91 protein-coding genes, 2 tRNA genes and 3 pseudogenes are annotated in these 96,224 nt (G+C 74.7%); 32 read left to right on the forward strand and 64 right to left on the reverse strand.

Annotated elements, in window-relative coordinates; genetic code table 11:
• Positions 1 to 236: 236 nt before the first annotated feature.
• Together ACI8AD_RS13745 and ACI8AD_RS13750 are read right to left on the reverse strand one after the other, a co-directional pair.
• Positions 237 to 1,967, reverse strand: a complete 1,731-nt coding sequence (locus ACI8AD_RS13745; protein ID WP_456871093.1) for an MFS transporter — start codon at positions 1,965 to 1,967, stop codon at positions 237 to 239.
• On the reverse strand, positions 1,936 to 2,631 hold the full coding sequence (locus ACI8AD_RS13750) for an LppX_LprAFG lipoprotein (protein ID WP_456871094.1): 696 nt from the start codon (positions 2,629 to 2,631) through the stop codon (positions 1,936 to 1,938). The genes ACI8AD_RS13745 and ACI8AD_RS13750 overlap by 32 nt, the downstream gene beginning before the upstream one ends.
• Positions 2,632 to 2,734: 103 nt before the next feature.
• Between ACI8AD_RS13750 and ACI8AD_RS13755 the strand changes: the two genes are divergently transcribed.
• Positions 2,735 to 3,145: a hypothetical protein gene (locus ACI8AD_RS13755; RefSeq protein WP_456871095.1), complete on the forward strand. Its 411-nt coding sequence runs from the start codon at positions 2,735 to 2,737 to the stop codon at positions 3,143 to 3,145.
• Here the strand turns inward: ACI8AD_RS13755 and ACI8AD_RS13760 are convergent.
• Entirely contained in the window at positions 3,124 to 3,792 is a 669-nt protein-coding gene (locus ACI8AD_RS13760; protein WP_456871096.1) for an MOSC domain-containing protein, read from the reverse strand. The two genes, ACI8AD_RS13755 and ACI8AD_RS13760, sit on opposite strands and share 22 nt — an antisense overlap.
• Positions 3,789 to 5,618 (reverse strand): translation elongation factor 4, encoded by a 1,830-nt coding sequence (gene lepA, locus ACI8AD_RS13765; RefSeq protein WP_456871097.1) that lies wholly within the window; start codon positions 5,616 to 5,618, stop codon positions 3,789 to 3,791. The genes ACI8AD_RS13760 and lepA overlap by 4 nt, the downstream gene beginning before the upstream one ends.
• 200 nt (positions 5,619 to 5,818) lie before the next feature.
• Between lepA and rpsT the strand changes: the two genes are divergently transcribed.
• Positions 5,819 to 6,079 (forward strand): 30S ribosomal protein S20, encoded by a 261-nt coding sequence (gene rpsT / locus ACI8AD_RS13770; RefSeq protein WP_089404955.1) that lies wholly within the window; start codon positions 5,819 to 5,821, stop codon positions 6,077 to 6,079.
• Between the two features lie 76 nt (positions 6,080 to 6,155).
• On the opposite strand, the gene holA is transcribed toward rpsT, so the two are convergent.
• The 14 genes from holA to ACI8AD_RS13840 all read right to left on the reverse strand — a co-directional run bounded on the left by holA (position 6,156) and on the right by ACI8AD_RS13840 (position 22,520).
• Positions 6,156 to 7,160, reverse strand: coding sequence for a DNA polymerase III subunit delta (gene holA / locus ACI8AD_RS13775; protein ID WP_456871098.1), 1,005 nt, complete (start codon positions 7,158 to 7,160; stop codon positions 6,156 to 6,158).
• A gap of 56 nt (positions 7,161 to 7,216) precedes the next feature.
• Positions 7,217 to 9,247 carry a beta-galactosidase gene (locus tag ACI8AD_RS13780; RefSeq protein WP_456871099.1) on the reverse strand — a complete coding sequence of 677 codons (2,031 nt, stop codon included), beginning with the start codon at positions 9,245 to 9,247 and terminating at the stop codon, positions 7,217 to 7,219.
• The gene (locus ACI8AD_RS13785; protein WP_456871100.1) at positions 9,244 to 10,167 is read right to left on the reverse strand and encodes a carbohydrate ABC transporter permease; all 924 of its coding nucleotides are present in this window, start codon (positions 10,165 to 10,167) and stop codon (positions 9,244 to 9,246) included. The genes ACI8AD_RS13780 and ACI8AD_RS13785 overlap by 4 nt, the downstream gene beginning before the upstream one ends.
• Entirely contained in the window at positions 10,164 to 11,108 is a 945-nt protein-coding gene (locus ACI8AD_RS13790) for a carbohydrate ABC transporter permease (RefSeq protein ID WP_456871101.1), read from the reverse strand. The genes ACI8AD_RS13785 and ACI8AD_RS13790 overlap by 4 nt, the downstream gene beginning before the upstream one ends.
• Positions 11,109 to 11,121: 13 nt before the next feature.
• Complete coding sequence (locus ACI8AD_RS13795; RefSeq protein WP_456871102.1) at positions 11,122 to 12,471, reverse strand: ABC transporter substrate-binding protein; 1,350 nt, start codon at positions 12,469 to 12,471, stop codon at positions 11,122 to 11,124.
• 58 nt (positions 12,472 to 12,529) lie between these two features.
• Positions 12,530 to 14,857, reverse strand: a complete 2,328-nt coding sequence (locus ACI8AD_RS13800) for a ComEC/Rec2 family competence protein (protein WP_456871103.1) — start codon at positions 14,855 to 14,857, stop codon at positions 12,530 to 12,532.
• Positions 14,854 to 15,714, reverse strand: a complete 861-nt coding sequence (locus tag ACI8AD_RS13805; RefSeq protein WP_456871104.1) for a ComEA family DNA-binding protein — start codon at positions 15,712 to 15,714, stop codon at positions 14,854 to 14,856. The genes ACI8AD_RS13800 and ACI8AD_RS13805 overlap by 4 nt, the downstream gene beginning before the upstream one ends.
• Positions 15,715 to 15,852: 138 nt before the next feature.
• Positions 15,853 to 16,755: a DegV family protein gene (locus tag ACI8AD_RS13810; protein WP_456871105.1), complete on the reverse strand. Its 903-nt coding sequence runs from the start codon at positions 16,753 to 16,755 to the stop codon at positions 15,853 to 15,855.
• 65 nt (positions 16,756 to 16,820) lie between these two features.
• A complete protein-coding gene (locus ACI8AD_RS13815) occupies positions 16,821 to 17,579 on the reverse strand; it encodes a histidine phosphatase family protein (protein WP_456871106.1) in 759 nt (252 codons plus the stop codon).
• A complete protein-coding gene (gene rsfS, locus ACI8AD_RS13820; protein WP_456871107.1) occupies positions 17,576 to 18,151 on the reverse strand; it encodes a ribosome silencing factor in 576 nt (191 codons plus the stop codon). The genes ACI8AD_RS13815 and rsfS overlap by 4 nt, the downstream gene beginning before the upstream one ends.
• Positions 18,148 to 18,831 (reverse strand): nicotinate-nucleotide adenylyltransferase, encoded by a 684-nt coding sequence (gene nadD / locus ACI8AD_RS13825; RefSeq protein WP_456871108.1) that lies wholly within the window; start codon positions 18,829 to 18,831, stop codon positions 18,148 to 18,150. The genes rsfS and nadD overlap by 4 nt, the downstream gene beginning before the upstream one ends.
• A gap of 57 nt (positions 18,832 to 18,888) precedes the next feature.
• Entirely contained in the window at positions 18,889 to 20,355 is a 1,467-nt protein-coding gene (locus ACI8AD_RS13830) for a vWA domain-containing protein (protein ID WP_456871109.1), read from the reverse strand.
• Positions 20,355 to 21,242 (reverse strand): AAA family ATPase, encoded by an 888-nt coding sequence (locus ACI8AD_RS13835; protein ID WP_456871110.1) that lies wholly within the window; start codon positions 21,240 to 21,242, stop codon positions 20,355 to 20,357. The genes ACI8AD_RS13830 and ACI8AD_RS13835 overlap by 1 nt, the downstream gene beginning before the upstream one ends.
• 24 nt (positions 21,243 to 21,266) lie before the next feature.
• On the reverse strand, positions 21,267 to 22,520 hold the full coding sequence (locus ACI8AD_RS13840) for a glutamate-5-semialdehyde dehydrogenase (protein WP_456871111.1): 1,254 nt from the start codon (positions 22,518 to 22,520) through the stop codon (positions 21,267 to 21,269).
• Between the two features lie 64 nt (positions 22,521 to 22,584).
• On the opposite strand from ACI8AD_RS13840, the gene ACI8AD_RS13845 reads away from it, so the two are divergent.
• The 4 genes from ACI8AD_RS13845 to ACI8AD_RS13860 are packed head-to-tail and all read left to right on the forward strand — an operon-like array spanning position 22,585 to position 25,760.
• Entirely contained in the window at positions 22,585 to 23,532 is a 948-nt protein-coding gene (locus tag ACI8AD_RS13845) for a metal ABC transporter substrate-binding protein (protein WP_456871112.1), read from the forward strand.
• Positions 23,529 to 24,335: a metal ABC transporter ATP-binding protein gene (locus ACI8AD_RS13850; RefSeq protein ID WP_456871113.1), complete on the forward strand. Its 807-nt coding sequence runs from the start codon at positions 23,529 to 23,531 to the stop codon at positions 24,333 to 24,335. Before ACI8AD_RS13845 ends, ACI8AD_RS13850 begins: the two co-directional genes overlap by 4 nt.
• A 1-nt stretch (position 24,336) precedes the next feature.
• Entirely contained in the window at positions 24,337 to 25,353 is a 1,017-nt protein-coding gene (locus ACI8AD_RS13855) for a metal ABC transporter permease (RefSeq protein ID WP_456871114.1), read from the forward strand.
• Positions 25,350 to 25,760 (forward strand): Fur family transcriptional regulator, encoded by a 411-nt coding sequence (locus ACI8AD_RS13860; protein ID WP_456871115.1) that lies wholly within the window; start codon positions 25,350 to 25,352, stop codon positions 25,758 to 25,760. Before ACI8AD_RS13855 ends, ACI8AD_RS13860 begins: the two co-directional genes overlap by 4 nt.
• On the opposite strand, the gene ACI8AD_RS13865 is transcribed toward ACI8AD_RS13860, so the two are convergent.
• A complete protein-coding gene (locus ACI8AD_RS13865; protein WP_456871116.1) occupies positions 25,751 to 26,233 on the reverse strand; it encodes a MarR family winged helix-turn-helix transcriptional regulator in 483 nt (160 codons plus the stop codon). The two genes, ACI8AD_RS13860 and ACI8AD_RS13865, sit on opposite strands and share 10 nt — an antisense overlap.
• 72 nt (positions 26,234 to 26,305) lie before the next feature.
• Here ACI8AD_RS13865 and ACI8AD_RS13870 point away from each other — a divergent pair, with 72 nt between their 5' ends.
• The 3 genes from ACI8AD_RS13870 to ACI8AD_RS13880 are packed head-to-tail and all read left to right on the forward strand — an operon-like array spanning position 26,306 to position 27,622.
• A complete protein-coding gene (locus ACI8AD_RS13870) occupies positions 26,306 to 26,962 on the forward strand; it encodes a maleylpyruvate isomerase family mycothiol-dependent enzyme (protein ID WP_456871117.1) in 657 nt (218 codons plus the stop codon).
• Positions 26,959 to 27,264: a hypothetical protein gene (locus ACI8AD_RS13875; protein ID WP_456871118.1), complete on the forward strand. Its 306-nt coding sequence runs from the start codon at positions 26,959 to 26,961 to the stop codon at positions 27,262 to 27,264. The genes ACI8AD_RS13870 and ACI8AD_RS13875 overlap by 4 nt, the downstream gene beginning before the upstream one ends.
• A 31-nt stretch (positions 27,265 to 27,295) precedes the next feature.
• Positions 27,296 to 27,622: a hypothetical protein gene (locus ACI8AD_RS13880; RefSeq protein ID WP_456871119.1), complete on the forward strand. Its 327-nt coding sequence runs from the start codon at positions 27,296 to 27,298 to the stop codon at positions 27,620 to 27,622.
• A 55-nt stretch (positions 27,623 to 27,677) separates the two neighbouring features.
• Here the strand turns inward: ACI8AD_RS13880 and ACI8AD_RS13885 are convergent, their stop codons facing one another.
• From ACI8AD_RS13885 to ACI8AD_RS13935, 11 genes are all read right to left on the reverse strand, one after another.
• The gene (locus ACI8AD_RS13885) at positions 27,678 to 28,070 is read right to left on the reverse strand and encodes a type II toxin-antitoxin system VapC family toxin (protein WP_456871120.1); all 393 of its coding nucleotides are present in this window, start codon (positions 28,068 to 28,070) and stop codon (positions 27,678 to 27,680) included.
• Positions 28,067 to 28,288, reverse strand: a complete 222-nt coding sequence (locus ACI8AD_RS13890; protein ID WP_456871121.1) for a type II toxin-antitoxin system Phd/YefM family antitoxin — start codon at positions 28,286 to 28,288, stop codon at positions 28,067 to 28,069. The genes ACI8AD_RS13885 and ACI8AD_RS13890 overlap by 4 nt, the downstream gene beginning before the upstream one ends.
• 65 nt (positions 28,289 to 28,353) lie before the next feature.
• Positions 28,354 to 29,136 (reverse strand): isocitrate lyase/PEP mutase family protein, encoded by a 783-nt coding sequence (locus ACI8AD_RS13895; protein ID WP_456871122.1) that lies wholly within the window; start codon positions 29,134 to 29,136, stop codon positions 28,354 to 28,356.
• A 17-nt stretch (positions 29,137 to 29,153) separates the two neighbouring features.
• Positions 29,154 to 29,636: a peptide deformylase gene (def, locus tag ACI8AD_RS13900; RefSeq protein WP_089404974.1), complete on the reverse strand. Its 483-nt coding sequence runs from the start codon at positions 29,634 to 29,636 to the stop codon at positions 29,154 to 29,156.
• Entirely contained in the window at positions 29,633 to 30,769 is a 1,137-nt protein-coding gene (gene proB, locus ACI8AD_RS13905) for a glutamate 5-kinase (protein ID WP_456871123.1), read from the reverse strand. Before proB ends, def begins: the two co-directional genes overlap by 4 nt.
• A complete protein-coding gene (gene obgE / locus ACI8AD_RS13910; RefSeq protein WP_456871124.1) occupies positions 30,766 to 32,256 on the reverse strand; it encodes a GTPase ObgE in 1,491 nt (496 codons plus the stop codon). The genes proB and obgE overlap by 4 nt, the downstream gene beginning before the upstream one ends.
• Before the next feature lie 96 nt (positions 32,257 to 32,352).
• The gene (gene rpmA, locus ACI8AD_RS13915) at positions 32,353 to 32,610 is read right to left on the reverse strand and encodes a 50S ribosomal protein L27 (protein WP_456871125.1); all 258 of its coding nucleotides are present in this window, start codon (positions 32,608 to 32,610) and stop codon (positions 32,353 to 32,355) included.
• 7 nt (positions 32,611 to 32,617) lie between these two features.
• The gene (rplU, locus tag ACI8AD_RS13920) at positions 32,618 to 32,929 is read right to left on the reverse strand and encodes a 50S ribosomal protein L21 (protein ID WP_089405053.1); all 312 of its coding nucleotides are present in this window, start codon (positions 32,927 to 32,929) and stop codon (positions 32,618 to 32,620) included.
• 238 nt (positions 32,930 to 33,167) lie between these two features.
• A complete protein-coding gene (locus ACI8AD_RS13925; protein WP_456871126.1) occupies positions 33,168 to 36,338 on the reverse strand; it encodes an Rne/Rng family ribonuclease in 3,171 nt (1,056 codons plus the stop codon).
• Between the two features lie 300 nt (positions 36,339 to 36,638).
• Positions 36,639 to 37,406 carry a TIGR03936 family radical SAM-associated protein gene (locus ACI8AD_RS13930; RefSeq protein WP_456871127.1) on the reverse strand — a complete coding sequence of 256 codons (768 nt, stop codon included), beginning with the start codon at positions 37,404 to 37,406 and terminating at the stop codon, positions 36,639 to 36,641.
• Positions 37,407 to 37,420: 14 nt separating this feature from the next.
• Entirely contained in the window at positions 37,421 to 39,349 is a 1,929-nt protein-coding gene (locus ACI8AD_RS13935) for a TIGR03960 family B12-binding radical SAM protein (RefSeq protein WP_456871128.1), read from the reverse strand.
• A 116-nt stretch (positions 39,350 to 39,465) separates the two neighbouring features.
• Between ACI8AD_RS13935 and ACI8AD_RS13940 the strand changes: the two genes are divergently transcribed.
• Positions 39,466 to 41,817 (forward strand): putative bifunctional diguanylate cyclase/phosphodiesterase, encoded by a 2,352-nt coding sequence (locus ACI8AD_RS13940; RefSeq protein ID WP_456871129.1) that lies wholly within the window; start codon positions 39,466 to 39,468, stop codon positions 41,815 to 41,817.
• A 10-nt stretch (positions 41,818 to 41,827) separates the two neighbouring features.
• Here ACI8AD_RS13940 and ndk read toward each other — a convergent pair whose 3' ends face one another.
• Positions 41,828 to 42,238, reverse strand: coding sequence for a nucleoside-diphosphate kinase (ndk, locus tag ACI8AD_RS13945; protein ID WP_089404985.1), 411 nt, complete (start codon positions 42,236 to 42,238; stop codon positions 41,828 to 41,830).
• Positions 42,239 to 42,312: 74 nt separating this feature from the next.
• Between ndk and ACI8AD_RS13950 the strand changes: the two genes are divergently transcribed.
• Entirely contained in the window at positions 42,313 to 42,552 is a 240-nt protein-coding gene (locus ACI8AD_RS13950; protein WP_456871130.1) for a helix-turn-helix domain-containing protein, read from the forward strand.
• Position 42,553: 1 nt separating this feature from the next.
• Positions 42,554 to 43,090 (forward strand): Clp protease N-terminal domain-containing protein, encoded by a 537-nt coding sequence (locus tag ACI8AD_RS13955; protein WP_456871131.1) that lies wholly within the window; start codon positions 42,554 to 42,556, stop codon positions 43,088 to 43,090.
• Positions 43,091 to 43,099: 9 nt separating this feature from the next.
• Here ACI8AD_RS13955 and ACI8AD_RS13960 read toward each other — a convergent pair whose 3' ends face one another.
• Together ACI8AD_RS13960 and folC are read right to left on the reverse strand one after the other, a co-directional pair.
• A complete protein-coding gene (locus tag ACI8AD_RS13960; protein WP_456871132.1) occupies positions 43,100 to 43,480 on the reverse strand; it encodes a DUF4233 domain-containing protein in 381 nt (126 codons plus the stop codon).
• A complete protein-coding gene (folC, locus tag ACI8AD_RS13965; protein WP_456871133.1) occupies positions 43,477 to 44,817 on the reverse strand; it encodes a bifunctional tetrahydrofolate synthase/dihydrofolate synthase in 1,341 nt (446 codons plus the stop codon). The genes ACI8AD_RS13960 and folC overlap by 4 nt, the downstream gene beginning before the upstream one ends.
• A gap of 42 nt (positions 44,818 to 44,859) precedes the next feature.
• Between folC and valS the strand changes: the two genes are divergently transcribed.
• The 4 genes from valS (at position 44,860) to ACI8AD_RS13985 (ending at position 50,151) form a co-directional block, all read left to right on the forward strand.
• Positions 44,860 to 47,439 (forward strand): valine--tRNA ligase, encoded by a 2,580-nt coding sequence (valS, locus tag ACI8AD_RS13970; RefSeq protein WP_456871134.1) that lies wholly within the window; start codon positions 44,860 to 44,862, stop codon positions 47,437 to 47,439.
• Between the two features lie 108 nt (positions 47,440 to 47,547).
• On the forward strand, positions 47,548 to 48,534 hold the full coding sequence (locus ACI8AD_RS13975; RefSeq protein WP_456871135.1) for an asparaginase: 987 nt from the start codon (positions 47,548 to 47,550) through the stop codon (positions 48,532 to 48,534).
• A 37-nt stretch (positions 48,535 to 48,571) separates the two neighbouring features.
• A complete protein-coding gene (locus ACI8AD_RS13980) occupies positions 48,572 to 49,453 on the forward strand; it encodes a polysaccharide deacetylase family protein (RefSeq protein ID WP_456871136.1) in 882 nt (293 codons plus the stop codon).
• Positions 49,454 to 49,461: 8 nt separating this feature from the next.
• Positions 49,462 to 50,151, forward strand: a complete 690-nt coding sequence (locus ACI8AD_RS13985) for a hypothetical protein (RefSeq protein ID WP_456871137.1) — start codon at positions 49,462 to 49,464, stop codon at positions 50,149 to 50,151.
• Between the two features lie 9 nt (positions 50,152 to 50,160).
• On the opposite strand, the gene ACI8AD_RS13990 is transcribed toward ACI8AD_RS13985, so the two are convergent.
• The 8 genes from ACI8AD_RS13990 to ACI8AD_RS14025 form a co-directional block, all read right to left on the reverse strand.
• Positions 50,161 to 51,090: an oxygenase MpaB family protein gene (locus tag ACI8AD_RS13990; protein WP_456871138.1), complete on the reverse strand. Its 930-nt coding sequence runs from the start codon at positions 51,088 to 51,090 to the stop codon at positions 50,161 to 50,163.
• 89 nt (positions 51,091 to 51,179) lie between these two features.
• Positions 51,180 to 52,097, reverse strand: a complete 918-nt coding sequence (locus ACI8AD_RS13995) for a DUF559 domain-containing protein (RefSeq protein ID WP_456871139.1) — start codon at positions 52,095 to 52,097, stop codon at positions 51,180 to 51,182.
• A 213-nt stretch (positions 52,098 to 52,310) separates the two neighbouring features.
• Positions 52,311 to 53,585 carry an ATP-dependent Clp protease ATP-binding subunit ClpX gene (gene clpX / locus ACI8AD_RS14000; protein ID WP_089404995.1) on the reverse strand — a complete coding sequence of 425 codons (1,275 nt, stop codon included), beginning with the start codon at positions 53,583 to 53,585 and terminating at the stop codon, positions 52,311 to 52,313.
• Between the two features lie 305 nt (positions 53,586 to 53,890).
• Positions 53,891 to 54,517 carry an ATP-dependent Clp protease proteolytic subunit gene (locus tag ACI8AD_RS14005; RefSeq protein WP_089404996.1) on the reverse strand — a complete coding sequence of 209 codons (627 nt, stop codon included), beginning with the start codon at positions 54,515 to 54,517 and terminating at the stop codon, positions 53,891 to 53,893.
• A 20-nt stretch (positions 54,518 to 54,537) separates the two neighbouring features.
• Complete coding sequence (locus ACI8AD_RS14010; protein WP_425432458.1) at positions 54,538 to 55,173, reverse strand: ATP-dependent Clp protease proteolytic subunit; 636 nt, start codon at positions 55,171 to 55,173, stop codon at positions 54,538 to 54,540.
• Between the two features lie 308 nt (positions 55,174 to 55,481).
• Positions 55,482 to 56,975 (reverse strand): trigger factor, encoded by a 1,494-nt coding sequence (gene tig / locus ACI8AD_RS14015; RefSeq protein ID WP_456871140.1) that lies wholly within the window; start codon positions 56,973 to 56,975, stop codon positions 55,482 to 55,484.
• Between the two features lie 89 nt (positions 56,976 to 57,064).
• Positions 57,065 to 57,138: transfer RNA gene (locus ACI8AD_RS14020), tRNA-Pro, on the reverse strand.
• A 38-nt stretch (positions 57,139 to 57,176) separates the two neighbouring features.
• Positions 57,177 to 58,622, reverse strand: a complete 1,446-nt coding sequence (locus ACI8AD_RS14025; RefSeq protein WP_456871141.1) for an amidase — start codon at positions 58,620 to 58,622, stop codon at positions 57,177 to 57,179.
• Between the two features lie 118 nt (positions 58,623 to 58,740).
• Between ACI8AD_RS14025 and ACI8AD_RS14030 the strand changes: the two genes are divergently transcribed.
• From ACI8AD_RS14030 to ACI8AD_RS14040, 3 genes are all read left to right on the forward strand, one after another.
• Positions 58,741 to 59,247, forward strand: coding sequence for an ester cyclase (locus ACI8AD_RS14030; protein ID WP_456871142.1), 507 nt, complete (start codon positions 58,741 to 58,743; stop codon positions 59,245 to 59,247).
• A 263-nt stretch (positions 59,248 to 59,510) separates the two neighbouring features.
• Positions 59,511 to 59,584 (forward strand) — tRNA-Gly (locus tag ACI8AD_RS14035).
• A 450-nt stretch (positions 59,585 to 60,034) separates the two neighbouring features.
• Positions 60,035 to 60,928 (forward strand): IS982 family transposase, encoded by an 894-nt coding sequence (locus tag ACI8AD_RS14040; protein WP_456871143.1) that lies wholly within the window; start codon positions 60,035 to 60,037, stop codon positions 60,926 to 60,928.
• 207 nt (positions 60,929 to 61,135) lie between these two features.
• Here the strand turns inward: ACI8AD_RS14040 and ACI8AD_RS14045 are convergent, their stop codons facing one another.
• Complete coding sequence (locus tag ACI8AD_RS14045; protein ID WP_456871144.1) at positions 61,136 to 61,450, reverse strand: hypothetical protein; 315 nt, start codon at positions 61,448 to 61,450, stop codon at positions 61,136 to 61,138.
• Positions 61,451 to 61,479: 29 nt separating this feature from the next.
• Here ACI8AD_RS14045 and ACI8AD_RS14050 point away from each other — a divergent pair.
• Positions 61,480 to 61,644, forward strand: a pseudogene (locus ACI8AD_RS14050) (IS3 family transposase); the annotation flags it as partial.
• Positions 61,645 to 61,924: 280 nt separating this feature from the next.
• On the opposite strand, the gene ACI8AD_RS14055 reads toward ACI8AD_RS14050, so the two are convergent.
• The 3 genes from ACI8AD_RS14055 to ACI8AD_RS14065 all read right to left on the reverse strand — a co-directional run bounded on the left by ACI8AD_RS14055 (position 61,925) and on the right by ACI8AD_RS14065 (position 66,366).
• A complete protein-coding gene (locus ACI8AD_RS14055; protein ID WP_456871145.1) occupies positions 61,925 to 63,328 on the reverse strand; it encodes a hypothetical protein in 1,404 nt (467 codons plus the stop codon).
• Positions 63,329 to 63,949: 621 nt separating this feature from the next.
• On the reverse strand, positions 63,950 to 65,851 hold the full coding sequence (locus tag ACI8AD_RS14060; protein ID WP_456871146.1) for a lipase family alpha/beta hydrolase: 1,902 nt from the start codon (positions 65,849 to 65,851) through the stop codon (positions 63,950 to 63,952).
• Positions 65,848 to 66,366 (reverse strand): hypothetical protein, encoded by a 519-nt coding sequence (locus ACI8AD_RS14065; protein ID WP_456871147.1) that lies wholly within the window; start codon positions 66,364 to 66,366, stop codon positions 65,848 to 65,850. Before ACI8AD_RS14065 ends, ACI8AD_RS14060 begins: the two co-directional genes overlap by 4 nt.
• 285 nt (positions 66,367 to 66,651) lie before the next feature.
• Between ACI8AD_RS14065 and ACI8AD_RS14070 the strand changes: the two genes are divergently transcribed.
• Positions 66,652 to 66,861, forward strand: a complete 210-nt coding sequence (locus tag ACI8AD_RS14070) for a hypothetical protein (RefSeq protein ID WP_456871148.1) — start codon at positions 66,652 to 66,654, stop codon at positions 66,859 to 66,861.
• A gap of 25 nt (positions 66,862 to 66,886) precedes the next feature.
• Here ACI8AD_RS14070 and ACI8AD_RS14075 read toward each other — a convergent pair whose 3' ends face one another.
• On the reverse strand, positions 66,887 to 67,561 hold the full coding sequence (locus tag ACI8AD_RS14075) for a DUF6308 family protein (protein ID WP_456871149.1): 675 nt from the start codon (positions 67,559 to 67,561) through the stop codon (positions 66,887 to 66,889).
• A gap of 264 nt (positions 67,562 to 67,825) precedes the next feature.
• On the opposite strand from ACI8AD_RS14075, the pseudogene ACI8AD_RS14080 reads away from it, so the two are divergent.
• Positions 67,826 to 68,762, forward strand: a pseudogene (locus tag ACI8AD_RS14080) (IS5 family transposase).
• Between the two features lie 365 nt (positions 68,763 to 69,127).
• On the opposite strand, the gene ACI8AD_RS14085 reads toward ACI8AD_RS14080, so the two are convergent.
• A complete protein-coding gene (locus ACI8AD_RS14085) occupies positions 69,128 to 71,017 on the reverse strand; it encodes a PKD domain-containing protein (protein ID WP_456871150.1) in 1,890 nt (629 codons plus the stop codon).
• Between ACI8AD_RS14085 and ACI8AD_RS14090 the strand changes: the two genes are divergently transcribed.
• Positions 70,923 to 71,144 (forward strand): hypothetical protein, encoded by a 222-nt coding sequence (locus ACI8AD_RS14090; RefSeq protein ID WP_456871176.1) that lies wholly within the window; start codon positions 70,923 to 70,925, stop codon positions 71,142 to 71,144. The two genes, ACI8AD_RS14085 and ACI8AD_RS14090, sit on opposite strands and share 95 nt — an antisense overlap.
• A gap of 474 nt (positions 71,145 to 71,618) precedes the next feature.
• Positions 71,619 to 72,053, forward strand: a complete 435-nt coding sequence (locus ACI8AD_RS14095) for a RidA family protein (protein ID WP_456871174.1) — start codon at positions 71,619 to 71,621, stop codon at positions 72,051 to 72,053.
• A 12-nt stretch (positions 72,054 to 72,065) separates the two neighbouring features.
• Here the strand turns inward: ACI8AD_RS14095 and ACI8AD_RS14100 are convergent, their stop codons facing one another.
• Genes ACI8AD_RS14100 through ACI8AD_RS14110 form a run of 3 tightly spaced genes read right to left on the reverse strand, consistent with a single transcriptional unit; the run spans position 72,066 to position 73,214 of the window.
• Positions 72,066 to 72,656 carry a nitrile hydratase subunit alpha gene (locus ACI8AD_RS14100; RefSeq protein ID WP_456871151.1) on the reverse strand — a complete coding sequence of 197 codons (591 nt, stop codon included), beginning with the start codon at positions 72,654 to 72,656 and terminating at the stop codon, positions 72,066 to 72,068.
• A complete protein-coding gene (locus ACI8AD_RS14105) occupies positions 72,653 to 72,931 on the reverse strand; it encodes an SH3-like domain-containing protein (protein ID WP_456871152.1) in 279 nt (92 codons plus the stop codon). The genes ACI8AD_RS14100 and ACI8AD_RS14105 overlap by 4 nt, the downstream gene beginning before the upstream one ends.
• The gene (locus ACI8AD_RS14110) at positions 72,924 to 73,214 is read right to left on the reverse strand and encodes a hypothetical protein (protein ID WP_456871153.1); all 291 of its coding nucleotides are present in this window, start codon (positions 73,212 to 73,214) and stop codon (positions 72,924 to 72,926) included. The genes ACI8AD_RS14105 and ACI8AD_RS14110 overlap by 8 nt, the downstream gene beginning before the upstream one ends.
• 128 nt (positions 73,215 to 73,342) lie before the next feature.
• Between ACI8AD_RS14110 and ACI8AD_RS14115 the strand changes: the two genes are divergently transcribed.
• Both ACI8AD_RS14115 and ACI8AD_RS14120 read left to right on the forward strand, forming a co-directional pair.
• On the forward strand, positions 73,343 to 74,356 hold the full coding sequence (locus ACI8AD_RS14115; RefSeq protein ID WP_456871154.1) for a toll/interleukin-1 receptor domain-containing protein: 1,014 nt from the start codon (positions 73,343 to 73,345) through the stop codon (positions 74,354 to 74,356).
• Between the two features lie 32 nt (positions 74,357 to 74,388).
• The gene (locus ACI8AD_RS14120) at positions 74,389 to 74,874 is read left to right on the forward strand and encodes a DUF4231 domain-containing protein (RefSeq protein ID WP_456871155.1); all 486 of its coding nucleotides are present in this window, start codon (positions 74,389 to 74,391) and stop codon (positions 74,872 to 74,874) included.
• A gap of 25 nt (positions 74,875 to 74,899) precedes the next feature.
• Here ACI8AD_RS14120 and ACI8AD_RS14125 read toward each other — a convergent pair whose 3' ends face one another.
• Positions 74,900 to 76,315, reverse strand: coding sequence for an FAD-binding oxidoreductase (locus ACI8AD_RS14125; protein ID WP_456871156.1), 1,416 nt, complete (start codon positions 76,313 to 76,315; stop codon positions 74,900 to 74,902).
• A 146-nt stretch (positions 76,316 to 76,461) separates the two neighbouring features.
• Here ACI8AD_RS14125 and ACI8AD_RS14130 point away from each other — a divergent pair, with 146 nt between their 5' ends.
• A complete protein-coding gene (locus ACI8AD_RS14130) occupies positions 76,462 to 77,409 on the forward strand; it encodes a DUF5715 family protein (RefSeq protein WP_456871157.1) in 948 nt (315 codons plus the stop codon).
• Positions 77,409 to 78,998 carry an asparagine synthetase B family protein gene (locus ACI8AD_RS14135; protein ID WP_456871158.1) on the forward strand — a complete coding sequence of 530 codons (1,590 nt, stop codon included), beginning with the start codon at positions 77,409 to 77,411 and terminating at the stop codon, positions 78,996 to 78,998. Before ACI8AD_RS14130 ends, ACI8AD_RS14135 begins: the two co-directional genes overlap by 1 nt.
• Positions 78,999 to 79,010: 12 nt before the next feature.
• Here ACI8AD_RS14135 and ACI8AD_RS14140 read toward each other — a convergent pair whose 3' ends face one another.
• The 10 genes from ACI8AD_RS14140 to ACI8AD_RS14185 all read right to left on the reverse strand — a co-directional run bounded on the left by ACI8AD_RS14140 (position 79,011) and on the right by ACI8AD_RS14185 (position 88,198).
• Positions 79,011 to 80,168, reverse strand: a complete 1,158-nt coding sequence (locus tag ACI8AD_RS14140) for a M15 family metallopeptidase (RefSeq protein ID WP_456871159.1) — start codon at positions 80,166 to 80,168, stop codon at positions 79,011 to 79,013.
• A gap of 28 nt (positions 80,169 to 80,196) precedes the next feature.
• A complete protein-coding gene (locus ACI8AD_RS14145) occupies positions 80,197 to 81,345 on the reverse strand; it encodes a hypothetical protein (RefSeq protein WP_456871160.1) in 1,149 nt (382 codons plus the stop codon).
• The gene (locus ACI8AD_RS14150) at positions 81,345 to 82,832 is read right to left on the reverse strand and encodes a hypothetical protein (protein WP_456871161.1); all 1,488 of its coding nucleotides are present in this window, start codon (positions 82,830 to 82,832) and stop codon (positions 81,345 to 81,347) included. Before ACI8AD_RS14150 ends, ACI8AD_RS14145 begins: the two co-directional genes overlap by 1 nt.
• A complete protein-coding gene (locus tag ACI8AD_RS14155; protein WP_456871162.1) occupies positions 82,829 to 83,329 on the reverse strand; it encodes a hypothetical protein in 501 nt (166 codons plus the stop codon). Before ACI8AD_RS14155 ends, ACI8AD_RS14150 begins: the two co-directional genes overlap by 4 nt.
• Positions 83,330 to 83,334: 5 nt before the next feature.
• Positions 83,335 to 84,657 (reverse strand): hypothetical protein, encoded by a 1,323-nt coding sequence (locus ACI8AD_RS14160; RefSeq protein WP_456871163.1) that lies wholly within the window; start codon positions 84,655 to 84,657, stop codon positions 83,335 to 83,337.
• Between the two features lie 36 nt (positions 84,658 to 84,693).
• Positions 84,694 to 85,314, reverse strand: coding sequence for a hypothetical protein (locus ACI8AD_RS14165; RefSeq protein ID WP_456871164.1), 621 nt, complete (start codon positions 85,312 to 85,314; stop codon positions 84,694 to 84,696).
• 22 nt (positions 85,315 to 85,336) lie between these two features.
• Positions 85,337 to 86,302, reverse strand: coding sequence for a hypothetical protein (locus ACI8AD_RS14170; RefSeq protein WP_456871165.1), 966 nt, complete (start codon positions 86,300 to 86,302; stop codon positions 85,337 to 85,339).
• Positions 86,303 to 86,398: 96 nt separating this feature from the next.
• The gene (locus ACI8AD_RS14175) at positions 86,399 to 86,887 is read right to left on the reverse strand and encodes a helix-turn-helix transcriptional regulator (protein ID WP_456871166.1); all 489 of its coding nucleotides are present in this window, start codon (positions 86,885 to 86,887) and stop codon (positions 86,399 to 86,401) included.
• A 276-nt stretch (positions 86,888 to 87,163) separates the two neighbouring features.
• Positions 87,164 to 87,721: a hypothetical protein gene (locus ACI8AD_RS14180; protein WP_456871167.1), complete on the reverse strand. Its 558-nt coding sequence runs from the start codon at positions 87,719 to 87,721 to the stop codon at positions 87,164 to 87,166.
• A gap of 9 nt (positions 87,722 to 87,730) precedes the next feature.
• On the reverse strand, positions 87,731 to 88,198 hold the full coding sequence (locus ACI8AD_RS14185) for a hypothetical protein (RefSeq protein WP_456871168.1): 468 nt from the start codon (positions 88,196 to 88,198) through the stop codon (positions 87,731 to 87,733).
• Between the two features lie 186 nt (positions 88,199 to 88,384).
• Here ACI8AD_RS14185 and ACI8AD_RS14190 point away from each other — a divergent pair.
• Positions 88,385 to 89,755 (forward strand): annotated as a pseudogene (locus tag ACI8AD_RS14190) (BTAD domain-containing putative transcriptional regulator); the annotation flags it as partial.
• 1,866 nt (positions 89,756 to 91,621) lie between these two features.
• On the opposite strand, the gene ACI8AD_RS14195 reads toward ACI8AD_RS14190, so the two are convergent.
• Complete coding sequence (locus ACI8AD_RS14195; protein WP_456871175.1) at positions 91,622 to 92,053, reverse strand: GNAT family N-acetyltransferase; 432 nt, start codon at positions 92,051 to 92,053, stop codon at positions 91,622 to 91,624.
• A gap of 152 nt (positions 92,054 to 92,205) precedes the next feature.
• Between ACI8AD_RS14195 and ACI8AD_RS14200 the strand changes: the two genes are divergently transcribed.
• Entirely contained in the window at positions 92,206 to 92,994 is a 789-nt protein-coding gene (locus ACI8AD_RS14200) for an SDR family oxidoreductase (RefSeq protein WP_456871169.1), read from the forward strand.
• Between the two features lie 80 nt (positions 92,995 to 93,074).
• Here ACI8AD_RS14200 and ACI8AD_RS14205 read toward each other — a convergent pair whose 3' ends face one another.
• Complete coding sequence (locus tag ACI8AD_RS14205) at positions 93,075 to 93,488, reverse strand: DUF4396 domain-containing protein (protein ID WP_456871170.1); 414 nt, start codon at positions 93,486 to 93,488, stop codon at positions 93,075 to 93,077.
• Positions 93,489 to 93,883: 395 nt separating this feature from the next.
• Positions 93,884 to 94,861 (reverse strand): CPBP family intramembrane glutamic endopeptidase, encoded by a 978-nt coding sequence (locus tag ACI8AD_RS14210; protein WP_456871171.1) that lies wholly within the window; start codon positions 94,859 to 94,861, stop codon positions 93,884 to 93,886.
• A gap of 153 nt (positions 94,862 to 95,014) precedes the next feature.
• On the opposite strand from ACI8AD_RS14210, the gene ACI8AD_RS14215 reads away from it, so the two are divergent.
• A complete protein-coding gene (locus tag ACI8AD_RS14215; RefSeq protein WP_456871172.1) occupies positions 95,015 to 95,743 on the forward strand; it encodes a response regulator transcription factor in 729 nt (242 codons plus the stop codon).
• On the forward strand, positions 95,740 to 96,224 hold a 485-nt coding region (locus ACI8AD_RS14220), incomplete at its 3' end, for a HAMP domain-containing protein (protein ID WP_456871173.1). The genes ACI8AD_RS14215 and ACI8AD_RS14220, both read left to right, overlap by 4 nt.

Raw genomic sequence — 96,224 nt, forward strand, 5'->3', positions numbered from 1 at the left:
ACTGCCCGAGGGGCCGACCAGCACCAGGAACTCCCCGTCGGCGACGTCGAGGTCCAGCCCGCTGACCGACGGCGCGGACGCCCCCGGATAGGTCAAGGTGGCGTGGTCGTAGGTGATGGCGGCCATGCGTGGTCCTTCCTGAGCCCGGACGTTCGGCGAACTGTGACACGAGCCGCTGCGCCACGCCACGGTCCGGTCCGCTTCGGTCTCGATCCGTGATCGTCACGGGGACCGGGTCAGCGCGTGGTGCGATCCTCCCGCAGCAGCACCAGCGCCGCGACGGCGGCCAGCCCGGCGGCGATCGCGGCACCGGCGAAGACGGTGTGCAGCTGGGTGAGCACGGCCTGGTCCAGGGCGGCGGAGTGGGCCGGGCAGTCGGCGGGCGAGGTGGGGCACAGCGTCAACGGCGAGCCGATGGCCTCGACCTCGGCGGTGAACCGGCGCAGTGCCACGGCGGTCAGCATCGACAGTCCGACGAGCATGCCGACGGTGCGCGCGACGACGGCCAGCGCGCTGGCGCTGCCGTGCACCGCCGGGCCGGTCACCGCCAGCAGCACCGCGTTGACCGGTGCGATCGCCAGGCCGAAGCCCAGGCCCGCGGCGAGCAGCACGACGGTCGACGTCCACCGGTCCAGCGAGGTCTCGCCCCAGCCGGTCATCGCCCACAGCGCCAGCGCGGCCAGCGCCGTGCCGGCGGCGGCGACCAGCCGCGGGGGGACCCGGCGGCACAGCCACCCGCCGGCCACCGCGCCCACGGGGACGGCGACGAGCAGCCGCAGCAGCACCAGCGCGGCGCCGAGCTGGTCGCCGGGCGTCGTCGTCGCCCGGGCGAACAGCGGGACGTCGACGAGCGCGGCGACCAGCGCCACCCCGACGAGCAGGTTGACCAGCAGCGCCCCCCAGGCGCCGGCCGGACGCAGCTCGGACAGCGGCAGCACCGGGTCGGGCGTGCGCCGCTCGTGCAGCCAGAACGCGACGGCGGCCGCGGCGGCCACCGGCAGCAGCACCGCGCCGTGCGCGACCACCTCGGTGGCGGGGTCGGCCGCGGCGAACGCCCACACCAGCGCGCCGAGCGCGACGACGGCGAGCAGCGAGCCGACGACGTCGACCTCGTGCAGCAGCCGCGGCACCCCGCGCAGCGGTAGCACCGCACCGGCGGGCGCGGTGAGACTCCGGGCGACCAGCGCTCCGGCGGCGACGACGGCGAGCAGCACCAGCGGTGTCGTCGCGGTCACGCCGTCGAGCAGCGGCACCCAGGCCAGGCCGAGGGTGACGTCCTCGGTCAGCGCCGGCGGCGCGGCGAGCTGCAGGCCCGCGGCGGCGCCGGCGACGGCGAGCAGCGCCAGCCCCAGCGGGTCCGGCCGCCGGCCGCCGGTGCCGACCACCCCGGCGGCGAGGGCCAGCCCGAGCAGCAGGTTCAGCCAGAACACCGCGCGCCAGTCGGCCACGGCGAGCACCGCGGCGCCGGCCAGCGGGCCGAGCACGGCACCGGCCTCCTGCACCGCGCCGACCACCCCGAGCGGCACCGCCCGGCGCTCGGGCTGCCAGCGGTCGGCGACCAGCGCGAGCGTCGCCGGCACCAGCCCGCCGGCGCCCACCCCCTGCAGGCCGCGCCCGGCGACGGCGGGGCCGAGACCGGTCGCCGTCGCGGTGAGCAGCGAGCCGAGGGCGAACAGCAGCAGGCAGCCGGCCAGCACGGGGACCCGGCCGCGCAGGTCGGCCAGGCGGCCCAGCAGCGGCAGCGTGGCGGTGTAGCCGAGCAGGAAGCCGCCGATGATCGGCGTGGCCCGCTGCAGCTCGTCGATGCCGACGCCGACGCCGGTGAGGATGTCGGGCAGGGCCAGGACGACGACGTAGGTGTCGGCCGCCGTGACCAGCACCGCCAGCGTCGCCAGGACGACCAGCGGCAGTCCCGGGGCGGCGCGGGGAACCGGCTCAGCCGACAGGCGGTGCGGTGATCTCGACATCGGCGCCCGGGTCGGAGAACTCGATGGTGAAGGTGGCGTCCTGGTCGGCGGCGTAGAACGGGCCGGTGAGCTCGGCGCGGCGCAGCTGGCCGCTGTCGGTGGCCACGGAGAAGCGGGCGTCCACCGGCTGGCTGGGGTCCTCGCTGGTGAGCACCTGCTCGACCAGGTCGCCGGGCACCTCGGCGGTCACCTCGCGCACCACCTCGCCGTCGACCCGCCGCTCCTCCCCCAGCTCGGCGGACTCGGCCTGCGCCAGGAACTGCGAGATGCCGGTGTCGGGGTCGAGCAGCGCGCCCGGGTCGCCGAAGCCGAACTGCGCGGGGTCGACGACGCTGAAGCCGCTGGTGAAGGGCAGCTGCGCGTACACGGTGCCCTCGACGGAGACGACGGCGAGGTCGAGCGAGGCCCCCGCCGCCAGGACCTGCAGGGTGCCCTCGAACGACGCCGGGCGCAGCACGTCGCCCTCCCCGCCGGTCAGCGCGGTGCCGGTGGTCGGCGCGCCCTCGCTGGTCAGCACGAAGTGCAGGCTGCTGGTCTCGTCGAGCGTCGTCTTGGCGCGGGCGAGCAGGTCGGCGGCGGACTCCTCGGGCTCCCCGCCCCCGCCGCCGCAGCCGGCGAGCGCGACCACGAGCACGGCACCCAGTGCGGCAGCGCGGCGCAGCATCCGACCGTCCTCCCGTCCGTGCCGGTCCGCCCGGCGCGGGCACGGTAGCGCGCCGGGATGTCCGACCGCGGGATCCGTCGGTGCCCACCGGCAGGGTGTGCGCGTGGACGTCCTCTTCATCGCCAGCGTCAGCGTGATCGCGCCCGACCCGGTCGCGAGCCGCTCCCTCTACGTCGACGCGCTCAGCCTGCCGTTGGAACGGCTCGGCGGGGAGTACTTCGCCAGCGAGCACATCGAGGGCAGCAGGCACTTCGGGGTCTGGCCGCTGAGCGAGGCGGCGCAGGCCTGCTTCGGCACCCCGGACTGGCCGGCCGGCCGCCCGGTCCCGCAGGCCAGCGTCGAGTTCGAGCTCGCCGACCCCGATGCCGTGGCCGCCGGAGCGACCGAGCTCGAGGAGCGCGGCCACACGCTGCTGCACGGGGCGCGCACCGAGCCGTGGGGGCAGACGGTGGCGCGGCTGCAGAGCGCCGAGGGGCTGGTGGTGGGGCTGTCCTACGCGCCCTGGCTGCACTGAGCGGCCCGGGCCCGGGCGATGCGCCCGGCGAGCTTGGCCTGCGCCTTGACCGGGAACGCGGCCAGCGCCGGCTCGAGCTGGGGGATCCGGTAGGGCTGGGTGGTCAGCGCGCGGAAGGCCAGGCCGGTGGTGACGCCGTGGCCGGGCCGGTGGACGACGCGCACCTCGTCGCCGGCGCCGACGTCGCCGGTCTCCAGCACCCGCAGGTAGGCGCCGGTGGCCCCGCGTGCGGTGAACCGCTTGACCAGGTCGGGCACGTCCCAGAACCGGGCGAAGGTGGCGCACGGCGTGCGCGGCGCGGTCACCTCGACCAGCGCCGTCCCGACCCGCCAGCGCTCGCCGATCTCGGCGTTCGTCAGGTCCAGCCCCGCCGTCCGCAGGTTCTCCCCGAACCGGCCCGGCGGCAGGTCGCGGTCGAGCTCGGCGGCCCACGAGCCGGCGTCCTCCTCGGCGAAGGCGTACACCGCCTGCCCCTCGCCGCCGTGGTGCTTGCGGTTGGCCTGGACGTCGCCGTCGAGCCCCAGCTCACCGACGGCGACCCGGCCTGCGACCGGTCGCTTGTCGATGCCGCTGCGGTCGGGCCGGCGCCCGGGGAGCGGGAGGAGGTCGGGACCGGAGACGCAGACGGCCAGCAGCCGCGGGGTCACTTCTTCGCGGCGGAGGGCTCGCTGGTGGACAGCGCGGCGACGAACGCCTCCTGGGGGACCTCGACGCGGCCGACCATCTTCATCCGCTTCTTGCCCTCCTTCTGCTTCTCCAGCAGCTTCCGCTTGCGGGTGATGTCACCGCCGTAGCACTTGGCGAGGACGTCCTTGCGGATGGCCCGGACGGTCTCGCGGGCGATCACCCGGGAGCCGACGGCGGCCTGGATGGGCACCTCGAACTGCTGCCGCGGGATCAGCTCGCGCAGCTTGCCGGCCATCATCACGCCGTAGCTGTACGCCTTGTCCTTGTGCACGATCGCGCTGAACGCGTCGACCGGCTCGCCCTGCAGCAGGATGTCCACCTTGACCAGCGAGGACTCCTGCTCGCCGGCCTCGGCGTAGTCGAGGCTGGCGTACCCGCGGGTGCGCGACTTCAGGGCGTCGAAGAAGTCGAAGATGATCTCGCCGAGCGGCAGCGTGTAGCGCAGCTCGACGCGGGACTCGCTGAGGTAGTCCATGCCGCCGAGCTGGCCGCGCCGGCTCTGGCACAGCTCCATGATCGCGCCGGTGTACTCGCTCGGCGCGATGATCGTGGCGTTGACGATCGGCTCGTAGACCCGGTCGATCTTGCCCTCGGGCCAGTCGCTGGGGTTGGTGACGGTGTGCTCGGTGCCGTCCTCCATCACCACCCGGTAGACGACGTTGGGCGCGGTGGAGATGAGGCTGATGCCGGCCTCGCGCTCCAGCCGCTCGCGGACGATCTCCAGGTGCAGCAGGCCGAGGAAGCCGACGCGGAAGCCGAAGCCCAGCGCCGCGGAGGTCTCCGGCTCGTAGGTCAGCGCCGCGTCGTTGAGCAGCAGCTTGTCCAGCGCCTCGCGTAGCAGCGGGTACTCGCTGCCGTCGATCGGGTAGAGGCCGGAGTAGACCATCGGCTTGGGGTCGCTGTACCCGCCGATGGGCTCGGCGGCCGGGCGGTGCTGCAGCGTGACGGTGTCCCCCACGCGGGACTGGCGGACGTCCTTCACGCCGGTGATGAAGTAGCCCACCTCGCCGACGCCGAGGCCGTCGACCGGCTTGGGCTCCGGGGAGATGACGCCGATCTCGAGCAGCTCGTGGGTGGCGCCCGTGGACATCATCCTGATCCGCTCGCGGCTGGCGATCCGCCCGTCGACGACGCGGACGTAGGTGATGACGCCCCGGTAGATGTCGTAGACGCTGTCGAAGATCATCGCCCGGGCGGGGGCGTCGGCGTCGCCCTCCGGCGCGGGGATCTGGGCGACGATCGCGTCGAGCAGCTCGGGCACGCCCTCGCCGGTCTTGCCGCTGACCCGCAGCACGTCCGCCGGGTCGCAGCCGATGATGTGCGCGATCTCGGCGGCGTAGCGCTCCGGCTGCGCGGCCGGCAGGTCGATCTTGTTGAGGACCGGGATGATCGTGAGGTCGTTCTCCAGGGCCAGGTAGAGGTTGGCCAGGGTCTGCGCCTCGATGCCCTGCGCGGCGTCGACCAGCAGGACCGCGCCCTCGCAGGCGGCCAGCGACCGGGACACCTCGTAGGTGAAGTCGACGTGGCCTGGGGTGTCGATCATGTCGAGGACGTACTCGGTGTCCCCGACCTCCCACGGCAGGCGCACGTTCTGCGCCTTGATGGTGATGCCGCGCTCGCGCTCGATGTCCATGCGGTCGAGGTACTGGGCGCGCATCTGCCGTGCCTCGATGATCCCGGTGACCTCGAGCATCCGGTCGGCCAGCGTCGACTTGCCGTGGTCGATGTGGGCGATGATGCAGAAGTTCCGGATCCGGGCGGGATCGGTCGCAGCGGGAGTCGTCACAGTGCTGCCATGGTCCCACGACCGGCCGGGGTCGCGGAGCACCGTGCCCGGCACCGTGCCCGGCACCGTGCCCGGAGGGCCTCGACCGACCGGGGTGGGACCCGGACGCCGACGCTGGTAACCTGGCAGGCCGGTCCGCTGACGCCTGCCGTCCGGACGCACCGACAGACCATCCCCCTGCGAGACACCGAGGCTCACGCGTGGCGAACATCAAGTCCCAGATCAAGCGGAACAAGACGAACGAGAAGGCGCGGCAGCGCAACGTCGCCGTCAAGTCCGCCCTGAAGACGGCCGTCCGCCGCTTCCGCGAGGCCGCTGCCGCCGGCGACACCGAGGCCGCGACCACCGCGCTGCAGCGGGCCGGCAAGGCGCTCGACAAGGCCGCCAGCAAGGGGATCATCCACAAGAACCAGGCCGCCAACCGCAAGTCGGGCATGGCCAAGCAGCTGACCAGCCTCTGAGCTGAGCTCACGACGAGCCCCGTCCCCCGTGGGGGACGGGGCTCGTCGGCGTCTGCGAGGTGCTGACCGGCCGGGGTCAGTACCGGCTGCGCGCGCGGGAGTCGCGGCCGGTGGTGGCACGGATGTCGACGATGCGGCGGACGGCGCGCTCGAGCGCGTAGTCGGCGCTGGCCGCCACGCCCTTGACGTCGGCGTTGAGCCCGGCGGCCACGCCGATCGCCTGCTGCAGCCCGTCGATGCTCCAGCCGCGCGCCTGGGTCTGGGCCTTCTTGACCTTCCACGGCGGCAGCTTCAGCGCCCGGGCCAGCTCGCCGGTGTTGGAGGTGTTGAGCGAGGTGACCCGGGCCGCGGTGCGGATGCCGTCGGCGATGGCGTCGGCGATGAGCACGTGCGCGACCCCGCGCTCGAGCGCCCACCGCAGCATCTCCAGCGATCCCTGCCGGTCGCCCACGAGCACCCGCTCGGCGACGGTGAAGCCGCTGACCTCGGCCTGCCCGCGGTGGAAGCGCGCGACGGCGTCGGCGTCGACCGTGCCGCCGACGTCGGCCACCAGCTGGGTGGCCGCCGACGACAGCGCCCGCAGGTCACCGCCGACGGCGTCGACCAGCGCGCCGACCGCGTCGGGGGTGATCCGGCCGCCGGCGGCGCGGACCTCGTTGCGGACGAACGCCGCCCGGTCGCCGGCCGAGGAGATCTTCGGGCACTCGTCGAGCGCCGCCCCGGCGGCGGTGAGGGTCTTCAGCAGCGCTTCGTTGCGCTTGCCGCCGTGGTGGACCACGACCAGCGTGAGGTCCGGGTCGGGGTCGGCGCAGTAGGCGGTCAGCGCGTCGACCAGGGCGCCGGCCGCCTCGTGCACGCCCGCGACGACGACGAGGCGGTGCTCGCCGAACAGCGAGGGGGCCAGGACGTCGGCGAGCTGGCCGACCGGCAGGCCGAGGGCGGTCAGCTCGTGCAGCTCGGCCTGCCGGTGCCGCTCCAGGACGGCGGCCCGCACGGCGGCGACGGCGCGCGAGCGCAGCAGCTCCTCCTCGCCGACGACGGCCCGCAGGCGGGAGGTCGGGGCGGGGGGTGCGGCGGCCACACCGGCATGGTGCCACGCCCTGCCGACGCTCCAGCGGTCCTCCGGAGGGTGGTGGGTCAGGCGTCCTCGCGGACCACGGCGGCGCCCCGGGCGGGTACGACCACCTCGCCGTCGACCGCCCGGCCGGTGAGCAGCTCGGTGCCGCGGGCGGGCACGCGCTGCTCCTGCCCGGTGTGGTCGAGGCAGAACACGTAGGAGCGCGCGCCGTCGTCGGAGACCCGGCGGACCACCTCGACGCCGGGCGGCACGGCGGCGACCGGCTCGACGCCGGCCTCCTCGAGCACCCGGCGCAGCAGCGCGTCCCAGGAGGCGTCGTCGAGCTGGGTGGCGACGTACCAGGCCACACCCCCGCCGGGCAGCGGGCGGCGGGTCACCGCCGGCTGGCCCGGCACCGGCCCGTCGAGCACGCGGGCCACCACCTCGACGTCGTCGTCGACGGTGCCCTCCTCGGACCAGACCGTCCCCCGCCAGCCGTGCTCGAGCTCGAGTGTCTCCCCGGGCAGCAGCGGCAGGACCTCGGTCATCCGCACGCCGAGCAGGTCGCGGAAGGCGCCCGGGTAGCCGCCGAGCCGGACGTGCTCGTGCTCGTCGACGATGCCCGACGAGCACGTGACGACGACGTGGGCTCCCGCAGCGCCCGCGGCGGCGATCGCCTCGGCGGTGGCGTCGGTGCACAGGTGCAGGGTCGGGACGACGACCACGCGGTGTGCGGCCAGCCGCCCGGCGAGATCGTCGGCGGCGACGGGGACGACGTCGCTGGTGACGCCCGCGGCGCGCAGCACCCGGTGCACCGCGCGGCCGGCGTCGAGGTAGTGCAGCAGCTCGGTCGGGCGGGAGGGGGCGTCGTTGGACCACCAGGCCTGGTGGTCGAAGACCTGCGCCACGTCGGCCCGCACCCGGGTGCCGCGCACCTCGTCGAGGCTGCGCAGGGCCCGGCCGAGCTCCTCGGCCTCCCGCCAGGTGCGCGAGTCGGTGCCGGCGTGCGGCAGCAGGCCCGAGTGGTGCTTCTCCGCGCCGGCCCGGCTGGCCCGCCACTGGAAGAAGCAGATGCCCTCCGCGCCGCGGGCGACGTGGACGAGACTGTCGCGGACCGCCTCCCCGGGCCGCTTGGCGACGTTGACCGGCTGCCAGTTGACCGCGGAGACCGAGTGCTCCATCAGCAGCCAGCGCCCGCCGCCGGCCAGCCCCCGGGTGAGGTCGGCGCAGAAGGACATCTCCGCGTGCGGGTCGGGCAGGCGGTGGTCGAGGTAGTGGTCGTTGGAGACCACGTCCTGGGTGGGCGCCCAGGTGCCGTAGTCCATGGCCCACTGGTGGCTGGTCACCATGAAGTTGGTGGTGACCGGGACGTCCGGGGTGACCCTCCGCAGCACCTCGGCCTCGGCGCGGTACTGCTCGAGCAGCTCGTCGGAGGAGAAGCGCAGGTAGTCCAGCCGCTGCGTGGGGTTGCCGGTGGCCGTCGTCCGCCGCGGCACGCCCACCTCGGCCCAGTCGCCGTAGCGCTGGCTCCAGAAGGCGGTGCCCCAGGCCGCGTTCAGCTCGGCGAGCCCGTCGGTGCCGCTGCCGTAGCGGCGCTGCAGCCAGCCGCGGAAGGCCTCGGCCGACACGTCGCAGTAGCAGTGTACGTTGTGGCAGCCGAGCTCGTTGTTGACGTGCCACATCGCCAGCGCCGGGTGCTGCGCGTAGTGCCGCGCCAGGTGCTCCACCAGGGCCAGCGAGCGCTCCCGGAAGACCGGCGAGGACGGGCACCACGTCTGCCGCCCGCCGATGGCGAAGCGGGTGCCGTCCTCGGCGACGGGCAGCACCTCCGGGTGCAGCCGGGCCAGCCACGGCGGCGCCGACGCGGTGGCGGTGGCGAGGTCGACCCGGATCTCGCCGTCGTGCAGCAGGTCCAGGACCTCGTCGAGCCACCCGGTGTCGAACCGGCCGGGTTCGGGCTCGAGCAGCGCCCAGCTGAACACCCCGACGGTGACCAGGTCGACGCCGGCCTCCCGCATGAGGGCGACGTCCTCGGCCCAGACCTCACGCGGCCACTGCTCGGGGTTGTAGTCCCCGCCGAAGGAGATCGAGTCGGTGGGCCAGCGGCTCACCTGTCCGACCCCGCGGCCAGGCCGGCCCGCCAGTACCGCTGCAGCACGAGGAACGTGATGATCAGGGGGATCACCGACACCAGGGAGCCGGTGACGGTGAGGATCTGCAGCTGCGGGTCGCGCGACACCTGGGACTGCCAGGAGAACAGCCCGAAGGTGATCGGCCAGAGCTGGTCGTTGCGCAGCATGATCAGCGGCAGCAGGAAGTTGTTCCAGATCACGACGAACTGGAACAGGAAGATCGTCACCAGCGCCGGGCTCATGAGCCGGACGGCGATGGTGGAGAAGATCCGCCACTCGCTGGCGCCGTCGAGCCGGGCGGCGTCGATGAGCTCGTCGGGCACCGAGGCGGCGGCGAAGATGCGCGACAGGTACACGCCGAACGGGCTGACGATGCTGGGGAGGAACACCGCCCAGAAGGTGTTGGTCAGGCTCACCCGCGCGAAGAGCAGGAACAGCGGCAGGGCCAGCGCGGTCGCCGGCACCAGCACCCCGCCGAGGACGATCGAGAACAGCAGCTCCCGGCCGCGGAACTCGTACTTGGCCATGGCGTAGCCGGCCATCGCGGCCAGCAGCGTGCCGACCGCCGCACCCAGCCCGGCGTAGAGCAGGCTGTTGAGCGCCCAGCGCAGGAAGACGCCGCCGTCGCGGGCGAACAGCTCCGACAGGTTCTCCCCGAGGTTCCAGTCGGCGAACCAGAAGCCGTTGCTGTTGATCAGGTCCGGCTGGGACTTGGTCGCGTTGACGATCAGCCAGTAGACCGGCAGCAGGAAGTACACGGCCGCGGCGACGAGGACGACCATCGCCACGACGACCGAGGCCGGGGACTCCTGGGTCGCCCCCCGGCGCATCAGCCGCGACCGCGACGACCGCGGCGGGGTGGCACTCTGCTCGCCCTGGACGGGTGCCACGGTGCTCACAGTCCCGACCTCCTCGCGGTCGCCCGGAGGAACGCGAAGGAGAGGATGAAGGTGGCGACGGCCAGGACCACGGACATGGCGGCGGCCAGCGGGTAGTTGTTCGCGCTCGCGGTGGTGTAGGCGAGCAGGTTGGGCGTGTAGCTCGACGTCACATTGGTCGAGATGGCCCGGAAGACGATGGGCTCGGTGAACAGCTGCAGCGTGCCGATGATGGAGAACACCCCGGTGAGGATCAGCGCGGGCAGCACGAGCGGGATCTTGATCGACCACGCGGTGCGGAGACCGCCGGCGCCGTCGACCTTGGCGGCCTCGTAGACCGACTGCGGGATCGCCTGCATGGCCGCGAAGATGATCAGCATGTTGTAGCCGGTGTAGGTCCAGGTCACCACGTTGGCGATCGACCACAGGATGGTGCCCGAGCCGAGGAACTCGACGTCGATGCCGCCGTCCTGCAGCAGGCCCACGATGGGGCTCAGCTGCGGGCTGTAGAGGAACGCCCACATCAGCGCGGCGATGACGCCGGGGATGCCGTAGGGCAGGAAGTACACGATCCGGAAGGTGCGCTTGAGGCGCGCGACCGCCGAGTCGAGCAGCAGGGCGAGCAGCAGGGCGAAGCCGAGCATGACCGGCACCTGCACGACGCCGAAGAGCAGGACCCGCCCGACGCCGTTGAGGAAGGCCGGGTCGGTGACCACCCGGGAGTACTGCTCGAGCCCCGCGAAGGTGGTGGTGGTCTCGCCGAAGATCCCGCCGGTGCGCTCGGTCTTGGTCAGGCTCTGGACGATCGCGTACCCGATGGGCAGCAGGTAGAAGAGGACGAACGGGACCAGGAACGGCAGGGTGAACCAGATCCAGGCCCGCGAGCGGACCGCCGTCCTCCCCTGCCGCCGCGGCGCGGCGGCAGGGGAGGACGGCGTGGTCGGCGGAGCGACGGCGGCCATGACGGGTGTCAGGTCAGTCCGCGACCTGGACGCCCTGGCTCTCCAGCGACTCCACCGACGCGGACTGGGCGTCGGTCAGTGCCTCGGAGAGCGTGCCCTGACCGTTGAGGGCGGCGGTGAAGCCGTCGCTCATGGCCGTGTAGGTGTCGGTCATGGTCGGACCCCACGTGAAGTCGGTGTCGACCTGGCCCGAGGCCTCGGTGAAGATCGAGAAGATCTCCTGGCCGCCGTAGAACTCGACGCCCTCCTGCAGAGCGGGCAGCTCCGAGCCGGCGTTGGCCGCCGGGAAGAGGCCACCGAGCTCGTTGGCCATGGCCAGCGCCTCGGGGTCGGTGTTGAGCCACAGCGCGAACTGGGCCGCCTCGGCCGGGTGCTCGGTGCCGGAGAGCACGGCGGTGGTCGACCCACCCCAGTTGCCGGCGGCCTCGTCGCCCTCCGACCACTGCGGCATGGGAGCGACCCGCCACAGCCCCGCGGTGCTGGCCGCGTTGTCCCGGATGGTCGAGTAGCCCCAGGCCGCGGACGGCCAGCTGGCGACCTGGCCGGAGTTCCACGCGGCGTAGAGGTCGGGCGAGAAGCCCTGCAGGTTCGTGGCGACGAGGTCCTCGTCGATCATCCGCTGCCAGTAGTCGGCGACCTCCTGCGCCTCCGGGCTGTCGACGTTGACCTGCACCTGGTCGCCGTCGAGCTCGAAGAGGCTGGCACCGCGCTGCCACAGCAGGCCGGTGAACCAGTTCGCGTCGCCCTGCGGGAAGTGGGTGATGTAGGCGCCGGTGGCCTGCTTGAGGGTCTTGGCGGCCTCGTAGTACTGCTCCCAGGTGGTCGGCGGCTCGGTGATGCCGGCCTGCTGGAAGAGGTCCTCCCGGTAGAACAGCGCCATCGGACCGGTGTCCTGCGGGATCGCGTAGACGCCGTCGTCGCCGAGCTGCACCTGCGACCAGGTCCAGTCGACGAAGTCACCGGAGGCGTCGGAGATGCCCTCGCAGGCGCTGATGTCCTGCAGCCCGTCCTGCAGCCGGAAGCTCGACAGCGAGTCGTACTCGATCTGGCTGAGGTCGGGTGCGGTGCCGGCCTCGAGCCCGTTGAACAGGTTGCTGTAGGTACCGGCGTTGCCGGCCGGGGTGGTCTCCACCTCGACCTGGATGTCGGGGTTCTCCTGGTTCCACATGTCCACGACCTGGTCCATGCCCGGCACCCAGGTCACGAAGTTCAGCGTGACCTCGCCGTCGGACGCGGCGCAGTCGGTGGAGCCGCCCCCGCCTCCACCTGCTGCCGTGTCCTCGTCCCCGCCCCCGCCGCACGCGGCCAGGGCGAGCATGGGCAGGGTCATCGCGGCCACCATCAGGCGGCGCTGGTGCTTCACAGAAAACTCCTCGTCATTGGGGGGTCCGGCAGAGGGTGACCTTTCGCTGTGGCGGACGTCAAGGAGCCGGGCCGCGTCCGGCCACCCCCCAGTCGTCGTCGGAACCGACGACGGCGAGATCGCCCTGCTGATCCGTGCGGTGCACCCGCATTCCGGACCGAGAGAGTACGGAGAGCAGGCCCGGCGCCGGGTGCCCGTAGGGGTTGTCGGCGCCGACCGAGACCAGCGCCACCCGGGCGCCGGTGGCGGCCGGGAACGCCGGGTCGACGTCGCCGCTGCCGTGGTGCGGGACCTTCAGGACGTCGGCACGCAGGTCGACCCCGCGGTCGAGGAGCCGCGCCTCCGCGGTCGCGCTCAGGTCCCCGGTGAGCAGCACCCGCACGCCCCGGTGGGTGAGCCGCACGACCAGGGACAGGTCGTTGGGCTCCGCGGTCGCCGTCGCGATCTCCGGTGGCGGGGCGAGGACCTCCACCGTCGCACCGCCGACGGTCCGCACGTCGCCGGGGACGAGCGTCTCGCGCCGGGCGCCGGACCGGGCGGCCAGCCGGTCGAGGGCGGCCCGGCGGTCGTCGGCCGGGGACAGCGTGCCGGTGGCGACCGTCCCGACCGCCCGCCCGGTCAGCGCCCCGGCCAGGCCGCCGGCGTGGTCGGCGTCGAGGTGGGAGAGCAGCACCAGCGGGAGGGTGTCGATGTCCAGCGCGTCCAGGCAGCGGTCGACCGGGCCGACCTCGGGTCCGGCGTCGACCAGGACGCCCTCCCCCGGGCCGGTGGGCACCACGAGCGCGTCGCCCTGCCCGACGTCGCACGCCACGACCACGGCGCCGGCCGGCGGCCAGCCGCCGGTCACCTGGCGCAGCGGCCAGCCGAGGACCACCAGGCCGACGAGGACGGCGAGGGCCAGCGCGCGCAGCCGCCGGTACCGCCACAGCACCAGCCCGGCGAGCAGCACGACCGCGGTGAGCAGCAGGGCCCCGCGCGTGCCGGCCGGCCAGCCGGTCGCCGCGTCGGGCAGGCCGGCCGCCGTCCGCGCGACGGCCACCAGCCACCGCGCCGGCCAGCCGGCGACCCACACGAGGGCGGCACCGGCGGGCGGCACCACCGCCCCGACGAGCGCGCCGAGCAGGCCGAGCACCGTCGCGGGCGCCACGGCCGGGGCGGCGAGCAAGTTGGCCGGCAGGGACACGGGACTGACCAGGCCGGACAACCCGGCGACCAGCGGCGCGGTGGCCACACCGGCGGCCGCCGCGACGGCCACCGCGTCGGCGAGGACGCCGGGCCACCGGCGTCGCTGCAGTGCGCGGGACCAGCCCGGCGAGAGCAGCACGATGGCCGCCGTCGCGGTGACCGACAGGGCGAAACCGGCGTCGCGGGCGAGGCGGGGGTCGAGCAGCAGCAGGACCGTCACCGCCGCGGCGAGCGCGGGCACCGCCACGCGGGAACGGCCGGAGGCCAGCGCCAGCAGGCCCACCCCGCCCATCGCCGCCGCCCGGACGACGCTGGCCGTCGGCCGGGCCAGCACGACGAACCCGGCCAGCGCGACGACGGCGACCAGCGCCTGCACCCGGCGGTCGACCGCCCGGCGCCGCAGCGGCGCGAGCACCCCGGCCAGGACGATCGCCACGTTGGCGCCGGACACGGCCGTGAGGTGGGACAGCCCGGCGAGCCGGAAGTCCTCGGTGAGGACCGGGTCCATCGCCCGGGTGTCCCCGACCACCAGGCCCGGCAGCAGGCCGGCCTCCGGGGCGTCGAGGACGCGGGCCGCCGAGCCGGCCAGCCCGTCGCGCAGCCCGCCGGCCAGGCGCTGCACCCAGGGCGCGTCGCCGACTCGCTGCGGGGGTCCGCGGGCCGAGAGCCGGGCGACGACGCCGTCGGCTGCGGGAGCCGCGGCGACGGCGACCCGCGCCCGCAGCCGCTGTCCCGGGACGACGTCGGCCCAGCCGTCCGCGGGCGCGAAGACCACCACGGCGGCGCTCAGGTGGACCGTGCGCCGGCCGTCGTCGAAGCCGGTGACCGTGGCGTCGAGGACCAGGCGCGGCGCCGCCGTGCTCCCCACCCGCCGGGGGTCGCCGTCCACCTCGAGCTGATCAATCACGGACCGCACCCCCGGGCCGTCGGCCAGCCGCGAGGCCCCCGCGGCGGCCCCCCGCACGGCCGCGACCCCGGCCGCGGTGGCCACCGCGGCGAGCACGGCGAGGGCGACGAGCGCCCCGGCGCGGTGGCGCCGGCGCGACACGACCAGCCCGGCGACCACCGCCGCAGCCGCGAGGGCCGCCGGCACGACCGGCGGGAGGGGGCCGGTGGCGAGGGTGACGGTCCAGACGGCGACGGCGACGGGCACCAGCCGCAGGTCCAGCCAGGTCCAGCGGTCCGGCGGCGCGCCGGTCACACCCGCACCAGATCGGCCAGCTCGGCGTAGATGGCCGGGCCGATGCCCGGGACGTCGTCGAGCTGCTCGACGCTGGTGAAGCGGCCGTGGTCCTCGCGGTGGGCGACGATCCGCTCGGCCAGCACCGGGCCGATGCCGGGCAGGGCGTCGAGGTCGGCGACGGTGGCGGCGTTGAGGTCCAGCGGCCCGGCCGGTGCACCGGCCTGCCCCGGGGCGGCGGCGGGGTCCGCCTGCGGTGCGGCGCCGGGCACCCCGACGGCGATCTGCTGGCCGTCGGCCACGACCGCGGCCAGGTTGACCGACGCGGGGTCGGCCTCGGGCAGCAGCCCGCCGGCGGCGGCGACCGCGTCGGCCACGCGCGCTCCCTCGGGCAGGGTCACGAGGCCGGGCCGGGCGACCAGGCCGACCACGGAGACGACGACGGTCGGCTGCGCGCCGGCGGTCTCCCCCACCGACGGCGACGCCGGCGCCGCCGCGGAGGTCACGGCCGGCGGTGCGGGCTCCACGCGCGGCCGGTCGAGCCAGGTCCACCCCGCCAGCGCCAGGCCGGCCAGGAGACCCGCCACCCACAGCGCCCGGCTGCCGCGCCGGCCGGGGTCGACGCGCACCGTCCGCGCCGGTGCGCGGTGGCGTCCCAGCGCGCCGGGCAGCGCGTCGTCGGGGTCCGGCTCGTCGTCGGCGTCGTGGCCCGGTCCGGCATCGTGGTCCGGTCCGTCGCCGAGGTCGAGGTCGCCGTCGAGCGGATCGCGTGGAGGGTCGTCGTCGGGGAGCCAGCCGGACCGCCGCCCCTCGGCCAGCAGCACCCGCAGGCGGGCACGGATGACGTCGGCGTCGTCACGGCGGGAGGTCAGGCGCACGCGGCGGACGGTAGGCAGGCGGCGGGCCGGCGCCGACGGTCGCGCGGGGTCCTGTGGACGGCCTCCCCGCCTGTGGACGCGCAGCGGTCGAGGAGCGGCGGCCGGGTGCACGCTGCGCCGGTGACCGCCCTCCTGCGTTCAGTCCTCCCGGCACTCCGTGTCGGGAGCGGGCTCGTCCTGCGTGTCCGCTGGCTGTTCCGCGGGCGCCACGACCACGCCCACCGCGCCCGGGCCGACGTGCGCGCCGATGACCGCGCCGAGCTCGCTGACGTGCAGCTCCCGCATGTCGGGGATCGCCTCGCACAGCTGGGCGGCGAGCTTCTCGGCGCGGTCGGCGGCGGCCAGGTGGTGCACCGCGACGGAGGCGCCCGGGCCGCCGGCGGCCTCGGCGGCCCGCTGCACCATGCGGCTGATCGCGCGGGTGGTGGTCCGGACCCGCTCCAGCGGCACGACCCGGCCGTCGACCACGTGCAGCACCGGCTTGATCGACAGTGCCGTGCCGAGCAGGGAGGCGGCGGAGCCGATCCGGCCGCCGCGGCGCAGGTGCTCGAGGGTGTCGACGACGAACAGCGTGCGGGTGCGCGCGGCGGCCGTGTTCGCGACCGCCGCGACCCCGGCGGCGTCGGCTCCCGCCGCGGCGGCTCGCGCGGCGGCGAGGACGGCGAAGCCGGTGCCCATGGCCGTCGAGCGGGTGTCGACGACGGTCACCAGGTGCTCGCCGACCTGCGCGGCGGCCAGGCGGGCGGCGTCCCAGGTGCCGGAGAGGTCGGCCGACAGGTGGACCGAGACCACCCGGTCGGCGCCGGCTGCCAGGCGCCGGCGGTAGGCGGCGACGAAGTCCCCCGGTGTGGGCCGGGAGGTCGACACCCGCTGCCCGCGGACGGCCAGCGCGCGGGCCACGTCCCCGGGGGTCACGTCCTCGCCCTCGCGCCCGCTGCGTCCGGCCAGGACGACGTAGCAGGGCACCACCTCGATGCCGTACTGCGCGACCAGCTCGGGCGGCAGGTAGGCCGTGGAGTCGGTGACCACGGCGACGGGCATCAGCCGAGGCTAGCCCGCAGCCGGCCGTGGGTCCGCCGGGGTGCCGCCGGCTGCCGCCCCGGGTCTCAGGACAGCGCGTCGGCGTCCTGGGCCGGGGGCGCGCCCTCCGGCGTGGCACCGGCGTCGAGCACGGCGCCTCCGGCCCGCCCGTCCGCCTCCGCCGCCGCCGGGACGACGGTGACCGCGCAGTTGTGCCGGACGAGCCGCCACCGCTCCCCCTGCCGGACGAGCTCGCTCCAGCCGCAGTTGGCCAGCGGGCCGAACACCCGCCGGTGCTGCGGTCCCAGTCCGAGCAGCGCCTCCATCAGCCGCCCGGCGGTCCCGCCGTGGGTGACCACCACGGCGACGTCAGCCGCCGGGAGGTCGGCGAGGGCGGCGAGGGCCCGGGCGACGACGGCCGCGTTCTCCTCGCCGCCCCGACCGCGCACCGGCCGCCCGGCGGCCCAGTCGGCGAACTGGTCGGGGTACCGGTCGGCCACCTCGTCCCGGGTGAGCCCCTCCCAGCAGCCCAGCCCGTGCTCGCGCAGGCGCTCGTCGAGCCGCAGCGGGACGCCGAGCAGCGCGGTCAGCGCCGCGGCGGTGTCGGCGGCGCGGACGAGGTCGCTGGAGACGACGACGGTCGAGCCGGGGTGCAGCCCGCCGGCGACCAGGTGCGGCGCCGTGCGGACCGCCTGTGCCCGGCCCTCGGCGTCCAGCGGCGGGTCCAGCTGCCCCTGGAAGCGGCCGGTGGCGTTCCACTCCGTGCGCCCGTGCCGCCACACGACCAGGCGCGGGACGGGCAGGTCCGGCAGGGCGGGCAGGTCGGCCGGGACGGCGGCCGTCACCGGCCGGTCGCGTCCGGGTCCCCGGGCTCCCCCGCGGCCCCGTCGACCAGCGGGTCGCCCTCGAGCAGGTCGTCGTCGAGCAGGTCCTCGTCGGTGGTCGCGCCGGGTGCGGGCTCGTCCGGGTCGGGTGCCAGCAGCACGGAGCCGGCGCCGGCCGGGTCCACGTCGTCCGCCGAGAGGGGCGCGGCGGCGGCGCCGTCACCGGACGGGACGGCCCGGTCGACGAAGGGGATGGTCGGGCAGTCCTTCCACAGCCGCTCGAGGGCGTAGTAGGCGCGCTCCTCGGCGTGCTGGACGTGCACGACGACGTCGACGAAGTCGAGCAGCACCCAGCGGGCCTCCGCGACGCCCTCGCGCCGCACCGGCTTGATCCCGCGCCCCCGCAGCCGCTCCTCCACCTCGTCGACGATCGACTGCACCTGGCGCTCGTTGGGCGCGGAGGCCAGCACGAAGGCGTCGGTGATCGCCAGCCGGTCGCTGACGTCGACGATCGACACGTCGGTGGCGAGCTTGTCGGCTGCGGCCTGGGCGGCGAGCAGCGCGGTCTCCCGCGCCTCGGCCGAGGCGGTCATCGGGGCACCTCCTGGAGGGCGGTCGACGGGGGGTCGGACGGGCCGGCGGGGGGCCGGCCGGAACCCGGGGCACCGGGACGGCGGGCGACCGGGCCCGAGCGGTAGAGGCCGCGCTTCTCGATGTACTGGACGACCCCGTCGGGCACGAGGTACCAGACCGGCATGCCGCGAGCGACACGGTCGCGGCAGTCGGTGGAGCTGATGGCCAGCGCCGGCACCTCGACGAGGCTGACCACACCCTCGGGCAGGTGCCCGTCGGCCAGGGTGAACCCGGGACGGGTGACCCCGACGAAGTGCGCCAGCCGCAGGAACCGCTCGCTGTCGCGCCAGGTGAGGATCTGCGCGAGCGCGTCGGCGCCGGTGATGAAGAACAGCTCGGCGTCCGGGCGCTGCCGGTGCAGGTCGGTGAGCGTGTCGATCGTGTAGGTCGGGCCCTCGCGGTCGACGTCGACGCGGCTGACGGTGAACCGCGGGTTGGAGGCGGTGGCGATGACGGTCATCAGGTAGCGGTCCTCGGCGGGGCTCACCGCGCGCTCGGTCTTCTGCCAGGGCTGGCCGGTGGGGACGAACACGACCTCGTCCAGCCCGAACAGGCCGGCCACCTCGCTGGCGGCCACCAGGTGACCGTGGTGGACGGGATCGAACGTCCCGCCCATCACGCCGATCCGGGTCCCGGTCACCGACCGAGCCTAACCGGGCCCCGTCCGGGCCGGTGACCCGATGGAACGGCCCCTCGCTCAGAGGGTGGTGACGAAGTCGGCGAGCTGGGTGGCGTTGCGGCACTCGACCATGTCGACGAGCTCGCCGTAGCGGTCGGCCGCCGAGTCACCACTGCCCCACAGCCGGCGCGGCTCGGGGTTGAGCCAGTGCGCCGAGCGGGCGCGGCGGACGAGGTCGGCCAGCACCGGCAGCCCCGGCTGGCGGTAGTTGGTCCGCCCGTCGCCGAGCACGAGCAGCGACGTCTTCGGCCCGACGGCGGTCGGCCAGCGGTCGGCGAAGACCTCCAGGGCGTTGCCGTAGTCGCTGTGCCCGTCGAAGGCCACGACGTCGGCCTCCCGCCCGATCCGCGCGATGGCGCCGGCGACGTCGGCACCGGGGCGGAAGAAGCGGGTCACCTCGTCGGTGGAGTCGACGAAGGCGAACGCGCGTACGCCGGAGAAGTGCTCGCGCAGCGCCTGGGTGAGCATCAGCGTGAAGTGGCTGAACCCGGCCACCGAGCCGCTGACGTCGCAGAGCACGACCAGCTCGGGCTTGTGCACCTTCCGCGGCCGGTGGTGGGTGACCACCGGCACCCCGCCGGTGCCGAGCGAGGCCCGTACCGTGCGGCGGAAGTCCAGCCGGCCCTCGCGGCCCATCCGCCGCCGCGCCGACAACCGCACCGCCAGCCGCCGGGCCAGCGGCGCCACCGCCCGCCGCAGCTCGGCGAGGTCGGCCTGCTGGGCCCGCAGGAAGTCGACCTGCTCGGCCAGCGGCCGCACGGCGCTCTTCGCCACCCGGTCCCGGCCCCGCTCGGCGGCACTGCGCCGGCGCACCTCGGCGTCGACCGCGGCCCGGAAGGCGGCCAGCCGCTCGCGCACGGTCTGCCGGGCGACCTGCTCGGCCAGCCCGCCGCGGCCGCCGTCCCCCAGCAGGCCGGCCAGCAGCTGCGCGACCAGGGTGTCGGGTGAGAGCGCCCGCATCACCCGGTAGCCGAAGTACGACTGCCCCGACGGCGAGGCCGGCGCCCGCCCGAGCTGGTCGACCGCCCGGCGGGCGAAGCGGCGCAGCGCCTCGTCGTCGCCCTCGAGCAGCAGCCGGGCCAGCTCGGCGCGCATCCGGTCGGAGAGGTCCCGCTGGTCGCCGTGCCCGTCGGGCAGGTCCAGCGTGCGGGCGTCGTCCCCAGGGTCCTCGCCGTCGGAGGACGGGTCGCCGGGCGCCCCGGAGCCGGCCGGGCGGTCCGACAGCGGCCACCACAGGTCGAACAGCACGTCGTAGGCCCGGCGCTGCGAGGCGCGCTGCAGCAGCACCGCCGCCAGCCCGTGCCGCAGCTGCTCGCGCTCCAGCAGGTCGACCACGGTGAGGATCTCCGCGGCGTCGACGGCCTGGCTGATCCCCACCGGGATGCCGGCCTCGCGGACCGCGCGCACGAAGCCGTCCAGGTGGCCGGCCAGCCCGCCGGGGGCGACCGGTCCGGCGGCCGGTCCGGCGGGCGACGGCGCGGACATCAGTTGAGCCGCAGCTCGGCGGCGGCGCGGTCCTGGTCGCTGGCGTGCTTGAGCACCACGCCGAGCGTCGAGCGGACCGCGGCCTCGTCGAGGGTGTCCAGCCCGAGCTCCAGCAGCGTCTGCGCCCAGTCGAGGGTCTCGGAGATCGACGGGGACTTCTTCAGCTCCATCGCCCGCAGCGCGCGGATGGTGCGCACCAGCTGCTCGGCCAGGCCCGGTGCCAGGTCGGGCACCCGGGAGAGCACGATCTCCCGCTCCCGCTCGGCCGAGGGGTAGTCCAGCGACAGGTACAGGCAGCGCCGCTTGAGCGCCTCGGACAGCTCGCGGGTGGCGTTGGAGGTCAGCACCACCGTGGGCCGGCGGGTGGCGGTCACCGTGCCGAGCTCGGGGATGGTGACCTGGAAGTCGCTGAGCACCTCCAGCAGCAGCCCCTCGACCTCGACGTCGGCCTTGTCGGTCTCGTCGATGAGCAGCACCGTGGGCTCGCTGCGCCGGATGGCGGTCAGCAGCGGCCGGGAGAGCAGGAACTCCTCGCCGAAGATGTCGTCGTGGACGGTGTCCCAGTCCGCGCCGTCCCCACCCTGCGCGGCCTGGATGCGCAGCAGCTGCTTCTTGTAGTTCCACTCGTAGAGCGCCCGCGCCTCGTCGAGGCCCTCGTAGCACTGCAGCCGGATCAGCTCCGACCCCGTCGCCGCGGCCAGCGCCTTGGCCAGCTCGGTCTTGCCGGTGCCCGCGGGTCCCTCGACCAGCAGCGGCTTGCCCAGCCGGTCGGCGAGGAAGACCGTCGTCGCGATCCGCTCGTCCGGCAGGTAGCCGGCCGTCGACAGCCGCTTGCCCACGTCGGCGACGGAGGAGAACTGCGGCGACTGCGTCGGGGGGCGGGGCATGGGGCTCCTCGGGGAGGGCGCCGGTCAGCGGGTGTGGCCGCTGCCGGTGACGACGTAGGTGGTGCTGGTCAGCTCGGGCAGGCCCAGCGGGCCGCGCGCGTGCAGCTTCTGGGTGGAGATGCCGATCTCGGCACCGAAGCCGAACTCGCCGCCGTCGGTGAACCGGGTGGAGGCGTTGACCATGACGGCGGCGGCGTCGACCCCGGCGGTGAACGCGGCGATGGCCGAGGCCGAGTCGGCGACGATCGCCTCGGTGTGCCCGCTCCCCCACCGCGCGACGTGGTCGAGGGCGGCCGGCAGGTCGTCGACGACCCGCACCGCCATGTCCATCGACAGGTACTCGGTGGCCCAGTCCTCGTCGGTGGCCGGGACGACGGCGTCGTGCGCGGCGCGGGCGGCGTCGTCGCCGTGCAGCGTGACCCCGGCCTCGGCCAGCGCGGCGAGCAGCCGCGGCAGGAACGGCACGTCGCGGTGCACCAGCAGCGTCTCCGCGGAGTTGCAGACGCTCACCCGGTGGGTCTTGGAGTTGAGCACGACCGCCTCGGCGGTGACCGGGTCGGCGGAGGCGTCGACGTAGACGTGGCAGTTGCCGACACCGGTCTCGATCACCGGCACCTGCGCCTCGCGCACCACCCGCTGGATGAGCGAGGCGCCGCCGCGCGGGATGACGAGGTCGACGTGCCCGCGGGCGCGCAGCAGCTCGCCCACCGAGGAGCGGTCGGCCGGCAGCAGCTCGACCGACCCCTCCGGCAGGCCGGCCTTCTGCGCCGCCTCCGACAGCACCGCGACCAGGGCCGCGTTGGTGCGGTACGCCGACGCCGACCCGCGCAGCAGCGCCGCGTTGCCGCTCTTCAGGCACAGCCCGGCGGCGTCGACGGTCACGTTGGGCCGCGCCTCGTAGACGATGCCGACCACCCCGAAGGGCACCCGGACCTGGCGCAACTCCAGCCCGTTGGGCAGCCGGGAGCCGCGGACGACGTCGCCCACCGGGTCGGGCAGGGCGACCAGCTCGCGCAGCGCGGCGGCGACGCCGGCCACCCGCGGGGCGTCCAGCCGCAGCCGGTCGAGGACCGACGCCGGGGTCCCCTCGGCCGTCGCGGCCTCGACGTCGAGCGCGTTGGCGGCCAGCAGGTCGTCGGTGCGCTCGACCAGCGCGTCGGCCATCGCCGAGAGGGCGGCGTCCTTGACGTCGGTCGGCAGCGTGCGCAGCACGCGGGCGGCGGCGCGGGCGCGCAGGACGGCGGCCCCGATCAGCGGCAGCTCGACGGCATCGGACACGTCCGGGAGCCTACGCGCCGGGCTCTCCACCGGACGCTGTGCGACCTGTGTGAGAATGGTTCTCATGTCCAGGACCCTGCCGCCCGCCGTCGCCACCGTCGCCGCCCTCCTGCTGACCGGGTGCGGTTCGGCCGACGCGGGCGGGGGCGGGGACGACGGGGTGCGGGTCGAGGCCGCCTTCTACCCCCTGCAGTGGGCCGCCGAGCGGATCGGCGGCGACCGGGTCGAGGTCGCCTCCCTCACCCCGCCCGGGGCCGAGCCGCACGACCTGGAGCTCACGCCGCAGGACGTCGCCGCGCTCACCGAGGCCGACCTCGTCGTCTACCTCGCGGGGTTCCAGCCCGCGGTCGACGACGCCGTCGCCGAGGCCGGGGACGCCGCCTGGGACGCCGGCCAGGCGGCCGACCTCTCGCTGCCGACCGAGGCACACGAGCACGGGGACGAGACGGAGGAGGAGCACGCCGGGCACGCCGGCGAGGAGGACGGGGAGGTCGCCGACCCGCACTTCTGGCTCGACCCGACCCGCCTGGCCGACGTCGGCGACGCGCTCGCCGACCGCCTCGCCGAGGTCGACCCGGACGGCGCGGACGCCTTCCGCGACAACGCCGCGGCACTGCGCGCCGACCTGGAGACCCTCGACGCCGAGATGCAGCAGGGCCTGGCCGACTGCGCGGTGACCACGCTGGTCACCAGCCACGACGCCTTCGGCTACCTCGCCGACCGCTACGGGTTCGAGGTGGCCGCCGTCAGCGGGCTGAGCCCCTCGGCCGAGCCGACCCCGGAGCAGCTGGCCGAGATCTCTACGCTGGTCCGCGAGCGCGGCGTGACGACCGTCTACACCGAGACCCTCGTCGACCCCGCCGTCGCCGAGACCGTTGCCGAGGAGGCCGGGGTGCAGACCGCCGTCCTCGACCCGCTCGAGGGCCTCACCGACGAGTCGGCCGGCGAGGACTACCTCGACGTCATGCGCGCCGACCTCGCCACGCTGCGGGAGGGGCAGGGCTGCGCATGAGCGACCCCGCGGTCCGGCTGGTCGGCGCCACGATCGGCTACGGCGACGTCGCGATCGTCCGCGACGCCGACCTGACCGTGCAGCCCGGCGAGGCGGTCGCGGTCCTGGGCTCCAACGGCTCGGGCAAGACGACCCTCTCCCGCGGCCTGCTCGGCCTGGCCACCGTCCTCGGCGGCACCGTCGAGGTGCTCGGCGCCCCGGTCGGGCGGCTGCGCGAGCGCGGCCGCGTCGGCTACGTCCCGCAGCGGCACACCGTCAGTGGCGCCATGCCGGCCACCGTGCGCGAGGTCGTCGGCGTCGGGCGGCTCCCCCGGCTGGGGCTGTTCGGCCGGCTGGGCCCGCGCGACCGGGCCGCCGTCGCCGAGGCCGTCGACGCCGTCGGCCTGGCCGACCGGCTCGAGGACCCGGTGGCCTCGCTCTCCGGCGGCCAGCAGCGCCGCGTGCTGGTGGCCCGCGCCCTGGCCGCCGAGCCGGAGCTGCTGGTCATGGACGAGCCGACCGCCGGGGTCGACGCCGCCAGCCAGGCGGCCCTGGCCACCGTGCTGGCGCGGGTGTCGGCGGCCGGCACGACACTGCTGGTGGTGACCCACGAGACCGGCCCGCTGTCGGGCGTGCTCACCCGCGCGGTCGTCGTCGACTCCGGCCGGATCACCTCCGACGGGCCGCTGGGCGCGGTCGGCCCGGTGGCCGCCGGCCCCGACTGCCACCACCCGGAGGAGACCGCGCCGCCGGTGCGCGGCTACCGGCTCGACCAGCCGCGGCCGGCGCCCGACGCCGTCCGCGCGCGGAACGGGAGCCGCTGACGTGGAGCTGCTCGAGTACGGGTTCATGCAGCGCGCACTGCTGGCCAGCGTCATGGTCGGCCTGGCCGCGCCGGCGGTCGGCGTCTTCCTCGTCCAGCGGCGGCTGTCACTGCTCGGTGACGGGCTGGGCCACGTCGCGCTGACCGGGGTGGCCCTCGGCGTGCTCACCTCCACCGCGCCGGTGGGGACGGCGCTGGTCGCGGCGGTGCTGGGCGCGGTGCTCATCGAGCTGGTCCGCGCCCGGGGGCGCACCAGCGGCGACGTCGCGCTCGCGGTCCTGTTCTACGGCGGCATCGCCGGCGGTGTCGTGCTGCTGTCGCTGGCCCCGCGCGGGCAGGCGACCAACCTCGACGCGTTCCTGTTCGGCGCCATCACGACCACGACGGCCGCCGACGTCGCCGTCTTCGCCGTGATCACCGTCGTCGTCCTGGCCGTCGTCGCGCTGCTCGGGCGGCGGCTGTACGCGGTGAGCGACGACGAGGAGTACGCCCGCGCCGTCGGCCTGCCGGTGCTGGGGCTCAACGTGGTGCTGGCCGTGCTGGTGGCCTCCACCGTGGTGCTGTCGATGCGGGTGGTCGGGCTGCTGCTCATCAGCGCGCTGATGATCCTGCCCAGCGCCGTGGCCCAGCTCGTGGGCCGCAGCTTCCGCAGCACGCTGTACCTGGCCTGCGCGATCGGCGTCGTCGTGAGCGTGGCGGGCACCGCGGGCTCCTACTACACCGGCACGCCCTCGGGCGGCACGATCGTGCTGCTGACCATCGCGCTGTTCCTGCTGGTCACCGTGGCCGTCACCCTGCGCGACGCGACCGCGCGGCGGCGGCACGGCCGCCGGGTCGAGGTGCACGCCGCCCACCCGCACGAGCACGGCGAGGGCTGCGGGCACCGGGCGGTGCCGCACGACGACCACGTCGACTACGACCACGACGGGCACCTGCACGCGCCGCACCGCACCGGCTCGGGGGTCCACTACGACGAGCACGTCGCCGCGGCCCCGCCGGTGGGGACGGAGCGGCCGTGAGCGCGCCCGAGGTCCCGGTCCGCCGGCAGACCCGGCAGCGCACCGCGGTGCTGGCGCTGCTGGAGGAGCTCGACGGGTTCCGCACCGCGCAGGACCTGCACGCGCTGCTGCGCGAGCGGGGCGACGCCGTGGGCCTGGCCACCGTCTACCGCGCCCTGCAGGCCCTGGTCGACGACGGCCTGGTCGACGTGCTGCGCAGCGAGGACGGCGAGGCCGCCTACCGGCGGTGCTCGCCGGTGCACCACCACCACCTGGTGTGCCGCTCCTGCGGGCGCACCGTGGAGGTCGCCGACCCGCCGGTGGAGCGCTGGGCGGCGAAGGTGGCCGCCGACCACGGCTTCGCCGACGTGCAGCACCAGCTGGAGGTCTTCGGCACCTGCGGCTCCTGCACCGCCGCTCAGCGGTAGGGGTCGGTCACCTCGCGCAGCCGGGTGAGCGCCGCGCGCAGCTGGGCGGTGGTCTCCTCCCCCAGGTGCGCGGTCCACTCGGCCTCCACCTCGGCCTCCACCCGGCGGGCGATCGCCACCAGCTCCCGCCCGCGCTCGGCGATCTGCACCAGCCGGGCCCGGGCATCGGTGGGGTCGGGCACGCGGCGGACGTAGCCGGCGCGCTGGAGCTGGTCGACGAGGTGGCCGGCGGTCTGCTTGGTGACCAGCGCCTGCGCGGCCAGGTCGGTCAGCCGGGTGCCGGAGGGGCCGATCCGGGCGGCGATGCGGCCCTGGGCGAGCGTGATGTCGCCGTGCCCCTCGGCCGCCAGGGCCGCGAGCACCCGGGCCTCCATCGCCCGGTGCGGGTAGAAGCACAGCAGGGCCAGGTTCTGGTGCTCCTGCTCCCGGCCCGGGCGGTCCCCGTTCTGCCGGACCTCGTCGCGAACGCTCACGATCCCCCTTGACGTTGGTCAGACGATCTGACTGAATAGTCAGGCCATCTTACCAACTCCGAGGAGGCCGTCGTGGACCTCGACGACGTGTGGCGCGCCATCGACGCCCAGCGCTCGAGCCTGGCCGACCTGCTCGACGACCTGGCGCCGGCCGAGTGGGAGACCCCCTCCCTGTGCGAGGGCTGGCGGGTGCGCGACGTCGCGGCGCACCTGACCCAGGCGCACATGGGACTCCGGGACGTGGTCGTCCCGGCGATCCGGGCGCGGGGCAGCTTCGACCGCATGATCCGGGACGCGGCACTGCGCCTGGGACCCCTGCCCGACGACGAGTACGGGCGGCGAATCCGGGCGATGGTCGGCTCCCGGCGACGGGCGCCGTTCATCAGCCCGATCGAGCCGCTCCTCGACGTCCTCGTGCACGGTCAGGACATCGCCCTCCCCCTGGGCCGCGAGCGGCCGGTCCCGCCGGTCGCCGCGGCCGTGGCGGCGCGGCGGGCCTGGGAGCTGTACTTCCCGTTCCGGGCGCGCAGACGACTGGCCGGCCTGCAGCTGCGGGCCACCGACAGCGACCTCGTGCTGGGCGAGGGCGCACCCGTCGAGGGCACCACCGGCGACCTGCTGCTGCTGGTCACCGGACGCACCGCGACGCTCCACCGGCTCTCCGGCGAGGGCGTGCACCGACTGCCGACGGCGACGGGCCGCCGGGAGGACTCGAGGAGGACGCCATGACCCTGGGCGTGATCACGGACGTGTCCGCACCCGTCGAGCTCTACGACATGCTGCACGCGGCGATCCTGCAGCGTTCCGACCCGGCCACCGACGGCCTGCTGCTGCACCTGGCCCGGCCGACCGCCGACGGCTTCCAGGTGATCGACGTGTGGGAGTCGCGCGAGGCGCAGGAGCGCAGGAACCGGGAGGTGATCCTGCCCGCGCTGGCCGAGGTCCTGGGAGACAAGGCGCCCCCGCCTTCGGTGGTCACCGAGTTCGAGGTCCGCGGCCTGGTGCTGCCGCGGGCCGGCGTCACCGTCTGACGGCGGCATCCCGGTCCCGGAGGAGGACGCGATGACCTGGGCGGTGACCACGGACCTGTCCGAGCCGGTGGAGGTCTACGACGCCGTGCACCGGCTGCTGCTGGAGCGCACCGGAGGGGTCGTCGACGGCCGGCTGGTCCACCTGACCCGGCCGACCGCCGACGGCTTCCGGGTCCTCGAGGTGTGGGAGTCCCGCGAGGCCTACGACCGCTACGGCCGCGAGGTGGTGGCGCCGCTGGTCGCGGAGTTCCTGGCCGGCCGGCCGCACCCGCCGGAGGTGGTCACCGAGTTCGCGGTGCTCGGCCTGGTTGTCCCGGCCGGCGGGGCGATGATCCCCGCCGGCGCGGGAGTCCGGTGACCCACTGGTCGGTGTGGGCCGGTTGCGGCGGCCGGGCACCCGCGCGCCGCCGTCGTCACCACAGGGTGCGGATCGCCGGGAACTCCGTCAGTGCGACGTCACCCGTGACGACGGGAAGCGACTCGAGGACGGCCTGCGCGACGATCATCCGGTCGAACGGATCGCGGTGGGCCCACTCCAGGGACCCGGCGGTGAGCGCGTGGCGGCCGGTGATGGGGAGCTCCTGCGCCCGGAGCCTGTCGAGGTGCTCCCGGTAGCCGCTGACGACCGCAGCGGCGCCGTCCATCTTCCCGAGTCGGTGTTTCGTGGCGATCTCCCACGCGCTGGCCGCGGAGACGTGGAGCCTCGTCTCCGGCGCCCGGACGACCGCCAGGGTCTCGGCCGGGACGCGGGCGGGTTCCAGGAGCACCCAGAGCAGGGCGTGGGTATCGAGCAGGAGGGCGGTCACTCCCAGCGGGCCAGCTCGTCGTCCGGCAGGGGGTCGGAGAAGACATCGGGGACCGAGCCGGCCACGAACCCCACGGGCCGGGGTCCCGGCTGCTCGACCGGCACCAGGCGCACGACCGGCCGGCCACCGCGTGCGATCACGACCTCCTCGCCACGCTCTGCGGCGGCGAGCAGCTGGGACAGCCTCGTCTTCGCGTCCTGGACGTTCACCTGGGTCATGCGCCGAGGATAGGGCCAACTCGACCAACCTGGCCAGGTCAACCTGGCCAGGCCGGGCGCCGACGTCAGTTGAGGGCGCGGGTGCCCGGCGGCAGAACGCCACCGCCGACCATCTCGACGACGGCGCCCTGCAGCGCGGTGAGCGCCACGCGCTGGGTGAACGGGCCGGTGGAGACGCGGGCGACGCCGAGCTCCTGCATCTCGCGGGCCGGAAGCGACGCGCCGGGCACGCTGATCAGCGTCAGCCTGTTGCGCCCCAGGCCCTCGACCACCTCGGCGATCTCGTCGCGGTCGACCAGCCGCGGCACGAACACGACCGGGGCGCCGGCCTCGAGGAACGCCCGGCCGCGGCGGATCGCCTCGGCGACCAGCTCGCCCCGGTCGGCGTCCTTCGCGGCGCGGACGAAGACGTCGGTGCGGGCGTTGAGCACGAAGTCGATCCCGGCGTCGCGCCCGGCCCGCACGACGGCCTCGACGGCGGCCACGGCGTCGTCGAGCGGCTTCACCTGGTCCTCGAGGTTGCCGCCGACCACGCCCTTCTCGATGGCGCGACGGGCGGTCTCGCCGGCGTCGCCGTAGCCGGCCTCCATGTCCATGCTCACCGGCAGGTCCACCGCGGCGGCGATCCGCCCGACCATGTCCAGGTGCAGGTCGAGCGGGATGTTCTCACCGTCCTCGTAGCCGAAGGTCGCGGCGATGCCGTGGCTGGCGGTCGCGAGCGCGCGCACGCCGTCGGTGGCGGCCACCACCTGGGCGGAGACCACGTCCCACACGTTGGTGAGGACGAGGATCTCCGGGGCGGTGTGCAGGTCGAGCAGGGTCCGGGCGCGGGTGGCGAGGTCGGTCACGGCCCCGACCGTAGGGGCTAACGCGAGCGCAGGGCGCGCAGTGCGCTCTTGCGGGCCTCGCCGGTGAGCCGGTCGAGGAAGACCTTCCCGTCGAGGTGGTCGACCTCGTGCTGCAGGCAGCGCGCCATCAGGCCCGAGCCCGACAGCCGCAGCGGCTCGCCGTGCACGTCGAACCCCTCGGCGACGGCGTGCATCGCCCGCACGGTCGGCGCCCAGATGCCGGGGATGGACAGGCACCCCTCGTCGCCGTCCTGGACCTCCTCCGACAGCTCCACGATCCGCGGGTTGACCAGGTGACCGATCTCGCCGTCGACGTGGTAGCTGAACACCCGGGCGCTCACCCCGATCTGCGGGGCGGCCAGCCCGGCGCGGCCGGGGTGGTCGACGGTCTCCTCGAGGTCGCGCACCAGGGCGGCGAGTTCCTTGTCGAAGGCCCGCACCTCGTCGGCGGGCGTACGGAGCACGGGGTCACCGAGCTCGCGGATCGGGCGGATCGTCACCCGGGCAGTCTCGCAGCCGTCCGCGGGCGTCCGACCAGCACCATCTCGTCGCGGTGGACGACCTCGCGGCGGTACTCTGGATCGAGGTCGGGCGTGCGCCGGCCGAGCAGCGCGGGCATCTCCCGGGCGTCGTAGGCGACCAGCCCGCGGGCGACGACGGCGCCGTCGGGGCCGACCAGCTCCACCGGGTCGTCGGCGAGGAAGTCGCCGTCCACGCCGGTGATGCCGGCGGCCAGCAGCGACGCCGACCGCTCGCGCACCGCGCGCACCGCGCCCTCGTCGAGGACCAGCCGCCCCCGCGGCCGGCTGGCGTAGCGCAGCCAGAACTGCCGGCCCGAGGGCCGGCGGCCGGTGGGGGCGAAGAGCGTCCCCACCCGCTCCCCCGCCAGCGCCGCGGCGGCCTGCGGGGTCGAGGTGACGACGACGGGCACGCCGGCGCCGGAGGCGATGAACGCCGCCTCGACCTTGGTCGCCATGCCGCCGGTGCCCACGCCGTTGCGCCGGGCGGTGCCGAGGGTGACCGCGGCGAGGTCGGCCGGGCCGGCGACCCGGTCGAGCAGCCGCGCCGGGCCGGTGCGCGGGTCGCCGTCGTAGACGCCGTCGACGTCGGAGAGCAGCACCAGCGCGCCGGCGGACGCCACGTGCGCCACCAGCGCCGCGAGCCGGTCGTTGTCGCCGAAGCGGATCTCCTCGGTGGCGACGGTGTCGTTCTCGTTGACGATCGGGACCACGCCGAGGGTGAGGAGCCGCTCCAGCGTCTGGCGGGCGTTGCGGTAGTGGCCGCGGCGGGTGAGGTCGTCGGCGGTCAGCAGCACCTGGCCCACGACGATCCCGTGCCGGTCGAAGGCGTCGGCGTAGGTCTGCACCAGGCGCAGCTGCCCGACGCTGGCGGCGGCCTGGGCGGTGGCGAGGTCGCGCGGGCGCCCCTCGACGCCCAGCGGCGCCAGGCCGGCGGCGATCGCGCCGGAGGACACCAGGACCACCTCGCGGCCGGACGCCCGCACCGCGGCCAGGACGTCGACCAGCGCGGTGAGCCGGGCCGGGTCCAGCCCGCCGGGCAGCGTGGTCAGCGAGGACGACCCGACCTTGACCACCACGCGGCCGGCGCCGGCGATCTCCGGACGCACGCTCACGCGTCGTCCCCGGGCGGGTCCCCGTCGGGCAGGTCGTCGTCGGACCAGGTCTCGGTCAGCTCGTAGGGCACCCGGCGGGCCTTCTTGGCCGCCAACCGCTCGGCGGCCCGCACGCGGTGCGGGGCGTCGATGCGGCTGTCGGTGCCGCGGCCGCCCAGGCCGGCGGTCTCCTCCGCCAGCGGCGTGCCGGCGGGCAGGCTGGGCTGGAAGTCGAAGGCGACGTCGCCGATGACGACGGTGTCGCCCTCCTGCGCGCCGAGGCGGGTGAGCTCGTCCTCCACGCCGAGGCGGTTGAGCCGGTCGGCGAGGAAGCCGACGGCCTCGTCGTTGCTGAAGTCGGTCTGCCGCACCCAGCGCTCGGGCTTGACGCCGCGGACGACGAAGGTCGCCTCGTCGTCGGGGTCGGGGGTGACGGTGAACCCGGAGTCGTCGACCGCGCGCGGCACGACGGTCACGCGGGCCGGCTCGGGCTCCGGCAGGGCGGCCCGGTGCTCCTCGACGGCGGCGGCGAGCGCGTAGCCGAGCGCGGGCAGCCCCTCGCCGGTGGCGGCGCTGACCGGGAACACCTGCAGGCCGCGCTCCTCCAGGGCCGGGCGCACGAGGTCGACCAGCTCCCGGCCGTCGGGCACGTCGATCTTGTTGAGGACGGCGACGCGCAGCCGGCCGACGAGGTCCTCGCGGTACTGCGCCAGCTCGTGCTGCAGCGCCTCGATGTCGCTCTCCGGGTCGCGGCCGGGCTCGAGCGTGGCGGTGTCGACGACGTGCACCAGCACCGCGCAGCGCTCGATGTGGCGGAGGAACTCCAGGCCCAGCCCGCGGCCCTCGGACGCGCCGGGGATGAGCCCGGGGACGTCGGCCATGGTGAACACGGTGTCGCCGGCCCGGACGACGCCGAGGTTGGGCACCAGCGTGGTGAACGGGTAGTCGGCGATCTTCGGCCGCGCCGCCGACATCGCCGCGATCAGCGAGGACTTGCCCGCCGAGGGGAAGCCGACCAGGCCGACGTCGGCGATGCTCTTGAGCTCGAGGACGGCGTCGAGGGCCTCCCCCGGCTCCCCGAGCAGCGCGAAGCCGGGCGCCTTGCGGCGGGGGTTGGCCAGCGCGGCGTTGCCCAGCCCGCCCTTGCCGCCCTGGGCGAGCACGACCCGGGTGCCGGCGCCGACGAGGTCGGCGATCACCTCGCCGTCGGGGGTGCTGACGACGGTGCCCTCGGGGACCCGCAGCACCCGGTCCTCGCCGTTGGCCCCGTTGCGGTGGCTGCCGGCGCCCGGGCGGCCGTTGCCGGCCTTCTGGTGCGGGCGGTGGTGGAAGTCCAGGAGGGTGTGGACGTTGGGGTCCACCTCGAGGACGACGTCGCCGCCGTTGCCGCCGTTGCCGCCGTCGGGACCGCCGAGCGGCTTGTACTTCTCGCGGTGCACGGACGCAACGCCGTGACCGCCGTTGCCCGCGGCGACGTGCACGACGACGCGGTCGACGAACGCGGCCATGTCTGCTCTACCTGCTCACTGCCTCGGGAACGCCACGAGCGCACGGGCCGGCCGGCCCGTGCGCTCGTCGCGTGCTGCTGGGAGAGCCCTGCGGGCTCAGGCGTCGACCGTCGTGATCGAGACGGTCTTGCGGCCACGCCGGGTGCCGAAGGTGACCGCGCCGGGCTGCAGCGCGAACAGCGTGTCGTCGCCGCCGCGGCCCACACCGAGACCCGGATGGAAGTGGGTGCCGCGCTGGCGCACGATGATCTCGCCGGCCTTGACGACCTGGCCGCCGAATCGCTTCACGCCGAGGCGCTGGGCGTTCGAGTCGCGGCCGTTGCGGGAGGACGAGGCGCCCTTCTTGTGTGCCATGTCGTCGTCAGCCCTTCGTGATGTCGCGGACGACCACGTCGGTCAGCGGCTGACGGTGGCCCTGACGCTTGTGGTAGCCGGTCTTGTTCTTGAACTTGTGGATGCGGATCTTCGGGCCCTTGCCGTGGCCGACGATCTCGCCGGTCACGGTCACGCCGGCCAGCGCCTGCGCGTCGCTGGTGACGGTGTCGCCGTCGACCAGGAGCAGGGCCGGGAGGGTGACGGTGTCGCCCGCCTCACCCGCGAGACGGTTCACCGTGAACCGGTCGCCCACGGCCACCTTGTGCTGCCGGCCACCGGCCTTCACGACTGCGTACACCACTGAACTCCTCGATCGCTGCTGTCGGTCCCGCGACGCGTCCTGGACGCACCCCGGCGCGGGAGCCGGGTGCCGGACGGGCCGCACCGCCTCCTCGACCCCTGGCGCGGAGCCCGGTCGGGGCGGTGCAACCCGACCAGCGTACCCGAGCCTAGACGGCCCCGGCGCAGGGTCCCACCGCGAGCGTGCGAGGGGTGGGGTCCTTCCTCGTGCGAACGCGGCCCCGGCCGCCCGGAGATCAGGACGCCGGGGGGCCGGCCGGGCGGCTGGCCGCCCGGCGGCGGCGCGGGCGCGTGCCCCCGACGACCGTGGCGGCACCGTCCCCGGTCGGCGCGGCACCGGCCGGGGCGGTCGCCTCGGCGGCGGGCGGGGTGACCTCGGCAGCGGCCGCGTCGGCGGGGTCGTCGTCCATCGGGCCGGGGTCGTCGATGCCGGCGCCGGGCGGCAGCGCCGCCTCGTCGTCGCCGGCCTCCGGCGTCGCCACCGGCTCGGGGGCCGGCTCGGGGACCTCCGCGCCGGGCACCTCGGCGCCGAGCTGCACCGTGACCTCGACCTCGGGGGCGCCGTCGGTGAGCGCGGACGCGACAGCCGGGACGTCCTCGGGAGCGGCGACGTCCTCGGGAGCGGCGACGTCCTCGGGAGCGGCGACGTCCTCGGGAGCGGATGCGGCGGCGAGCACGGCGGCGTCCTCCGCGGCCCGCTCCTCCCCCGACTGCCCGCGGTTGCGCCGGCCGCGGTTGCGCCGGCCACCGGAACGCTGCCCGTCCCCGGCCTCGCCGTCCGGGCCGGGCTGCCCGGTCGCGACGACCTCCGCGGGCTCGCGCTCGGACTCCTTGCGCTCGGACTCCTTGCGCTCGGACTCCTTGCGCTCGGTCTCCTTGCGGTCGTCCCGGCGGACCGGCTCCCGCCGGCCGCCGTTGCCGCCGGAGCCGTTCCCGCCGGAGCCCCCGCCGGAGCCCCCGCGGCGCTTCTCGTCCACCGGGTCGGTGTGCACGAGGACGCCCCGGCCGCGGCAATGCTCGCACGGCTCGGAGAACACCTCGAGCAGGCCCTGCCCGACCCGCTTGCGGGTCATCTGCACCAGGCCCAGCGAGGTCACCTCGGCCACCTGGTGCTTGGTGCGGTCGCGGCCCAGGCACTCGGTCAGCCGGCGCAGCACCAGGTCGCGGTTGCTCTCGAGCACCATGTCGATGAAGTCGATGACGATGATGCCGCCGATGTCGCGCAGCCGGAGCTGGCGGACGATCTCCTCGGCCGCCTCCATGTTGTTGCGCGTGACGGTCTGCTCGAGGTTGCCGCCGGAGCCGGTGAACTTGCCGGTGTTGACGTCGACGACGGTCATCGCCTCGGTGCGGTCGATGACCAGCGAGCCGCCCGAGGGCAGCCACACCTTGCGGTCGAGCGCCTTGGCCAGCTGCTCGTCGATGCGCAGGTCGCGGAAGACGTCGCCCTCGCCGGTGTGGCGGGTCAGCCGGCCGGACAGCTCCGGGGAGACGTGCGCGACGTAGGCCTCGACGGTGTCCCAGGCGTCGTCGCCCTGGACGACGAGCTCGGTGAAGTCCTCGTTGAAGACGTCGCGGATGACCCGGATGGCGAGGTCGGGCTCGCCGTAGAGCAGGGCGGGCGCGTTGCTCGACGAGGACGCCTTGGTCTGGATGACCTCCCACTGGGCCTTGAGCCGTGCGACGTCGCGGGTGAGCTCCTCCTCCGAGGCGCCCTCCGCGGCGGTCCGGATGATGACCCCGGCGTCCTCGGGGACGATCGTGCGCAGGACGTCCTTGAGCCGCTGCCGCTCGGTGTCGGGCAGCTTGCGGCTGATGCCGGTCATCGAGCCGCCGGGCACGTAGACCAGGAAGCGGCCGGGCAGGTTCACCTGCTGGGTGAGCCGGGCGCCCTTGTGGCCGATCGGGTCCTTGGTGACCTGGACGAGGACCTTGTCGCCGGACTTGAGCGCCTGCTCGATCGAGCGCTGCTTGCCGGTGAGGCCGGCGGCCTCCCAGTTGACCTCGCCGGCGTACAGGACGGCGTTGCGGCCCTTGCCGATGTCGATGAACGCCGCCTCCATGCTGGGCAGCACGTTCTGCACCCGGCCGAGGTAGACGTTGCCGGCGAAGGACGTCGCCTGCGCCTGCGTGACGTAGTGCTCGACGAGCACGCCGTCCTCCAGGACGGCGATCTGGGTGCGCTCGCCGCGCTGGCGGATGACCATCCGGCGCTCCACCGCCTCGCGGCGGGCGAGGAACTCCGCCTCGGTGAGGATCGGCGCGCGGCGGCGGCCGGTGTCGCGGCCCTCCCGGCGGCGCTGGCGCTTGGCCTCCAGCCGCGTGGAGCCGGTGACGCCGCGGACGTCGTCGTCGCTGGTGACCCGGCCGTTGCGGCCGGCCCGCTCGGGGCGGTCGTCGTCGTCCTCGGTGCCGGACTCGGCGGCGGCGTCCCCGCCCCGGCGACGGCGGCGGCGACGGCGGCGGGTGGTCGACCCGCCCTCCGCGTCGTCGGTCTCGGCGTCCTCGGTCTCGGTGTCCTCGTCGTCGGCGTCGTCCTCGTCGGAGACGCCGTCGCCCGCGGGCCGCTCGTCGGTGACGGGCTCGCCGGTCTCGTCCTCGGCGTCGGCGGACTCGTCGCCGCTGCGCCCCCGGCCCCTGCCCCGGCGGCCGCGGCGGCGGCGCCGGCTGCCGCCGGACTCGTCGCGGTCGGCGTCGTCGCGGTCGGCGTCGTCGCGGTCGGCGTCGTCGCGGTCGGTGTCGGCCGCGTCGTCGTCGGTGTCCTCGTCGGCGTCCTCGACCGCCTCGACCGCCTCGACCGCCTCGACGGCGGCCCGGTCGTCGGCCTCGGCCGCGGCGCCGCGGCGCCGCGACCGGCTCCGGCGCGAGCGCGGCGCGGGGGCCTCGTCGTCCTCGGCCGGTGCGGCGTCGTCGGCGACGTCCTCGACGTCCTCGACGTCGGGCGACTCGGGCAGCGGCCGGCGGCTGCGACGGCGGGGCGCCGGCGGGGCCTCGGCCTCCGGCGGCGCCACGAAGCTGACGAAGGCCGGGACCGCCGGCGCGGCGACCGGCGGCGGCGGGGCGAAGTCCCCGGGGTCGGCGGCACCGGCCGGGCGGGTGGCCCGGCGGCGCGGCCGGGCGATGACCGCCGTCGGCTCCGGGGAGCTGAACTGGGCGCCGAAGGGCGAGCCGACCGGCTCGTCCTCGGGCTCCTCGGGCTCCTCGGGCTCTTCCCGGGGCCCGGCGCCGGCCTCCGCCGGCGACTCGGCCGCAGCCGTCTCGGCCGGCTCCTCCGCTGGGGTCTCCCCCGCGGCCGCCTCCCCGGTGAGCACCTCCGCGACGGCGGCGGCGTCGCCGCCCGGGGTGCTGTCGGGAGTGCTCTCGGGAGTGGTCGTGTCGCTGCTGGTGTCGTTGTCCTGGTCGGCCACGAGGGCTCGCCTCCTGTGTGGTGCTCCCGGGCGCCGGTCCCCGCGGGGACAGGCGGCCGCGCAGGAGCACGGGTTGGGCGGGCCGGGCGGCCGCTCCGGGTGCGGCGGCGCGTCCGGCCTGCGAAGTCTGTGGTCGGTCCCGGTCGGCGGTGGCCGCGTCCGGGGCCGGTCTGCAGGTGGTGCGGGACTGCAGGTGGTGCGGTGGTCTGGGGTGGTGCGGTGGTCTCGGTGGTGCCGGGCGGGCGCGTCACGTCTGGCAGCCGTGCCGCTCGACGTCGCGGTGGCGCCCGGGCTCGCCGGTCAGACCGCGGCGTGCTCCCCCTGGCAGCGGGTGCGCGCCACTCGGTCGGGACCGAGCGGATCGGCCACGGTCCCGCTGTCGTCGAGCCGGCCCTGCGCCTCACGCACGGCCCGGGGGGGCGACGGCGGGCGCAGGTCGGCGACGGCAGCGAGAGCGGCCACCACGTCGTCGGGTCGAACGGCGGGCGTCACCTGCCGGACGACCACGTGCAGTATGGCACGTCCCGCCGCACCGCCCGCGGTCGCCGAGGCCACGGGGCCCCGCGCATCGACGTCGCGCAGGCCGTTCTTGGTGCGCTTGGCCACGGTGACCTCGTCGCGGGCGAGGAACGCGGCGAGCGCCGCAGACAGCTCGGCGGGCTCGACGCCGGGCAGCTCGATGCTCCACCGGGCGGCGTCGATCCGGTCGGCGAGCGACCCGCCGCCCTCGGCGGCCTCGACGCACTCGAGCACGTCGATGCCCGGGGGCAGCGAGGCGTCGAGCGCCGCGCGGACCTCCTCGGGGTCGCGGCGCTCGGCCAGGCCGATCTCCAGGTACTCCGCCTCGCTGGCCGCCCCGGTCGGCGCCGCGCCCACGTAGCTGATCTTCGGGTGCGGGGTGAAGCCGGCCGAGTAGGCCATCGGCACCCGCGACCGGCGCAGCGCCCGCTCCAGCGCGCGGGCGAGGTCGCGGTGGGAGGCGAAGCGCAGCGGGCCGCGCTTGGCGTAGCGCAGCCGCAGCTTCTGCACGGTCGGCGGCGGGGGCGGGCCCTCCGGGGAGCGGGCCACCTCAGCGGCCCATCTCAGCGGCCCACGACGGTGAGCGGCAGCAGGCTGCGCCCGGTGGGGCCGATCTGGATCTCGGTGCCCATGGTGGGGCAGACGCCGCAGTCGTAACAGGGGGTCCACCGGCAGTCGGCGACCTCCTCCTCCGAGAGCGCCTCCTGCCAGTCGTCCCAGAGCCACTCCTTGTCCAGCCCGGAGTCCAGGTGGTCCCAGGGCAGGACCTCGTCCTGGCTGCGCTCGCGGGTGGTGAACCAGTCGAGGTCGACGCCGAACGGGGCGAGCTCCTCGGCGGCGGCGGCGACCCACCGCTCGTAGGAGAAGTGCTCGCTCCAGCCGTCGAACCGGCCACCCTCGCGCCAGACCCGCTCGATCACCCGGCCCACCCGGCGGTCACCGCGGGAGAGCAGTCCCTCGATCACGCCGGGCTTGCCGTCGTGGTAGCGCAGGCCGATGGAGCGGCCGATGCGGCGGTCGGCGTTGATGGCCTGCCGCAGCACCCGCAGCCGGTGGTCGATGGTCTCGGCACTGGCCTGCCCGGCCCACTGGAACGGCGTGTGCGGCTTGGGCACGAAACCGCCGATGGAGACGGTGCAGCGGATGTCCTTGCGGCCGCTGGCCTCCCGGCCGGCGCGGATGACCTCGACGGCGAGCTCGGCGATCTCGAGCACGTCCTCGTCGGTCTCCGTGGGCAGGCCGCACATGAAGTAGAGCTTCACCTGCTGCCAGCCGTTGGCGTAGGCGGTGGTGACCGTGCGGACCAGGTCCTCCTTGGACACGGTCTTGTTGATCACCCGGCGGATGCGCTCGCTGCCGCCCTCGGGCGCGAACGTCAGGCCCGACCGGCGGCCGTTGCGGGACAGCTCGTTGGCGAGGGTGACGTTGAAGGCGTCGACGCGGGTGGAGGGCAGCGACAGCCCGGTGTTGGTGCCCTCGTAGCGGTCGGCGAGCTCCTTGGCCACCTGGGCGATCTCGGAGTGGTCGGCGCTGGACAGCGACAGCAGCCCGACCTCCTCGTAGCCGGTGGCGCGCAGCCCCTGGTCGACCATCGAGCCGATGCCGGTGATGGTCCGCTCCCGGACCGGGCGGGTGATCATCCCGGCCTGGCAGAACCGGCAGCCGCGGGTGCAGCCGCGGAAGATCTCCACGCTCATCCGCTCGTGCACGCTCTCTGCCAGGGGCACCAGCGGCGTCTTCGGGTAGGGCCACTCGTCGAGGTCCATGACGGTGCGCTTGCCGACCCGGGCCGGCACGTCGTCGCGGGTGCGGGTCACCGCCGCGATCGCGCCGTCGGGACCGTAGGAGACGGCGTGGAAGCGCGGCACGTAGACGCCGTCGACGCGGGCGAGGCGGGCGAGCAGCTCCTCGCGGCCGCCGGGGCGGCCGGACTCCTTCCACGCCTTGACGACGTCGGTGACGTCGCCGACGGCCTGCTCGCCGTCGCCGAGGACGGCGCAGTCGACGAAGTCCGCGATCGGCTCGGGGTTGAACGCCGCGTGCCCGCCGGCGACGACGACCGGGTGCGTCTCGTCGCGGTCGAGCGCGTGCAGCGGGATGCCGGCGAGGTCGAGGGCCTCGAGCAGGTTGGTGTAGCCGAGCTCGGTGGCGAAGCTCACCCCGAGGACGTCGAAGTCGCGCACGGCGCGGTGGGCGTCGACGGTGAACTGCCCGACACCGTGCGCGCGCATGAGGGCGGCGAGGTCGGGCCAGACGGCGTAGGTGCGCTCGGCCAGGGCGTCGGGCCGCTCGTTGAGCACCTCGTAGAGGATCATGAGGCCCTGGTTGGGCAGCCCCACCTCGTAGGCGTCGGGGTACATCAGCGCCCAGTGGACGGCGACGTCGTCCCACGCCTTGACCTGCGCGTTCAGCTCCCCGCCGACGTACTGGATGGGCTTCTGCACCTGGGCCAGCAGCGGCTCGAGACGGGGGTAGAGGCTCTGTCCGGTCATGACCGGTCCAGGGTAGACGCCGGGCCCGCGGCACCGGGCTCCTCCGTCGACCTGCAGCCCAGCGTGATCGCTCCTAAACTCATCGTCACCAAACGGGGGACGTCACGAGGGGGACCATGGGCCGGCCGGCCGGGAGCACGAGCACGCTGCAGGACGCCGACGGCGCGCTCGGCACCCGACCCCGGGGTCCGGCGGCACTGTCCCTCCCCCGCGGCCGGACCATGCCCCCCGAGCAGTGGTCGGCCCACCACGCCTTCGTCCTGCGCACGCTCGCCGTCCTGGTCGCGGCCGTGCCGGCCTACGCGCTGCTGCGCGGTCACGACGTGGTGTCCGCGGCCCTGCACACCGCTCCCCTCGCCCTGCTGGCGCTGCTGGCGTGGGCGCCCGGGGTGGGCCGCGACGCCCGCGCCGCGGCCGCCGCCCTCGCGCTGATGACCACCGCCGCGCTCGGCGTGCAGCTGTCCCACGGGGCGACCGAGGCGCACTTCCTGTTCTTCGCGCTGCTGCCGCTGGCCGCGCTCTACGCCGCGCGGGCGCCGTTCCTGCTCGCGATCGCCTTCGTCGGCGTCCACCACTTCCTCATCGGCACGCTGGTGCCGCACGCGGTCTTCGAGCACGACGTCGCGCCGCTGCCGATGGCCTGCCTGCACGCGGCGTTCGTGCTGCTGGAGAGCTGGGCGTGCCTGGTGGCCTGGCGGCGGTTCGACGACCGCCGCGAGATCGTCGAGGCGCTGGTCGCCGAGCGCACCGCCGAGCTCGCCGCCCAGCGCGACGAGCTCGCCGGCCTCGCCGCCGTCGTGCAGTCCACCGACGACGCGGTGGTCACCGCCACCCCCGACGGGCGGATCACCTCGTGGAACCCCGGCGCCGAGCGGCTCTACGGCTGGCCGGCCGCCGAGGTGCTCGGCCGGCACGTGTCGCTGGTCGGGACCGGTCAGGAGCTGCCCGCGGACCTCACCACGATGCCCACCGGGACGATGGAGCGGCGGCAGCGGCGCCGCGACGGGTCGGAGGTCGACGCGCTGGTCACCCTCTCGGTCGTGCGCGGGCAGGACGGCACGGCGACGGGCGTGGCCGCCATCGTCCGCGACATCACCGGGCGCAAGCGCAGCGAGGCCCAGGCACACGCGACCGCCCGCCAGCTCGAGCAGCAGGCCGGCGAGCTGGCGCGGATGGCGCTGCACGACCCGCTCACCGGGCTGGCCAACCGCGCGCTGATGCAGGACCGCCTCGAGCACGCCCTCGCCGACCGCCGCGTCCGCCGGCACGCGGTGCTGCTGCTCGACCTCGACGACTTCAAGGCGGTCAACGACGTCTGCGGGCACGAGGCCGGCGACGCGGTGCTGACCGCCGTCGCCCGGCGGCTGGAGTCCTCCGTGCGCCCGGCAGACACCGTCGCCCGCCTCGGCGGCGACGAGTTCGTCGTCCTGATGGAGGACGTCGAGGGCCGCCGCGACGTGGTGACCGTGGCCGAGCGGCTGCTGCGGGCGCTGCGCGAACCCGTGGCCTGGGGCGAGGAGCGGTTCACCGTGGGCGGCAGCGTGGGGGTCACCCTCACCGACGCCGGGGACCGCCGCGGCATGGACGACCTGCTGCGCGACGCCGACCTGGCCATGTACGTGGCCAAGTCCGGCGGCAAGAACCGGGTACGGGTCTTCGAGCGCGGGATGCGCGAGGAGGTCGCCGCGCAGGACGAGCTGGTGCGCGACCTGCGCCGGGCCGTCGACGGCGGTGAGCTGCGGCTGCTGTACCAGCCGCAGGTCGACCTGCGCACCGGCGCGGTCACCGGCGTCGAGGCGCTGGTGCGGTGGCAGTCACCCGGCCGCGGGCTGGTGGAGCCGGCCGGCTTCGTCCCGGTCGCCGAGGCCACCGGGATCGTCGACGCCATCGACGACTGGGTGATCGCCGAGGCATGCACCCAGCTGCGGTCCTGGGACGCGGCGGGCCTGCCGGAGCTGCGCATGGCGGTCAACGTCTCCCCGCGCCGGCTGGCCACCGGCGACCTCGCGGTCTCGCTGGCCGCCGCCGCGCGCGCCGCCGGGGTCGACCCCGGGCGGCTGGAGATCGAGGTCCCCGAGGCGGTGGCCGCCGGGCCCGACGCCGCGGCCGGCATCCGCGAGGTCCGGGCGCTGGGCGTGCACGTGGCCATCGACGACTTCGGCACCGGGTCGTCGTCGCTGGCGCGGCTGCGGGAGCTGCCGCTGGACCGGCTGAAGATTGATCCGTCGTCGGTGGCCCTGCTGGGCGACGGGGCGGCGGCCGGCTCGCTGGCCCGTGCCGTGGTCGCCCTCGGCGACAGCCTGGGCCTGGAGGTCGTCGCCGAGGGCGTGGAGCAGCCGGGTCAGCTCGCCGCGCTGCGCGCCCTCGGCTGCGACGCCGCGCAGGGCCACCTGCTCGGCTCGCCGGTGCCGGCCGCGGCGGTGGCCCGCCTGGTCGGCAGCGGTCGGCCGCTGATCAGCGCGGCGTAGGCGCGCCCGCTCAGGAGAGACCGGGGAAGAACAGGCCGATCTCGCGGGCGGCGGACTCGGCGGAGTCCGAGCCGTGCACGATGTTGGACTGCACCTCGAGGGCGAAGTCGCCGCGGATGGTGCCGGGCGCGGCCTTCACCGGGTCGGTGGCCCCGGCCAGCGCGCGGAACGCCTCCACCGCGCGCGGCCCCTCGACGACGAGGGCCAGCAGCGGGCCGCCGGTGATGAACTCGACCAGCGAGCCGAAGAAGGGCTTGTCGCGGTGCTCGCCGTAGTGCTCCTCGGCGACCTCGCGGGTCAGGGTGCGCAGCTCGGCGGCGACCAGGCGCAGGCCCTTGGCCTCCAGCCGCGAGACGACCTCTCCGACCAGGCCGCGGGCGACGCCGTCGGGCTTGACGAGGACCAGGGTGCGATCAGTCACGGGACGGCAGCCTACGGGGACCGATCTGTCAACTCGGGTTGACAGGTCGGCGTTCGTCAACCACAGTTGACATCATGACCGGCCGCACCTCCGACGAGACGCTCACCGCCGCCACCAGCGACGACCCGGCGGTGGGCCTGCGCGGGGTCCGCGCGCTGCGCGACCTCGCCGACCGGCTGGAGGTGCTGCAGGTCGCGGCCGCCCGCCGTCGCGGGTGGTCGTGGCAGCAGGTCGCCGACGCGCTCGGCGTCACGCGGCAGGCGGTGCACAAGAAGCACGCCCGGTCATCCGGTCACTCGTGGGAGGAGTCCTGAGGTGTTCGAACGATTCGCCGCCGAGGCCCGCACCGTCGTGGTCCTGGCCCAGGAGGAGGCCCGCGCCGCCGGCGCGGACAGCGTCGACCCGGTGCACCTGCTCGTCGCCCTCGCCGCCGCCCCCGGCCCCGCCGGCCGGCTGCTCGACGACGCCGGCGCCTCCGCGGCCGGCCTCCGGGCGGGCCTGGCCCCCGCCGCGGGCAGCGGCCCGCTCGACGCGGAGGCGCTGGCGGCCCTGGGCATCGACCTCGACCGGGTGCGGGCGGCCGCCGAGGCCGCGTTCGGCCCGGGAGCGCTCGACCGCGGGTCGCGCACCCGGCGGTCGGGCCACCTGCGCTTCGCCGCCGGCAGCCGGGAGGCGCTCAAGCAGGCGCTGCGCGCGGCGATCCGGCGCGGCGACCGGGTCATCGACGGCCGCCACCTGCTCGCCGGCGTCCTCGCGGTGGGCGACCCCCCGGTGACCGGGGCGCTGGTCCGGGCGGGCGCCGACGTCGCCGGCCTGCACCGTCGCCTGGCCGGGGAGGCCGACGCCGCCTAGTGGGGCTGCTCAGGGCTCCCCGGAGGGGGCTGCCGGCTCGCCGAAGGGCGAGCCGAGCAGCTCCTTGCGGATCTGCAGCAGGTAGAGCCAGATGAGCACGAAGACACCGCCGACGAACCACATGGCGGCGTCGATCAGGCCGGTGAGCAGCAGCGGCACCTGCAGCGCGGTGCCGACCTCCAGGCCGCGCGGGCGCCGCTGGATGCCGCTGGCCAGCACCAGGACGGCGGCGAGCACGAGCAGGACCGTGAGCCGGACGCCGCCCAGGCCGGCCTCGGTCTGCGCGATGGCGCGCGGGACGAAGAGAACCGCGATGCCCTCCAGCAGCAGCACCGCCGCGGCCGCGCCGCGCAGCGCCCGGGCCGCGCGGACCGGATCGGGCGCGGTCACGGCCTGCCGCCGAGCACGGTGCGGGCCTCCCCCGCGGTGACCACGCTGCCGGTGACGAGCACGCCGGAGCCGCCCAGCGCGTCGTCCGGCCCGGCCTCGGCCAGCTCGATCGCCTCGGTGAGCGCCTCGGGCAGCCGCGGGGAGACGCTCACCCGGTCGGCGCCGAACACGTCGACGGCCAGCGCGCCGAGCTCGTCGGCCGGCATCGCGCGCGGCGAGGCGTTCTGGGTGACCACCAGCTCCGCGCAGACGGTCTCCAGCTCGCGCAGCATCCCCTCGACGTCCTTGCCGCGCACGCAGCCGACGACGCCGACCAGCCGGGTGAAGTCGAAGGACTCCCGGATCGCCTCCACCGTGGCGGCCATGCCGGCGGGGTTGTGCGCGGCGTCGACCAGCACGGTGGGGCTGGTGCGCACCCGCTCCAGCCGGCCCGGGGAGCGCACCGCGGCGAACGCCGCGCGCACGGTGTCGACGTCGACCGGCCCGGTGGACGCGCTCGCGCCGAGGAACGCCTCGACGGCGGCCAGCGCGGTGGCGGCGTTCTGCGCCTGGTGCGCGCCGAACAGCGGCAGGAACACCTCGGCGTACTCCCCGCCGAGGCCCTGCAGCCGCAGCTGCTGCCCGCCGACGGCGACCTTCCGCTCCAGCACGCCGAACTCGGTGCCCTCGCGGGCGACGACCGCCTCGACCTCGACCGCGCGGCGCACCAGCGCGTCGAGGGCGGCCGGCTGCTGGCGGGCCAGGACGGCGATCGAGTCGGGCTTGACGATCCCGGCCTTCTCGCCGGCGATCGTGCCGACGTCGGGTCCCAGGTACTCGGCGTGGTCGAGGGCCACCGGCGTGACGACGGCGACCCGGGCGTCGACGACGTTGGTGGCGTCCCACGTGCCGCCCATGCCGACCTCGACGACGGCGACGTCGACCGGGGCCTCGGCGAACAGCGCGTACGCCATCCCCACCACGACCTCGAAGAAGCTCATCGGGTGCTCGCCGGCGGCGTCGACCAGCCGCACGTACGGCGCGACGTCGTCGTAGGTCTCGACGAACCGCTCCTCGCTCACCGGCTCGCCGTCGAGCACGATCCGCTCGCGCACCGACTGCAGGTGCGGGCTGGTGAACCGGCCCACCCGCAGGCCGAAGCCGCGCAGCAGCTCGTCGACCATCCGCGCCGTTGTCGTCTTGCCGTTCGTGCCGGCGACCTGCACCACCGGGTAGGCCCGGTGCGGGTCGCCGAGCAGGTCCACGAGGGCGGCGATGCGGGCCAGCGAGGGCTCCAGCCGGGTCTCCGGCCAGCGCGCCAGCAGCTCCTCCTCCACGCGGGTCAGGTCGCTGCTCATCCTCCCCAGGATGCCAGCCGCGCGGTTCCTAGGATGGAGGTCATGGTCGCCGACACCCGCACCCCGGTCAGCACCGCTCCGGGAGCCGGCGCGGGCGTACCCGACAAGCCCACGATCGACGGTCTGGAGGAGAAGTGGGCCGCCCGCTGGGCGGAGGCCGACACCTACGCCTTCGACCGCGCGGCGGCGCTGTCGGCCCCCCGGGAGCAGACGTACTCGATCGACACCCCGCCGCCGACGGCGAGCGGGTCGCTGCACGTCGGGCACGTGTTCAGCTACACGCACACCGACTTCGTGGCCCGCTACCAGCGGATGCGCGGCCGGCACGTCTACTACCCGATGGGCTGGGACGACAACGGCCTGCCCACCGAGCGCCGGGTGCAGAACTTCTACGGCGTCCGCTGCGACCCCTCGCTCCCCTACGACGCGTCGTTCGAGCCCCCGGCCAAGCCGGGCAAGGACCAGCTCCCGGTCAGCCGGCGCAACTTCGTCGAGCTGTGCATGCAGCTGACCGAGGAGGACGAGCGCGCCTTCGAGCAGCTGTGGCGCCGCGTCGGGCTGTCGGTGGACTGGTCGAACGTCTACCGCACGATCTCGGAGACCTCCCGCGCCACCGCGCAGCGGATGTTCCTGCGCAACCTGGCCCGCGGCGAGGCCTACGCCCAGGAGGCGCCGACCCTCTGGGACGTCACCTTCCGCACCGCCGTCGCCCAGGCCGAACTCGAGGACCGCGACCGCCCCGGCGCCTACCACCGGATCTCCTTCCACGGCCCGGCCGGCCCGGTCTTCATCGAGACCACCCGCCCCGAGCTGCTGCCGGCCTGCGTCGCGCTGGTCGCCCACCCCGACGACGAGCGGTACCGGGCGCTGTTCGGATCCACCGTGCGCACGCCGCTGTTCGACGTCGAGGTCCCCGTGGTCGCCCACCGCCTGGCCGAGCCGGACAAGGGCTCGGGCATCGCGATGATCTGCACCTTCGGCGACCTCAACGACGTCACCTGGTGGCGGGAGCTGCAGCTGCCCACCCGCGCGGTGATCGGCTGGGACGGCCGCTTCGTCGCCGATGCCCCCGAGGGGGTGCCCGCCGAGGTCTACGCGGAGCTGGCCGGCAAGACGTCCTACAGCGCCCAGCAGCGGATCGTGGAGCTGCTGCGGGAGTCCGGCGACCTGCACGGCGAGCCCACGGCGATCACCCACCCGGTCAAGTTCTACGAGAAGGGCGAGCGGCCGCTGGAGATCGTCACCACGCGGCAGTGGTACATCCGCAACGGCGGCCGCGACGCCGACCTGCGCGAGGCCCTCATCGCCCGCGGCCGGGAGATCCAGTGGGTGCCCGAGCACATGCGGTACCGCTACGAGAACTGGGTCGAGGGCCTCAACGGCGACTGGCTGATCAGCCGGCAGCGCTTCTTCGGCGTCCCGTTCCCGGTCTGGTACCGGCTCGACTCCTCCGGCGACCCCGTCTACGACGACCCGATCCTCGCCGCGGAGGAGTCGCTGCCGGTCGACCCGTCCTCCGACGTGCCGCCCGGCTTCGAGGAGTCCCAGCGCGGGGTGCCCGGCGGGTTCGCCGCCGACCCCGACGTCATGGACACCTGGGCGACGTCGTCGCTGTCGCCGCAGGTGGCCTCGGGCTGGGACACCGACCCGGAGCTGTTCGCGCACGTCTTCCCGATGGACCAGCGGCCGCAGGCGCACGACATCATCCGCACCTGGCTGTTCTCCACCGTCGTCCGGTCGCACTTCGAGTTCGGCACGGTGCCGTGGTCGCACGCGACGATCTCCGGGTTCGTCGTCGACCCCGACCGCAAGAAGATGTCGAAGTCCAAGGGCAACGTGGTCACCCCGATCGACGTGCTCGAGCGCTACGGCACCGACGCGGTGCGCTGGCGCGCCGCCGGTGCCCGGCCGGGGGCGGACTCGCCGTTCGACGAGGCGCAGATGAAGGTCGGCCGGCGGCTGGCCATGAAGATCCTCAACGTCGGCAAGTTCGTGCTCGGCCTCGGGGTCACCGCGGGGCTGACCGGCGAGCAGGTCACCGAGCCGATCGACCAGGGGCTGCTGCGCCGGCTCGCCGACGTCGTCGACGAGGCCACCGCGGCGATGGAGGCCTACAACTACACCCGCGCGCTCGAGGTCACCGAGACGTTCTTCTGGTCGTTCTGCGACGACTACGTGGAGCTGGTCAAGTCCCGCGCGTACGGCACCGGCGCGGCGGCGGAGTCGGCGCAGGCCGCGCTGGCGCTGGCGCTGTCGGTGCAGCTGCGGCTGTTCGCGCCCGTGCTGCCGTTCGTCACCGAGGAGGTCTGGTCCTGGTGGCAGGGCGGCTCGGTGCACCGCGCCGTGTGGCCGGCCGCCGCCGAGCTGCCCGCCGGAGGCGACCCGGAGGTGCTGCCGGCGGTGGCCGCCGCGCTGGCCGGGGTCCGCAAGGCCAAGTCCGACGCCAAGGTGTCGATGCGCGCCGACGTCGAATCCGCGACCGTCACCACGCCCGACGTCGCGCTGGTCGAGGCCGGCCGCGGTGACCTCGTCGCCGCCGGGCGGATCGCCGCGCTGACCGTCGTCGCCGGTGAGGGCCCGCTGTCGGTCGACGTCGTCCTGGCGCCGCCCGCGGAGGGCTGACCCTCGCGGCTCCCCGCCCCCCGAGGGGCCGGGGAGCCGCCGGTGCGGGATCGTTCGACGCAGACGTCGCGGTCCCGGGCGGGCCGCGCGCCGGGAGGGGGACGGGCCGTGCCACTGGTGACCGTGCTGGCGACCGGCGGCACGATCGCCACCCGCGCCGACGCCCGCGGGGTCGGCACCGCCCGGGACGGCGGCGCGGACCTGGTGGCCCGGCTCGACCTGCCGCCCGGCGTCGAGGTCCGCGTCGAGGACGTGCTGCGGGTCGGCAGCTACCTGATGACCCTGCAGCGGGTGCACACCCTCGCCGTCCGGGCCGCCGACGTGCTGCGCGACCCCGGCGTCGGCGGGCTCGTGGTCACCCACGGCACCGACACCATCGAGGAGACCGCCTACCTCCTCGACCTCTTCCACGCCGACCCCCGCCCGGTCGTGGTGACCGGGGCGCAGCGCCCCGCCGACGCACCCGACAGCGACGGGCCGCGCAACCTCACGGAGGCGGTCACCGTCGCGGCGAGCGACGCCGCCCGCGACCTCGGCGTGCTCGTCACCTTCGGCGGGCGGGTCTTCGCCGCCCGCGGGGTCCGCAAGGGCCACACGCTGGCCGCCGACACCTTCACCGCGCCCGACACCGGCCCGGTCGGGTGGGTCACCGCGGGCCGGGTCGGGATCGAGAGCCGGCCCGTCCGCGGCCCGGCCCTCGACCTCGCCGCCTTCGACCCGGCCGGCGTGCGGGTCGACGTCCTCGCCTGCCACCCCGACGCCGACGCCGTCGCGCTGCGGGCCTTCGCCGACGCGGGCGCCCGCGGGATCGTGCTGGAGGCCACCGGCGCCGGCAACGCCAACCCGGCGGTCGTCGCGGCGGTCGAGGAGCTGGTCGCCGCCGGGGTCGTCGTCGTGACCTCCACCCGGGTGGGGGCCGGGCGGGTCGCCGCGCTGTACGGCAACGGCGGCGGCGCGGACCTGTTGGCCGCCGGTGCCGTCCCCAGCGGGCTGCTGCGCCCGTCGCAGGCCCGCGTCCTGCTCGCCGCCCTGCTGGGCGTGCACCGCGACCCGGGCACCGTCCGGGCCGGGTTCGCCGCCCGGGTCACCGGCTGACGCCCGTCGGCCGGGTCCTCGAGGAAGGGGAAGTGCCATGGCCAAGGAGATCCTCTGCGCCTTCGGGATCGACGTCGACGCGGTGGCCGGGTGGCTGGGGTCCTACGGCGGCGAGGACTCACCCGACGACATCTCGCGCGGCATGTTCGCCGGTGAGGTCGGCACCCCGCGGCTGCTCGACCTCTTCGCCCGCCGGGACATGACGACGACGTGGTTCTGGCCCGGGCACTCGATCGAGACCTTCCCCGACCAGTTCCGCCGGTGCGTCGACGCCGGCCACGAGATCGGCGTGCACGGCTACAGCCACGAGAACCCGATCGCGATGAGCCGCGAGCAGGAGGCGGCGGTGCTCGACCGCTCGATCGAGCTCATCACGCGGGTCACCGACCGCCGCCCGACCGGCTACGTGGCGCCGTGGTGGGAGTTCTCCCCCGTCACCAACGAGCTGCTGCTCGAGCGCGGCATCACGTACGACCACTCGCTCATGCACGACGACTTCACGCCCTACCGGGTCCGCGTCGGGGACAGCTGGACCAAGATCGACTACTCCCAGCCGGCCGACACCTGGATGAAGCCGCTGGTGCGCGGCGAGGAGACCGACCTGATCGAGATCCCCGCGAACTGGTATCTCGACGACCTCCCGCCGATGATGTTCATCAAGGCCAGCCCCAACAGCCACGGTTTCGTCAGCCCGCGCCACCTGGGCGAGTCCTGGCAGGACCAGTTCGACTGGGTGTACCGCGAGATGGACTACGCGGTGGTCACCTTCACGGTCCACCCCGACGTCTCCGGCCGGCCGCAGGTGCTGCTCATGCTCGAGCGGCTCATCGAGCACGTGAACGGTCACGAGGGCGTGCGCTGGACGACCTTCGACCAGATCGCCGACGACTACGCCGCGCGCTTCCCCCGGCAGGGCTGAGCGCCCGCGTGTGCGGGGCGTGCGGCACCCGGTCCGGTGTCGACTGGGCGGCGCCCTTCCTGGGTGCTGCGCCCGCCCGGTCGGCCGCCGCGCGGGTGGTGCGCTCGGCGACCGGCCGGCCCGCCGACGTCCGGCCCGTGGCGGGGGGCTGGCTGGTGCGCCGGCCCACCGGCGCGTCGGCAGTGGCTCACACGCTGACGGCGCTGGTCGGCTCCCTCGGGCCGCCGGCCGACGCCGACGTCGAGCTGCCGGTGGCCCCGGGGACGCACCTGCCGGCACCGGACCGACGCCGTCCCGTGGTCCTGGTGCACGGGCCCGCCCCCGGGGCGGTCGACGCCGGGGCCCCGGACTGGGTCGAGCGGCTGATGACCGGCCCGTCCGGCATGGTGGCCGCCCCCGGGGACCCGCGGCCGGTGCTCGCCGCGCTCCTCGGTGACCCGCTGCGCCGGCACGTCCGGGTCGAGGGGCTCGACGCCGCGACGCTGCCCGGCTGGGGTCCGGTCACCGGCCGGCTGCCCGCGGTCCCGGCCGCCGTGCTGCCCGGGCAGGTCCCGTCGCTGGTGGCGCTGCTCGCGCTGCGGCTGTCGGGCCGCCCACCGGGCGAGCGCACCCGCACCCGGGTCGGCGCCGGGCGGGCGACGGTGGTCCTCGACGCGCTCGGGCCCACGGTGCTGGGGGCGTGGACGGACGTGGGGTGAAGCCCGTCCTCAGGCGGCGTCGTCCTGGGCCCAGTCCGGTGCCGGGCCCATGCCCAGCCGCCAGCGGGCCGCCTCCTCCGACGGGCTGCGGTCACCCAGCGCCAGCCGCAGGGCGCTCAGCTGCGCCCGGGCCACCGCGACCGGCGCCGCTCCGCCCCGGCCGCGACCGGGGACGCCGGCGCACCCGGCGAGCGTGGGCGAGACCAGCTGGGCGGCCGCGCCGGACAGGCCGCGGTAGAAGACCCGCTCCGGCGCGCTGAGCCCGGGCGGGGCGGCGAGGAAGGCGCGCAGCGAGTCGGGGACGGGGGCCAGCTGGGGCCGGTAGGCGGCCAGCGCGTCGGCGAGCTCGGCGGCGCTGCGCGGCAGGTCGGTGGCGCCGAGCTGCTCGGCGCTGCGCGCCCAGTCGGCGACGTAGGCGTCGGGCCAGGACCGGCCGAAGCGGGCGGTGAGGTCGCGGCCGACGGCCTGCTGGGCGGCGAGGAAGGCGTCGGTGAAGGCCAGGTGCACCCAGCGCAGCAGCTGCGGGTCGGAGGCGGAGTAGGGGCGGCCGCGCACCCGGCCGCGGACGCTGCCGTGCATGCCGCGCACCCGGGCGGCCTCGCGCTCGGCGAGCTCCGCGGAGCCGAAGGTGGTCACCACCAGCCAGCGGGCGGTGCCGGCGAGGCGCTTCCACGGGTCCTCGCGGTAGGCCGAGTGCTGCTGCACGCCGGCGAGCGCGAGCGGGTGCGCGGCCTGCCCGAGCAGGGCCGCGACCCCGCCGACGAGGGTCGAGAGGTCGCCGTGCACCCGCCAGACGACGCCGTCGGGCTCGAACCACCCCGGCCCGGTCCCCACGCGGGCGATGCCGCGGACCCAGTCGGGAGCGCCGGTCGGGTCACCGGAGACGCGGGAGCGGAACGCCGCGCGCGCCGCGTCGGGGAGGGCGGTGAGGACGCGCACGCCGTCGAGGGTGCCACCCGACCGGATCGTGCGCCGCCTGACTGCGAGCGTGCGCGCCGGCGCCGGGTCCTGGGCCCTCACGGGCTGCGTCAGCGCACACGCTGGGGGTGCAATAGACGGCAGCGCGCCCGGTGCACCGCGCGGATCTCGGCGCGGCAGGCCTCCGGCTCGGCGGTCAGCCGCCGGAACCCGAACCGCAGCGTCTGCCAGCCCGCCGTCGCGACGAGCGCGTCACGCCGGATGTCGCGTTCGCGCTGGGGCCGGGAGCCGTGCCAGGCGGCGCCGTCCATCTCGACGGCCAGCAGCGCCTCCTCGCAGGCGGCGTCGAGGAGGAAGACCTCCCCCGCGACCTCCAGGCGGCGCTGCAGCGTGAACGCCGGCATGCCGGGCCCGCGGAGCACGGCCAGGCACCCCCAGATCTCCAGCTCGCTGCGGCACCCCTCGGCCAGCAGCCGGGTGAGCTCGACCGGGTCCGCCCGTCCTGGCAGGCAGGGCCGGCGCCGGAGCTCCCGGGCCAGGTCCGCCGGCCGGCACAGCCGGCGACGGACGGCGTCGATGGCGGCGGCACGGAGCTGGTTCCTGGTCAACCCGCCGGGACGGCCCCAGGCGTCGACCACCGCCCGCTCGGGACACGACACCGGCAGCCCGTCGACCCGGCGCACGCTGTGGTCGAGGTCCCGGGTCCGGTGCAGGACCACGCCCGGGGTCCCCCGGCCGCTGCGCGTGAGGCCCACGGTCAGCTGGACGGGACCGCCGGGCGGGGCCAGGTCCCAGAGCGCCAGGGCGGAGCCGTGGCTGACGACCCCGGCACACGACCGCGCCGCCGCCTCGATCCGCAACCGCCAGTTCCCGGCAGCACCGGGCAGCGCGTAGACGCCGGGCTGCAGCCGTCGCAGCCGCCCGTCGGCCACCCAGCGGGCCAGCGTGCTGCGGTCCACCCGGGCGGCGAGCGACTCCCAGGTCGCCCACCCGTCCGGGCCGACGACGGTGGCCGGGTCGTGTGCCATGCGGCGAGGCTCACCGGGACCGCAGCCGGACGGGCGCGGGTGGCACGAGCTGTGGACGGCCGGCCGACCCGTGGACGACGGCGTGCGTGTGCGCCCACGCCGCGTTCCGGGTCGTCAAACCCGGCGCCGGCGCACACGCTGGGCCGGTCCACCCACGCAGAAGAGCCCGCCCCCGGAGGTCGGGGACGGGCTCGTCAGCGTTCGGTCAGCGCCTCAGGCGCTCTTCTCGCGGCGCTCGCGGGTGGGCTTGCGCGGCACGATGGTCGGGTTGACGTGCTCCAGCACGACCTCCTTGGAGATGACCACGGAGGCGACGTCGTCGCGGCTGGGCACCTCGTACATCACCGACTGCAGCACCTCCTCCATGATCGCGCGGAGCCCACGGGCGCCGGTGCCGCGGAGGATGGCCTGGTCGGCGATGGCCTCGAGGGCGTCGTCGGTGAAGTCCAGCTCCACCCCGTCGAGCTCGAACAGCCGCCGGTACTGGCGCACCAGCGCGTTCTTCGGCTCGGTGAGGATCTGGATCAGCGCGTCCCGGTCGAGGGCCTGCACGCTGGTGATCACCGGGAGCCGGCCGATGAACTCGGGGATCATGCCGAACTTCAGCAGGTCCTCGGGCATGACCTCGGCGAAGGCGCTGGAGGCCTCGATCTCCTTCTTGCCGCGGATCTCCGCGCCGAAGCCGATCCCCTGCTTGCCGACCCGCTGCTCGATGACCTTCTCGAGGCCCGCGAAGGCACCGCCCACGATGAACAGCACGTTCGTCGTGTCGATCTGGATGAACTCCTGGTGCGGGTGCTTGCGGCCGCCCTGCGGCGGCACCGACGCCGTCGTCCCCTCGAGGATCTTCAGCAGCGCCTGCTGCACGCCCTCGCCGGAGACGTCGCGGGTGATCGACGGGTTCTCGCTCTTGCGGGCGATCTTGTCGACCTCGTCGATGTAGATGATCCCGGTCTCGGCGCGCTTGACGTCGTAGTCGGCGGCCTGGATCAGCTTGAGCAGGATGTTCTCGACGTCCTCGCCGACGTAGCCGGCCTCGGTCAGCGCCGTGGCGTCGGCGATCGCGAAGGGCACGTTGAGCATCCGGGCCAGCGTCTGGGCCAGGTGCGTCTTGCCGCAGCCGGTGGGGCCCATCAGCAGGATGTTGGACTTGGCCAGCTCGACGGAGTCGTCGCGGCTGGAGCGCTCACCGCCGGCCTGCACCCGCTTGTAGTGGTTGTAGACGGCGACGGCGAGGGTGCGCTTGGCCTTCTCCTGGCCGATGACGTACTGCTCGAGGAAGTCGTGGATCTCGCGGGGCTTCGGCAGCTCGTCGAACTTCAGGTCCGACGACTCCGAGAGCTCCTCCTCGATGATCTCGTTGCAGAGGTCGATGCACTCGTCGCAGATGTAGACGCCGGGGCCCGCGATGAGCTTCTTGACCTGCTTCTGGCTCTTCCCGCAGAACGAGCACTTGAGCAGGTCACCGCTCTCACCGATTCGTGCCACCTGCTGACCTCCACCTCGGGGGGGAGCAGACCCTGGGGAAGCGGGCCTGCGGATGTCGTGTCACTGCTGTGCCCGTGCTCGGTCCCGCTGGTGGCGGGTGCCGCGAGGACGGTCCTCCCGGCGCTGCTGGCCGGGGATCGGGCGCTCGCCGACCGTACCCGTCGCTCCCGACGCCGCGGGGCTCCGACGCCCCGGTGCGCCGGGGGCGCTCGACTCGCTCGTCACTCCCGGCACTGCCCCCCGAACGGTACGGGGTACGACCGCGACACGCGCGGGTTTCCCGTCCCGTCCGGGGGACGACGCGGTCACGCCGGGAGCGCGTTGAGCTTCCGGCTCTGGATGACCTGGTCGACGATGCCGTACTCCTTGGCCTCCTCGGCCGTGAGGATCTTGTCGCGGTCGATGTCGGAGCGGACCTGCTCCGGCGTCCGGCCGGTGTGCCGCGCGAGGATCTGCTCCATCTGCGTGCGCACCCGCTCGATCTCCGCGGCGTGGATCTCCAGGTCCGACACCTGACCGCCGGCCTCGCCGGAGGGCTGGTGGATCAGCACCCGGGAGTACGGCAGCGCTAGGCGCTTGCCCGGGGTGCCGGCCGCGAGCAGGACGGCGGCGGCCGAGGCGGCCTGGCCCATGCACACGGTCTGGATGTCGGGCCGGACGAACATCATCGTGTCGTAGATGGCCATCAGCGAGGTGAAGGAGCCACCGGGCGAGTTGATGTAGATCGTGATGTCGCGATCGGGGTCGGCCGACTCGAGCGTGATGAGCTGGGCCATCACGTCGTTGGCCGACGCGTCGTCGATCTGCACCCCGAGGAAGATGATGCGCTCCTCGAAGAGCTTGTTGTACGGGTTGGACTCCTTCATGCCGTAGCTGGTGCGCTCCACGAAGGAGGGCAGCACGTAACGGCTGGAGGGCATCTCGAAGCTCATGGCAGTTCTCCTCTCAACCGTCAGTTGTCGGTGACCGGGTTGGTGCTGTCGGTCATGGCGGCACGGCTGACGACGTGGTCGACGAAGCCGTACTCCAGGGCCTCCTGGGCGGTGAACCAGCGGTCGCGGTCGGAGTCCTTCTCGATCTGCTCGATGCTCTGACCGGTGTGGAAGGACTGCAGCTCGTTGAGCTCGCGCTTCGTGCGCCGGAACAGGTCGGCCTGGATGGCGATGTCGGCCGCGGTGCCGCCGACGCCGGCCGAGGGCTGGTGCATCATGATCCGCGCGTGGGGCAGCGCGTAGCGCTTGCCCTTGGTGCCGGCGGTGAGCAGGAACTGGCCCATGGAGGCGGCCAGGCCCATCCCGTAGGTGGCCACGTCGCAGTCGATGAACTGCATCGTGTCGTAGATGGCCATGCCGGCGCTCACCGAGCCACCGGGCGAGTTGATGTACAGGTGGATGTCCTGCTTGGGGTCCTCGGCCGACAGCAGCAGCATCTGGGCGGCCAGCTGGTTGGCGATGACGTCGTCGACCTGGGTGCCCAGGAAGATGATGCGCTCGCGCAGCAGGCGCTCGTAGACCGAGTCGTTGAGGTTCATCCCACCGGCGCCACCCCGCAGGAGCGGGGAGTACGCCGGGTTCGGGTCGGTGCTCACGGGTGTGGTGACCTCCGTTGGCGTGGGTCGAGTCGGTCTCTCGGTGGGCGGGAGCGGGGCCGGCGGCCCCTGCGGGCCGTACCCCCGGCGTCGTCCCCGAGTCACGTCGACCCTAACGCGGACCCCCGGGCCCGCAGTCCCGGCGCGGGGCCCTGTTCGCCGTCGGCGCAGCGCCGGCGGCGGTGACGACGGACGCCGCCCTCCCCCGCGCACACGGGGCAGGACGGCGTCCTCAGCAAGCATCAGGGGTGGCCCCGTCCCGAGGCTCGCCCCGAGCTTGCTCGGGATGAGGAGGACGGGGTCCTTGCTCAGCCCTTGGCGACGTCCCCGCTGTCCTCGGTGGCACCCTCGGCGGCCTCGACGGCCACCGCGGTGGCGACCTCGGCGTCGGGCGCGTCCTCGTCGGCCACAGCGGTGTCCACAGCGGTGTCCTCGGCGGTGTCCTCCGACTCCTCGGCGGCGGTGTCCCCGGCCCGGACGGTCTGCGGGCGCAGCGCGTCGAGGTCGACGACGTTGCCCGACGCGTCGGTGATCGTCGTCTGCTCGAGCAGCTGGGCCAGCGTCTTGGTGCGGCGGACGTCGGCGACGAACTCGGCGATGTTGCCGCCCTGCTGCAGCTGCTGGGCGTACTGCTCCGGCGTCGTCCGGTTGCGCTGGGCCTGGGCGACGATCTGCGCCGACAGGTCGTCGTTGTCGACGGTGATCTCGCGGGCGTCGGCGATCGCGTCGAGGACGAACTGGGTGCGGATCGCCTCCTCGATGTTCTTGCGCTGCTCGGCGTCGTAGGACTCGCGGTCCTCGACACCCGACATCGACAGGAAGGTGTCCCAGTCCATGCCGGCGCGCTGCAGCTCGCCGGCGAGGGCGTTGTTGCGGAACTCCAGCTCGCGGTCGGCCAGGCCCTCGGGGAGTGGCACCTCGGTGGTGGCGAGCAGGTGCTCGACCAGCTTGTCGCGGGCCTGCGCGCCCTGCTGCATGGTCTTGGCGCGGCCCAGCCGGGTGCGGACGTCGTCGCGCAGCTCGGCGAGGGTGTCGAACTCGCTGGCGGTGGAGGCGAACTCGTCGTCGAGCTCGGGGAGCTCCTTGGCCTTGACCGAGCGGACGGTGACCGTGACGTCGGCCTGCTGCCCGGCGTAGGGGCCCTGGTGCAGGTCGGTCAGGAAGGTGGCCGACCCGTCGGCCGACAGTCCGCGGACGGCGTCGTCGAGGCCGGGCATGAGCGAGCCGGAGCCGACCTCGTAGGACATGCCGCTGGTCGTGCCGTCCTCGAGCACCTCGCCGTCGACGCGCGCCTCGAGGTCGATGGACACGTGGTCGCCGTCCTCGGCGGGGCGCTCGACGGCGGTGAGCATGGCGAAGCGCTCGCGCATGACCGAGACCTGCTGGTCGATCTCCTCGTCGGTGACCTCGACGTCGTCGACGGTGACCGCGAGGTCCTCCAGCGGCGGGAGCTCGATCTTGGGGGCGACGTCGACCTCGGCGGTGAAGGCGAGGGTGTCGCGGTCGTCGAGGCGGGTGACCTCGATGTCGGGCTGGCCGATCACGCGGACCTGGTTCTCGCGGACGACCTCGGAGTAGACCTCGGGGATGGCGTGCTGGACGACCTGCTCGAGGACGGCGGGGCGGCCGACCCGCTGGTCGAGGACGCGCTCGGGCACCTTGCCGGGGCGGAACCCGGGGACCCGGACCTGCCGCTTGAGCTCCTTGTAGACCTCGCCGAAGGCGTGGTCCAGGTCTCCCCACGGCACCTCGACCGCCATCCGGACCCGCGTGGGGCCCAGTTCCTCGATGGTGCTCTTCACAGCGGCAGTGCTCCTCGGTACGACGGAAGGGCGACGCCGGGACCGGCGCCGGGTCGGCTCCCGAGTCTAGAGAGACGCCGGGAGCGGGGTCGGGGTGGCGGGATTCGAACCCACGGCCCCCCGCTCCCAAAGCGGGTGCGCTACCAAGCTGCGCCACACCCCGTGGCGGCTCCCGAGTCTAGGCGTGCCGTCGGAGCGGGCTCAGGCGGCGAGCGGCGGCCGGCGGTCGGCCCACGGCGCGGCCTGCTCCAGCGCGGCGGCGACCCGGACCAGCACGTCCTCCCGGCCGTAGGCGGCGACCAGCTGCACGCCCACCGGCAGGCCGTCGTCGGTGCGGTGCAGGGGCAGGCTGATGGCCGGCTGGCCGGTGACGTTGAACTGCGCGGTGTAGGGGATGTAGCTGTTGACCCGCCGGCCCTCCTGCTCGGGCCCGGCGGCGGTGAACCAGCCCAGCTCCGGCGGGGGCGCGCCGACCGTCGGCGTCACCAGCAGGTCCACTCCCCTGCCGCCGAGCTCCGGCGGCGCCCAGAAGGCGGCCACGCGGCGGACCCAGTGGCCCAGCCACGTCCGCGTGCCCAGGTAGTCGGTGGCCGACATCCGCGTCCCGACGGCGCGGTAGGCGGCGTTGCGCGGCTCCAGCTCGTCGTCGCTGATCGGGCGACCGAGGACGCGCTCGAAGGCGGAGATGGTCAGGGCGACGTCGGCGGCGATGGTGGCGTTGAAGAACCGGGCGAAGCGCTCGTCGAACATCCGGTCGGGCGTGCCGGGCTCGACGGCGCAGCCGAGGTCCTCCAGCAGCCGGCCGGCGTGCTCGACGGCGGCGCGGCAGTGCGCGGAGTCGAGGTAGCCCTCGGGCGGGTCGGTGTCGAGCAGCGCCACCCGCAGCCGGCCGACCGGGGCGCCGACCTCCTGGGCGAGCGGGCGCGGCAGCGGCGGGGCGGTGTAGGGGTCGCCGGGCATGGGGCGGCCGATCCAGTCGAGCGCGGTGGCGGTGTCGCGGACGGAGCGGGTGACGACGCCGTCGATGGTCGCGCCGGCCCAGCCCTCGCCGACGTCGGGGCCCTGGCTGACGCGGGCGCGGGTGGGCTTGAGCCCGACCAGCCCGCACAGGCTGGCGGGGATGCGGATGGAGCCGCCGCCGTCGTTGGCGTGCGCGATGGGCACCAGCCCTGCGGCGACCGCGGCCGCCGAGCCGCCCGAGGAGCCGCCGGTCGAGTGCGCCGGGTCCCACGGGTTGCGGGCCGGGGGGTTGCAGGGCGGCTCGGTGGTGACGGTGGTGCCGAACTCGGGCACGTTGGTGCGGCCGACGGTGACCAGGCCGGCCTCGCGGAAGAGCCGGCCGAGGTGGCTGTCGTGGGGCCAGCGGACGCCGGCGAGGACCGACGTCCCGTAGCGGGTCTCGTCGCCGGCGACGTGGCAGCCGATGTCCTTGAGGAGGAACGGCACGCCGCGGAAGGGGCCGTCGGGCAGCTCGCCGGCGGCGTCTCGTCGAGCGTCCTCGAAGCGGTCGCGGACGACGGCGTGGAGCTGCGGGTTCAGCTTCTCGATGCGGGCGATGGCCGCCTCGAGCAGCTCGGCCGGGCTCACCTCGCCCCGCCGCACGAGCTCAGCCTGCGCCGTCGCGTCCAGCCACGTGGTCTCGGTCACGGTCGGACGCTAGCGGGCACGGCGGCCGCCGGGAGGGCCGCGCCAGGTGGGCCGTTCGGCTCACGGGTGCGCGGCAGGAGCTGGTTGGCACGAGGACGCCCCGATGCCACGCTGCCCCATGACCTCCCCCGTCCCGATACCCACCGATGTCTCGTCCGAGGCGGTCATCCGCTGGACGTTCGACCGGCTGAACGCGCACGACTCCTCGTCACTGCGCCAGCTCTACGACGACGAGACCGTGGACCACTTCCCGCAGCGGGTCTGCCGGGGCGCGGACGAGATCGCGGGCTTCTGGGAGGAGACGTTCACCGGGATGCCGGACTTCCACGTCGAGATCCTCGCGCTCGCCGAGCACGGTGACGACGTGCTCGTCCACTGGCGCATGACGGGGACCCACCGCGGCCCGTTGCAGGGCATCGCGCCGACGGGGAAGCCGATCGCGCTCGAGGGCATGGACCACTTCGTCGTCCGGGAGGGCCGCATCCGCAGCGGGTTCGTCGCGTTCGACCAGATGGAGTACGCGCGGCAGCTGGGCATGGTCCCGGCCGACGGCTCGCCTGGCGACCGACTCATGAAGAAGGTGTTCAACGCCCGGACGCAGCTGAAGCGCCGACTGCGCGGCTGACGCACGGACGACGCCGAGCCGGCGACTCCGGTGCCCGTCCGTCGGTCAGCGGTGGGTGCCGGTGCCTGCGCCAGGTCCGCCAGGACAGCAGCCGCGTCCCGCCTGGTGCTTTGGGTCGCCGTGGAGCATGCGGTCGTAGTGCGGGGCACGTCCCAGACCCGGCGCGCGCTACCCTCGTCCCGGACTGGAACCCTGGTCGACCACGGTCGCTTGGGTTCGCGTGGCGAGGGGACGGCTTCCTAGACGTTCGCTGCCACGGTCTCGCGGGTGTAGCTCAATGGCAGAGCCCCAGCCTTCCAAGCTGGCCATGCCGGTTCGATCCCGGTCACCCGCTCCACGTGTTTTCGCAGGTCAACGGGCTGCCAGGCCCTCTGGAGAAGCTCTGGAGCACCCTCCGGAGTGCCCGTTTGAACCCTTTCATGACCCCTGTTTTCCGCAGCGTGGGTCATGTATGGGTCACGCCGGAGACGCCCGTACGGGCTCGTGGAGACGCGACTTGAGCGATCTCGTAACCCGGATGGGTCACGCGCGACCTCCCGAGCGGTTAGGCGGGGTGACGTGACCCCCGTCGGCTGACACCTCCCGTCTCGGCGCAAGCCGAGGAGGGAGGGCCCCGGGTAGGCCGACGAGCAAGTACCCCGAGGAGTACCGGCAGCGGGCCGCGCAGCTGGCTCGACAGCCGGCGCAGCGTCCGTGACGTAGCGGGCGAGCTAGACGAGTAAGTCCGAACGGTCGGCAGGGCCGAAGGGCGCTGTAGACGCGGACGGAGGGTGCTCAGGCTCGGGTTGTGACGACCGACCTCAGCACCCTCCTGACCGCACTCTACGTCCGCATCGATGACCATCTGGCGCCTCGTGTGCGCGTCGGACGCCGCCCGCGGCTGACCGACTCCGAGCTGCTCACCCTGGCCGTGGCCCAGACTCTGCTGGGGGTCCGCTCCGAGGCCCGCTGGCTGCGGCTGGTGCCCGCCGCGCTGCCCGGCGCCTTTCCCTACCTGCCCGGCCAGTCCGGCTACAACAAGCGGCTGCGGACGGCGTTGCCGCTGCTCAAGCGGCTCATCCGGGAACTGGCCGCCGACACCGACCTGTGGGCCGATCCGGTCTGGCTGGTCGACTCCACCCCGGTCGAGTGCGCCCGCTCCCGGCCCACCGTGCACCGTTCGGAGCTGGCCGGCATCGCCGGCTACGGCTACTGCCCCAGCCACTCGCGCTGGTTCTGGGGCCTGCGGCTGCACCTGATCTGCACCCCGGCCGGGCTGCCGATCAGCTGGGCGTTGACCGATCCCAAGCTCGATGAGCGCCAAGTGCTCATGGGCATCCTCGATGCCGACGCCGACCTGCTCGCCGCCCGCCCCGGCCTGCTGCTGATCGCCGACAAGGGCTACGTCTCCGCCGAACTCGACGACTACCTGCACGCCCGCGGCGCGGACCTGCTGCGCCCCTCCTACCGCAACCGCGCACCCCGGCCTGGGCAGGCGCTGCTGGCACCGATCCGGCAGCTGATCGAGTCCGTCTACGACACCCTCAAAGGCCAACTCGACCTCGAGCTGCACGGCGCCCGCACCCTGACCGGGGTGGCCACCCGCGTCGCCCAGCGGCTACTCGCCCTCACAGCCGCCATCTGGCACAACCGCGCCACCGGCCAACCCGTCACCCGATCCCTGATCGCCTACGACCACTGACCGGACTTCGGACTTACTCGTCTAGGGGTCAACCGCGAGACGCTGCGCAATTGGGTCGCCGCCGAGCGCCGTCAGCGGGCCGAGTGGAGAAGGCCAGCTACGACGTGCGCCGTCTCCGTTGCGGCGCCCGATTGGCCGAGCAACAGTGAGGAGCCGCTCCTCCGTCCGCTACGTGTGGCACTCAGGCACGCGTTGCAGCCTGATGCGTCACCAAAAGTCCCCGCTATCGTCGAACACGATCATCGCCGATAGCATCGCGCCGATGCCTGCACCAACGGCGGCGGAAGTGGCGACTCGTCCGGTCATTGCGGTTCCAATCAATGTACTAAGAGCAACCGAGCCGACCATGCACGCGATGACGATGAAAAAGAATCGACCGATACCCATATCTTGAATGTTCCGTATGAGCATCCCGAGGGCGTAGATGCAAAGAAGTAGTGCTATAGCGATCCCCAGGATGATCCCCAGAACAATAAGGATCCACTGAGCGACTCCCTGAGCGCTGCCGGCGGCTAGAGACACGCGGCGGACGCTACGGGCAAGCCTCGGCGATCAGGCCGCGCGACACGTTAGTGGCCAGGGGGCGGGTGCATCACCGGGCCTGGCCGACCCGGCACGAGCCGGAGTTGGAGGTCTTCAGATACATCGAGGGCTTCTACAACCCGCGGCGCCGACACAGCCGACTGGACAACCTCAGCCCGGCCGGCTTCGAGAAAATGCTCACGACACAGAATGAGGCGTCCGCCCGACGGGGGTCACTTCAGCTCATCGGCTCGATGAGCTCACCAAGCAGGTGGAGACGGCACAAAATGTGCGCTGCGATGCGGTGCTACTGCGGGTGCTCGACGTGGCCCTGTGGACCTGAGTCGCGGCTGACCTCCCGCACGCCTCGATTTCGTCGACGGTGGTCGTCGTCGAACCGGGCAGCGACCGCGGTGCAGTCCGACGATCGAGTAGCCGAATCTCGCCTCGGAATTGCTGGTATCCGCGTGGTGTTTAGCTAGCGACACGGCCGTTCTGGCCGCCGGCGACCGGGTCGGCCGCCAGCAGCGCCTGCAGTTCGGCAATGCTCAGCCGCTGCGCGGGATCAGCGGCATGGTCGGTGAACCGCACGCCTTCGCGCACCAGGACCTGTTCGACGGTGTCGGTGCGGGTGGGGTCGGACCAGCGGAACCCGGCGGCGGGCCGGCCGGAGTCCTGCAGGACCCGCCAGGCATGGTCACACCGGGGACAGGTGGTGACGTGCCGACCGAGGGGCTGCGCCGCCGTGCCGACCAGCGGCGCGATGTCCCCGTAGCTCGCCCAGGAGCCTTCTGGCAGCGCAGTAAGCAGCCGGTGCAGGCCGGCGGCGTCGAACGTGCTTGGTCCGGTGCCCGTGCCGGCCAGCTCGGCCAGTGACCGCCCGTCTTCGGTGACGACGAAGCCGGTGGCCGCTCCGGGCGGCACCGCCGCGCCGGCCTGTGTGTACAGGTAGCGAACCAGACCAGTGACGCTGAAGTTGCCGGTGGCCTCGAGACCGGCAGCGTCCTCTCCAGCCCACCGCAGGGGCCGGCTGGGGGTGCCGGCCCAGACCACCCGGTCGCGTTGTCCCTCGGCGGCCCATGCGGCAAAGGTGTCCGCGTCCGGGCCTACCGGCAGGACCCGCAGCTGGGTGCCGGGCTCGAGGGCGCCGCTGGCGATCAGCTGCCGGACGGCGGGCTCGGCGCGGGCAGCGCGCCGGTCGGCCTCCTCCCGCTTCCGCTCGGCGAGCAGCGGGGAGACCGTGAACTCCTCTACCGACGGGGTCGGATAAACCGCCGACACCGACACGACCGGGCCAGCGCTGGTGCGGTAGGCCCGCAGCGCGCGCAGCGTGATGTCTACGCCCATCTGGCGCAGCCATACGGCCACCGCGGTGGTCGAGGGGGTGAAGCCACCTGCGAGCAGCACGATCCGCGGTGAGCCCAGCGGCGCGCCGGCCAGCCCGCCCACGTCCTCGGCCAGATGCTCTTCGAGCTGGCCGAGCGCGGTGTCGGCGTCCAGCTCCTCGCCCTTGCTGCGCCGCCACCCCCGGTACTCCTCCACCAGCGTCTCCGGGGTGAACCGGCTGCAGAACGCCGCGTACTTCAGCGCCTGCAGCTCGACCGTCTCCGGCGCTTCGTCGCGCTTGAGCTCGACGACCACCAAGTGGCCGTCGGGGTCCAGCGCGAGGATGTCGAGGCGGTCCCGTTCACGGCCGCGCGCCGAGGTCCACCGGTCACACTCGCTGGTGATGACCAGCAGTGAGCCGCCGAGCATCTCCGGATGGGCCAGCACCCACTCCTGCAGGTGCTCCCGCTCGCGCAGGCCGGCCTCGGCCAGGGTGGTCGGCTGGGCTCGTGCCGCGTCGGCACCGTCCACGATGTACAGCAGCTCGTCCATCGCCGAGGGACGCTACGGCCGTGTCGGCCCCCGGCAGTGCTGCGGGCGAGCATCGGCGCGTCCGAGCGGTGGACAGAGGGCCTCCGTCAGCTGTGACCGTGCAAGGCTCGGTGCGGTTTCCCGGCCAGGCCACGCGCCGCGGCCGGCGTCGGCGAGGTCGAGGACCTGCCGTCCGGCATAGTTCCGCGGTCCGAAGCTCAGCCGGGCACCGCCCGGGCAACAACCGGCGCGCCCGGGTGTACAGCACATCACCGTCACCGCTGGCCGAGGTCTCCCCTGCCCGGGCGGCACCTGCGGCGGTCAGCGGGACCAAGGCGGGCATCGGCCCCGACGATAACGACCGTGTTTCAGCAGGTGGCCGCCCCGGCGCTTGCGCACCCGCATCTGCAGCGGGCGACGGCTGGCCTGCGCGCCGAGCTGCGGCATCGCCTCGCCGGAGCCCACGCCGACTGGGCGACGCTGCCGGTGACCGGCCCCGGCAGGTGCCCAGGGCTCACGGCCGGGTGTGGTTCGAGTATCAAGCGACCGTCGATGTCCTGGACGGCGGCGGCGGAGATGTGACCTCCTCCGCAGCGGGGTGAAGCCACGTCCCGAAGTCGGCCATTGGGCGAGGCGGTGAGGTCAGGCGCAGCCCTCGGGTAGCAGGGCCGCGTCCCGTTCTCCGTTGTGGATGAGGGTCACCCGCCGATTCTCGTCGAACTGAAACCGCAGCACGTGCCCGTCGCTGCCAGCCGAGACGATCAGGTCGTCGCCGGGCTCGTAGATGTTGGACACCCGTTCCACCCTCGCGTCGGCGTAGGCGTCGAGGACTTCGGCCTCGGTCATCCCGACCGACACCCCCGACGGGGTCGCGATGCCCGGCGCGGTCACGACGAGCGACCGGATCCGCCCGTCGCTACCAATCGCCCACAGGGTGTCCGGCGCGCCGACGGGCGTGACGTACGTGCAGCCCTCGTCGTCTCCGAAGGGGTAGTCAACGTCGATCGGCCAGCCGGTGGCCAGCGCCGCCTCGTCGTAGGTGTCGCCGACCGTGAGACTGCCCAGGCCGTCGATGTGGAACGAGTCCCCGGTCGCGGGGGCGGTCGCCGCCAGCCGCGTGACGGTGCCGCCGGCGACCTGGAAGCGGGCGCCCAGGTGCACCGTCGGGCAGCACACCGGATCGTCGTCGCCACCGTCGAGGCCAAACACGGTCACCACTCCGCCATCGATGCGAATGTCCCCCAGTGCGATGTCCCAGGCCCGGCCGATGGGGCGTCCGGCGGACAGGTCCAGGACACCGAGGTGCCGGGGGCCGGAGTCGTAGATGTGCGCCGAGGCCATGACGGCGTTGCCGCCGAGGTCGCACAGCAGCGTCACCACCGCCTCAGTGCCGCGGTCGGAGTCCAGGTTGCCGAACACGACCTCGCCCAGCCGGGTTGTGCCGGCGTCCTCCCCCGGCGCGGTCAGTACCCCGTTGACCAGCCGGCCTTCGGGGTGGTCGCAGACCGAGGGCACCGGGGCATAGGCGAGCGACGCCAGGGTCACGCTGTCCCGCAGGTCGGCGGCGACCTGCTGGACCTTGGTCTCGATTCGGCGCAGCACGTCGTCGTTGGTCGTCTCGGACATATGCCAGCACGGCAGCGGGCCAATCGACGATCCGTTGTAGCCAAACCGCCGGGTCAGCACACTGAAGCTCAGCGAGCCGCAGTCCACCGTCTGCTGCTCGGTGGCCCACGTGAGCTGCGAGTCCGTGCCGACGACGAAGTCGCCGCCGTCACCGATGTTGAACGTCTTGCCCAGCACCGACACCCGCAGGTGGAAGTTCCCGGCGATGGCCAGGATGGGGACGTCAGTCGTCCCAGTGCGCAGCTCGTACAGCTCGCGGGACTGGTTGTAGAACGCCTGAGCCGCGTCGGAGGACAGAAACGCCTCCAGGAACTCGCACGGGGAGGGGAAACCCGGTGCCCCGACGAGGATGTCCCCTCCGCGACAGGCCGCGTTCGCGGCCTGCCTGATGATGTCGTTGACCCAGCCGCCTTCGCGCAGATAGCTGCCGGCCGTCGGGGTGCCCACCGTGATCACCTGGGCCACCGACCGGTCGACATCGGACACCCCGGAGCACAGCGGCTGCAGCGCGCATCGGATTGCCAGGCCGCCCATTGAGTGTCCGACCGCGACGACCTGCGCCGGGCCGCCGGAGCGGCCGCTGTTCTTCGCCAGGCAGTTCAGCGTGTCCGCCAGCCGCGGCGCGACCGGCGCCGACGTCACCCAGTCGGTGGCGTTGTTCCGGTAGTCGAACAGCACTGGGTGCACCAAGTTGCCGTTGCTGAGGCCCTTGAGCCGGTCCTTGGCCTTCTGCCAGGCGTCACTCTTCGAGTTGAAGCCGTGCACGAGGACGACCACCAGCTTGGTGCCCATGCCGGTGTCGCAGGCCTGGTTCAACCCGGCAGGTGGTGGCGCCGCCGCCGCCGGCAGCGGTGCTGTCCCCAGCGTCAGCAGCACCGCCAGCAGGACCGCCGCCAGCGACCAGCGGCGCCGCCTCACTGGACCTCCTCTGTGCTGACGACCAGCCACTGACCTTCGACGTAGGACACGATCAGCAGGAAGTTCCCGGCTCCCTCGCCGCTGACGATCAGCGGCACCCCGCCCAGCGCCGGCTCGACCGCGACGAACTCCTCGGTGCGCACTGCGGCGGTGGCGCCGGCGGGCAGCACCGCCCCCTCGGCCGACGCGAACGCCTCGCGCAGCTCGGGGACCAGCACTCCGGCGACCGTCGCGTCATCGCCGCTGTTCAGCGCCGAGGTGATCCGGTCGGCGTCCGCTTGGGTGAAGGGCGCTACCGGCTCGACCGTGGCCACGTCCGGGCTGGGGGTGGGGAACGCCGTGGCCGTCGGCCCAGTCGGGCCGGCGTCGCTGCGCTCTTCATCGTCCTCCGACAACCACACGAACACCGCGATGCCGACCACTACCACCACCACGACCGCCGCGACGAGCGCGTACCACCGCTTCTGCCGGCGACCGGCACCGCCGGCCGCCGCGTCGTTGACCTGCCGCTTCACGGAGCCCCCGCACCTCGCCTCAGCGTTGAGCGCGGGACGCTACCGGAACTCCAGGGTCCGCGGGCGCGCAAAGTGCGGCGCGATCTGTTATGGGGATAAGACCTCATAACAACTGGCGGCTGTGCTCGCGCGACATGCGCCTGTGTCGGGTCCGCTGGTCGAGGATCTCCCTCTTGGGGAGCTGGCAGGCCTGACCGAGCAACTCCCATGGCGTCTCACCGACAAGCTGCCCGTCGCCTTCTTCACCGACGACGGCATCGCCACCCCGCCGACGCGGAGAGGATGATGCAGCTGGGCGCCGAGGGCGTCCTCGAACGCTCGGGCATTTTCAAGTCCGGTGACCCGACCCTACGCGCCGCTTTCGGGCAGGCGACGACCCTGCACGACGACTCCGACGTCATCGCCAAAGTCTTCCGCGGGCTGGGCGAGCCTATGGTCGGCATCAACGTGTCAACGCTTCCCAAGAGCGAGCGCTACGCGACCCGCGGCTGGTGACCCGGAGCCGGTGACTTCGGGGCGGTCAACCCCGGAAGTGCCCGCAGTTGCCGCCCCGGCGGTGGCGCGCCTCCATCCAAAGGACGACGTCCAACGTGCGCAGGAGGGTGACCTGCGCAGGCACCGCGGCGTCGCGGTGCAGTGCCGACAAGCGCTCGCGCAGCGCCGGCTGCTGCATCGCCCGGCGGGCGGTCAGCCACCAGTTGCCATTCTCGGGCGGGAAGAAGTGTTCGACCTCCGTGTCGTACACCGGCAGCAACGCCGGTCGTTTCCGGGCGCAGAGCTTGAAGGCGGACGTCCGGCGGTTCGCGGTGTCCTTCCGGTCCCCGGTCCGCCGGACGAGCGCCCAGAGCTCCTCGGCCGCCCCGCGGGGGCCGATGTCGGCGTCGTCGGCGTCCCATATGGCGACGTCGGCGGGGATCCGTGCGAGGAGCTCCTCGATCTGCGGGCGATGCTGGTGCAGGAGACGGATCGCGACCGCCGCGGGGACCTCGACCGCGAGGGTGCTCAGGGCGCCGAGGTCGGTTCCGGTGAGCCGGAAGGCGTCGTCGGGCCCCGGGTCGCCAAGCCGCTCGAACCAGGCGCCGGTGAATCCCGGCAGCCCCTCGATGTGGCCCGTCTCGTGGAAGTACGTGTCCAGGTGCTCGCCCGCATACGGCTGGTCAACAGCCTCGTTGATGCGGTCCACGGCGTCGGGCATGACTGCACCCTGCCATCGCCGCGCTGTGAGAAGTTGCACGGGGATGGCATGCTCAGAGTTGTGCGGCCTGCTGACTGATGCGCCGCGCCAATCTGCAGTTGCACGCTGCCAATCGCCTGGTGATTCGCAGAAGCTGTGATTGGTAGAAGCAACTCTTGGCGCGCGCAATGGCCGAGGTGCAAACCGGGGTCGGCCCCAGGGCGTGTCTGACGGATCTTGGCGGTTGTTGACGTCAGGCTCCGGCCGGTGCGGAAGCATCGATGTGTGGTCTCCGATGAGGCGTGGGCCTGGATCGAGCCGTTGCTGCCGTCCTCGGCCGGGCGGCGGGGCGGGCGGTGGCGCGATCACCGGCAGGTGATCGAGGCGATCGCGTGGAAGTACCGCACCGGTTCGCCCTGGCGAGAGCTGCCCGAGTCGTTCGGGCCGTGGCAGACCGCCTACGAGCGGCTGACCCGCTGGAGCGCCGATGGCACCTGGGCCCGGCTGCTGGCCCGCGCGCAGACCGACGCCGACGCCGCCGGCGAGCTGGACTGGCTGGTGGCGGCGGACTCCACGCTGGTGCGGGTGCACCAGCACGGGGCCAGCGCCCGCCGGATCGGCGGCCACGCCGCGACCGCGCGCGAGGCCGATGACGACCCGGAGGGTGACCGGCGCCGACCGCGCTGACCCGCGGCCCGCCGGTTCCGCCGCCGAAGCGGCGATCGCCGAGCCCGCCGACCATGCCATCGGCCGCTCCCGGGGCGGGCTGACCACGAAGGTGCACGCGCTCACTGACGGCCGCGGGCGGGCGCTGGTGGTGCTGCTGAGCGCCGGCAACGTCAACGACACCAGCATGTTCGCGCCGCTGCTGGCCGGCCTGCGGGTGGCGCGGACCGGGCCGGGCCGGCCGCGCACCCGCCCGGACCACCTGCTGGCCGACAAGGGCTACAGCTCGCGGGCCAACCGGGCGCTGTTGCGCCGCCGGGGCATCGCCCACACCATCCCCGAACCGCGCGACCAGCGGGCCAACCGGCGCCGCAGAGGCTCTGCCGGCGGCCGTCCGGTCGGATTCGACAAGGTTCGCTACGCCCGTCGCGGCGCCGTGGAATGCGGCTTTGGCCGGCTCAAACAATGGCGGGGGCTGGCCACCCGCTACGACAAGCACGCCCGCAACTACGCCGGCGCGCTCGATTTGGCCGCGCTACTGACCTGGCTTCCATGATCCGCCAGACACTCCCTAGGGCATTCGCTCCGCGAGCACCAGCTCGTTCGGCCCCGAGTGGAGGCGGTGGTTCAGCCACTCGAACAGCGGGGACCCGCCGTCACCCGTCGGCGCATCGACGTCGTCCTCCAGGCCGACGAGAGGGCCGTCAAGGGACATCGTCTGTCCAGTCGATCGGCGGTGTCCTGGGCGCCGCACCTCGCGTCACACCGTCTCCGGTGCAGTGCCCACTGACGGGCGGCCACAGAACTCGTCGGCCGACCGGCTCCCAACGCCGGCGGGCTGGACGTCGGGGTGGGGGGGGGGGGGGGGGGGGGGGGGCGGCCCCCCCCCCCCCCCCCCCCCCCCACCAGTCCGACGTGTGGCTAGCCCGTGGTGGTCGAGTCGTACAGTGCACCCTGGTCCACCGGGGCCGGCCCGCGCTGGTCGTGAGGAACCCCGACCGCGACGGTGCCGGTGCACTGGCCTCCGTGGCCGTCGGTTACGGAGAAGGCCACGTGGTATACACGGCCGTCGCCGCCCCCGGCCCGCTCGGCCAGCAGCAGTGCCGTGGACGTCCCGACCCCGGAGGCGTCCGGCGCCGTGCGGCCTGAGCCGGGCTCGCGGACCGGCTCGTCCTGCCGGATGCCGGTCACGACGACGGTGAGTGCATCGCCTTCTGCGTCGGTCAGCCCGGTGATGCCGACAGGAACCGGCTTGTGGTTGGGCGACCACAGGCTGGCGACGGTCGGGCTCGCAGCCGCACAGCTCGGGGCGCGGTTGAGCACGGTGACGGTCAGGCTGTCGCTGCCGGAGCCGCCGTCCTTGTCGGTCACCTGGAGGTCGACCTCATAGGTGCCCTCGAGCGGATAGGCCAGCTCGCGCTCCACGGGGACGTCGTAGGCCGCGTCCGCTGTGGTCCGCGTCAGGGGCGCGTCGCCGCTCCAGTCCGCGGTGTAGGGGTCGTCCAGCGCGCCGGCGGGGTCGTCGAAGGTGCCGCTGAGGGCCACCACGTCGTTGCGGTAGACCTCGAGGTCGTCGCCCAGGTCAACCGTCGGGGCCACGTTGAGGATGCGCACCTGGGCCTCATCCTCGGCGCAGACGTCGAAGGTGTCGCACACGCGCAATGCAACAGTCACGTCGTCGGGTCCGTCCAGGCCGACCGCGGAGAAGACCGGGGTCTCGCCGATGCCGTCGTCGAACGCCCCGTCGCCGTCGAGGTCCCACTCGATCGTGGCGATGTTGCCGTCAGGGTCGGTGACGCTGCCGGCGAGCGGAACCCGCCCGCCTTCCGGCACCTCGTAGCCGTCGCCGCCCGTGTCGGCCTCCGCGCTCGGCGGGTCGTTGAGGTCGCGCACCGTCACCTGGACGGTGTCCCGGTCGACGTACGCCGGTTCCAGCCGGTCCCGGACGGTCAGCTCGAAGCCCAGCGTCTGGTCCTCGGTGACCATGCCCACGGGGAAGGTCGGACGGACCGCGGTCGGGTCGTCCAGCGTCACGGCGGGCCCGGACACCTGACGCCACGCGTAGGTGAGGTCGGCATAACGGCTGCGGGAGCCGTCGAGGGTGACCGAGCTGCCCTCGTCGACGGTCTGATCGGGGCCGGCGTCGGCGTCCAGCCGCGGGGTCTTGGTGAGGCGGGCCATCAGCGGCACCTCGGTCGAGCCGTTCTCCGGGCTGACGGTGTGCTGCGCGATCGTGCCGTCGGTGTGGCGGAAGCCGATGATCTCCAGCCGGTAGGCGACGTTGCCCGCCTCGAAGGGGAACGACACGTTGGGCTGCGGCAGGGCGACCGCGTCGGCGCACTTGCTGTTCACCCGGCCGTAGGGGCAGTCGGCGAGGTCGTCGGGGACCTCGTGGACGCCGAGCCTCATCGGCAGCGTGGCGGTGAACTCGACCGACCGGTCCTCGTCCTGCACCGTCGTGTTCACGTGGAGGTCGACGGCGGTGATGCCGTTGTACAACCCGACGACGGTGTTGGAGTGCTTCAGCATCCCGAGGGAGAACTCGCCGAGCCCCGTCGTACCGGTCGGGGTGAAACCGAGGCTGCTACGACCAGTGCCGCCGAATCCCCAGCTGACCTGGGCGGGCGGGCCGCTCGCGCATGAGCTTCGGCCGGCGCCGCCGCAGTACCGCTCATCGGCGCCGCCTGGTTCCGGCACAGCACCGGAGAAGGTCGCCGTGGTCGTCGTCGACACCTGTGCCGCGGCACCCACCGGGATGGCCAACAAGGCCATAGCTCCGGCGACGACCGCAGCCATCCGCTTCTTCCGCATCCTGCTCCGTCCTCACGTCGCCCCTGGCTACGACCAGGAGGTCGGAAGCGGATGCTGCACGCGCGCCAGGCGCTCCGCGGCCGGAACACGCAGCCTGGGAAGGCTGCGGCGGATGCGGCGCCTGTGACTCCTCACCAGGGCCCTTCCAACGGCGTCGACCTGGCAAAACGCCGACGAATCTGCCTGAACTGCGCGACCATGAGGGTGTCCGTACGACTGCAGACCCGGGCACCGGTGCCGAGTGGCTGCCGCCCTCGTCGACGCCGACACCGGCTCCGTTCTCGGCGTGGTGGACGGCCGCGGCTCCGCGGGCGTCGGCGCCTGGCTCCGGGCGCGGAGCCAGGCCTGGCAGATGTCCGGCTCGTCGGGGTGGGTCCGCGCGGCCGGTGACAACGCGGCCATGGAGTCGTTCTTCGCACTCCTGCAGAAGACCGTGCTCGACCGCCGACAACGGGCAGCTCCACATCTGACCCGGAGGTCTTCCTCGTGTCTCCGCTCCACGTCGCCCGCCGTCACCGACGTCCGTCGGGTCAGCCGGAGGCCGGGCTGCCGAGTCCGGAGGTGTCGGGCCGCTGCAGGTCACCCTGCTTGCCGCGCGAACGTGGCCAACCCGCAGCACGTTGTCGTGTCCGATGCGTACTGCGACGATCCCGGCATGGGTCGCCAGCTCATCCGCACCGACCGCGCTCCCGAGTCACCCCTCTACAGCCAGGGTGTCCGGGTCGGTGACCACGTCCACGTCTCCGGGATGACCGGCACCGACCCGGCGACGGGCGCCCTCGCCGGCGAGACGATCCAGGAACAGACCCGCCAGGCCATCGCCAACTGCCTGGCGATCCTGGAAGCCGGCGGCGCCGCGAGCTCCGACATCGTGGAGGTCGGCGTCCTGTTGACCGACCCGACGGACTTCGCCGGCCTCAACGAGGAGTACGCGCGGGCGTTCCCGACCGATCCGCCCGCGCGTTACGTGGCCAAGCTCGGCGTCGCACTGCCCGGGGTCCTCGTGTCCATCCGGATGACCGCAATCACCTCCTGAACGGCTCCGACGTCAGACGGCGGCGGTCCCGATGAGCCCCTTGCGGGTGACGAGCGCGGCGAGCTGCTCCTCCGAGAGCCCCTCGGTGCCCTCGGGGCGGCGCGGCACCACCATGTACCGCGACTCCGCGCTGGCGTCCCACACCGAGATCCGCGTCGGCTCGGGCAGCTCGAGCCCGAACTCGCGCAGCACGCTCCGGGGGTCGCGCACCACCCGCGAGCGGTAGGCCTCGCTCTTGTACCAGCCGGGCGAGGGCCCCAGCAGCGCGATCGGGTAGCAGGAGCACAGCGTGCAGACGACGACGTTGTGCTCCTCGGCGGTGTTCGCGACGACCTTCAGCCGCTGCTCCTGCAGGCCGCCGGCCATCGACAGGCCCACCTCGCGGATCGCCTCGTTCGCGTCGGCGAGCAGCCGCTCGGCGAACCCTGGGTCCACCCACGCCCGGGCGGTGATCCGGGCACCGTTGGCCGGCGAGCCACCGGCCAGGAACTCGTCGATCCGCCCGTCGATCTCGCCCTCGTCGAGCAGCCCCCGGTTCTCCAGCAGCGCCTCCACGTGGCGCACCCGCGCCGAGATGACCGAACTCGTGTGCTCGCCGCTCATGCCGGCTCCTCGATCGGGGTCAGGTAGTCGGACCACAGCTCCACGGTGACCGTGTGGTCGCCGGAGCCGAACAGGTCGGCGGCCGCGAACCGCACGTGCCACACCGACTGAGGCGTGCCGGCACGACCCCGGGCCCGGTCGTCGGCCAGCGGGTGACGGCCGGCCTCCTCGACCAGCACACCGACGGCCCCGCGGACGTACCGGGGCAGCCGGGTGTGGCCGTCGGGGTCGGCGGTGCGGGTCCGCACGCGCACGCCGGGAGCGAGCTCAGTCATGCGGCACGTCCAGCTCGTCCGGCGACGCCACGCCCTTCTCCGCCAGCAGCGTGGTGATCGCGGTGAACCAGCGCTCGTAGTAGGAGGCGGCGAGGTACTCCTCCGGCGGCATCCGCTCGATCGCGTCGCGGAACTCGTCGAGGTTGTAGACGCCCCGCTTGATCAGCGCCCCGTTGAGGGCGAAGACGTGGGCCTCCCAGTCGGCGTGGAACGGCGGCTCGTCCGGCTCCTCGGCGATCGCCGGGAACCCGGCCATCCCACCGACGTCGTTGATGCGGCTCACCCGCCCTTCCTACCGCGCCGGGCGCTGAGAAGAGCGGGAACTCCGCTCGTTGCCCGCGCCGGGCCCGCGGTGGGACCCTCTGCGGGGGCGGCCGGGCGCCGCCGGGAGCGCGCGAGAGCAGGCGTGCGGTGCGGATCTTCCTGAGCTACCGGCGCGGTGACGCCGGTGGGTACGCCGGACGGTTGGCCGATGCCCTGCACGAGCGCATGGGGCCGAGGAACGTCTTCCAGGACGTGCTCGACATCGCCCCGGGACAGGACTACACGGCGGTCATCGACCGCGCCCTCGACGACAGCGACGCGCTGCTGGCCGTCATCGGGCCGGGCTGGCTCACGGCGTCGACCCCGCAGGGCTCCCCCCGGCTGTTCGCCCCCGACGACTACGTGCGCCTGGAGATCGCCCGCGCGCTGCACCGCGACGTCCGCGTCGTCCCCGTGCTGGTCGGCGGGGCCCCGCTGCCCCCGGCTGCCGCGCTGCCCGCCGACCTGCAGGGACTGCCGCAACGGCAGGCGGTGGTGCTGCGCGACGAGACCTGGCACCAGGACGTCGACGGCCTCCTGCGGGCCCTGCGGGGCGAGCCGGCGCTCCCGCCTGCGCGCCGCTTCCCCTGGTGGGTGGCGCTCGCCATCGCGGCTCTCCTGCTCGCGCTGGGCGCGGGCGCGTGGTGGCTGTCCCGGCCGGCCGACGGCGGCGGGGATGGGGACGACGACGAGGCGGAGGCGGGGATCGCGGCCTGTGCGACGCCGACCGGCGACGGCTGGACCGAGATGGGGCTCGGCGCGGATCCCCGGGCGACGGAGCAGGTCGAGGACGGGTCGCTGTCGTTCACCGTGGCGTCGGCGCACTGGCGTCCCGAGGGCACGGCGTGGCAGGTGGTCCTCGCGACGTCGATGGAGGCCGCCGTGCCGGAGGGCGCCTACCACGGCGACTGGCGGTACGACTCCCTCGTCGTCGGCCAGCGGCAGTTCGCGGTGACCTGCTTCTCGCCGGACCCGGAGTTCGTGGACGCCGAGACGGTCGGCGACGCGCTCGTCGGCTTCGACGTCACCTGCGAGCCGGCCGGCCACGTCGAGCTCCGGATCGAGAACGACGCGGCCCGGATCGACGTCACCTCCCCCGCCCTCGGACCGGGGGACTGCTGAGGCCGGGCGTCACCGACACCGAGGAGGGCGGGATGGACCACGACGGCGGGGCGCCGCCGCGCTACCCGGGCGAGCCGCCTGCGGGCACCGACCCGACCTGGGACCGCCTCCGCGACCAGCTGGCCTGGTACGACGGCAGGAGCAGGTCCGCCCAGCACGCCTACAAGCAGACCAAGATCGCGCAGCTGGTGCTGGCCGCCGGCGTGCCGGTCGCCGTGGCGAGCGCGGCGCCGGGGCTGGTGACCGCGCTGCTGGGCGCCCTCGTCGTCGTGCTCGAGGGCGTCCAGCAGCTGTACCAGTGGCAGACGAACTGGGTGCTCTACCGGTCCACGCACGAGTCGCTGCGGCACGAGCAGTTCCTCTTCCTGGCCGGTGCCGGTCCCTACAGCGGCCCCCAGCGCCACCAGGTCCTGGCCGAGCGGGTGGAGGGGCTCGTCTCGCAGGAGCACGCCAAGTGGACCGAGGGGCGCCACCAGGCCCTCGCCGACGCCGACGTGGCGGCCCCCCGCGCCGGCTGACCGGCCGCCAGCTCAGGACGGGGAACTAGGCGGAGGGTCCCCGGGGCGGTGGCGCCACCGGGGTGATGTTCGGGTTCAGCCGGAACAGGTTGCCGGGGTCGTAGCGGGCCTTGAGCAGGCGCAGCCGGTCGAGGTTCGTGCCGAAGGACGCGCGGACCTTCTCCGGCGGGTCGTCGGTGGCGAGGTGGTTGACGTAGCCGCTGCCCTGCAGGTGCGGTTCGGCCGCGGCCCAGTGCGAGCGGAGCCAGTCGGTGTGCCGCCCGGACTCCCCCGCCTCGGTCCACTGCGCGATGACGTCGACGTCCCACTGCACCCGGCGGGCGGCGAACGCGGTGTCCCCCGCCGGGACCCGGGCCGCCGCCCCGTGCACGTGGAAGAAGAGGATGCCGCTCAGCGGTGAGCTGAAGTCGGCGGCGGCCGTGACGACGGCGTCGACCAGGCCGTCGTCCAGCTGCTCGGTGAACGCCGAGCGCCAGTAGCGGTGCAGCCCGTGGACGCCGTTGGGCTGGTCGAGCATCGACTGCCGCGCCACGTACGGCATGGGCGCCACCAGGTCGGCCAGCGGCGGACCGAACTCCCGGGCCGGCCGCAGCACCCGCTCCCCCTCGTCGAGCGGGCCGTTGTAGCCGAGCAGCAGCGCGATCACGGGGACCCCGGCCTGGGGGTCGGTGAGCAGCGCGCAGTAGGCCTCGGCCTCGTCGGGCAGCGTCGGGCAGAAGTCGCGGTAGAAGCGGAGCACCTCACCGGCCCGGGCCAGCGGGTGCACCACCATGCCGCCGAGGACCTCCGGGACCGGGTGCAGCCGGAAGCGCAACGACGGGACGACGCCGAAGTTGCCGCCGCCACCGCGCAGCGCCCAGAACAGGTCGGGCTCGCGCTCGGCGTCGACGGTGCGGAGCTCGCCGTCGGCGGTGACCACGTCGGCCGACAGGAGGTTGTCGATCGACAGACCGTGCGTGCCCATGAGCCAGCCCAGGCCACCGCCGAGGGTCAGCCCGGCGACCCCGGTGTTCGAGACCGTCCCCCCGGTCGTGGCCAGCCCCGCCTGCTGCGTCCGCTCGTCCAGCTCGCGCCACAGGACGCCGCCGCCGACCTGCGCGGTGCGCCCGTCGGCGTCGACGGCGATCCCCTTGAGCAGCGACAGGTCGACCACCAGGCCGCCGTCGTTGGTGCCGTAGCCGGGGGCGCTGTGCCCGCCGCCGCGGACGGAGAGCAGCAGCCCCTCGTCCCGGGCGAAGCGGACGGCGCGCTGGACGTCGGTGGCGTCGCGGCAGCGGGCGATGGCTGCCGGCCGGCGGTCGACGTTGCCGTTCCACACCTGCCGCGCCGCGTCGTAGCCGTCGTCGCGCGGGCGGAGCAGCGGGCCCTGCAGGTCGGCGGCGAGGGCCGTCAGGGCCTCGTCGCGCACGGGTCCCGGGCTGCCGGTGTCGGTGATCGCCATGGTGCCTCCTCCGCGTCGCGGGGCTCACTGCCTCGGCACGGGCACCCTGGCAGCGGTGCCGGTGCCCGGGACAGGGCCGGAAGCCCCGCGCGTCGTCCGCGGGTGGTGCTTGTCGTGTTCCGGGCCGGGTTCGTACAGTTCCAGCGGTGGAGGCCCCCCGCGCCCGCCGAGCCGTCCTCAGCCCTCAGATCCGGCACGAGCGCGGTTCGCCGGCGGTCGGCGTCACCGACGGGCCCGGTCCGTCGCCGGCGGACCTGGCCGCCTACCGCAGCGCCGTCGACGACGTCGTGCAGCGTCTCGAGCAGGACGGAGCCGCTGCCACCCTCGACCGGGTCGCCGAGCACGACGAGGTGCGCGCCGTCCTGGACCTCGTGCCCGGCGGCACCGACGACGTGCTGCAGCGGATCGCCCAGGAGGTCGGCGGCTTCCGCCCGAGTCCCCGGTCCAACGCGCGCACCCCGGCGACCCTGCTCAAGATCCTCCTGCTGCAGCAGATCGACGTCCTGTGGTGGTCCTCGGTCCGCCCCTTCACCGACGACGCCGACGTCCTGGGCTCTCCCGAGATGGCCTGGCTGCCGTCGCTGCGCCGCCGGCGGCTGCTGGCCTTCCGCTACCGCGTCTGCGCCACGAACTTCCCGGCGCGGGCCCGCAACCACGCGGTGCACCGGTGGGCCCCCGGACGCGAGCCGGTCTCGTCGGGGCTGAGCTACCCCGTCGCCCGCCCGGCGATGGTCGCGCTGCTTAACGAGGTCGCCGACCGCTTCGCCCAGGCCGCCGGGCCCTGGCCGGGCAGCCTGTGGGTCAACTGCATCGTCCGCAGCACCGCCGTCCAGCAGCGGCTGCGGGCGCTCGGGTACTCGGCGCTGCTCCCGAGCGCCCACTGCACCGGCCACGCCGCCGACATCGAGATGGCCTGGCTGCGCCGGCACGGCGTGGCCGCCGCCCTGGAGGACGTCCTGACCGCCTACCGGACCGAGGGAGTGCTCAACGTGATCGACGAGGGCCAGGCCTGGCACGTGTGCCTGAACCCCGCCGTGGTGGGCCGGTACGAGCGCCTGGCGCCGCCGGCCGCCGGCGCGGCGGGGAGCCGCTGATGTGCGGCATCGCCCTGGTGCTCGGGGAGGGAGCCGAGCGCGAGCAGGCGCTCTTCGCCTCGATGCTCGCCGCGATCTCCCCCCGCGGCGAGGTCGACGAGGTCCTGCACGACGACGCCGCCCTGCTGGGCACCTCCCGGCTGCGCATCGTCGACCGCGAGCACGCCGTCCAGCCCTGGACGTCGGAGGACGGGCGCTGGGCGCTGTGCTTCAACGGCGAGGTGTTCAACCACGCCGACCTGCGGGCGCAGTTGCACGCCGAGGGCCGGCGCACGCGGTCGGAGAGCGACACCGAGGTGGTGCTCGAGACGGTGCTCGCCTGGGGTGAGGACGCGCTGCTGCGGATGCGCGGCGAGTTCGCCTTCGCGCTGGTCGATCGCGACACCCGCCGGGTGTTCCTCGCCCGCGACCCGGTCGGCGTCAAGCCGCTGTACTGGGCGCACGCGGGCGGGCGGCTGCACGTCGCGTCGGAGGTCAAGGCCCTCGTCCCGCTCGGCGTGCGGGTGCACGAGGTGCCCCCGGGGCACTGCGGCTGGGCCGCGCCCGACAGCCCGCCGGACCTGCACCCCTACATCGACCTCTACCGGCTCGGTGAGGGCTCACCCGAGCTGGCCGACGTCGAGGAGGCCGCGGCGGCGGTCCGGACGACCCTGACCGACGCCGTCCGCATCCGGGTCGACACCGACCTGCGTGTCGGCGTCGTGCTCTCCGGCGGCCTGGACAGCTCGCTGACGCTGCTGCTGGTGCGGCAGCTGCACCCCGACTGCGTCGCCTTCACGGTGGGGGCGGAGGGCAGCGAGGACCTCGCCTACGCCCGCCGGCTCACCGCCGACCTCGGCGTGGAGCACGTCGTCGTCCCCGTCCGGCCGCGGGAGCTGGGCCTGGGCGACGTGCGGGAGGCGATGCGGGTCTCCGAGCTCACCGAGTACGGCGACATCATCAACGCCGTCGTCTCCCAGCGGCTGTTCGCCGCGGTGCACGAGGCCGGCGTGAAGGTGGTGCTCACCGGCGACGGCTCCGACGAGCTCTTCGGCGGCTACGCCATGTACCACCGGATCGGCGACGCCGACCGGCGCCGGCTGTTCCTGCACAAGATCGCCCACCTCAGCCGCACGGAGCTGCAGCGCGTCGACCGCACCTCGATGGGCCACCGGGTGGAGGCGCGGGTGCCGTTCCTCGACGTGACGATGCTCGACCTCGCCATGCGGATCCCGCAGGAGCTCAAGCTCCGCGACGGCTACGAGAAGTGGATCGTCCGGCACGCCTTCGCCGACGTCCTCCCCGACTACATCCAGGCGCGGCACAAGAACCCGATGTCGCACTCCAGCGGGCTGCACGAGCGGATCCGGCTGTTCCGGCCGCTGTTCCCGCGCCTCTACCGCTCGCTCGGGTACGACTGCGCCGCGCCGCTGCAGCGGGACTTCTCCGAGGTGCTCCGGGAGCACGGCTACGACCTCGACGCCGCCGTCGACGCCGCCCGGACCCCGCGCGACCTCACGCCGGTCGAGCACGCCCGCGACCTCGCCGGGGCGCTGCGCTGGAACCTCGCCTCCCTGGTGCGCCGGCCCGCCCGCACGACCGGCCCCTGACGGGACCGCTGGTCAGCCGCCGCGCAGCCCCCGGCGCAGCTCGTCGGGGCTCACGTTGACCTGGAAGTGCATCGCGTCCTTGACCGACCGCCACCGCCCGCCCCAGGCGAGCACCGGCAGGCCGTCGACCGTGGTGATCGCCTCCACCGCGGCGACCTGCTGCGGCGTGAACGCCGTGTCGGCGCGCCCGGCCGTCACCTCGGCGCACCGCTGCTCCTGGGTCGGCTGGGACGAGAAGCGGACCGCGGGCCGGTCCGGGGTCACGCGGTAGGGGTTGCAGGACGGGTCGATGTCGGTGGCGATGCCGTAGGCGTGCAGCGAGGGTGCCGACCCGCCGGTGATCTGCCGGTTGACGTAGTTCCACACGCTGCGTGGCCGGTAGCCGGTGGCGGTGAGCGCCCGCTCCAGCGCCCGCCACGCCTCGACCGTGTAGGGGTGCACCGGCGTCGCGCGCAGGCCGAACAGCCGCAGCGGCACCATGCGGACGGTCTTCTCCGCCAGGTGCTCGGCCCACGCCCGGCGCAGCCACGTCGTCGACCGGGCGACGCGGCCGGCGGCGGGCGGCCCGGCCGGCCCGGCGGCGAACAGCCGGTGCAGGGCCGGGCGGACGACGCCGTCCCGGATCCGCCGCCACTCCTGCGCCAGCGCCGTCTCGTGCCGGGCGATCGGCGTCCCCCGGCGCTCGGGGTGCTGCGCGGCGAAGACCAGGTCGGTGAGCGCGTTCTCGTCCCGGGTCCCCAGGGCGAAGGCCGCGGCGACCGCCTCGGGCCAGCGCCGCGCGGCCAGCGCGGCGCGCAGCTGCTGGTCCGGGCCCGGGGCCGGACCCTGCGTCTCGCGCTCCTCCGCGGCGGCCTCCCAGGCGGCGTCCCGCTCCGGCGGCACGGTCGTCGCCGCGGGCAGCAGCCCGGGCGCGCCGCGGCCCGGCCCCCCGCCGTAGAAGTACCGCGCGCCGGCCCGCCGCCGCGCCGTCCCCCCGTCGGGCCGCCGGGTCACCCGGGCCAGGTGGAAGTGCGGGCGCGGCCGGGCGTCGTGGACGACGGTCCAGCCCGGGCCGAGCGCCCTTGCCCGGCGCACCGCGAGGGCCCGGGCGTGCGCGCGCGAGGCGCACCAGAGGTCCTGCCGGTCCCTCCCATGAGCGACGGCGGCGGGCGGGGGCGACGTCGGGGGCACGGGGACTCCTCTCGGGACGGAGCGGCGGTCAGCCGAGGGCCAGGTCGCGGCGCGGGGCGGGCCGCACCGGGACCACCGGGCGCGGACGGCGGTCGTGGACCGGCAGCGCGGCGACCCGCGGGGCCGCCCGGTCGGTGACGACGCCGATCGCCTGGGCGCTGGTCAGCCACTCCTCGGAGTCCTCGGCGACCTGCAGCAGCAGCGCCTCGAACTCGGTCCGGCCGCTCTGCAGCACGTGCGGCTGGGCCAGCCAGCGCAGGATCTCCCGGCCGGTCACCGCCATCCGCTGCCGCGGCGAGGTCATCAGCGGCTCGTGGAAGTAGCGGGTGAGGACCTCCTCGACGACGTCCCAGGCGTTGTCGGCCCCGAAGACGCGCTTGACGTCGTCGGCGTCGAGGATGCGGAACGCCTCCTCCAGCAGCTGCATGACCTCGACGCGCAGCACGTTGATGTTGCCGTAGGACACGAACTTGAGGTTGTTGCGCAGGTCCAGGCCGGCCCGCCGGACGACGGCGATGCTGCCGAACGTCGGGTCGTTGGCGCGGTCGCGGATGACGTCGGAGATGCGCTTGTCCCGCCAGTACTGGGCGACGTGCCGGTTGAACAGCGTGAACAGCGGGTGGAACTCCCGGTTCGGGCGGGCGTCGCCGGGCGGCACCTTGGCGCCGTAGCCGAACGCCCGCCGGTAGGCCGCCGCGCGCTCGTGCCGGGTGCCGCGCAGCACCTCGCGGCGGTCGAACTGGTAGAGCCCGTAGGCGCCCGGGCCCGCCGACAGCCGGACGGCGCCGTTGCGGAACAGCTCCCGCAGCTTGCGGACGACGCGGAAGACCCCGACGCGTTCGTGCTGGTAGATGTAGTAGAGGTCGCCGATCGCGATGATCCGCTCGGACGTGACCGTCTCGTCGTAGTGCTCGACGCCCTGCGGGATGCGGGTCTGCCCGAACTGCCGCGCCGCCTCCGGGCCGAGGCCGACCAGCTGGGCCAGGCCGCTGTCGGGCGGGATCGGCGCGGCCTTGTCGGCCTCCTCCGCCTGGCGCACGTAGTCGTCGATCTGGTCGACGAGGGCGTCGGCCAGCCGCGGGGTCTCCAGCAGGTCCACCCCGAGCTGGTCGATCGCGTCCTGCCGCAGCTGGGCGAACCGGTCCAGGAGGGCCTGGTACTGCGCTTCGGTGGCCATCACTTCACCTGCCTCACGTCACCGGCCGCGCTGGGGTCCTTCGCGGCCGATCGCGGGTCGAACACGAAGGCGTGCGGTCCCTGTGGCCCGACGACGCGCACGTAGTCCCTCTGGAAGCCCTCCGCGGGGTACTCGGTCTCGCCGTCGGTCGTGCGACGCAGCACCTTGAAGTGGACGGGACCGACGGGCAGGTCCATGGGCTTGGACCAGTAGCGGCCGTCCGCACCGCGGTACAGGCGGATCTCCCGCTCCCAGTCGCCCAGACGAGTGCCACTCCCCCTGATGACGTAGGCGGGTGGGCTCTTCGTGTTCGGTGCCACGCTCGCCGATCCGTCGACGACGTCCTCGAGGTGACGACGGAGTGCCTTCAGGGCCTCCTGGACGCGGACGGAGTGGATCCCCAGGTCGCTGCCCGGCTGGTCCTCCTCGTCGTCGATGGCCTGGGCCACCAGGTCGCACAGCTCGGTGGCGGCCGGCAGCAGGGCTCCCGAGATCGCCAGCTTCCCGCCGTCCTTGACCAGGCGCGGACCCTCCTGTGTCGCGAAGTCCACGATCCAGTCCAGCAGGTCCTCGAGCAGGATCGAGCCGCCGCAGATCGGGATGCGGAACGTCCGGCGCTCGTCGGCGTCGATCAGCACCGAGTCCAGCGCCGCACGCAGCTCGTCGACCGAGCCGGCCACCACGGACAGCTGCCGCTCGAGCTGGACCAGCTGGATGCCCAGGAAGGGGTTGCCCTCGCCTCCGCCGAAGAAGCGCTTGTCCCGCTCCCAGCTCGTCCTCAGCGACACCAGGTCGTCGACGATGATCCGGAAGCTGGTCAGCTGCTGTTCCTCGTCGGCGTTGTTGACCCGCTCGTCCGACCCGGACTGGCCGAGACCCAGCCGGTCCCGGAGGTCCCCGAGCCGACCGAGCACGTCGTCGGGGTCGGTGACGGAGACGTCCTCGGGACCCAGGAGGACCCGCCAGAGGTGGTCCACGCGGGGGACGCGGGGTCCGCCCAGCTTGCCGAGTTCGTCGACCAGCTCGCGGAACTCGGTCTCGATGACGCTCTTCAGCGCCTCGCAGACCTCCTCGTCCGTGGTCTCGAGGAGCGGCCGGAGGTCGTGCAGCAGACCGACGGAGCGGGTGAGCGACTCCCGGGCGCGGACGTGGAGGCTCGCCTGCGCGCCGACGACGCCGCCCTCGAGCTCGCTGTGGAAGCTCGCGATGTTCGGGCGGCGGCGGTAGTACACCCGGCCGTGCTTCTCGTAGGGCTCGAAGGCGTGCTCCAGCGCGGACAGGACGCCGTCAATGCGAGCCGGCCGGCGCCGCCAGCCCAGGACGTCGCCGATCACGCGGTCGACGGAGTCCTGCAGGTCGCCGCTGCCGCCGTCCTCCCGCTCACGGGCCGGTGCGGTGGCCTGCGTCTGCACGGGGTAGGCGAGGAACTGCCGCAGGGCGTCGGTCAGCTCCCTGTCCCCTCTCCCGTTCCCGGCTGCTGTCGTCATGCCGTCCTCCCCGGCGTGTGTACGTAGACCGGCCCGGCCGAGGCCCGGTCGGCGAGCTCCTGCCAGCACCGGCACTGCGCCTCCTGCAGCGCGGTGACCCGCGGCCGGCAGCGGTCGATCCCCTGCCGCACGACCCGCACCCAGGCCGGCCACTCGCGGCCCCGGTGCCGCAGCGCCGCGACCGGCTCGAGCGCCTCGTAGGAGACGACGTCGTCGCGGAACCGCTCCCCCAGCGCGGTCAGCGCCGTCTGCGCCGCGGCCAGCCGGCGCTGGACCTCGACGAGGTCGAGCCGGTCGGCGGCCTCGGCGGCCAGCAGCAGCGCGTGGTGGGCCTCCTCGGCCCGCCCGGTCAGGTCGTCCACGGCCCCGCCGAGCCGGTCGACCACGGACAGGTCCGCGGGGGCGTCCTCGCGCAGCGTCAGCGCGAGCGAGCGCAGCTCGGCCCGGAGCTGCTGGCAGCCCCCGGTGAGGTCGGCGAGCGCGGCCGGGACACTCATCGTGCTCACCGCCGCGCGAGGTCGCGGTAGAAGTGGCGGGTGATGACCTCCGGCGTCGCCAGCCGGCGGTCGAAGGCCAGCCGGGCGGCGCCGATGAGGAAGCGCTCGGGCAGGATGCCCGGGTCGATCCCGCGGGCCAGCCGCCCCGCCGCCTCCTCGATCATCTGCTGCTCCTTGGGCGCGAAGCGGACCACCTGCGCCAGCGTCCGGCGGCCGAGCGTCTCGTAGGGCCGGAAGCACATCGTGTCGACGACGATGCGCACCGCGTCGTCGGCCGACTCCAGCACCGCCTTCGGGTAGGGCGCCGCGGGCCGGCCGTAGGCGCGCCGCCACGCCCGCCGCGAGCCCTCGGCCTCCTCGGGGAACCCCATCCGCGACAGCAGCTCGGCGCTGAGGAACAGCCGCAGGTACGGCGTCGGGTGCACCGCCGTCGGGTTCCACGTCCAGACGCTCACCGGCGCGCGGGCCAGGATGTCCATCAGCGAGGCGACGACGGCCGGGCCGCCCAGCAGCAGGCCGCACAGGTCGGCGAAGGTCTCCCGGTTCCACCGCCGCCACACCCGCGCGACCTGCGGCGGGTGTCCCGCCTCGACCAGCCGGCGCTCGACGGTCTCCGGGACCACCCGCGCGAGGCCGAGCTCGTTCTGCAGGTTGTGGCTGACCTCGTGCAGGACCGCGCCCAGCGTCCAGGGGTTCACCAGCCGGTGGTAGGGCAGCTGGATCTGCGGGAACGGGTTGCGCTGGAACCCCAGCCGCCGCAGCCGGACGTCGCGCCGGAAGGTGGCCGGGGTGGGCCCGGACTCCATGCTGCACATCGGCGCCGGCTGCGGCACCGACCTGGCGGTGCCCAGGCCGAGGAAGGCGTCCTGGTAGCAGTCCAGGGCGATCCGGTCGCAGCCGAGCAGCCACTCGCCGAACCGCCCCTGCCGCTGGCCGAAGAAGACGGTGTAGAAGTCCCACACCCGCTCCACCGCCCGCACGTGCTCGTGGGCCACCTCGCCGGCGGTCACGAGCGCCCGCAGCCGCTCCGGGGTGGGGTCGGTCCGCGCCTGCTCGGCCAGGCCGGCGACCTTCCGGGTGATCGTCAGCAGCGGCTCGCGCAGGCGGGTGATGAGCGCGTTGACCGCCTCCACGTGCCCCTGGGTGGGGGCGGCGTGCCCGCTGCCGAACTCCTCACGCGTGAAGGGGCGCAGGGCCAGGGTGTGGCGCTCGAGGTTGCGCGCCTGCGCGCTGGTCCACCGCGCGAGGACCGCGGCCGGCCGCGGCGGCGACGGGCGGGGGGTGCTCCCCCGCCCGCGCTGCGTCGCCGCTGCGGCTGGCGCGCTCATGACCACGCTCCCTGACTGGACCCGGTGGGGTGCTGCTCAGCACCGGCACCAGCGCTGTCCGTTGACGACGATCGACCGGCCCGGGACGGCCGGCGGACGACCCGGCCCCACCCCGCTCGCCTGCTGGGCCCGGCGCCGGGCGTCGGCGATCCACGCCTGGTCGGCCCGGCGGGCCCGCTGGACCACCCGGCGGCGCCGGTCCGGGTCGCGCAGCGCCCGGGAGGCGTGGTGCGCGAAGCGGCGGGTTACCAGGTCCAGCGAGACCGGGGCACCACGCGAGTACCGCCCCGCCACGTCGGCCGTCGTCCGGCGCACGACGTGCGGCAGTGCCTGGACGTAGGGCTTGGCCGCCGGGCTGTTCCACAGCTGCCGGCCGAGCTGCACGGCACGCTTGGTCAGCTCGGGGACCCAGCGGGCCGCGGCGGGCGCGAGCCGCGCCGCGAGGGCGGGCAGCGCGCCGAAGAAGGCCTCGGCCTCCGCCTCGGACTCCGTCTGGGCCGCCATGGCCGCCAGGTGCTCCATGAGCCGGATCTCCGCGGCCGGTGAGGCAGCCGACTCGTACTCGAACTCGGGCTCGCCGTAGTACTCGTCCTCCGGGTCGCCGTAGAGCTCGAACTCGCGCGCGGTGGGGAGCAGGTCCGCCATCGTCATCGACATCGCCGGTCTCCTCGGACGGTCGTCAGCCGGTCAGCGCGCCGCGGCGCGCCCGGGGCGGCTGGGTGATCCGGCGGACGGCCCGCTGGTTGCGCTGCGCCGCACGGGCGGCGACGCGCGGCTGGGTGAGGGCCCGCCGGGTCTGGGTCTGCACGACGCGGCCGACGGTGCTCCGCGTCACCGGCTGCCCGCGCCGGGCACGGCGCACCAGCGGCCGGACCGTCGCCCGGGTCACCGCGGTCGGCAGGATCGTGACGAGCGGCTGCGTGCCCTGCCGGCGGCGTGCCATGCGGGTGAGGATGCTGTTGACCTGCACCAGCTTCGGCACGATGTCGGGGACCAGCCGCTGCAGGACGGCCTGCTCCCGCGGCGTGATCATCATGACCGTCGCCGCCCCGATCAGGGCCTCGGCCTCGTGGGTCGACGGCGTCCGGGCGGCCGCGGCGGCCATCGTCTGCGCGATCGCCTCGTTCTTCGTCATCGGTGCGGCCGGGGACTCGTCCTCGTACTCCAGCTCGTACTCGAGCTCGTCCTCGTACTCCCCCTCGTACTCGCCCTCGCGGCGGCGAACCCGCCGGCGGCGACGGCCGAACAGGCCGCTGATGGCGCTCATCGCGCCGGGCAGGAACTTCGCCGCCAGGGGCAGCGCCTTGGCGGCGAGCGGTGCGGCGGCGGCCAGCAGCGGCAGGAACTGCTCGTCCTCGAACTCCGCCTGACCGGTCCCGGCCGCGCCGAGGACCTCGTCCTCGAACTCGTCCTCGTACTCGTCCTCGAACTCGCCCTCCCCCAGGCCGAGCGCGCTGCCGAGCCCCTGGACCAGCCCGCCGAGGAAGTCCTCGCCCTCGTCCTCGAACTCGTCCTCGAACTCCCCGAGCGGGCTCTCGGCCGACGGCTCACCGAACAGCTCGTCCTCGAACTCGTCCTCGGGTTCGCCCATGAGTTCCGGGTCGAGCGTCTCGAACCCGACCTCTCCGTCCTGCGAAACGCTCATGAGGCCCTCCCTCATCGTGCATTCCTGGCGCCCGCGACGTTAGGGAGGAAAGGGCACCGGCCCCATTCACACGTTCCCGGGTCACGTGTCCCGGTGTCACGTGTCCCGGTGTCGCGCGTCCCGGGGTCGCGGAGACGGGGGACGCGGGTCGCCGTCGGCGAGGAGCCGGGCGACCATGGCGGCGCGCGAGTTGACCTCGAGCTTGGTGAACACCCGCCGCAGGTGGGTGCCCACCGTCCACTCGCTGATGTCGAGGACCGAGGCGATCATCCGGTTGGTGCAGCCGCGGGCGACCATGCGGACGATCTCCTCCTCGCGCGGGCTCAGCGACACCCCGGCCGGCTGCGCCGGCGCGTCCACGACGGTGACCTGGCAGTCCAGGCCGTCGACGTCGAACTGGACGACGAGCCCGCCGTCGGCCGCGGGCCGGTGGCGCAGGATCTCCCGGACCGTGCGGCGCAGGTCGTGCACGGCGCGGTCGACGGCGTCCTCGGCCCCGGGGAGCGCTCCGCGTGCGGCTGCCGCCACGCCGTCGGCGGACTCCCGGGGCGCCGCCGTCCGGCTGGTCGCTGCGGTCGCTGGCACCCCGGCCTCCGTTCCCCCGGCCCGGTCGGATCGGGCCGACCGTAGACCCGCACGCGGGGTGCACTCGCGTCACACGTCCTGAGGACTGCTGCACCGGCGACCTCTCCCGACCATTCCGCGCGCCATTCCCGGGAGCACGGGGAATGGCCGGACGCAGCTGTCTGCGCCGGTGCGGGCGGCCCCCGGAGGAGGATGCCGCCCGCACCGTCACGGGAGCGTCACCACCGCGTCACGGCTGCCCGCGGGGTCGTCGGTGGACCGGGGCGGAGGAGGCCGTCACCGGGAGTTCGACGACAGGACCGCCCGAGCCGGCGGCTCCTGCGCGGCCTGCTGCCGGCGCGCCCGGAGCCTCCGCAGCCCCCAGAGGACGGCGGCGTCGCAGACCAGCAGCCCGACCAGCGCGGGCGCGGTCATCGCCCACCCGGTGCCGTCCCCGGCGACCACACCCCACAGCAGCTTGCCGCCGGCCATGGCGTTGAGGAGCACCAGGCCCCAGACCACCGAGCGCCGCCAGAAGGCCAGGCAGTAGAGGGTGAGGGCCAGCGGGACGAGTGTCGCCTGCGCGACCTTCTCGAGGTCCCAGGTGCCGGTGAGCCACTCCCGCTCGAACTCCAGGAACTCGAGGATCTGCGGGTCGGGCCGGGCGGGCGCGGGGAACCAGAACGTGCTGGTGGCCAGCGCGACGAGGGTGCCGGCGATGCCCCAGCCGCTGCGCCGGTGGGCGAACCAGGCGAGCGGGATGAGGAAGAGCGGCCGGACATACCAGCTCAGCGGGTTGGCGTGGCGGTCGAAGGCCCAGTCGCCGAAGTCGGCGAGGAGCTGCGCGACGTCCATGACGGCCTCCTAGGAGTGGGTCGGTGCAGGTGCGCGGGAGTCGGTCACCGGTGCGCCCGAGGGAGAGTCGGCGGGGAGCCGGAAGGCGAGGACCAGCAGGGCGACGGCGGCCAGGCTGACCGCGGCGAGCGTCGTCGACTGCAGGACCCGGTCGGTGGTCGTCGGGAGCACCGACACGTGCACCTGGTGGTAGAGCTGGTGGGGCAGGTCCACCACGACCACGGCCAGGCCGGCCGCACGGGCGACCCACACCACCCCGGTGAACAACGCGACGAGAGCGACGGTGCCGACGGCGAGGTTGCCGAGTCCGACGTCGCGGAGCAGGTGCTCGTTGTAGGGGCCGTCGGGGCTGACCCAGTGGAGCCCCAGCCCGGGGAAGTCGGCGTAGAACGACGCCGGGAACACGGCCTGCCAGAGGCCGATCACCAGCCCGAAGAGGACGAACCAGCCCAGCAGGACCTTGACGGCGAGACGCACGGGGACCTCCGGAGGAGACGGGATCCGGGAGGCGGCGGCAGGACGCCGACGCCCGGGGTCCACCGTCGGGCCGGGCCCTTGACGGATCGTGGGCGCCGGCTTGACGGGGTGACGACGAGGGGCGCCGGGGACGCCGCCGTCGCACGGCAGGATGGTCCGACGGCGGGGCCGGGAGGCGGTGAGGCGGTGCAGTTCGACATCCTCGGGCCGCTGCAGGTCCGCGACGCGGGACGGCCGCTGGCCCTCGGGCGGCCGAAGCAACGCGCCGTCCTGGCGATCCTGCTGCTCGACGCGGGCACGGTGGTGCCACTCGACCGGCTGGTCGAGGAGCTGTGGGGTCCGCAGTCACCGCCGCAGGCCCTCGCGTCGGTGCAGGCCTACGTCTCCCACCTGCGGCGGCTGCTGGAACCGCAGCGCGCGCCCGGCGCCCCGGCGACGGTGATCCTGGCCCAGGCGCCCGGCTACCGCCTCGTGGTCGACCCCGACGACCTCGACGCCGCCCGCTTCGAGGCCCTCGCGCGGGCCGGGCAGGACCTCCTGCAGCAGGGGGAGGCGCCGCGCGCCGCCGAGACCCTGGCGGAGGCCCTCGGCCTGTGGCGCGGGCCGGTCCTCGCCGACTTCGCCGACGCCCCGTTCGTGCAGGTCGAGCGCGCGCGGTTGGAGGACCTCCGGTTGACCGCACTGGAGGACCGGCTCAGCGCCGACCTCCGCCTCGGCCGGCACGCCCGGGTCGTCGCCGAGCTCGAGCGGCTGACCGGTGAGCACCCGTTCCGCGAGCGCCTCCAGGGTCTGCGGATGACCGCCCTGTACCGGTGCGGGCGGCAGGCCGAGGCACTGCAGAGCTACCAGCGCTTCCGCGTGCAGTTGCGCGAGGAGCTCGGCCTGGACCCCGGCCAGGCGCTCCGGGACCTCGAGCGGGACGTCCTCCGCCAGGCCCCGCACCTCGACGGGCCGGTCGCCGCCCCCGGCCGAGCGGTGGCGCCCGCCGCGCGGCACGCCCCGGGCTCCGCGGTCGTCGTCGCGGAGGCGGCGTCCCCCGGGGCTCCCGCCGACCTGGTCGGGCGCGACGCGCAGCTGCGGGTGGTCGACGAGGCGCTGGCCGGGACGTCGACCGGCCGCGGGCGGATCGTCCTCGTGGCCGGTGAGCCCGGGATCGGCAAGACGCGGCTGGCCGAGGAGGCGACCCGGCGTGCTCGCGGGGCCGGCGTCACGGTGGCCTGGGGACGCAGCGACCAGGACGCCGGGGCCCCGCCGTTCTGGCCCTGGACGCAGGTGTTCCGGGAGCTGCTCGACGACAGGTCCGGCGCGGCCGCGCTCGGCGTCGACGCCGTCGAGCTGGCTCCGGTCCTCCCGGAGGTGGCTCCCGGCGGGACGAGGTCCGCCGTGCCGGTGGTCGACCCGGCGGCCGCCCGCTTCCGGGTCTGCCAGGCCGCCACCGCGGCGCTGCGCGAGCTGGCCGCCGGCCGGCGCCTGCTGCTGGTCCTCGACGACCTGCAGTGGGCCGACGTCGCCTCCCACCGGCTGCTGGGCCACCTCGCGACGACGCTGGCCGACGTCCCCGTCGTGGTGCTGGTGACGTACCGGGACCGGAGCCTCGACGGCGGCGAGGCCCTCGCCGACACCCTCGCCGAGCTGGCCCGGGTGGCTCCGGTGGACCGGCTGCAGCTGGCCGGCCTGGACGTCGCCGACGTGGCGCGGATCCTCGCGTCCTCCGCCGGGATCGACCCGGACGACGACCTGGCCCGGCTGGTCCGCGACCGCACCGGCGGCAATCCGTTCTTCGTGATCGAGGTGCTCCGCCTGCTCGCCACCGGTGGCCGGCCCGGGCGGAGCCCGGCCGAGGCCGCGTCACTGGTCACCCAGGAGGTGCCCGCCGGCGTGCGCGACGTCCTCCGCCGGCGGCTGCGCCGGCTCCCCGACCAGACCCGGACGGTGCTGCTCGTCTCGGCGGTCGTCGGTCAGGAGTTCGACCTCGACGTCGTCCGCCGCGTGACCGGGCTCGACGACGACGACGCGCTGTCCGCCGTCGAGCTCACCGTGTCGGCCGGACTCGTGGTCGAGGACCCGGCCGAGGTCGGCCGCTTCCGCTTCGCGCACGCCCTGGTCCGCGAGGCCATCTACGGCGAGATCAGCCACGCCCGGCGGGCACGGCTGCACGCCCGGGTGGCGCAGGCGCTGCTGGACCACCGCGGCGACGACGCGGGCTCCGTGCTGCAGCTGGCCCACCACTGGTGGCTGGCCGCACCGGTGGTCGGCGCCGGGCAGGCCATCCCGCACGTCGTGGCCGCCGCGGAGCAGTGCCTCCAGACCCTCGCCCACGAGGAGGCCGAGCGGCAGCTGCACCGCGCCCTGGACCTGATCGCCGCCACGCCGGCGTCGCCGGACCGCTCGGCCGCCGAGCTGGGTGTCCAGCTGCGCCTCGGCTCGCTGTCGGTCCAGGCCCACGGCACCGGCAGCGAGGTGGCGTGGGCCTGCTTCACGCGTGCCCGCGAGCTGGCGGAGGAGCTGGAGGACGGGCCGTCCCGGCTGGCCGCCCTGCGGAGCCTCTACGAGGTGGCCTTCGCGCGGGCCGACCACCGCCGCGCCGGCGAGCTCGCCGAGGCGGTGCTCGACGTGGCGCGGCACGGCGACGACCCGGACGGGCTGCTCGCAGGCCACCTGTCGCTCGGTCGCACCCTGTGGTGCCAGGGCCGGCTGGTCCCGGCCCGGGAACACCTCGAGCGCGCGCTGCGGGCATCGGCCCGGGCGGACCGGTCGCGCGAGTTCCTGCCACCTCGGGTGCCCCTGCAGCTGCAGCTCGCCGCGGTGCTCGCCCCGCTCGGCGAGTCCGGTGCGGCGGCGGGTCTCCTGACCGCCGCGGTGGAGGAGGCACGGGAGGCGTCGCCGTACGCCCACGCCGTCGCCGCCACCCGGTGCCGCCCTCGTCGCCGCCCTCGGGCGCGACCTCCCGACGGCGCGCACCCGGGCCGCCGAGGCGCTGGACCTGGCCGAGCGCTGGCGCATCCCCACGCCCGGCGGGTACGCGGCCGTGGTGCTCGGATGGCTCCGGGCCCTCGAGGGCAGTCCCGCGGAGGCGATCACCGACCTGCGCCGCCACCTCCACCGGATCGAGGCCGGAGGTGCCCAGCACCTGCTCGCGTGGGGGATCGGTCTGCTGGCCGAGGCCCACCTGCACAACGACGAGCCCGCCGAGGCACTGCGCCTGCTCGAGGATGCCCTGGCCCGGGTGGCCCGCACCGGGGAGCGGCTCTACGAGTCCGAGCTGCACCGGCTCCGGGCGCTGTCCCTGCTGGCGGTGGACCCGCCCCGGAGGGAGGAGGCCCACGGCAGTCTGCAGCGGGCGGTCAGGGTCGCCCGGGAGCAGGGCTCACCCGTGCTCGAGCGACGTGCCGCCGGGACCGCTGCGGCCACTGGAGCGTTCGGTCACAGCGGCAGCGACAGCGTCACCGGACCGCCGGCCTGAGACCGGCCCCGTCCGGCGAACCCCTCCTGCCGGAGGAGGCCGGCCAGCCGGTCGTCGAGGGTCGACGAGGCGGTCAGCTCCCCCACACCCACCGCCCGGAGCCGGTCGGCCACCTCGCGCACCAACCGCCGTCCCAGCCCGGACCCGCGGTGGGCCGTCGGCACGGCGAGAGCACACAGGCGGGACCGCCGCGGTCCCAGCGAGCGGACCACCACGACACCCGCCAGGTCGGTGACCTCCGTCGCGGTCAGGTCGCACAGCCCGTACCACTGGCAGGTGGCGTCGTGGTCGTCGAGCACGCAGGCGGGGAGCAGGCGCGCGGCCCGGCGCCGGTCACCGTCGCCGTCCAGTCGCCGGAAGACGATGCCGGCCGGTGAGCCGCGGGCGGTCATCGCGCCTCCAGGGGGCCGGGTGTCTCGCCCCGACGGTGCCGGCGGCGGTTTGGCGTCCGCTTGACACGGCGCGCACGCGACGGGGCAACCGGCCGTCAAGGCCCGGTGGCGACGCTCCCTCCGCCAACCAGGCGTGACGGAGGGAGATCGCGATGACAACCGTGCTCGTCACCGGCGGCACCGGGCTCCTCGGACGACGGGTGTGCCGGGCCCTGACCGCCGACGGGTGCCGCGTGCGGATCCTGACCCGGCGCCCCGCCGAGCCGCCGCTGCCGGGGGTGGACGTGTCCGTGGCGGACCTGGGCACCGGGGCCGGCCTGACGGCGGCCGTGGCCGGCGTCGGCGCCGTCGTGCACTGCGCCACGGACCCCCGGGCCTCCCGGACGGTCGACGTCGAGGGGACCGAGCGCCTGCTCGAGGCGGCACGCGAGGCGGACCGACCGCACGTCGTCTACGTCTCCATCGTGGGCGTCGACCGCATCCCGCTGACCTACTACCGGGCCAAGCTGGCCGCCGAGGCCGCCGTCGCGCGGTCGGGGGTGCCGGCGACGGTCCTGCGCGCCACCCAGTTCCACGAGTTCACCCTCGACCTCGTCGACCGAATGACGAGACTCCCGCTGGTGCCCGTCCCGCGGGGCTCGCGGATCCAGCCGATCGACGTCGACGAGGTCGCCCGACGGCTCGCGGACGCCGTGGCGTCCGGGCCGGCGACCAGGCTGGCCGACCTCGGCGGACCGGAGGTCCTCCGCGTCGCCGACCTCGTCCGGGAACGCCTCGACGACGCCGGGCGTCACCGGCCGGTGCTGGAACTGCCCCTGCCCGGCGCGGTGGGGGCGGCGCTGCGAGCCGGCGCCAACCTCGCTCCCGGCAACCGCTCCGGCGGTCGCACCTGGCGGGAGTTCCTCGACGGCCGTTCCCCGTCCCGACTCCGGGAGGGCTGACCACCCCGAGCAGCAGCACCGGCCCGGGACCCTCGTTCGCACGGCGGCCGTCCTCCGCGGAGGACGGCCGCCGGTGGGGGTCAGTGGTAGGCGTGGACGACGGCGTGCCCGCGGCCGCGGCCCATCAGCCAGCGGTTGACCGGGGTGGTGACCACGAAGGCGACGGCGAACGCGCCGGCGAGCGACAGCCAGAACAGTGCCGAGGACAGGCCGGCCTCCATGGCGCCCGGCACCGACACCACGACGGCGTTGTCGACCAGCTCCATCACCGCGATCGAGATCGTGTCGGCGGCCAGCGCCACCCGCAGCGCCCGGCGGAACGGCAGGCCGGCCCGCAGCACGCCGCGCATGGTCAGCGCGTAGCCGAAGACGAAGGCCAGGGCGACCGCCAGCACGACCGTGGCCGCGGTCCCCCACCCCAGCGCGGTGCCGATCACCATGCCGAGCACCTCGCCGATGGCACAGCCGGTGAGGCAGTGCAGCGTGGCCTGCACCGCCGCGGACCAGGGAACCGGGCCCGGGGCGCGCGTGCCGTGGTGGTGCGTCCCGTGGTGGTGCGTGCCCCGGTGTTTCACGGCGTCGTCCGTGCCGTGTCCGTGTGCCGTGTGCGTCGTCATCTCGTCCTCCTCGGTCGACGCCGACCGTTGTATACCCCATGGGGGTATCAGTCAACGTCGTCGACCGTGTCGGCGAGCACGACCCGCCGCGTCCGCCCACGCCTCGACCCGGTCGGCGGCGCGGCGGAGCAGTGCGGCCTGCGCCCGCAGCTCCCGATGGCTGCGGGAACCCGGGTCCGCGGGAACGGCGAGCAGGGGCCGCAGGGCCGCGAGCGCCTCCCGCCCGGCCTCCTCCAGCGCCCGCTCGGCGGCGGCACGGTCCGCCTGCCGGCTCACCGTCCGGCTCCCGCCGTGAGCGGGGTCCGGACGGCGGGCGGTCCGGCGGGCAGGCCCAGCCGGCCCCGGGTGCGCCACACCAGCACGGCCGCGACGACTGCCATCGGGATCACCAGGTTCACCTCGCTCAGCAGCACGTCGGCGAGGACGTCGCTGTCGACGTACCCGCCCAGGCGCACCGAGTCGTTCGACAGCCCGTGCATCGCGATCGCCAGCGGGACGCTGATCCCGACGCGGTTGCAGAAGTACGCCATCACCAGGCTGAGCAGCACGAACTTCACGGTCAGCACCGCGAACAGGGCCGCGGACCCGCCCGGCCCGTAGCGCAGCACCAGGTCGAACTTCACCGGCACGTGCCACGCCGACCACAGCACCCCGAGCACTCCGGAGGCGACCACCGGCGCGTACCGGGCCTGCAGCAGCGGCAGCGCGAAACCGCGCCAGGCGCTCTCCTCGAACACCGCGCCGGCGTCCAGGAACACCGCCACGAGGAACGCCGCGGTGAACGACAGGGACAGCGCCGGCGGCGAGTACCGGAAGCCGGCGTCGTGCAGCGTCAGCCGGTGCAGTCCGGCCGAGGCCAGGTTCATCGCCGAGAACACCGCGATCGTCACCGCCCAGACCCTCAGCCCGCGCCGCCGTCCCACCTCGCGCGACCACGGCCGCCAGCGGCGGCGCACGGCCAGCAGGCCGGCCGAGCCGGCCCCGAGGCCGGCCACGACGAGCAGGGCGAGGTCCGGCGCGGCGACCTGGGCGATCGCCAGCCCGACCGCCCCCGCCGCGTACGGCGCCTCGGCCACCACCCGAACGGCGGTCACCAGGTCGGTGTTGAACCCGATGCCGGACTCCTCGAGGGCCTGGTCCGCCGTCTCCTGGGCGCCGGTGAGCAGGAACGCGGCGATCAGCCCGACCTCCAGGAGCACCGCCACCGTCCACAGCGACGCCACCGGGTACCGCCGGAAGAGCCGTCGCACCACCGCTCCTCCCCTCCCGCGGAGCCGCCGCGGCGGCTCCGCGGCGGGACGGGAGCAACGGTGGGGACGGCGCGTCGAGGCCGGTCGAAGGACGCGTCAAGGCCCGGTGAAGACGGCGCCCGCGGGCACGGGCCGGTCGCTACGGTCGCCGCCGTGAGCATCCCCGCGACCGTCCCGCCGGCCGGGCCACAGCCGCTGGTGCTCGTCGTCGAGGACGAGCCGCAGATCGCCGAGGTCCTCGAGGCCTACCTGCACCGCGGCGGGTACCGGACCGCCCGTGCCGCGGACGGGGTCAGCGCCGTGGAGCGCCACCGGGGCCTGCGCCCGGACCTCGTCCTCCTCGACGTGCGGCTGCCCGGCCTCGACGGCTTCGAGGTGCTGCGCCGCATCCGCTCGTCGGCGCCCACCCCGGTGATCATGGTGACGGCGCGGGACGAGGACGTGGACAAGCTGCTCGGGTTGCACATGGGCGCCGACGACTACGTGCTCAAGCCCTTCAGCCCGCCCGAGGTCGTCGCCCGGGTGCGGGCCGTCCTCCGCCGGACCGCGCCGGGCCCGCGACCGCCGCGGGTGCTGCGGGTCGGCCCGCTGGAGATCGACCCCGCCGCCCTGACCGCCACCGTCGGCGGCCGGCCGCTGCCGCTCACCCTGAGCGAGTACCGGCTGCTGGAGCACCTGGCCCGGTCCGCCGGCCGGGTGCTCACCCGCGCGCAGTTGCTCGACGCCGCCCTGCCGGGGTCGGCCGCGCTCGACCGCGTCGTCGACGCGCACCTGTCCAACCTGCGCCGCAAGCTGACCGCCGCGGGCGAGGACGGGCTGCTGGAGACGGTGCGCGGCGCGGGCTACCGGTTGCGTCGCGCACCCGCACCGCCCTCGCCGTGAGCGCCGGCGGCACCGGGCGCCGGCCGGTCTGGCCCCGGCGCAGCATCGCCGTCCGGCTGGTGGTCGCCATGGCGGCGGTCGCGGCGTTCACCGCGCTGCTCGCCCTGCCGGTGACGCTGGTCTACTTCGAGCGGCGGCTGCCGCCGGGGACCGCCGCCCTCGTCGAGTCCCAGATCCGCGGCGGCGACTTCGACGGCGCGGCCGAGCTGGGACTGCTCACCGCCCTCACCGCCGGGCTCGGGGCGCTGCTCGGCCTCCTCGTCGCCCGGCGGCTGGCCCGCCCGCTGCAGGCGGTCTCCTCCGCGGCCCGCCGGGTCGCCGCCGGCGACCTCTCCGCCCGGGCCGGTCCCCTGCTGGCCGCGAGCGGCCGGCGGCGCGCGGATCCGTGGGGGGGGGGGGGCGCGCGGGGGCGGCGGGGGGGGGGGGGGGGGGCGGGGGGGGGGGGGGGGGGTGGTCGCGGGGGAGCTGGGTATGGTGTTCT

It is taken from the genome of Geodermatophilus sp. SYSU D00766 (assembly GCF_054049915.1).

Excerpts from the sequence above, each read along its gene's own strand:
- ACI8AD_RS14030 (WP_456871142.1), top strand. The coding sequence starts at position 58,741 with ATGACCTCCCCCGTCCCGATACCCACCGATGTCTCGTCCGAGGCGGTC.
- ACI8AD_RS13850 (WP_456871113.1), top strand. The coding sequence starts at position 23,529 with ATGAGCGACCCCGCGGTCCGGCTGGTCGGCGCCACGATCGGCTACGGC.
- ACI8AD_RS13880 (WP_456871119.1), top strand. The coding sequence starts at position 27,296 with ATGACCTGGGCGGTGACCACGGACCTGTCCGAGCCGGTGGAGGTCTAC.
- ACI8AD_RS14145 (WP_456871160.1), bottom strand. The coding sequence starts at position 81,345 with ATGGCCACCGAAGCGCAGTACCAGGCCCTCCTGGACCGGTTCGCCCAG.
- ACI8AD_RS13745 (WP_456871093.1), bottom strand. The coding sequence starts at position 1,967 with ATGTCGAGATCACCGCACCGCCTGTCGGCTGAGCCGGTTCCCCGCGCC.
- ACI8AD_RS14100 (WP_456871151.1), bottom strand. The coding sequence starts at position 72,656 with ATGAGCGGCGAGCACACGAGTTCGGTCATCTCGGCGCGGGTGCGCCAC.
- ACI8AD_RS14085 (WP_456871150.1), bottom strand. The coding sequence starts at position 71,017 with ATGCGGAAGAAGCGGATGGCTGCGGTCGTCGCCGGAGCTATGGCCTTG.
- ACI8AD_RS13790 (WP_456871101.1), bottom strand. The coding sequence starts at position 11,108 with ATGGCCGCCGTCGCTCCGCCGACCACGCCGTCCTCCCCTGCCGCCGCG.
- ACI8AD_RS14070 (WP_456871148.1), top strand. The coding sequence starts at position 66,652 with ATGCAGCTGGGCGCCGAGGGCGTCCTCGAACGCTCGGGCATTTTCAAG.
- ACI8AD_RS14200 (WP_456871169.1), top strand. The coding sequence starts at position 92,206 with ATGACAACCGTGCTCGTCACCGGCGGCACCGGGCTCCTCGGACGACGG.
- ACI8AD_RS13830 (WP_456871109.1), bottom strand. The coding sequence starts at position 20,355 with ATGTCCGCGCCGTCGCCCGCCGGACCGGCCGCCGGACCGGTCGCCCCC.
- ACI8AD_RS13940 (WP_456871129.1), top strand. The coding sequence starts at position 39,466 with ATGGGCCGGCCGGCCGGGAGCACGAGCACGCTGCAGGACGCCGACGGC.
- ACI8AD_RS14150 (WP_456871161.1), bottom strand. The coding sequence starts at position 82,832 with ATGACGACAGCAGCCGGGAACGGGAGAGGGGACAGGGAGCTGACCGAC.
- ACI8AD_RS13935 (WP_456871128.1), bottom strand. The coding sequence starts at position 39,349 with ATGACCGGACAGAGCCTCTACCCCCGTCTCGAGCCGCTGCTGGCCCAG.
- ACI8AD_RS14155 (WP_456871162.1), bottom strand. The coding sequence starts at position 83,329 with ATGAGTGTCCCGGCCGCGCTCGCCGACCTCACCGGGGGCTGCCAGCAG.
- ACI8AD_RS14135 (WP_456871158.1), top strand. The coding sequence starts at position 77,409 with ATGTGCGGCATCGCCCTGGTGCTCGGGGAGGGAGCCGAGCGCGAGCAG.
- ACI8AD_RS13980 (WP_456871136.1), top strand. The coding sequence starts at position 48,572 with ATGGCCAAGGAGATCCTCTGCGCCTTCGGGATCGACGTCGACGCGGTG.
- ACI8AD_RS14055 (WP_456871145.1), bottom strand. The coding sequence starts at position 63,328 with ATGGACGAGCTGCTGTACATCGTGGACGGTGCCGACGCGGCACGAGCC.
- rpmA (WP_456871125.1), bottom strand. The coding sequence starts at position 32,610 with ATGGCACACAAGAAGGGCGCCTCGTCCTCCCGCAACGGCCGCGACTCG.
- ACI8AD_RS14160 (WP_456871163.1), bottom strand. The coding sequence starts at position 84,657 with ATGAGCGCGCCAGCCGCAGCGGCGACGCAGCGCGGGCGGGGGAGCACC.
- ACI8AD_RS13995 (WP_456871139.1), bottom strand. The coding sequence starts at position 52,097 with ATGGCACACGACCCGGCCACCGTCGTCGGCCCGGACGGGTGGGCGACC.
- ACI8AD_RS13950 (WP_456871130.1), top strand. The coding sequence starts at position 42,313 with ATGACCGGCCGCACCTCCGACGAGACGCTCACCGCCGCCACCAGCGAC.
- ACI8AD_RS13750 (WP_456871094.1), bottom strand. The coding sequence starts at position 2,631 with ATGCTGCGCCGCGCTGCCGCACTGGGTGCCGTGCTCGTGGTCGCGCTC.
- ACI8AD_RS13835 (WP_456871110.1), bottom strand. The coding sequence starts at position 21,242 with ATGCCCCGCCCCCCGACGCAGTCGCCGCAGTTCTCCTCCGTCGCCGAC.
- ACI8AD_RS14170 (WP_456871165.1), bottom strand. The coding sequence starts at position 86,302 with ATGAGCGTTTCGCAGGACGGAGAGGTCGGGTTCGAGACGCTCGACCCG.
- ACI8AD_RS14125 (WP_456871156.1), bottom strand. The coding sequence starts at position 76,315 with ATGGCGATCACCGACACCGGCAGCCCGGGACCCGTGCGCGACGAGGCC.
- ACI8AD_RS14195 (WP_456871175.1), bottom strand. The coding sequence starts at position 92,053 with ATGACCGCCCGCGGCTCACCGGCCGGCATCGTCTTCCGGCGACTGGAC.
- obgE (WP_456871124.1), bottom strand. The coding sequence starts at position 32,256 with ATGGCCGCGTTCGTCGACCGCGTCGTCGTGCACGTCGCCGCGGGCAAC.
- ACI8AD_RS14120 (WP_456871155.1), top strand. The coding sequence starts at position 74,389 with ATGGACCACGACGGCGGGGCGCCGCCGCGCTACCCGGGCGAGCCGCCT.
- ACI8AD_RS14075 (WP_456871149.1), bottom strand. The coding sequence starts at position 67,561 with ATGCCCGACGCCGTGGACCGCATCAACGAGGCTGTTGACCAGCCGTAT.
- ACI8AD_RS14105 (WP_456871152.1), bottom strand. The coding sequence starts at position 72,931 with ATGACTGAGCTCGCTCCCGGCGTGCGCGTGCGGACCCGCACCGCCGAC.
- ACI8AD_RS14165 (WP_456871164.1), bottom strand. The coding sequence starts at position 85,314 with ATGTCGATGACGATGGCGGACCTGCTCCCCACCGCGCGCGAGTTCGAG.
- ACI8AD_RS14005 (WP_089404996.1), bottom strand. The coding sequence starts at position 54,517 with ATGAGCTTCGAGATGCCCTCCAGCCGTTACGTGCTGCCCTCCTTCGTG.
- folC (WP_456871133.1), bottom strand. The coding sequence starts at position 44,817 with ATGAGCAGCGACCTGACCCGCGTGGAGGAGGAGCTGCTGGCGCGCTGG.
- ACI8AD_RS14180 (WP_456871167.1), bottom strand. The coding sequence starts at position 87,721 with ATGGACGTCGCGCAGCTCCTCGCCGACTTCGGCGACTGGGCCTTCGAC.
- ACI8AD_RS13810 (WP_456871105.1), bottom strand. The coding sequence starts at position 16,755 with ATGCCCGTCGCCGTGGTCACCGACTCCACGGCCTACCTGCCGCCCGAG.
- rsfS (WP_456871107.1), bottom strand. The coding sequence starts at position 18,151 with ATGACCGCCTCGGCCGAGGCGCGGGAGACCGCGCTGCTCGCCGCCCAG.
- valS (WP_456871134.1), top strand. The coding sequence starts at position 44,860 with ATGGTCGCCGACACCCGCACCCCGGTCAGCACCGCTCCGGGAGCCGGC.
- ACI8AD_RS13875 (WP_456871118.1), top strand. The coding sequence starts at position 26,959 with ATGACCCTGGGCGTGATCACGGACGTGTCCGCACCCGTCGAGCTCTAC.
- ACI8AD_RS13890 (WP_456871121.1), bottom strand. The coding sequence starts at position 28,288 with ATGACCCAGGTGAACGTCCAGGACGCGAAGACGAGGCTGTCCCAGCTG.
- ACI8AD_RS13845 (WP_456871112.1), top strand. The coding sequence starts at position 22,585 with ATGTCCAGGACCCTGCCGCCCGCCGTCGCCACCGTCGCCGCCCTCCTG.